The sequence below is a fragment of the Mycobacterium sp. 852014-52450_SCH5900713 genome (genome assembly GCF_001667075.1).
GTDB lineage: Bacteria > Actinomycetota > Actinomycetes > Mycobacteriales > Mycobacteriaceae > Mycobacterium.
This window is the reverse complement of the sequence record NZ_LZIL01000035.1, coordinates 170,757-280,558: the sequence shown is the minus strand read 5'-3', so window position 1 is coordinate 280,558 and position 109,802 is coordinate 170,757. Positions and strand designations below refer to the sequence as shown.

Below are 109,802 nucleotides of genomic sequence, written 5' to 3'. Positions count from 1 at the left end.
GCGCCGGACGCGCCGCCGCCCCCGGCCCCCCCCGCCCCGCCGGCGCCGGGGCGGGCGCCATGTTGGGGTCGAAACCCATCGGCTCCGCAGTCGCGGTGGCCGACGGGATGGTCACGAGGGTGCCCGTGACCGCGGCAAGAACGAGCGTCTTACGGACGTTCTTCAATATCTTTCCTTTCGCGGTGCGCGCGCGCCAAAGCAAGCCCACGGGGGTGGGCTGACGGTTTCTGGTTGATGCGGAAACCTGCTTCGGAACGTGCCGGCTTGTTCCGGCACGACAGCGGTGGGCTCGAATCGCCCGGCGGACTGCTACCCGCCGGCCGCGGACTGGCCTTCGCCGTCCGCAGCCCCGCTCACACGCGGGTCCGTGATTCTGTTTTCAGTTACTGTTCCGTAACCCGTTGCGGGCTAACAGGGACCGTACGAGAACGAGCCGCGTTCGTCATCTTGGGAAGACGGCCATCTCGTTTCGGTAACGGGGTGATCACGGCGCAATACCGTCGCCATTTCGGCAGGTCAGCTGCGTGATTTCGAGAAGTACCCAACAATCGCGCGGCGTTTCAAATCGTGAGCCGAATCACGCCCATTTTGTGAACTGGCGCACGTATTTGCGCTACCACGTTTGGGCCGTTTCGGGTCCAACGGACCCAGGTCCGCTGTCGCGAAGCGGCGTAGCCTACAACAAGTTACGTTGCCCCGTCACGCGCCACGCCTGACCACGGGAACGAATTGTGTTGCGCTGCTGGCTAACTTGCATCGTTCAAATAGCGGGCGTTGACACCCGTAGCCGTCCCCGCGCCGGAGGCGGTAATGTGCTGAAATTTGTTCCTGCATAATGCTTTTCGACAATTATCTGCCCGCGATCGAGGCCACGGCCGTGGAGGGCGACTGCTCCGCCGGACGCCTCCGTCAGACCGTCCGATTCGGCCTTGCCGATTTGCTCACGAGATCTGTGATTTCGGTCGACGCCGGGCGCATGGACACGGCGTCCTTATAAAGCGGCGGGCAATTGGCCTGAAACTCGTGGTGCGCCAACAGATCACGGTGCGCCGCCGGATTGCCTATTCCCCGACGGCGAGTCGCTTAGCCCGAAATCGAAGCGAGAACAGCACTCGTCTTATGTCGAATAGGCTTGCGCATTCTCGGGCGTCGGCAGTGCCCGAATTTACGCAGAATTTATCCGACGCGATTTCGCCGCGCTGGTGGCGCGGGATTGCCGTCAGCTGCGGGGCTGTGCGAGGGCGCGGAGCTCCGCGTCGGTGTTGACGTTGGTCAGCCACCGCGATTCCGACGTCACGACGCGCTGGGCATCCGATGAGTCCACCAGGGCGCGCATTTTGCGCTGGCCGGCGGCCACCAACGCGTCGACCCGGTCGGCCAGGTCCGTCCGGTACACCGCGGCAAGGTAGTGGTCCTGGCCGTCCCAGGGCAGCACCACTTCCGCACCCGTCTCCAGCGCCCGGCGGGCGAGGTCGTCGATGAGTTCGACGGCCAGGAACGGCATGTCGACGGCGCAGACGAAGGCGAGGCGGGCGCCGGCATCGGCGGCCGCGCGCAATCCCCGCCCCGTCGCCGGCAACGGGCCCAGGCCGCGCAGTTCGTCGCGCATGACCCGAGCGTGCAGTTCGGGCAACGGCTGCCCTTGGGCGGCCATGACAAGGACTGGGTCGCAACGCTGTTGGAGGATGCCGACGACGTGTTCGACCATCGTGGTTGCATCGGAGCCCGCGGACCCGGGGACGGGCAGGCTCGCTTTGTCTCGCCCCATCCGTTGCGATGCGCCGCCGGCGAGCACTACGCCGGCGAGTGAACTCGTTTCGCCCACGTCAGTCGACGGTCCAGGTGTCGCGCCCACGCAGCAGCGACTGCAGGGCGGCGTCGTCGAACGGCTTCGCGGCGCGGGCGGCCTGCACCTGCGAGCGCGCCGCGTCGTCGTAAGTGGGGCGGCTGACATCCCGGAAGATTCCGAGCACGGTGTGATCGAGGTTCTGATCGGAGAGCCGCGACAGCGCGAAGGCGTAGGCCGAGTCGTCGGTGTGCGCGTCGTGCACCATGATCTCGTCGACGGACACGTCGGCGGTCTTGGCGAATTCGAGGCCGAAGCCGGACTTGACCACGCAGTACTCGCCGTCGGCGCCGAAGGTGATGGGGTCGCCGTGGCGGATGTTGATCACCCGTTCCTCGGCGCCCTCCTTGCGCAGCACGTCGAAGGAGCCGTCGTTGAAAATCGGGCAGTCCTGCAGGATTTCGACCACCGCGGCGCCGCGGTGCTCGGCGGCGGCGCGCAACACCTCGGACAGTCCGTTGCGGTCGGAGTCGAGGGCGCGGCCGACGAACGTCGCCTCGGCACCCAGCGCCAACGACACCGGATTGAACGGGTGGTCCAGCGATCCCATCGGGGTGGACTTGGTGATCTTGCCGACCTCCGACGTCGGCGAGTACTGGCCCTTGGTCAGCCCGTAGATCCGGTTGTTGAACAACAAGATCGTGATGTTGACGTTGCGGCGCAGCGCGTGGATCAGGTGGTTGCCGCCGATCGACAACGCGTCGCCGTCACCGGTGACCACCCACACCGAGAGGTCCTCGCGGGCCAGCGCCAGACCGGTCGCGATGGCCGGCGCGCGCCCGTGGATGGAGTGAAATCCGTAGGTTTCCAAGTAATACGGGAACCGGCTCGAGCAACCAATGCCGCTGATGAACACGATGTTCTCGCGACGCAGCCCGAGCTCGGGCAGGAAGTTGCGGATGGTGTTGAGGATGACGTAGTCCCCACACCCGGGGCACCAACGGACCTCTTGGTCACTGGTGAAGTCCTTGCCCTTCTGCGGCTGATCCGTGGTGGGCACACCGTCGTTCTTCTTCAACCTAGGGGTCAGCCCTAGGTCCGTGCCCGCCAGATTTCCCACCAGGTCGGTCATTCGATAGCTCCCGCTCCAACCGTTGCTGCCGCCATTCTGGCGACCATCGTCTTGTCTTGCTCGATTTCTGCCAGCGTGCCGCCCTCCGCAGCGCGGATGACACGCCCGATCTCGTCGGCGAGGAATGCGACACCCTGGACCTTGCTAACCGATTGCACGTCGACCAGATACTTGCCGCGGAGCAACAGGGCGAGCTGGCCCAGGTTCATCTCCGGGCACACCACCATCGGGTAACGCCGCAACACATCGCCCAGGTTCGCCGGGAACGGGTTCAGGTAGCGCAGGTGGGCGTGCGCGACCTTGACGCCCTTGCGCCGCGCACGCCGGCAGGCTTCACCGATCGGGCCGTACGAGCTGCCCCAGCCGATCAGCAGCAGCTCGGCGTCTCCGGTCGGGTCGTCAACCTCGAGGTCGGGAACCGATATGCCGTCGATCTTGGCCTGGCGCAAGCGAACCATGAGGTCGTGGTTGACCGGCTCGTAGGAGATGGCGCCCGAGCCGTTAGCCGCCTCCAGGCCACCGATCCGATGCTCGAGGCCGGGGGTGCCCGGCACGGCGAATTGGCGCGCGAGCGTCTCCGGATCGCGGTTGTACGGCTGGAACGGCTCGTCCGGCTTGGCGAACGTGTGCTTGATCGGCTGCAGCGTGCTGACGTCCGGAATGCGCCACGGCTCCGAGCCGTTGGCGATTGCGCCGTCGGACAACACGATCACCGGGGTGTGGTAGGAGACCGCGATGCGTACCGCCTCGAGCGCGGTTTCGAAGCAGTCGGACGGCGAGCGTGGCGCCAGCACGGCAACCGGCGACTCCCCGTTGCGGCCGTACAGCGCCTGCAGCAGGTCGGCCTGCTCGGTCTTGGTCGGCAGGCCGGTCGAGGGGCCGCCGCGCTGAACGTCGATGACCAGCAAGGGCAATTCGGTCATCACCGCGAGACCCAACGCTTCCGACTTGAGCGAGATCCCCGGGCCCGACGTGCTCGTGACGCCCAGAGCACCGCCGTACGAGGCGCCGATTGCGGCGCAGATGCCGCCGATCTCGTCCTCGGCCTGGAAGGTGATGACGTTGAAGTTCTTGTGCTTGGACAGCTCGTGCAGGATGTCCGACGCCGGCGTGATCGGATAACTGCCGAGCACCACCGGAATGTTGGCCAGCTGACCCGCCGCGACGATGCCGTAGGACATCGCGGTGTTGCCGGAGATCTGCCGGTATTCGCCAGAGGGCAACGTCGCCCGCGAAACCTCGTAGGTGGTGCCGAACGCCTCGGTCGTTTCGCCGTAGTTCCAGCCCGCCTTGAGCGCCAAGACATTGGCCTCCGCGATGTCGGGCTTGCGGGCGAACTTCTCCCGGATGAACTTCTCGCTGGTCTCGATCGGCCGGCCGTACATCCACGACAGCAGACCCAGCGCGAACATGTTCTTCGCGCGCTGGCCGTCTTTCTTCGACGCGCCGATCGCCTCAACCGCGCCCAGCGTCAGCGTGGTCATCGCGACGGAATGCACGACGTAGTCGGACAACTCGTCGGACTCGAGGGGGTTCGTTACGTAGCCCACCTTGGTCAGGTTGCGCTTGGTGAACTCGTCGGAGTTGGCGATCACCATGCCGCCGCGCGGCAGGTCGCCCAGGTTGGCCTTGAGCGCCGCCGGGTTCATCGCGACGAGCACGTCTGGGCGGTCACCGGCGGTCAGGATGTCGTAGTCGGCGATTTGGATCTGAAAGGACGAGACCCCGGGCAGGGTGCCTGCGGGGGCGCGGATCTCCGCGGGGTAGTTCGGCTGGGTCGCCAGGTCGTTGCCGAAAAGCGCTGCCTCCGAGGTGAACCGGTCACCGGTCAGCTGCATGCCGTCGCCGGAGTCCCCGGCGAAGCGAATGACGACTTGCTCCAGGCGCTGGCGGTCGGACCCGCCACCGGAAGGCGACCCGTTCGAGCCGTTGTGAGAATCAGATCCGGCTCCGCTGCCGTTCGGATCCACGTATCCGCCTTCCATTCGTCGGATAGGCACTTCGCTGCTGAAGCTTTACGTTACGCGCTGTTCAAGCGAGTCCCGCGCCCTCGCGCTGTGTGTCACTGGTGGTACCAATTATGGCACTTCTTTAAGAGACTCTAAGACGAGAATGGCCGTCTCTAAACCATTACACGCAGCGGTTTTCACCTAAAACCGATGTCAGCCGGGGGACGGTGGCGCCGACACTTCAAAAGTGTGGTATTGGTCACTCTTCCGCGACGGCGGCCAATTCTCTGGGCGCCGTTTCGGGCATCGCGATCAGGTACAGGAAGAAGCCCACGCCCGCGAGCGCTCCCAGGGAAGCGAAGGCGGCGTCGTAGCCGGCGGCCACCACGATCCAGCCCGCAACGAGGTTGGAAACCGAGGCGCCTATCCCCGTCGCGGCCGTCACGGCGCCGAGGCTGACATTGAACCGGCCGGTGCCGTGCGTCACGTCTTGGACCACGAGGGGAAACAGCGCGCCGAACACGCCGGCCCCGATGCCGTCAAGCAGCTGGACGCCGACCAACCAGTACGGGTTACCGGACAGGGTGTAGAGAAATCCGCGGGCGGCCAAGACCGCGAAGCCAACCAGGAAGATCGGCTTTCGTCCCCACGAATCGGCCTTGGTTCCGGCGAAGTAAGCCACCGGCACCATGACCACCTGCGCGGCGACGATGCAACCGGCCATCAGGGCGGTCCCGACGTCCTTGTTGTGCAGCGCCAGCAGCTGGCCGACCAGCGGCAGCATTGCCGCATTGGCGAAGTGGAACGCAATGACCGTCGCGGCGAAGATCATCAGCCTGCGGTTGTGCAGCAGCGCCGCCATCCGCGACGGCGTCTCGTGCGGCCCTCCCCGCACGTGATCCATGCCCCGGGCGACGTCATGGTCGATCGCATCGCCCGGAATCCGCAGCGTCGCAAGCACACTGGCGGCCGCCATGACGGCAAGCACCCAGAACACCACCACCGGGCCGAAGAAGTAGGCCAGCCCGCCGGTAATGGCGGCGGCCGACGCGTTGCCCGCGTGGTTGAACGACTCGTTGCGCCCGATCCGCCGGGAAAAGTAACGGGGACCCACGACGCCCAAGGTGATCGCGGCCAGCGCCGGGGCGAAGACCGAGCCGGCGATGCCAGTGAGGGCCTGCAATACCGAGATCGAGTAGAAGCCGGGAAACAACGGCATCGCCAACGAACCGACCGTGATGGTCAACGCCCCGACGATGATCAGCGCCCGTTTGGCCGTGCTCCGATCCACCAACGCGCCGGCCGGCGCCTGCGCAACGATCGCCCCGATCCCCCCGACCGCCATGACGAACCCGATCGACGCCTGATCCCAATGGTGGGCCAGCAGCAAGTAGATCGACAGGTAGGGGCCCAGCCCGTCGCGCACATCGGCCAGCAGGAAGTTCACCAGGTCGAGCGCGCCCGTCAGCCGGCGCGGTACGGGGCTGGCGGTGGCAGCGGCGGCCGGCATGCGCATCTAGTACCCAAATGCGCGGCGGCTCGACCGCCGGGGAGTGTTAGGCGCTCTTGTCGCGACGCTCGGTGCGCGACGGCTTGCGCGGCACGATCGTCGGCAGCACGTTGTCCTGCACGGTCTCCTTGGTCACTACGACCTTGGCGACGTCGTCGCGGCTCGGGATGTCGTACATCACCGGCAGCAGGACCTCTTCCATGATGGCGCGCAGACCGCGGGCGCCCGTGCCGCGGTGGATCGCCTGGTCGGCGATCGCCTCCAGCGCGTCATCGGTGAATTCGAGCTCGACGCCGTCCATCTCGAACAGCCGGGTGTATTGCTTGACCAGAGCGTTCTTCGGCTCGGACAGGATCTTGACCAACGACTCCCGGTCCAGGTTGGTCACCGAGGCGACCACCGGCAGCCGGCCGATGAACTCGGGGATCAGGCCGAACTTGATCAGGTCCTCGGGCATGACGTCGGAGAAGTGGTCGGTGGTGTCGATTTCGGCCTTCGAGCGGACCTCGGCGCCGAAGCCCAGGCCCCGCTTGCCGACGCGCTCGTAGATGATCTTCTCCAGGCCGGCGAACGCCCCCGCGACGATGAACAGCACGTTGGTGGTGTCGATCTGGATGAACTCTTGGTGCGGGTGCTTGCGGCCGCCCTGCGGGGGAACCGACGCCTGCGTGCCCTCCAGGATCTTCAGCAGGGCCTGCTGAACGCCCTCGCCGGAGACGTCGCGGGTGATCGACGGGTTCTCGCTCTTGCGGGCGATCTTGTCGACCTCGTCGATGTAGATGATTCCGGTCTCGGCGCGCTTGACGTCGTAGTCGGCGGCCTGAATGAGTTTGAGCAGAATGTTCTCGACGTCCTCACCGACGTAACCGGCTTCGGTCAGCGCGGTGGCGTCGGCGATGGCGAACGGGACGTTGAGCATCTTGGCGAGCGTCTGGGCGAGGTAGGTCTTGCCGCAGCCGGTGGGACCGAGCATCAGGATGTTGGACTTGGTCAGCTCAACCGGCTCGTGCCGGGAGTCGCGGCCCTTCTCCCCGGCTTGGATGCGCTTGTAGTGGTTGTAGACGGCGACGGCCAGCGTCCGCTTGGCGGTGTCCTGCCCGATGACGTAGCCCTCCAAGAATTCCCGGATCTCAACCGGCTTGGGGAGTTCGTCAAGTTTGACGTCGTCGGCGTCGGCCAGCTCCTCTTCGATGATCTCGTTGCAGAGGTCGATGCACTCGTCGCAGATGTACACACCGGGGCCAGCAATGAGCTTCTTGACCTGTTTCTGGCTCTTCCCGCAGAACGAGCACTTCAGCAGGTCACCGCCGTCTCCGATGCGCGCCATGGTGCTTAGGTGCCTACTTCCTTTTCGCCGTTCGTCTTGCTGTGCCGCATGTATGCCCCGACGCTACCCGCTAGATCGGGCCCGACGCGACCGTTAAGGCCGAATCGCGTCGGTGGTATTCATGCTGTCCGTCTGGATGAAACATATAGCCACACGGCGCCCGTCACTCGCGAAAGGCGCGCTTTGCGTGTCTTTGGCGTGTCGCGGTCGTTACCCAACCGAGGCTGGTGCGGCGACCGATTTCCACTTCCGCTGGAGATGCCGACCCGGGTAGAGCATGGGCAGATCCCCAAGAAATCACCCTACAGTGGCCGGGTGGAATTGGCTCTGAACAGCGGGTCGGTCCTGATCAACGATGGCGGCCTGGCGACCGAGCTGGAAGCGCGCGGGCATGACCTCTCCGACCCGTTGTGGTCGGCCAGGCTACTGGCGGACGACCCGCACGAAATCGTCTCCGTTCACGCCGCGTTTTATCGCGCCGGTGCCGCGATCGCGACGACGGCGAGCTACCAGGCGTCGTTCGAGGGCTTCGCTTCCCGCGGGATCGACCGAGCGGAGGCCGCCGGGCTACTACGTCGCAGCGTCGAACTTGCGAAGACCGCGCGTGACCACGCGGGCGCGGGCGGGCTCGTCGCCGCCTCGGTCGGCCCGTACGGCGCCGCACTGGCCGACGGATCGGAATATCGCGGACGCTACGGCCTGTCCGTCGCGGCTTTGCGGCGATGGCACCGACCCCGGCTGGAGATCCTGGCCGACGCCGGCGCCGACGTGCTGGCGTGCGAGACCGTGCCCGACATCGACGAGGCCGAGGCGCTGGTCGATCTGGTCGGTTCGGTCGGCGCGCCGGCCTGGCTCAGCTACACCATCGACGGCACCGGAACCCGGGCCGGGCAACCGCTGGCCGAGGCGTTCGCCGTCGCCGCCGGGGTGCGCGAGATCGTCGCGATCGGCGTCAATTGCTGCGCACCCGAGGACGTGCTGCCGGCGATCGAGATCGCCGCGGCAGCCGGCAAGCCCGTGATCGTCTACCCCAACAGCGGCGAGCGTTGGGACGGCCGGGGCTGGGCGGGGCGGCGTTCATTTTCGGCGCGGCTGGCCACGCAGTGGGTGGCGGCGGGGGCACGCCTCGTCGGTGGCTGCTGCCGGGTCGGGCCGGCGGACATCGCCGACGTCGCGGCCGCCTTGCGCCCGGCGTGACCTACAGACCTACGCGTTCTGCGCGGAGAGCTTCCGGTACTCCAGGACGGTGTCGATGATTCCGTAGTCCTTCGCCTCTTCGGCGGTAAGGATCTTGTCCCGGTCGGTGTCCTTGCGGACCGTCGCGGCGTCCCTGCCGGTGTGGCGGGCCAGCGTGGTCTCCATCAGCGTGCGCATCCGCTCGATCTCGGCGGCCTGGATCTCTAGATCGGAGAACTGGCCCTGGATCACACCCTGAAGCGACGGCTGGTGGATCAGCACCCGCGCGTTGGGCAGCGCCATCCGCTTGCCGGGAGTGCCCGCGGCGAGCAACACCGCCGCGGCAGAGGCGGCCTGGCCCAGGCACACCGTCTGAATGTCGGCGCGCACGTACTGCATGGTGTCGTAAATCGCCATCAGCGAGGTGAATCCGCCGCCGGGCGAGTTGATGTACATGGTGATGTCGCGGTCGGGGTCCAGCGACTCCAACACCAGTAGCTGCGCCATGATGTCGTTCGCCGAAGCGTCGTCCACCTGGACGCCGAGGAAGATGATGCGCTCTTCGAACAGCTTGTTGTAGGGATTCGACTCCTTGACGCCGAAGCTGGAGTGCTCGATGAACGACGGCAGGATGTAGCGCGCCTGCGGCTGGATCTGAGGGTTATGGGTACTCACTGGGCTTCTCCGTTGGTGATGTGGGCGGCGCGCGTGATGATGTGGTCGACGAACCCGTATTCCAGTGCTTCCGGGGCGGTGAACCAGCGGTCACGATCGGAATCGGCCTCGATGCGTTCGATCGACTGCCCGGTGAATTCCGCGTTCAGCCGGAACATCTCCTTCTTGATGACGTGGAACTGCTCGGCCTGGATGGCGATGTCGGCCGCGCTGCCCGTCACCCCGCCGAGCGGCTGGTGCATCAGGATGCGCGCGTGCGGCAGCGCGTAGCGCTTGCCCTTCGTGCCGGCCGCGAGCAGGAACTCGCCCATCGAGGCCGCCATGCCCATCGCGTAGGTGGCGATGTCGCAGGGCGCCAGCACCATGGTGTCGTAGATGGCCATGCCGGCGCTGATCGATCCGCCCGGGGAGTTGATGTACAGCGAGATGTCCTTGTCGGCATCCTCTGCGGCGAGCAGCAGGATCTGCGCGCACAGCCGGTTGGCGACCTCGTCGTTCACTTCCGAACCCAGGAAGATGATGCGCTCGGAGAGCAAGCGCTCATAGACCGAGTCCGTGAGGTTGAGCCCTTGCGAGGGCGAACGCATGTCAGACACGACTGGTTTACCTGCTTTCTCGAGTTCTTCTATGCACCGACACTAACCAACCGAGCCCACTGTTTCGCGGTCACGCTCCCCCTCAATTGGGCGCTTTCGCTCACAGCGTCAAACCGGTCACTCCGTTTCGTCGCCGGGGGCCTCAGCTTCGTCGGCGTCTTCGGCTTCCTCGGCCTCGCTTGTCAGCTCGGCCTCGTCCGAACGCTTGCCGAAGAACTCGCTGGTGTCGATCGCGTTGCCATCGGTGTCGGTGACCGTCGCCGCCCGCACCACCTCGGCGATGGTCAGCCCGCGCCGCACGTCGGCGAACATGGCCGGCAGCTGGTTGTTCTCCTGCAGGTAGCCCAACAGCTGCTGCGGCTCGATGCCGTATTGCCGCGAAGTCGCGACCAGTCGTTCGGTCAAGTCGTCCTGGCCGACCTGGACCTCCAGCTCGTCGGCCAGCGCATCCAGCAGCAGCTGCTTCTTGACGTCCGTCTCCGCGGCGGTGCGCGTCTCGGTCTCGAATTCTTCGCGGGTCTTTCCCTGCCCGGCGAGCGCCTCTTCGAGCTTGGCTTCGTCGTGGTCGAGGCTGTGTAGCGCGTCGTGGAGCGAGCTGTCGACCTGCGCCTTGACGATCGCTTCCGGCAGCGGCACATCGACCTGTTCGAGCAGCGTGTCCAGCGCTGCATTACGAATCTGGTCGGCCTGCTGGGCGCGCTTGACCCGCCCAACCTGGTCGCGCAGGCTCGACCGGAGCTCCTCGATGGTGTCGAACTCGCTGGCCAGTTGGGCGAACTCGTCATCGGGCTCGGGGAGTTCGCGTTGCTTGATCGACTTGACCGTGACCGTCACCTGCGCGTCCTGCCCGGCGTGCTCGCCGGCCGCCAGCTGGGCGGTGAACTCCCGGGACTCATCGACGGACAGTCCGACCAGGGCGTCGTCGAGGCCGGCGATGAGCCGGCCCGACCCGACCTCGTGGGACAGGCCCTCCGCGGCGGCCCCCGGCACCTCTTCGCCGTTGATGGTGGCGGACAGATCGATGGAGACGAAGTCACCGGTGGCCACCGGACGGTCGACGCCGGTCAGGGTGCCGAACCGGGTGCGCAGTGACTGCAATTCGGCGTCGACGTCTTCGTCGCTGACGTCGATCGGGTCCACCGAGATCTTCAGCGCGCCGAGGTTCGGCAGCTCGATCTTGGGGCGGACGTCGACCTCGGCGGTGAACGCCAGCTCCTCGCCGTACTCCTTCTTGGTGACCTCGATCTCGGGCTGGCCGAGGGGCTGCACCTCCGAATCGACGACCGCCTGCCCGTACCGGGCGGGCAGCGCCTCGTTGACGACCTGGTCGAGGAGGGCCTCCCGGCCGAACCGGGCCTCCAGCAACTTCGCCGGCGCCTTGCCGGGCCGGAAGCCGGGAAGCCGCACCTGCTTGGCCAGCTCCCGGTAGGCGCGCTGGAAATCGGGCTCGAGTTCGGAGAACGGCACCTCCACGTTGATGCGGACCCGGGTGGGGCTCAGCTGCTCGACGGTGCTCTTCACGGGGGTGCTCCTCGGTGGTCGTTCCTGGCGTTCGGTGGGCCGTGTGCATGCGGCACGGGGTCGTGCTGGTCGGGGTGACAGGATTTGAACCTGCGGCCTTCCGCTCCCAAAGCGGATGCGCTACCAAGCTGCGCTACACCCCGCGCTGACCTCGATGATCCTAAGGCCCCTCACGTCCGGGTTAGCCACGGGCTTCGCGGCGACCTCGCGGACCCTCACGGAGCGATCACAAGACCGCGTCGATTAGATTTGATCTTCGTCGACAGCTACAGTCACGCTCGACTAGCACATGCGGGCGTAGCTCAATGGTAGAGCCCTAGTCTTCCAAACTAGCTACGCGGGTTCGATTCCCGTCGCCCGCTCGGGGTAAGGATCTGCTCCATAGAGAGGCGCCATGAGCGACGTCAAAATCCATGGCTCATGCGCGTCGGACTTCGTCGGAGTGCGCGACGCGTTCGAGCGCAACTTCGCGCTGGGCGATGAAGTTGGCGCGGCCGTCGCTGCGTGGGTGGACGGGTCCCTCGTCGTCAATCTCTGGGGCGGCTATGCCGACGCCGCCCGTACCCGGGCCTGGCAGCAGAACACCCTGACCACGGTGTTGTCCGGCACCAAAGGCCTGTCGGCCACCTGTGTCCACCAGCTGGCCGACCGCGGCGAGCTGGATCTGCAGGCCCCGGTCGCCCATTACTGGCCCGAGTTCGCGCAGGCGGGCAAACAAGACATCACGCTGGCGATGGTGATGAGTCACCGGTCCGGCGTGATAGGCCCCCGAACCCGGCTGCGCTGGGAAGACGTCGCCGACTGGGATTTCGTCTGCGCGCAGCTGGCCGCCGCAGAACCTTACTGGGCGCCGGGCACCGCCCAGGGCTACCACATGACCACCTTCGGCTTCATCCTCGGTGAGGTGTTCCGCCGGGTCACGGGCCGGACGATCGGCCAGTACCTGCGCACCGAGATCGCCGAACCGTTCGGCGCCGACGTCCACATCGGGCTGTCCCTCGCCGAACAACGCCGCTGCGCCGAGCGGGTCAACAAACCACACGCCCGCGACCTGCTGGCCGACGCGCAGGCGCCCGGCTACCCGGCCAGCCTGGCCGAGCACCCCAAGGCGGGGCTGTCAATCTCCATGGGCTTCGCCCCCGACGACGAGCTGGGCTCCCACGACCTGCAGCTGTGGCGCGAACTCGAGTTCCCCGGCACGAACGGTCAGGTGTCGGCCCTGGGATTGGCGACGTTCTACAACGCGCTCGCCCAGGAGAAGGTGCTCAGCCGCGAGCACATGGACCTGGTGCGGGAGTGCCAGGGCGGCCAGGAGACCGACTTGGTGCTCGGGCCACGGGTCGCCGATCACGGCTGGGGTTTGGGCTACATGCTCAACCAGCGGTGCGTCAACGGGCCCAACCCGCGGATCTTCGGCCACGGTGGCCTCGGCGGCTCCTTCGGGTTCGTCGATCTGGAACACCGGATCGGCTACGCGTACGTGATGAACCGTTTCGACGCCACCAAGGCCAACGCGGACCCGCGCAGCCTCGCCCTGAGCAACGAGGTCTACGCCGCGCTGGGCGTCACCTAGGTTCAGCGCAAACGCGGCTTGTCATTTCTGACAGCTGGGGCACCAGAACACGTTTCGGCCCTCCAACACGGCCGTGCGGATCGAATCTCCGCAGACCCGGCAGGCCTCGCCGGCGCGCCGGTAGACGTATGTCCGGGGCCGCCCGGCCCGGTAAGACGGGGCTCCGTGGTCGTGCTCGGGCCGCACCACGATGATTTTGCCGCGGCGCAAGCCGACCTTCATCAGCGCCACCAAATCGGTCCACGCCGCGTCGAACTCCGCCTCGCCGATATCCCGGCCGGCGCGGAACGGGTCGATGCGGTGGCGGTAGAGCAGTTCGTTGCGGTAGACGTTGCCCACGCCGGCGACGATGGTCTGATCCATCAGTAGTGCGCCAATGGGTCTGCGGGACTTTGTGATTCGGTTCCAAGCCCAGGACGGATCCGCGTCGTTACGCAGCGGATCGGGACCGAGCCTGGCCAGCACGTCGGAAACCTGGCCCTCGTCGATCACCTCGCAGACCGTGGGGCCCCGCAAGTCGGTGCCGTAGTCGGCGCCGACCATCCGCATCCGCACCTGCCCGACCGGTTCGGGAAGGACCGCGTCCACGCGTGGCCATTCGGTGAAGGCACCGTAGAGGCCGAGGTGCACGTGCACGATCGGTCCGCCTTGAAGGGGCTCGTAGTGGTGGAACAGGTGTTTGCCCCAGACGCTGGTGCGGCGCAACACGCGGCCGTCCACCAAGGCCGAATCGACGAAGCGGCCCTGCGGGCTCGACACCGCAACGGGCGCCCCACCGAAGCGGCGCTGATGCAGCCGGGCCAGCCGGTGCAGGGTATGCCCTTCGGGCATGGCGTCTCAGCCCTGCGCGCCGGGCACCGGGGGCGCCTGGTGAGTGCGCTCGTACTCGGCGAGGATGTCGATCCGCCGTTGGTGGCGTTCGGCTTTGGACCATGGCGCACGCAGGAAGGCGTCCACGATGGCCAACGCCTCGGGGACGGTGTGCATGCGACCGCCGATCCCGATCAACTGGGCGTTGTTGTGCTCGCGGGCCAGGGTCGCCGTCTCGACGCTCCACCCGAGCGCGCAACGGGCTCCCGGCACCTTGTTGGCCGCGATCTGTTCGCCGTTGCCCGAACCGCCCAGCACGATGCCCAGGCTGCCGGGGTCGGCCACCGTGCGCGTCGCGGCCGCGATGCAGAACGCCGGGTAGTCGTCCTCGGCGTCATAGGTGAAGGCGCCGCAATCGATCGGCTCGTGTCCGGACGCTTTGAGGTGCTCGATGATCTGCTGCTTGAGCTCGAATCCGGCGTGGTCAGAGCCGAGGTAGACGCGCATGCCCGCAATCCTTACACGGGCCGCTCATCAGTCGAATTCGGGCTTCTCGGTGCGAGTCCGCTTGAGCTCGAAGAAGTGCGGGTAGGACGCGAAGGTCACCGACGCGTCCCATAGCTTGCCGGCCTCCTCGCCGCGAGGGATCTTCGAGAGCACGGGCCCGAAGAACGCCACCCCGTTGACGTGAATGGTCGGCGTGCCTACGTCGTCGCCGACGGCGTCCATGCCGGCGTGGTGACTCTTGCGCAGCGCGTCGTCGTACGCCTCGCTGTGCGCGGCCTCGGCGAGTTCCGCGGGCAGGCCGGCGTCGGCCAGTGACAACTTGATGACTTCCTCGAGGTCCTTGTTGTCCTCGTTGTGAATCCGGGTGCCCATCGCGGTGTACAGCGGGTCGAGCACGCCTTCGCCGTGGGCCTGCTCGGCGGCGATCGCCACGCGCACCGGACCCCAGGCGTGCTTCATCATTTCGCGATATTTGTCGGGCAGGCCTTCGCGGTTCTCGTTGAGGATCGCCAGGCTCATGACGTGAAAGTGCACGTCGATGTCGCGGACCTTCTCCACCTCGAGGATCCAACGCGAAGTGATCCAGCACCACGGGCACAGCGGGTCGAACCAGAAATCGGCTTGGTCTTTCTCGGCGGCCTTCTCAGCCATAGCGCAGTCCTCTCGTCGGTCGGTACACCGTTCAGCACAACCGTAGGCGCCGCGCCCCTGTTCCCGCACCGACCGAGCTGCGGGCCGGGCACGTAAGTTGGACGCGTGGCCCTTCCTAATCTCACCCGGGACCAGGCCGTCGAACGCGCCTCCCTGATCACCGTCGACAGCTACCGGATCGACCTCGATGTCACCGATGGCTCCGGCGCACCCGGCGAGCGGACGTTCCGGTCCACCACCACGGTGGTGTTCGACGCGCTTCCCGGCGCCGACTCGTACATCGACCTCGCCGCCGAGACGGTGCGCGGCGCCAGCCTCAACGGCCACGATCTGGATGTGTCGGTTTACGACGAATCGACGGGCATCGCGCTGCGCGGTCTCGAGAAACGCAACGTCCTCGTGGTCGACGCGGACTGCCGCTACTCCAACACCGGCGAGGGACTGCACCGCTTCGTCGACCCGGTCGACAACGAGACGTACCTGTACTCGCAATTCGAAACCGCCGACGCCAAGCGCATGTTCGCCTGTTTCGACCAGCCCGACCTCAAGGCGACGTTCGACCTGCGGGTGACGGCGCCCAAACACTGGAAAGTGGTCTCCAACGGCGCGACGGTGTCCATCGAAGACGGCGTGCACGCCTTCGCCACCACCCCGCGGATGAGCACCTATCTGGTGGCCCTCATCGCCGGGCCGTACGCCGAGTGGAAGGACAGCTACACCGACGAACACGGCGAGATCCCGCTGGGCATCTTCTGCCGGGAATCGTTGGCGCGCCACATGGACGCCGAGCGGCTGTTCACCCAGACCAAGCAGGGATTCGGCTTCTACCACAAGAACTTTGGGCTGCCCTACGCGTTCGGAAAATACGACCAGCTGTTCGTGCCCGAATTCAACGCCGGCGCAATGGAAAACGCGGGCGCGGTGACCTTTCTGGAGGACTACGTCTTTCGCAGCAAGGTCACCCGGGCCTCCTACGAGCGGCGCGCCGAAACCGTGCTGCACGAGATGGCGCACATGTGGTTCGGCGACCTCGTCACCATGACCTGGTGGGACGACCTGTGGCTCAACGAGTCGTTCGCGACGTTCGCCTCGGTGCTGTGCCAGGCGGAGGCCACCGAATTCACCGAGGCCTGGACGACTTTCGCGACGGTCGAGAAGTCGTGGGCGTACCGTCAGGACCAGCTGCCGTCCACGCACCCGATCGCCGCGGACATCCCCGACCTGGCCGCGGTCGAGGTGAACTTCGACGGCATCACCTACGCCAAGGGCGCCTCCGTCCTCAAGCAGCTGGTCGCCTACGTCGGGCTGGAGCACTTCCTGGCCGGGCTGCGCGACTACTTCCGCAACCACGCGTTCGGCAACGCGACCTTCAACGACCTTGTCGCCGCGCTGGAGAAGGCGTCGGGCCGGGACCTGTCCGACTGGGGCCAGCAGTGGTTGAAGACCACCGGTTTGAACACGCTGCGGCCGGATTTCGACATCGACCCGGACGGCCGGTTCACCCGGTTCGCCGTGACACAGAGTGGCGCCGCCCCGGGTGCAGGTGAAACCCGCGTGCACCGGCTGGCGATCGGGATTTACGACGATGACGGCGCCGGCAAGCTGGTGCGGGTCCGGCGCGAAGAACTCGACGTCGAGGGCCCTGTCACGGAAGTGCCTGCCCTGATTGGTGTTTCGCGCGGTCAGCTGGTGCTCGTCAACGATGACGATCTGACGTATTGCTCACTGCGGCTGGACGCCGGGTCACTGCAGACGGCGCTGCAGCGGATCGCCGACATCGCCGAGCCACTCCCGCGCTCCCTGGTGTGGTCGGCGGCGTGGGAGATGACGCGCGAGGCCGAACTACGCGCCCGCGACTTCGTGGCGCTGGTCTCGGACGGTGTGCACGCCGAGACCGAGGTCGGGGTGGCGCAGCGGTTGCTGCTGCAAGCGCAGACGGCGCTGGGCTCCTACGCCGAGCCGGGCTGGGCGCGCGAGCATGGGTGGCCGCAGTTCGCCGATCGGCTGCTAGAGCTGGCGCGCGCCGCCGACCCCGGATCCGATCACCAGCTCGCCTTCGTCAACACCCTTTGTTCGTCGGTGCTGTCGACCCGGCACGTCGTCGTCCTGGCGGACTTGTTCGACCACGACCCGGCCGAGTTGGGGCTGGCCGGCCTGGAGATCGACACCGACCTGCGGTGGCGCATCGTGACCGCGCTCGCAAGCGCCGGCGAAATCGACGCGGACGGGCCCGCCACGCCTTTCATCGACGCGGAGGTACAGCGCGATCCGACCGCCGCGGGCAAGCGGCACGGCGCCCAGGCGGCGACGGCGCGGCCGCAGCCGCGCGTCAAGGAGGACGCCTGGACCACGGTGATCGAGGACGACACCCTGGCAAACATCACCGCTCGCAGCATCATCGCGGGCTTCGCCCCGGCCGGACAGCATGACTTGCTCACGCCGTTCACCGACCGCTATTTCGAGGCGATACCCGGCGTGTGGGCGCGGCGTTCCAGCGAAGTCGCGCAAACGGTGGTGATCGGCCTGTACCCGCACTGGAACATCAGTGAGGCCGGGATCGCGGCCGCCGACAAGTTCCTGTCCGCCCCCGAAGTGCCGCCGGCGTTGCGGCGGCTGGTGCTCGAGGGCCAGGCCGGGGTGAAGCGGTCCTTGCGGGCCCGCAGGTTCGACGCGGCCGACTAAGCCGACGGTGGCGACCCGCGGCGCCCAACTCCGCCGCGCTCGCCACTAAGCCGGGGAGATGCCCGCGCTGAGGACGCGGATCGCGCTGACCAGTCCGTCCACCAGGTCGCCCCGCTCGAACGCCGACGATGCGGCGGCAACGCCGAGCGGCGCGGACGACTCGGCGCCGCGGCCCCGGACCTGGGAGCCGTAGACCACTTCGATGACCTTCTGGTCGGGCGAGACCGCCAGCAGCACCGCATTGTCGGGCGTGGGCACCTTGGCCAGGATCTCGCGAGCCCGGGCGGCGGTGTCGCTGCCCAGGTCACCGAGGTAGATGGCGAACCGTGCCTTCGATGCCCGGGAACCGAACTTCAGTGCGTCGTCGATGGCGACGAGGTCCTTGGTCGGGAACGGGAAATGAACGGAGAGCTCGCCGGGCTCGGTGACTCCGGAAAGCCGTCCGCTGGTGGTGATCACCCACCCGTTGGGCAGCTCGCCGGGCTCGATCGTCGCCACATCACCATGTGCCACTGGCGCCACCTCCAACTGAGAACTCGTGTCCGCCGTGCCCGCCGTGGGTGTGGCCGACGTCTTCGTCGGTGGCCGCCCACAGGATCGGCGGATGCGTCCACTTCTCACCCAACTTGTAGGTCGCCGGGTGCGGTCCCTTGTGCGACCAGATCAGCACCGCCAGCACGGCCACCAGCAGCAACGGTATTCCGATGAAGTACGCGTGGATCTCCAGCATGCTCACGACGAAAACCGTATCCCACCGGGTGTTCTCGTGGCACACCCGGACACGAGATTGGTCAGGCCGCGCCTTCGCCGAGGTAGCGCGCCCAGGCCGGGTCGAGCTCCTTGACCGTCGACAGCAGTCGCCAGTGCTGCCCCGTCGGTGGCAGCGGGGTCCGGCGCAGCACCCAGCCGAGTTCGGTGAGCAGTTTGTCGCCCTTGCGGTGATTGCACGTCGAGCAGCACGCGACGCAGTTCTCCCACGAGTGGTCGCCGCCGCGACTGCGTGGCACCACGTGGTCGACGGTGTCGGCCTTCGCTCCGCAATACGCGCAGGAGAATCGGTCCCGGTGCATCAGCGCTGCCCGGGTCATCGGGACGCGGGCCCGGTACGGGACGCGGACGTAGGTCCGCAGCTGGATCACCGAGGGCACCATGATCGAGCTGGTGGCCGAATGGATCACCGGTCCGGCCGGGTCGTGATGGACCACGTCGGCCTTCCCGCAAATGACCATCACGATGGCCCGCCGCATCGGCAGCGCGGTCAGTGGCTCGTATGTCGAATTCAGCAGCAGCACCCGCCGACGACTCCACAGGGACGCGCTGTCTTGGCGGGTGGGGGGATGGGTATCGACGCTATGCAGGCATGACGCGGTCGGGGGCCCGGTTAACCCTGCCGCGGCCCCGGAACTGCGGTGGCTGCGGCGTCTCTTGCCCTGCGCCATAGATCCTCCGCGGATAGTCCACCATGATTCGCCGCCAATCGCACCCCTATTGCAGGTGAACGGCATGTCGTCCGGGTGAACAGCGGTTGTGCCCTCGGCCCGGCTCAGGCCGCAGCCGCCGCGATGGACCACAATGGAGGCGATGGATTCCGAGCCACAGTCCTTCTATGACGCCGTCGGCGGTGCCGAAACCTTTCATGCGATCGTGTCCCGCTTTTATGCCCAGGTCGCCGAGGACGAAATTCTGCGCCAGCTGTACCCCGAAGACGATTTGGCGGGCGCCGAGGAACGGTTGCGCATGTTCCTCGAGCAGTATTGGGGCGGCCCCCGCACCTACTCCGACCGGCGCGGGCATCCACGGCTGCGGATGCGCCACGTCCCGTTCCGGATCACTCCCATCGAGCGCGACGCCTGGCTGCGCTGCATGCACACGGCGGTCGCGTCGATCGATTCGGACACCCTCGACGACGAGCACCGACGTCAGTTGCTCGATTACCTTGAGATGGCCGCCCACTCGCTGGTCAACTCGCCCTTCTGATAGCCCAGCGAACTGAACGGAACAGGATGAGCCCCGGAGCATGGTGGTCGAACGCGGTCTTCTATCAGGTCTATCCCCGGTCGTTCGCCGACAGCGACGGCGACGGCGTGGGCGACATCGATGGATTACTGGCCCACCTGGATCACCTCGAGCGACTCGGGGTGGACGCGATCTGGCTCAACCCGGTCACCGTCTCGCCGATGGCCGACCACGGCTACGACGTCGCGGACCCGCGCGACATCGACCCGCTGTTCGGCGGGATGGCGGCCATTGAGCGGCTGATCCCGGCGGCGCACGAGCGGGGCATCAAGATCACCATGGACGTGGTGCCCAACCACACCAGCTCGGCGCACCCGTGGTTTCAGGCCGCGCTGGCCGCAGGGCCGGGTACCGACGCGCGGGACCGCTACTACTTCCGCGACGGCCGGGGTCCCGCCGGGGAGCTGCCGCCGAACAACTGGACGTCGGTGTTCGGGGGGTCCGCCTGGACGCGGGTGGTGGAGCCGGACGGCAATCCGGGCCAGTACTACCTGCACCTTTTCGACACCGAGCAGCCGGACCTGAACTGGGAGCACCCGGACGTCTTCGACGATTTCGAGAAGACGCTGCGTTTCTGGCTGGAACGCGGCGTGGACGGCTTCCGCATCGACGTGGCGCACGGGATGGCCAAGCCGGCCGACCTGCCCGACGCGAAGGACGACGTCAAGGTGCTGAGTCACAGCGACGACGACCCCCGCTTCAACCACCCGAGCGTGCACGAGATTCACCGCGGGATCCGCAAGATCGTCGACGACTATCCCGACGCGGTGACCATCGGCGAGGTGTGGGTGCTCGACAATCTGCTGTGGGCCGAGTACCTGCGGCCCGACGAACTGCACCTCGGCTTCAACTTCCGGCTGACGAAGATCGACTTCGACGCCAGCGAGATCCAGCACGCGATCCAGAACTCCATGGAGGCCATCGCGATCGAAAACGCCATCCCGACCTGGACGCTGTCCAACCACGACGTGGGCCGTGAGGTCACCCGGTACGGGGGCGGCGAGATCGGGCTGCGCCGGGCGAAGGCGATGGCGATGGTGATGCTCGCCCTGCCGGGCGCAGTGTTCATCTACAACGGCGAGGAACTGGGGCTGCCGGACGTCGAGCTGCCCGACGAGGTATTGCAGGACCCGACGTGGGAACGCTCCGGGCACACCGAGCGCGGCCGCGACAAGTGCCGGGTTCCGATGCCGTGGTCGGGCGAGGCTCCCCCGTTCGGGTTCTCCTCGTCGCCCGACACCTGGTTACCGATGCCGCGGGAGTGGGCGGCACTGACTGTCGAGCGGCAGGCCGCGGACCCCGAATCGACCTTCTCGTTCTTCCAGCACATCATCAAGGTGCGCAAGGAGCGCACCGAATTCGACGGTGACGAAATCGAGTGGTTGGACGCGCCACGCGATGCGCTGATCTTCAGGCGCCGCGGCGGCGGAGCGGTGTGCGCGGTGAACGCCGGCCGGCGACCGATCCCACTGCCGCCGGGACAGCTCATCATGGCCAGCGCCCCGCTGGTCGACGACGAACTCCCGCCGGACGCCGCGGCGTGGCTGGCCTGACCGGCCTCCCCCAAAGCCGGGGCGGAGCACTCGGTTTCGCATTGCGCATGGGCGATCGTCGGGGTGGCGCCGCGGGATAGATACCCTCTGGGGGTACTCTCGTGCCATGGCCGAGATCGAAACCCCGATTCCGGGTCTCAAGCTGACGTCGTGTGGGCCCACCGGCGAGAGGCGGGTTGGTGGATAACACCTTGCGATGGCTAGTGACGGCGCTCTTTGCCGTCAGCTTCGCGGCCTACGCGTATTTCCTTGTCGCCCAACGCCGATGCTGGACCGGCGTCGTGAGCCAGCTGCTGCACCTGGCGATGTCTGCGGTGATGATCTTGATGGCCTGGGGGGTTGGCATGAGCTTGCCGACCATCGTCGCACCGACGTGCTTCCTGCTCGCGGGCGCCTGGTTCGTCGGCATCGGCCGCCGCGCGCCCTGGGCCGCCGACGGCAGGCTGACGAACTACTACTACGCCCTCATGATGGTCGCGATGGCCTGGATGTACGGGGCGATGAACGGCAGCTTGCCCGGCCACTCGGATCAGGCGGGCGACGAAGCGATGAGCATGCCCGCACACAGCGCCGCGGCGGGCTTGCAGCACGCCGCACACCACATGCCGCACGCCGCGGCCGACTGGGTCAGCGTCGTCAACTGGACCGCGGCCCTGGGGTTCGGCGCGGTCGCGATTTTCTGGGCGTACCACTGGATGGCGCAGCGCTGGACGAGGTTGATGCCGCGCACCGTTCGACTCACCTACGCGCAAATCGTGACTCAAGCCGTCACCGCCGCCGGCACGGCGCTGATGTTCGCCGACATCGTTTGATCGGACCCGACGACTCGGCGCGTGCCTCATCGCTCCTCTATACCTAGTTACATGGCGACCTACGCGTGGACAGTGATCGGAGCCGGACCCGCCGGAATTGCTGCGGTCGGCAGGCTGCTCGATCGGGGCGTACCGCCGGACAAGATCGCCTGGATCGATCCCGCCTTCGCCGCGGGAGACCTGGGCGGTAAGTGGCGGTCGGTGTCGAGCAACACCATTGCCGGGACGTTCATGAGTTTCCTGAATGGCTCTGCGGCCTTTCGGTTCTCCCAAGCCCCGCCAATGCCGCTGGCCGAAGTGGACCCGGAGGAGACCTGCGCCCTTGCCCTGGTCGCCGACCCATTGGTGTGGGTCACCGCGCAACTGCGCGAACGGGTGCACACCTTCGAGACGATGGCCACCACCCTGTCCCTGCAGCGACGGCAGTGGCGGATCGAAACGCAGGATCCGGAACTGGCCTCGGACAACGTGATCCTCGCCATCGGCGCAGCCCCCAAGAGGCTCGACTATCCCCCCGACGAAATTCCGGTCGAGGTCGCCCTCGATGCCGACAAGCTCGCCGAGGTGCCGCTGGAGGGCGCGACGGTTGGCGTCTTCGGCTCGTCGCACTCGTCGATGATCGCGTTACCGCACCTGCTGCGGCTTCCGGTCGGTCGGGTGATCAATTTTTACCGCAGCCCGCTCAAATACGCTGTCTACCTGGATGATTGGATCCTTTTCGAGGATACCGGTCTCAAGGGCCGGGCCGCCGTCTGGGCCCGCGAGAACATCGACGGTGAGCATCCGGAACGGTTGGAGAGGTGCTGGGTTGCCGCCCCGGACTTCGAAGAGAAGATCGCCGAGTGCGACCACGTGGTCTACACCGTTGGTTTCGAGCAGCGGAAGCTGCCCGAGACGCCCCAGTGGGGCCCGCTGCAATACAACCGGATGAACGGAATCATCGCCCCCGGCCTGTTCGGACTGGGCATCGCCTTTCCGGAGTACGCCGAAGATCCATACGGCTACGGGCAATACCGCGTGGGCCTCAAGAAGTTCATGGATTACCTGGACTCGGTTCTTCCGCTGTGGATGGTCTACACCACGTGACGACTCACCCCGCATGCCGGGGTTTGACTCAAGATGATTCGGAACGTGATACGAGTCAGCGCAGCAGGAGCGCCGGGTCGCCGCGGCGCCGGTACACAGAGCCGAATCGGGCGTCGATGCGCAACCAGGTCGGCAGGATCCGGACCCTGATCATGTCGTCGGCGCCGACGGCATCTGGTGACTGCGGTAGGAAACCCATTGCGGTCAAAGCGAACACACACCGCATGGGCAGCCCCACACTCGCATCGGAGGAGCTCACCTGGATGACTTCCTGGTCGAGCAGCGATACGGGTGGGCCGTGCGAACTGCCGTGTTCCTTGGCAAGTTGTGCGCCGCGCTGCGCCAGGTCGAGCATCACCCGGGCGGGTATGTCCTCGAGGTGGGTGAAGCCGGCGTCCGGGGGCAACGCACCCCGCCACGCGGAGTCCATCGCGAAGCCGGGGTTGACGTAGCCCGCGTCGTCCATCGCGGCCAGGCCGCGCGCCAGGGCGTCCGCGCCCACCGACAGATCCTCGGGCCGCACTTCACCACTCACCACGCGACTGGCCAGGACGTCGAAACCGGTTGCCACCCAAGCCGTCAGCAGACCGGCCGATCGAGCGCGAAGGCGAATGACGGCGGTGTCGTCGAGACGCAGCGCGTAGTCGACGAACGCGGCCAGGTCCCGGCGCTGGGCGGTCCGGTCGGCTGGCCCCAACCAGAGTCCGCGGTCAACTACTGCCGAATCCACCGTTGCAGATACTCCCGATGATGTGGGGAGAGCCGCACCAGGCGCTCCTCCTCGATATGGACGGCGGCCAGCTGCGACTCGGCGACGACGGCGGGCTTAGACTCGGGATCGGCGCCGACCGAGCGCACTTCGTAGCCCAGCGTAAAGTCCACCGCCCGCAGCCGCTTGGTCCACATCGTCACCTGCAGCGGCGAATCGACCAGCCGCAGTTGACCTTTGTACGTCACCTTGACTTCGGCGATTAGCAACCCGATGGTCAAGATATCGACCTCGAATGCTTCGCGCAGAAACTGGACCCGGGCCTCCTCCAGAATCGTGACCATGGTGGCGTGGTTGACGTGCTGATACATGTCGATGTCCGACCAACGCACCGGCACGGGGGCGACGAAGCCGACGCTCAACTTGATGATCCTCTTCCACTGGTGCGGGTCATGCGCCGGATCTGACGCGCGGCCACCGACAGCGTCGCGAGATCCTTTTCCCCGCTTTCCTGAATTTCGATGAGGGTTCGGCGGGCCCGCTCCACCCTTGATGCGGATAGGTGTTCCCACTCGGCGATCTTCTCCTCGCCGCTTTCGTTCGGCTCGCCCACGGCGAGCACATCGAAGCACAACGATCGCAGCGAGGCGTAGATGTCGTCGCGAATCGCCAAGCGCGCCAGGGAATGCCAGCGGTCATTGCGGGGCAGTTCGGACACCGCGGTCAGCAGGCCGTCGGTGCCCAGCCGGTCCATCAGGGCGAAATAGGTGTCCGCGACCTCGGCGGCGTCGATGTCGTTGATGTCGCCGATGTCGATGATGTCCAGCAGACTAAATCGGTAGAGACCAGCGGCGATCATGTACGCCAGGTCGTTGGGTGCACCTTGCGAAGAGAATTCGGCGGCTTCCTTCTCGACGATCGCCTTGTCGTCGCCGCGCAACCACTCCGACATCCGCGGGGTCAGGTCTTTGACCTTCGCCGCGAACCGGTTGATCTCCGCACCCACGGCCAGCGGTTGCGGTCGGTAGTTGAGCAGCCAGCGGCCGGCGCGGTCGATCAGCCGTCGGGTGTCGAGCGTGAGCCGATCGGACATCGCGACCGGCAGATTCGCCGCGCGGATCCGCCGCCAGATCTCTCCCACGCCGAAGATGGCGTCGGTGGCGACGTACGTCCGCACCGCGTCGACGGGCCCGACCCCGACATCCTCGGTGATCCGGAACGCGTAGCTGATGCCGGCGGTGTCGACCAGGTCGTTGATCAGCATGGTGGTGACGATCTCACGGCGCAGCTGGTGGGTGCGGATCCCTGCGCTGAACCGTTCCCGCAACGGCGTCGGAAAGTATTGCGGCAACCGGGATGCGAACACATCCTGCTCGGTCAATTCGGTGTTCAGCATCTCCTCTTTGAGCCCGAGTTTGACGTGCGCCATCAGGGTGCACAGCTCGGGCGACGTCAGGCCGATGCCGGCCTCACACCGCCGGTCGATCTCCTTCTCCGACGGCAGGGCTTCCAATTCGCGGTTGAGCCCACGCTCGTCTACGAGGTATTGAATCTGCCTGCCGTGCACCGGCAGCAGGCTGGCCGCGTTGGCGCGGCTGGTGCCGATCAGGTCGTTCTGATCCTCGTTGTCGGTGAGCACCAGTTGCGCGACCTCGTCGGTCATCGACTCCAGCAACGCTTTGCGCTCGTCGGGGTCGACCCTGCCGGCGGTGACCAGCGAGTCGATCAGGATCTTGATGTTCACCTCGTGGTCCGAACAGTCCACGCCGGCGGAGTTATCCATCGCGTCGGTGTTGATGCGCCCACCCGACAGATCGAACTCGACCCGGCCCAGGGCGGTCACCCCCAGGTTCCCGCCCTCGCCGATCACCTTGGCGCGCACCTGACTTGCGTTGATGCGCACCGGATCGTTGGCGCGATCGCCGACGTCGGCGTCGGACTCGGACTCGGCCTTGATGTAGGTGCCGATGCCGCCGTTGAACAGCAGATCGACCGGCGCCTGCAAGATCGCCTTGATCAGGTTGGGCGGGGTCATCTCGGTGATCTCTGCGTCGATGCCCAACGCGTCGCGCACCTGCGGGCTGACGGGGATGGACTTGTGCTCGCGGCTGTACACACCGCCGCCCTCGCTGATCAACGACTTGTCGTAGTCCTCCCAGCTGGACCGCGGCAGGTCGAACATCCGCCGGCGCTCCTCCCACGAGGCCGCGGGGGCGGGGTCGGGGTCGAGGAACACGTGCCGGTGATCGAAGGCGGCGATCAACCTGATGTGCTTGGAGAGCAGCATGCCGTTGCCGAACACGTCACCGCTCATATCGCCGATGCCCACCACCGTGAAGTCCTCGGCCTGGGTGTCGACGCCCATCTCCCGGAAGTGTCGCTTGACGGCCTCCCACGCACCCCTGGCCGTGATGCCCATCGCCTTGTGGTCGTAGCCCACCGATCCGCCGGACGCGAAGGCGTCACCCAGCCAGAAGCCGTAGGACTTCGCCACGTCGTTGGCGATGTCGGAGAAGGTCGCGGTGCCCTTGTCGGCGGCCACCACCAGGTAGGCGTCGTCACCGTCGCGCCGTATCACCTCGGGCGGCGGGCTGACCTTTCTCGTTTTGTGGTCGACGTTGTCGGTCACATCGAGCAGGCCGGAGATGAACAGCTGATAGCAGGCGACGCCCTCGGCGCGGGTGGCATCGCGGTCCTCCGCCTGATCGCCGGTCGCCAGCGGCGGCCGCTTGACGACGAAGCCGCCCTTGGCGCCAACCGGCACGATGACGGCGTTCTTCACCGCCTGCGCCTTGACCAGGCCGAGGATCTCGGTGCGGAAATCGTCGCGGCGGTCCGACCAGCGCAGCCCGCCGCGGGCCACCGGGCCGAACCGCAGGTGCACACCTTCGACGCGGGGCGAATAGACGAAGATCTCGTACTTGGGACGCGGCAGCGGCAATTCGTCGATGAGCTGCGCATTCAGCTTGAGTGCCAACACGTTTCGGGCGCGTGCCGAACGCTCGCGCGTCACAAAGTAATTGGTGCGCAGCGTCGCCTGAACCAGCGATGCGAACGCCCGCAGGATGCGGTCGGTGTCCAGGCTCATCAGCGCGTCGATGTCGGCGGCCACCGCGGCCGCCGCCGCTTGTGCGTCACGGTTGACTGACGCGCCCGACGGCCGGGGATCGAAGAGCGCCTCGAATAGGGCGACCAGCGATCGCGCGGTGGACGGGTGCTCGTTCAGCACCGACTCGATATAGGACTGGCTGTAGGGAAAGCCCACCTGCCGTAAGTACTTCGCATAGGCGCGCAGCAGCACGACCTGCTGCCAGGTCAGCCGGGCGCGCATGACCAGCTCGTTGAACCGGTCGATCTCGACGCGACCTTGCCAGATCGCGGTGACCGCATCGGCGAACCGCTGTGCGGTCGCGTCGCGGTCGGCAGTGGTCGTCGCCGGCGCGATCGTGGGGTGCGTAGAAATCTTGAACTGATAGATCCATACCGGCAGCCCGTCCGGGCGGGTGACGGTGAACGGTCGCTCCTCGAGCACCACCACGCCCATGCTCTGCAACATGGGCAGCAGCTGGCTCAGTGAGGCGGTGCGCCCGCCCAGAAACCAGGTCAGCTGGGCGGCCCCGTCCTCGCCTCGCTCGGAGAACACCAGCTTGACCGAATTATCATGCAGCCCTTCGATGATGCCGATGTGCTCGATGGCATCGGCCGGGGTGACGGCTTGCTTGTAGACCTCGGAGAAAGCGGTGCCGTAGTGCTCGGCATCGGCCTGGTCGACGGAGCCTTCCGCGGCGGCCCCGATCAACCGGTCGGTCCAGGTCCGCGCGGCTTCGCTCAGCAGTCCCTGGATGCGGACCCGGTTGGCTTCGGAGACGTCGACCGGCGCCGCGTCTTCCGGCAACCGCACCATGAAATGCATGAGGGCCCAAGGCGATTCGCTAACGCGCGCGGTGAATTCGAGCCGCGTGCCACCGAACTCGCGGACCAGAATGTCCTCGATTTGCAACCGCACCTGCGTGGTGTAGCGATCGCGGGGCAGGTAGACCAGGCACGAGACGAAGTACTGGAGCCGATCGGCGCGCAGGAACAACAACGCCCGCCGTTGGGATCCCAGATCCACCACGGCTTTGGCCATCGTCAAGAGCCGTTCGGCGCTCAACGTGAACAGCTCTGAGCGCGGGACGGTTTGAATGACGTCGAGCAGCAGCTGGCCGGGGTGGATCGGGTCGCTGTCGGCCAGGGCGAGCGCGTCGCGCACTCGGGTCGAGATCGTGGGGATTTCCAGAACGTCCGCGTTCATGGCGGCGACGGTGAAGAGTCCGACGAAGCGGTGCTCGACCACGCCGTCGTCGCCGCCGACATTTTCCCGAACCGCGACGGCGTACGGATAGGCACCGTAGCGCAGGTAGCTGCCGACGACCGATTGCGCCAACACCAGCAATTTGTCGTCATCCGTCAGCCGAGGGCGGGCACCGGTGCGGGAGCGCAGGACGCCCAGCCCGGGTGACCCGTCGCCGGAGACGAAACGATCGTGCACGCGGCAACGTTGGTAGCCGAGCAGCAGAAAGTTACCGTTGCCCAGCCAGCGCAGCAGCGCCGCGACATCGGCGCGGTCGGGGGCCGAGAAGTGGCCCTGGGCGTTGGTTTCCACTTCCGCGGCCAGGCCGCTCAGGGTGGCGATCAACTCGCCCGCGTCGCTGGCGACCTGTTGCACGTCGGACAGCACCTTGGGCAACAACCGTTCGACCTCGGCGAGGCCCTTGCTGTCGACCGAGGGCAGCAGTTGCACGTGTATCCACGCCTCGCCCACGTATTGCGGGGCACCGGGCGGTTTCGACTCGACGCTGACCAGGTCGCCCGCAGGGTTGCGGTGAACCTCGAACACCGGGGTCATGATGGCCGCGTAGGGCACACCGAGGCGGTGCAGCAGCACCGTGACGGAGTCCAACAGCATGCCGCCGTGGTCGGTGACGACTTGCAGCGCGGGCCCGAATCCGGCCGGGTCGTCCGCGGGGTAGACCGCGACCCGGCTTTGGCCGGCGGGACGGTGCTCACCGAGCCGATAGTGCGCGCCGAGCATGGCGGGGGTCACGATCGCGGTCGGGACGGTCAGGTCGATTGGGCCGGATTCCGCCCCGGGTTCGTCGCCGTGCGGGCCGCGATAGCTCTCGATATAGGCCTTCGCGATCCAGTCGGGGATGTCCTGCTGCCGGGTGAAGGCGGTCCACGGCTTGAGCGCCTGCTTGGCTCCGGGATCAATCGTCATGCCGATGGCTCCCAACTCGTGACGAACGCCACTGCGCTCAACCGCCCACTTCCCCCGCAAGCGGGGTGCACCCGCCGCGGCTCGTCTGGGCCGCATTTTCGGGGTGCTGCGCAGCTGACACTAGTCGCGCGTGAGCTTCCGGTGGGTCACTCTGTGCGGCCGGGCCGCGTCAACACCGAGCCGTTCGACCTTGTTCTCCTCGTATGCGCCGAAGTTGCCCTCGAACCAGAACCACTTGGCCTCGTTGTCCTCGTCGCCCTCCCAGGCCAGGATGTGCGTGCAGGTGCGGTCCAGGAACCAGCGATCGTGCGAGATGACCACCGCGCAGCCCGGGAACTTTTCCAGGGCATTCTCCAGCGAACCCAGCGTCTCGACGTCGAGGTCGTTGGTGGGCTCGTCGAGCAGAAGTAGGTTGCCGCCTTCTTTGAGCGTGAGCGCCAGGTTCAGCCGGTTTCGCTCGCCACCGGACAGCACGCCGGCCGGCTTCTGCTGGTCGGGACCCTTGAACCCGAACGCCGAGACATAGGCGCGCGACGGGATCTCGTTCTGGCCGACCTCGATGTAGTCGAGGCCATCCGAAACGACTTCCCACACGGTCTTCTTGGGATCGATGCCGGCGCGAGACTGGTCGACATAGCTGAGCTTGACCGTCTCTCCGACCTTGACCGTCCCGCTGTCCGGCTGTTCCAGCCCGACGATGGTCTTGAACAGCGTCGTCTTGCCCACCCCGTTGGGCCCGATCACGCCCACGATGCCGTTGCGGGGCAGCGTGAAGGACAGGTCCTTGATCAGGGTCCGCCCGTCGTAGCCCTTGTCGAGGTGGTCGACCTCGACGACCACGTTGCCCAGGCGGGGCCCGACTGGGATCTGGATTTCCTCGAAGTCGAGCTTGCGCGTCTTCTCCGCTTCGGCGGCCATCTCCTCGTAGCGCTGCAGGCGGGCCTTGCTCTTCGCTTGCCGCGCCTTTGCCCCCTGCCGCACCCAGGCCAGCTCCTCGGTGAGCCGCTTGTGCAGCTTGGCGTCCTTGCGGCCCTGCACCGCCAACCGCTCGGCCTTCTTCTCCAGATATGTCGAGTAGTTGCCCTCGTAGGGATACGCACGGCCGCGGTCGAGCTCGAGGATCCACTCGGCGACGTTGTCCAGGAAGTACCGGTCGTGGGTCACAGCCAACACCGCGCCCGGGTAGGCGGCCAGGTGTTGTTCGAGCCACTGCACGCTTTCGGCGTCCAGGTGGTTGGTCGGCTCGTCCAGCAGCAGCAGGTCGGGCTTGGACAACAGCAGCTTGCACAGCGCCACGCGGCGCCGCTCTCCGCCGGACAGATTCGTCACCGGCTCGTCCGGCGGCGGGCAGCGCAGGGCGTCCATGGCCTGCTCCAGCTGCGAGTCGAGGTCCCACGCGTCGGCGTGGTCGAGGTCCTCCTGGAGCCGGCCCATTTCCTCCATCAACTCGTCGGAGTAGTCGGTGGCCATCAACTCGGCGACCTCGTTGAAGCGGTCCAGCTTGACCTTGATCTCGCCGAGCCCCTCTTCGACGTTGCCGCGCACCGTCTTGTCTTCGTTCAGCGGCGGCTCCTGCTGGAGGATGCCGACGGTGGCCCCGGTGGCCAGAAAGGCCTCGCCGTTGTTCGCCTTGTCCAGGCCAGCCATGATCCGCAAGACGCTCGACTTGCCGGCGCCGTTGGGGCCGACGACGCCGATCTTGGCGCCCGGATAGAAGCTCAACGTGACGTCGTCCAGGATCACCTTGTCGCCGTGCGCCTTGCGGACCTTTTTCATCGTGTAGATGAACTCAGCCATGCCGCTGTTGTGCCTTTCTGGTCTACAAGTGATCTCGCGGACCATCCTAGGCACCGGCCGACAACCGCCGGCCCGCCCCCAAGCCGACCGTCAAGCCGGCACGGAGAGCGAGACGCGGTCAGCGGCGCCGTCACCGGAGTCGGCCGGGTCGTCGCCGGCCTTCAGGTCCTCGTCACCACCAACGTCGGCGGCCGCCACCGAAGTTCCATTGATGGCCGCCTGCTCCGGATTGGGACCGGTGTAGCCCGGCTTCTCGATCCGCACAATCGCGCGGGATACGTCGGGCCCGACGGAGGTCGCCCGCATCTCCAGTGACGAGCGGCGGTTGCCGTCGCGGTCTTCGTACTCGCTGGTGTAGACGTGACCGACCACGATCACCGGGGCGCCCTTGCCCAACGCGGCACCCACGCCCGTGACCAACTTTCCCCAGCAGTTGACGTTGATGAACAGCGAGTTGCCCGGCTCCCAGCCGCCGTCGGCCGTGCGCCGCCGGGAGTTGCTGGCGACGCGAAACTTGATGACCTCCTGGGTGCCGACCTGTCGGCGTTCGGGGTTGTTGACGATGTGCCCGACCACGGTAAGCGGGGTTTCGAACATTGGAATGATCCCTTCTCGGTTTGCTGTTGGGCGGTGAACGAGGCACCGCCCGTCCTGGCCGCCATTGAGCCCGGCGCCACCGACGGGCCGGCGGGCGAAGGGGCCGGAATCCGGCGGTGCCCCATCGGGCCTGTGGAAGGAATCGCGACTGTGGATCAATCCGCCGGCTGGTGCGGACGGTTGGGTCTGTCGCGCCGCGACAGCTCGGCCAGCATCGCGTTGTAGGCGACCAGCTCGGCGTCGTCGTCGCGGTCGGCGGCGCGGTCCAACCGCCGGGCGGTCCGGTCGTCGCTGCGCGCCCACTGCACCAGCAACGCCAGCATCACGATCACCAGCGGCAGCTCCCCCGCCGCCCAGGCGATCCCGCCACCCAACCGCTGGTCACCGATCAGGTCGGTGTGCCAGGTCAAGCCGAGCGAGCGATAGTAGTCGGCGCCGAGCACCCTGCGGGTGCCCATCAGCACCACCCCGAAGAACGCGTGCAGCGGCAACGACGCGAACACCACGCCCACCTTGGCCAGCGGCGGAATCGGACGCGGCGTGGGGTCGACCCCGATGACGATCCAGTAGAAGAGGTACCCGCTGAGCAGGAAGTGCAGGTTCATCGCCAGGTGCCCCGCGTGACTGCCCACGGCGATGTCGAACAGGCTCGACAGGTACAGCCCGTAGAAGCCGGCGACGAAGAGCACGGTGGCCACGACCGGGTTGGTGAGGAACCGCGACAGCCCGCTGTGCAGGGCGGCCAACAGCCATTCCCGCATACCGGGCGGGTCGTCGCGGCCGGCGGCGGGCAACGCCCGCAGGGCCAGGCTCACCGGGGCGCCCAGCACCAGCAGGATCGGCACCAGCATCGACAGGCCCATGTGGGCGACCATGTGCACGCTGAACATCGCCGGCATGTAGCGACCGACCCCCGACGACGTGACGAACAGCAACGTGAGGCAGCCGAGCAGCCAGGCGACGGTCCGGCCCGGCGGCCAGGCGTCACCCCGGCGGCGCAGGCGGACCACGGCGGCCACATAGAGGGCGGCAAAGACGATGGCGGCGCTGCCGAAGATCAAGTCGAAGCGCCAGTCGAACAGGATCCGCGCCGGGGTCGGCGGGCCGTTGAAGTCGTAGCCGATCTCGGCCTCGGGAATCGAGGGCAGCCGGCTCGGCGGCGGTGGCGGCGGGGTGCGGCCCAGCCCGACGGCGATGCCGAAGGTGAGGCCGAAGACCGCGGCCTCGGCGAGCGCCAGCCGGAGCAGGGCGCGGCGCGCCTCCGGCTGAGGCGGTTCCGCTTGCAAACCGGCGACCGACGAGCGCCGCTGGCGCCAGCCGATCACCCCCAGCACGCATAACGCGGCGAACTTGCCCACCACCAATCGGCCGTAATCGGTGGTCACCAGGTCGCCCAACGGGACGCGCACCGCGGCGTTCACCAGACCGCTGAGCGCCATCGCGACCCAGCACCACAGCGCGATTGCGGAGAACCGCCGCGCCGCCAGGGCGACGTGCCCGCCGCCGCACAGCCCGTAGGCGGTCAACGCCAAGAGGCCGCCGGCCCACAGGCCCGCGGCCATGAGGTGGATCAGCAGGCTGTTGGTCGCCAGGTCGTGCGAACCGCCCGCCGACGAATGGCCGGTCAGCCCGAGCGGGATGAGCGTCAGCAGCGAGCCGGCGAACAGCAGCGGCGTCCACGACCAGCGCAGCACCGAGAGGCTGGCCAGCATCACCAGCGCGGCCAGCGCCGCGGTCCAGCGCCACGCGGAGGCGGTGGTGACCAGGCCGGCGATCGACCAGATCCGCACCGGGTTCAAAAGCGCGACCAGCGGGCGGCCCGACACGTCGGAAATGGTCAGCGGAACCAGGAGCGCCGCACACGCCGCCCAGACACCCGACGCCACGGTCCCCAGGCGAAGCGCCCGGTACCCGTCGGCGTCCAGGACGCCGCTGCGTTGGGGCGGCACCAGAAACGCCGCGAACAGGAACGAGCCCACGGCCAGCACCGCGGCGATCTCCCCCGCCGCCCGGATGAACGGTAGCCCCAGCGTGGTTGCCGGACCCGGGTTCGGCAACCCCGTGGCGGTCAGCGCGTCGGCCAGCGACAACGCCCCGATACCGGCCGCCGTGCAGCCCGCCAACAGCGCGACACCGATCAGCAGCGGCCACGCCCGCGCGCGGGGTGGCGTCACCGACCGATCGACCGTCATACGCCCAGGGTATGAGCCCCGACCGGGGACTACCGAGCCAGGCGCTCCCGACGCGCCTTGACCTCGCGGGCGACGAACTGGTCGCGCGCTATCCGCCCGACGTGATCCGAATCTCGCAGGATGTCCCGCAGCTCCCCCCGAAACGCGGCCCGACGGTCGGCGAGGTCCGGCGCGGGCGCGATGAGATCCTGGTCGACGACGACCTGATAGGCCGTGGCGAACAAGAGCGTCGACACCGATTCGCTGCTGCGGACCCGGGTTTGCGCCACGTATTGGCGGCCCACGCCGAGCGCCGAGGCGGTCAAGTCCTTCTGGCCGACGTCGGCCGGCGCATCCCGCAACACGTCGGCGACGATCTCGTAGGCCTCGAAGAACACCCGCAGCATCGCATCCGCCATCAGCGGGCGCTTGGCGAACAGCAGCGCGTCGATCTCCTCGCCCCCGGCGCTGACATGGGCTTCCCAATCGTCGTGCCAGGCCATCTCTTCGGCGATGTTGTCCCGGAATGCCGCCGAATCCGCGAAGTAGAAGTCGAACTTGAGCAAGTCGCGCAGCCGCATCGCCTGGTCCCAGAAGGCGCGCATCCGGTCGCCCTCGGCGTGCCGGGCATGCGCCAGCGCCAATTCGACGATCGAGGTCTCCAGGAAGGCATGGATCAGCGAGTTGCGGTAGAACGCGGCCGCGTGTTGCTCGTCGGGGGCGATGTGCCACACCGGTTCCCGGCCGCCGTCGACCCGGGTGATCGGGTGCCCGTTGGACAACGCGTCGACCGCCGCCCGCACGCCGTCGCGCGAGCGCAGCCGCAGCGCACTCGTCGACATCGGGTTCTGTTTGCGTTCCAGATAGTCGAGCGAGTCCTGCAGGGTGTGGTGCAGCTGATCGAGCGTCAACGCCGCGCCGCGGGTGGTGAGCAGCAACGCGCACACCAGGCCGGTCGCCGTCACCGGCGTCGCCTGCAATATCCGCCACGCGACCTCGAACGACATTTTCTGCAGCGCAAGCCGTTTGGCGTCCTGGTCGTGAGTCAGCGTGCCGTGCGCCGGGCCCAGGTATTGGCGCATCGAAACGGCTTCCGGGAAGCGGACGTAGATCTTGCCGTAGTTGCGTTCGCCCTGCGCCCGGATGAAGTTGTACAGCCAGCCAACGCCTTCGGGCGTCTTCTCCCCGCCACGGGCGTAGGCCGCGTACTCGGCGATCTCGTGCAACTGGTCGAAGCTGATGGACACCGGCTGCAGCAGGATGTCTTCGCTGCGGCCGTCCAGGTAGGCATCGGCGACGTAGGCCAGCAGGCCGAGTTTTGGCGGCAACATCTTGCCGGTGCGCGAGCGCGTGCCCTCGATGGACCAACTCAGGTTGAACCGCTTTTCGACGATGTAGCCGACGTATTCGCGCAGAACGTATTTGTAGAGCGGGTTTTCGCCGATGTTGCGGCGAATGAAGATGACGCCGGACCGGCGCAGCAGCGGGCCCATCGCGCCGAACGACAGGTTGATGCCGGCGAACACATGCACGGGCGGCAGCCGGTTTTCCTGCATTGCCACCGGCACCACCGCGCCGTCGATGTAGGAGCGATGCGAGAACAACAGCACCGCCGGGTGGGCCTCCAGCGCCGCGCGCATCGCCGCGACCTGATATCCGTCGTAGTCAATCTCCGGATCGAATCCGCGGCTGAGCATCCTGCCGAGCACGGAAACGAGGTCGACGGACACGCGGCTCCAGCCGGTGGAGAGTTCGTCGAGCATCTCGCCCGCTTCGTCGACGGTCGCGCCGGGGATTTTCTTCAGCCCGGCACGAAATCGGCTGGACTCCAAGATTTCCGGCTTTACCAGCCGCGGAGACTTGTACTGCGGCCCCAGGATCCGATACTCGACGCGTTCCAGCGCCAGCAGCGCGCGCCGGATGACGAATCGGGCGAAGTCGCTTTCATTCTCGCCAACGGTGGTGTCGCGCCACTGCTCGCGCAGTTCGGAGACTTTCGCCGGTTCGCCGGCCACCACCCGCGCCCGCTGGGGAGCGTTGCGAATGATCTGCAGTTGCTGACGTTCGTTGGGGTGGTAGGGATCTCGCCCCGGTAGCAGCCCGGCCAGCTTGGCGACTCTGCCGCGATCCGGTGGCGGCAGCCAGAACACCCGTACCGGGACGATGGAACGGTCGTCGCCGCCGCCGGCCTCGAGCTGCTCGATCAGCGCGGTCAGCGCATCGGGGGGCGCGGTGGGCGGCGGCAGTTCCAGCACGTCGAATCTCGCCTCGGGCTTGTCCGCGCGCTGTTGAGCCATCCAGGCCGTCACCAGTTCCCGCTCGACCGGCGAGGCCATGGACGCCAACACCAGCGAGTCTTGGCCGGTGAGGATCGCGGTGGTATCCGCGGCCGCTTCGGTCACGGCCGCCCTTCGGGCGCGGATTCCGGCGGCTCCGTGCTGGCGGTCGCCTCGGCGGGCCGGTGTGCCTCACCGTCTTTGAGGGCGGCCTGCGACTCGTGCGGATTCGCCTTGGCGGGCTTGGCTTTCGAGGCGGCCTTCCGGGAGGCGGCCTTCTTTGCCGGTGCCTTCGAGACCGCCTTAGCCGCAGTCTTTTTCGCGGGGGTCTTGGCCTTCGTCGCCGCCTTCTTCTCGGCATACAGGTCGACCTGCGGCAGCTCGTCGATCGGCCAGTTGGCCAGCGTGTCCAGATATAGCTGTCGAACCTCGGCGATGCGCTCCGGCAGGTTCTCGACGGTCCAGTCCTGCACCGAGATCGGCGGAAAGACGGCGACATCCACGGTACCGGGATTGACTACGGTGGAGTTGCGGGCGGCGACGATTTCCGCGTTGCGGATCACGATCGGAACGATCGGGATACCGGCCGCCATGGCCAGGCGGAACGGCCCCTTCTTGAAGGGCCCGACTTCGGTGGTGTCGACGCGGGTGCCTTCCGGGGCGATCACGATCGACAGTCCCCTCCGCGCCCGGTCTTCGATCTCGTGCATCGTCTCCACCGCGGCGACGGGGTCGTCCCGGTCGATGAAGACGCCGTCGAGCAGCTTGCCGAGCGTGCCCATGATCGGGTCTTTCTTCAGCTCCTTCTTCCCCACGCCGATCCAATTGTCGCGCACCAGCGCGCCGGCGATGACCGGGTCAACTTGGTTGCGGTGATTGAAGATAAACACCGCCGGTCGCTGCGCGGTCAGGTTCTCCTGACCGATGACGTTGAGCTGCACCCCGGCGATCGCCAGCGACAGCTGGGAGAAGGTCGAGGTGAAGAAGTTGACCCCGCGCCGCCGGTTGCGGGTCAGCACGCCGATGCCCACGGCGCCGGCGGCGACGGGGAACATCGAGCCGAAGCCGGCGAGGGTGCGGATCTGCCGGCGCAGGCCCACCGGACCGCGGCTGCTGAAACGCAGGATCGGCCAGCCGCGGCGTTTGGCCACGGCGGCCATCTTGCCCTCGGGATTGGTCGGGCGCGGGTTGCCGACCAGGTACATCAGGGCGACGTCCTCGTCCCCGTCGGCGTAGAAGTAACTGTCCTTCAGGTCGATGCCGTTCTCGGCCGCAAACCGTTGCACCGCAGCGGCTTTGCCGGGCCCCCACAAGATCGGCTTCTGCACGCCGCCGGTGAGCATCCCGTCTTCCGTGGTCTCGAACTTATTGGTGAGCATGTTCGAGATGCCGAGGAACCGCGCCACCGGGTTGACCTGGATGGTCAGCGCCGACGAGCTGAGCACCACGGTGTGCCCGCGAGCGACGTGCGCCCGCACCAGCTCGCGCATCTCGGGGTAGATCCGCGACTCGATTCGCTGCACGAACAGCCGCTCGCCGATCTCCTCCAGGTCGTCCAGCAAGCGGCCGGCCAACGCGGCGGCGGCCTTGCCGATGAGGTCCTCGAACTCGATCCGCCCGAGCGTGTGGCTCAGGCCGGCCTGGACCATGCCGAGCAGCTCTCCCACGCCCATGTCACGGCGCAGCAGCCGCTCCTGGGTGAGAATCACCGCCGTGAAGCCGGCCACCAGCGTCCCGTCGAGGTCGAAGAACGCCCCGATCTTCGGACCCGGTGGGCTGGCCATGATTTCGGCGACCGAGCCCGGCAGACGCATGTCCGTCCCGGGTGTCCCGCGCTCGTTTCCCTGGTCTTTCGTGGTGCTCATGAGCCCGACGCCGTCCGTGCCGAAGTCGCCGGTTCGGTGAACGAGGCCGGCACCGCGTGGGGCGCCCCCTCCCCGGCCAGCGCCAGAATTTCGTCGAAGCCCTCCAGCAGGCATTGAGCGAACAGTGGCTCGTTGCGCACCGATGCCCTGTCGTAGCGCACGGTGATGGTGCACCACCCGCCCCGCGAGATCAGCACCACCATCATCGCCACCCCCGGTAATGGACCGATCCCGTACTGCCGCAACACCTTCGCGCCGGCGATGTAGGTATCTCCCGGGTACACCGGGACGTTGCTGGCCTGCACGTCGGAGCCGATCACCGAGCCTGTGATGCCCTCGAGCACCGCCGTAGGCAGGATGCTCAGCAGTGGCGCGACCGAACCGATGATGTTCATCGCGGGCTCGTCGCGGCGCTGCGTCATCTGCGCGCGGATCTTCTTCATCCGCGAGACCGGGTCGACGGTACCCACGGGCGCGGCCAGGTTGACCCCGGTGAACCTGTTGCCGCCGGCCGTGTCGGCCTCGGCCCGCAGGTTCACCGGTACCGCCATCGGCAGCGTGCTGATCGGCACTCCGAGCGCCTCGTGATAGCGCCGCAGGGCTCCGCAGAGGCCGGCGAGGTAGGCGTCGTTGATCGAGCCCCCGCCGGCCTTGGCCGCCCGGTGCAAGTCGGAGAGCGGGATGTCGATCGCTTCGGTGCGGGTGGCCAGGCTGCGGCGCCGCAACAGCGGCGACGGCTCGGCCGCCCGATTGAGCACCCGCATGCCCGAGAGCGCGTAACTCACGACTCCGGACACGGTGGACCCCGGCTCCAGGACGGCCCGTCCGGCAGCCGACACCGCCCCGGACACCGCGCTCACGACACCGCCGACCACGGCGGTGGGCAAGTGGTTAATGCCTTGCCGCATCAGGTCATTGGGTGTGAGGTCCTGCGGGATGGGCAGCGGGGGCGTCGGCTTGGAAGGCGGGTCGCGCTCCAGGTCGTAGATCTCCGCGAACATCTGCACACCGCCGACGCCGTCGGTGACCGCATGGCTGACGTGCAGCAGCGTGGCGGCTTTGCCGTCGGCCAGGCCCTCCACCAGGGTGGCCGTCCACAGCGGACGGGAGATGTCCATGGGCGACTGCAGGATCACCTCGGCGAGGTTGAAGACGTCGCGCAGTGTGCCGGGTTCGGCCACCCGCATCCGGCGCACGTGGAACTCGAGGTTGAAATCGGGATCCACCACCCAGCGCGGCGACGCGGTCGGCAGGGTCGGCACGACAACCTTCTGGCGCAGCCGCAACACCCGCCGGGAAGCGTTCTCGAATCGGGTCAGGAACTTATCCCAGTCCGGCGTGGTGTCGAGAAGTTCCAGCGCCATGATCCCCGACCGAGTCCGGGGATTCGCTTCACCACGATGCATCAGATAGTCGACCGGTCCAAGTTGGTCGGACAATTTCACGACCTCGACGGACTCAGTCATGGTCCTCCGCCCGACGCGCCAGCCCTGTCACCGTCGATCAAGCCTCCTGCCTCGGCCCCGCCAACCCCATAGCCAACACAACGCTAGTCGGGTTGCCGCGCTGGTGAAAGGAGCGGTCGGACCGCCGCGCCGGTGACCGAGGGCCCGGGCTCAGCTGGCCGACGTGGCTGCCAGCTGGTCCAAGTCCAGCAGGGAGCTGACGCGCCGGCCGTAGATGACACCCAAGAAATCGGCGACGGCGTCGGCGGCCAGCCGCGATCGAACCGTGGACAGGATGTCGAACGCGTGGTGCGCATTGGTGAGCTCCGCGTGGGCCACCGTGGCAGCGCCGGCCGCGCGCAACGCCGCGCAGAAGCCCCGGGCCTGGCCACTGGGAACCAACTCGTCCTTCTCGCCGTGCAGCACGAAGAAAGGCGGCGCGTCGCTGTGCACGTAGGTAACCGGTGACGCCGCCCTGAACCGCTCGGGCTTGTCGGCGTAGCGGGCCTTCACCACGAACTGCTCCAGGAACGGCAGCATCAAGTCGTGCATGTTCTCGAAATCGGTGAAGTCGTACACGCCGTAATAGGGCGCGACGGCCTGAACCGTCGTGTCGGCGTCTTCGAATCCGGGTTGGAACGCCGGGTCGTTCGGGGTGAGCGCGGCCAGGGATGCCAGGTGTCCGCCGGCCGAGCCGCCGGTAATCGCGATGAAGTCGGGATCGCCCCCGTAGTCGGCAATGTTTTGGCGGACCCACGCGATCGCCCTCTTCACGTCGATGAGGTGCGCGGGAAACGTCGAACGTGGGCTCTTGCAGTAGTTGATCGAGACGCAGATCCAGCCGAGTTCGGCCATGCGGCTCATCAGGGTGTAGGCCTGCACTCGTTTGTCGCCGACGGTCCACGCCCCGCCGGGGACCTGGATCAGCACTGGCGCCCGCCGCCCCGGCGCCAGGTCATGGCGGCGCCAGATGTCGAGCAGGTTGTCCCGCCCACCCGGACCGTAGGAGATGTTTGACGTCTGCGCCGCGTACCGGCGATGCGGCCCTGGCCTGTTCAACATGCCGCTGCGCGGCGCGCAGGCCGGCTTGATGCTGCTCGGGTGGCACACCTGCTCGCGGAAGTCTGGACCGAACGACTCCTCGAGCGCGGCGGTCAACGCCCTATCCGCCCGCTGCGCGGCCCAGGATGTGCCGACGCGGCCGATGGACGGGTGCGCGACCCGCGACAGCGCATGCCCGGTCAGCACGTGCGGTGGAAACTCCGTCGAAAGCCAGCCCACGAGGCAACCCAGCGCGAACGGCGAGCCGCGCAGCAACAGCGTGCCGGCCCGGTAAGCATCCATCGCGTCGGCCGCCAGGCGTCCTGCCTGGGTACCAGCCCATGAGCACCGTGAAGTCAGGTGCGTGGTCACGCTCATAGCAACGCCACCCCTCGACGATCTGCACACGCCTCGTTGCGGTAAACGGCCGGTTACCGGCCGGTGTTGCACGTGTGTCGAGGGTCCCAACCATAACCGATAACCGTGGCGCGGGAACGCTTTTCGCGCGCGTCGCGGCGGCGAGTCGTCTCGCGACACGCCGTTGGAATAGACTGACCTGCACATTGCCTCCGTAGCTCAGGTGGATAGAGCAAGGGCCTTCTAATCCCTAGGTCGCACGTTCGAGTCGTGCCGGGGGCACCAAGTTTGACGTCGGACGTCAGTTGATGCTTGACGTTTCGGCTTCGGGTGATGCCTGGTGACCCCTAACAGCCGACTACTTGACCATCGTGAACTGACAAACGTTGGTGTAACCGTCCCGAAAGAGGTCCGAGCAGCCCCGCAGGTAGTGCATGTAGATGTCGTAGGTCTCCTGCCCCTTCAACGCGATCGCCTCTTCTTTGTGTGCCTCGAGAGCGTCCGCCCAGGTATTCAGCGTCGGAACGTAGTTCTTGCCGATGAAGTGATGGCGCTCGATCTTGAATCCCGCGTCCGTGGCGTACCGGTCGATCTGGTGAACCTGGGGCAACCTACCGCCCGGGAAGATTTCCTTGAGGATGAAGCTGATGAACCTCAGCAGGGTCATCGTCGTCTTCAAGCCGAGCGCGTTGACCTCCTCGGTGGTGGGCACCACGATCGAGTGCAGCAGCATCCGGCCGTCGTCGGGCAGCAGGTCGTAGAACTTCTTGAAGAAGACGGCGTAACGCTCGTATCCCGCGTCGCCCGCTCCGTCGGCGAAGTGCTCGAACGCGCCCAGCGACACGATCCGGTCAATCGGTTCGTCGGGGAATTCCTCCCAGCCCTGGATCCGCACCTCCATGCGGCGGGGACTGTCGATTTCTTTGAACTTCTCCACATCGTGTGCGTACTGGTTCTCGCTGAGCGTCAGGCCGATGACGTTGACGTCGTACTCGGTCACCGCGTGCCGCATCGTCGAACCCCAGCCGCAGCCGATGTCGAGCAGGGTCATGCCGGGCTCGAGGTTGAGCTTGTCCAGGGCCAGCTTGCGCTTGGCGTACTGCGCCTCTTCCAGCGTCTTGGTCAGATTCTGCGGGTCGGGATGTTCGTCGAAGTAGGCGCAGCTGTAGGTCATCGACGGGTCGAGCCAGAGCTTGAAGAACTCGTTCGACTTGTCGTAGTGCGACCGGACCTTCTCGACCGGCGGTTTCAGGTGCGCGCTTCCAGCGTTCCCTTGAGCGGACATCTACAACGCCCCTAACTTCCCTGCGGATACGGATGACCAAGATTTTCCAGTGGTCACAGTGATCGTTCCCCAAAAACGTCTAGGTAAAAGCGCTGCTAATCCTTGGGTCACACTTTCGATTCATGCGGGTGGACTCACACCCGGGTAGGACGTCGGCTCATCGTTGACATTTGGTCTCCGGGTGATGCCTGACAGTGTTCCGATTGATGCTTTAAACCCGTTCGGCTGACCCTCCCTGATCAGGGAGTTGAGCGTACCGAGCAGCGGCATCGGACAGTCTTGGTTAGGCGGTGAAACCGCCGTCGACGTTCCAGGCAATGCCGGTGATGAAGCGAGCCTCCGGGCTTACCAGGTAAGCCACGGCGCTGGCGATGTCCTCGGGGCGGCCGTAGTGACCGACCGCCGTGAGTTCCCGCATGGCATCGGCGAATTCGCCCGCATCGGGATTGGCGTCGGTTGCCGTAGGCCCCGGCTGGATGACATTGACCGTGATGCCGCGCGGTCCCAGCTCGCGGGCCAGCCCGCGCGTCAGCCCGGAGAGCGCGGCCTTGGTCATGGCATAGACGGCGCTGCCCGGACGTGGAACGCGGTCCGCGAAGATGCTGCCGGTGGTGACGATGCGGCCACCGGCACCTAGGTGGGGAATCGCCCGCTGGATGGCCACGAATACGCCCCGAACATTGACTGCCAGCATCCGATCGAAGTCCTGTAGCGCAAAGGATTCGGCGACACCGGACTTACTCAACCCGGCGTTGTTCACCAGGATGTCCAAACCGCCGAAGGCCGCCACTGTGGCATCGACCGCGTCGGTGACCTGTTGCGCGTCGGCGCTGTCGGCCTGAATGGCCACCGCCGTGCCGCCCCGTTCCGACACCTCCGCCCGCAGCGTGTCTGCCGCGGTTGCCGAAGCTGCGTAGGTGAATCCCACCATCACGCCGTCGGCGGCCAACCGCTTAACGATCGCCGCGCCGATCCCGCGCGAGCCACCGGTGACCAGTGCCCGCCTTCCCGCCAGAACGTTCATTCCTGTCCGCGCCTCCTTTAGCTTCGGGGCCCGAAGGCGTGCCGCGCCCACTCGGCGAAGGACTGCCACCGGATGTCCGGGTTCGCGGCGTGCAGAGCCTCGATATCGACGCGGTAGCCGGGGCCGTTGAGGAACTGCCACATCGCGTGCATATCGGGATTGGCGATGGAGTCGAGCGGGGTCTGTTCGTGTCGCACGCTGTGCCCCAAGGCCGCGCTGAGCACGTCGGCCATCTGCGCCGGCGTGGCGGCGTCGCCGGCCAGCTCGATGCGCTGCCCCAGGTACGGCTCCGGATTGCCTAGCACCTTTGCGACAAACGCCGCCAAGTCTGGGCGGGCCAACTGCTGCAACGGACGATTGGGCGGCAGCGGCAGATCGAGCACCCCGGCATGAATGCGGTCGGTTCCGCCGAGGGCGTTGTCGAAAAAGTAGGTGGGGGCAGCAATGGTGTACGGCACGCCGCTAGCGGTCAGCTCCGCCTCGATGATCGCTTTGCTTTCGAAATGCGGCACACCGGTGTGCTGATCCGCTCCGGCGACTGAACTGAAGACCAGGTGTGGCACCTGCTCGTCGATGGCCGCCCCGACGATCGCACGACCCTGGGCCAGCTCGGCGTCGACCCCCGCGTCGAACGGAGTGGTCAGCGCGAATACTCCTGCGACGCCGCGCACCGCCGCTCCAAGCGCATTGTGGTCATCGAGAGAGCCGACGACAATCTCGACGCCGCGCTCATGCAGACGACGAACCGACGGCGCGTCAGGACGCCGCACCATTGCGCGCACCGGGGCTCCTAGGGCCAGCAACGCGCTGGCAACCGCGCCGCCCTGCCCACCGGTGGCGCCCAACACCAAGAAGGGTGATCCAGACGTTGCTCTCAACGGAGTTCCTTGCCGCTGCGGCCGCCCTGGCCGAACCAGGGGTAGACAAGACCGACCTCTTCGGCTTTCTTCGCGATCGCCACCGTGGCACGGATGCGCTCGGCTTCGGTGGGTGTGTAGCCCGTCGTCGGATCATCGGTGACGTCGCCGACCGTAAAGATCCCAAAGTGCATACCGGACATCGATTCCACACCTAACGACCGCGGTGCGCTTAAGGACCCCCTATGTCCGAATAGGCCGCGGCGCGTGAAAAGACCTTACGCCTCGTCCACAGCGCGGGTAAGTGCTTGACTAAACGCCTGGCCGCACGGAAGCGGCACCGAGCCAGGAGTGATCAGCCAATGGCGCAACCCAGCGATGCGTGGCCGAGCCTGCGAATTGACGACTGGGCGCCGACGCGGGCCACACTGCACATGTGGATGCAGATCGTCGGCAAGGTCCGACTCGCTCATTCGCCGATGGTCAACCATTGGTGGCAGGTCACTTCGTACGTGACTCCCCGTGGGCTGACGACTTCGACGATCCCGTACGGGACCGAGGTTTTCGACATCGAATTCGACTTCATAGATCACCAGTTGCTGATTCGGAGCAGCACCGGAGCCACCCGTGCCGTGGCGCTGAAACCGATGTCGGTCGCCGAGTTCTACGCGCAGACCATGCGGACACTGGATGAATTAGGACTCACCACAAGCATCCAATCGCATCCTAACGAAGTTGACCCAGCCCTGCCGTTCGCCGAGGACAGCGAGCACGCGTCGTACGACCCTGCCGCCGCCAACCTGTTCTGGCGCCAGCTCCTGCAGGCCGACCGGGTACTTGGTCAATTCCGGTCCCGCTTTATCGGCAAGGTCAGCCCGGTACATTTCTTCTGGGGCGCAATGGATCTCGCGTGCACTCGGTTTTCCGGCCGCAAAGCACCCCGCCATCCCGGCGGGGCGCCGAATTGCGGAGACTGGGTCATGGTCGAGGGCTACTCACACGAACTGAGCAGCTGCGGGTTCTGGCCCGGCGGGGGTGACGAGGGCGCGTTCTACGCTTACGCCTATCCGGAGCCCGACGGGTTCGGTGACCACGCCGTCGGTCCCGCAAACGCTGGCTACCGCAAAGAGCTCGGTGAGTACGTCTTACCGTATGAGGTTGTCCGGCAGGCGGCTGATCCGGATCGGACGCTGCTCGGTTTTCTCCAAGACACCTATGAAGCGGCGGCCATCAATGCCGGCTGGGACCGTGCCGCGTTGGAAGACGACCCGGATCGGTGGAGCGCCTACCGAACACGAGGATGACCACCGAACGGAAAGTCATTGCCGCGCAGCGAGTGCCGTTGACGTCGTCCGCTGCACGGTGGCTGGTCGCAGCGGCGGTCCTTGGCTCCGGCATCGCGTTTCTCGACAGCACCGTGGTCAACGTCGCGCTCCCCGCTATCGGGCGGGACCTGCGTACCGGGTTGGCCGGCCAGCAGTGGGTACTCGACGGCTATCTGCTGTCGCTGACGGCGTTGCTGCTCTCCGGAGGCGCGGCGGGCGACCGTTATGGTCGGCGCCGTGTGTTTCTCAGCGGCTTGGCCGTTTTCACCGCGGCCTCGCTCGCCTGCGGACTATCGCCGACCGTGAGCTGGTTGATCGGCGCACGCATCGTTCAGGGCGTCGGCGCGGCAGCGTTGGTTCCCGGCAGCCTTGCATTGATCGACGTCGGAATCAGAGACCAAGACCGGGCGCGTGCCGTGGGGATTTGGGCAGGCATGTCCGGGGTAACCACGGCACTCGGCCCGTTGATCGGCGGTTGGCTTGTCGACGCCGCGTCCTGGCGGTGGATCTTCTTCTTGAACATTCCGCTGGCCGCCGCCGCCGGGTGGATTACGGCTCGTCACGTTCCCGAATCGCGCAACACCGCCGCGCGAGGACGCCCGGATGTCCTGGGCGCCGCCGCGGTGATGGTCGGCCTCGCCGGAATGATCTATGCGCTGATCGAAGCGCCTTCTCGCGGCTGGACGCCAATCACCGTGGCAGCCGCCACAATTGGCGTAGCGGCACTCGTGACGTTTGCGTTGATCGAGACGCGTGCCGCCGCCCCGGTCCTACCCCTGCGCTTATTTCGCTTGCGCCAATTCACCGGCGCGAACCTCACCACGCTCGCCGTCTATGCCGCGCTCGGGGGCGCTCTCTTTTTGCTGGCACTACAGTTGCAGCAAACCCTGCACTACTCGGCGTTAGCTGCCGGCCTCGCAACCCTGCCGACCACCATCATCATGTTGCTCGGCTCGCCGTGCGCCGGTGCCTTCGCCGAGCGCCTGGGTCCGCGGCTGCCCATGACGGTAGGCCCCCTGTTTGCCGCAGCCGGACTGGCGTTGATGGCCCGCATCACCCCGGGGGCGTCATACTTCGAAGCGGTGCTGCCCGCAGTCGCGGTCTTCGGCCTCGGTTTGGCGATCACCGTCGCGCCGCTCACCGCGGCGGTCCTCGCCGCCGTGCCGGAGGAGCTTGCCGGAACCGCTTCAGGCGTCAACAACGCCGTCGCGCGCCTCGCCGGACTGCTCGCCGTCGCGGCCTTGCCAACCGTGGCCGGAATCGATGCCGGCATCGGGCAACCCCTCGGCCATGGCTTCGCAGTTGCAATGCTCATTGCCGCAGCACTTTCCGCGAGCGGCGGGATCGTCGCGGTCGTCACCATTCACAGCGGCGTCGGCGTCGCACACCAAGTACTGCCCGGGGTTAATTGCGCCTGCCAAGACCCCTGCACTCGACATACCGCGCAAGCGCCGGATGGCAGGTAGCAGTTCCTTATCGTTTCTGTGCCGCGAGCGCGTGTGCCGCGATCGATAAGCGTTCGAGGAACCGTGACTAGCTCCCGACCAACTATTCGGACGGGTTTGCGTGCGGCAGCGCTGCGGGTAACCCCCCCGGGTGCGCGCGGAATCGGTGATTCCTGCAGCCGCGGTTGCCGTGGCCATTGCCGCATGCTCGGGTCCCATCGCATCGGCTGATCCCACGCCCGAGAATCCACCGTTTCCCATCGGTCAGTTGGGTGTGCCCGTGCATGTGCGGTCGGCCGGCGGCGCGACCGCAGACATCACTGTCGACAGTGCAACGTGGTTGCCGCCGGGGTGCGCCTCGCATTTTGCGAATCCGTCTGGCCCCGGCTGCAACGTCGTGGAATTGACCATCACCGCGACGTCCCACCGGTTCTTCCAATTCGACCGGAACTACATATTCGCGGGTTACGGCGGCGGCAGTCAGCCGTTGACCCATCCCGACAATGCGCCCCAGCCGGCAACGCTCGCGGTCGACTACCAGAGGCTCGACAAGATGCCCCCGCTGCAGTCGGGCGGCCTTCAGGACGGGCAGACCACGCATGGTTTCGTGGGCTTCGCTATGCCTGCGGCAGGCGACCTGTACATCACGATCAACGATCCCGCGCAACCCGCTCCCTTCACCGAAGCGGGCTGGATCGTCCACACCTGACGCCGACGGCAGGCACTAACCGGTGACCCCGGCCAGTTCGTGTGCCACCGCGTCGAACGCACGCAGCGTGTCCAACATGTGCGGCTCATGGGAGTGCGGCTGGGTGGACACCTTGGCGGCGACGACCTCCGCGGAGCGGTTGACGTAGACCATCTGACCGCACATGCCCAGGCACAACACCACGTTGCTGCCCGGGTACGGGAACCACATCTGGTTGCGGTACATCCCGCCGGGCAGATCGGTGTCGTGATCGGGGCTGGCGGCGAATGCCTGACGGGAGTCGGCGCCGCCGTCGAGGGTGTCGGCGATCCACGCCGCCGGCACCACTTGCTCCCCGGTCAGCGAGACACCGTCGCGCAGGAACAGCGAGCCGAACCGGATCATGTCGGTGAGACAGGCGCTGATGCCGCCGTCGCAAAACCCGGTCCCGACCGAGTCGACGGCAATGGTGGCGTCGCGGTGGGCGCCGATCCGACTCCACAACAGTTCCGACATCAATTCGGGCATCCGCTGGCCGGCAGCGACCTCGCAGATCCAGCCGAGGACGTCCGTTTCACACGAGCGATATTCGAACGGTCCGCCGTGAGCCGACTTCTGCCGCAGGGTCAGCAGGAAGTCGTGCAGCGTGGCAGGGACGTCCGGGCCGCTCTTGGGTGCCCACCCCATCGCCTGGTCGAGACGGTGGATCTCGGCGGCCGGATCGTCGTAATTTTCGGAGAAGGCGATGCCCGACCTCATGTCCAGCAGGTGGCGCACCGTCGCGCCGGCGTAGCCGGAATTGGCCAGGGCGGGAACGTATCTCGTGACCGGCGCGTCAAGATCGATCGCACCGGAGCCGTGCAACCCGCCTGCCACCGCCGCCACCATCGACTTGCTCACCGAGAACAGCAGGTGCCGGGTCGTGGCCGTCATGCCGTCCAGGTACTCCTCGGCCACCGTCGAGCCGCGGTGGGCGACGGCCCACCCGTCGGTGACGGTGGCGGCCATTACCGCGCCGACGGTGGTGGCCGTCCCGTTGGTGTTGGTCACCGAAATCTCGGCCACGGGAGCACGGGCGGCTGGCAGGCGCGCGACCGGCCCGGCCCCCCTGGGGATTACTGCGGTCGGCACCATGTCTTCTACATGCTGGAAGGACCACCGCGCGTACGGCGGCGACAGCCAGTTGTGCAGTGCGATACCGGCCGGGCGGCTCACGCGCGCGCGACGAGTCGCGAGACGATCGGCGCGGCGGGGGTCAGGGGCGTTGAGGTGAACTTCGCCTTCATACCTTTGACCCAGCGCTGGCAGCGGTCGCTGAGCTGATAGTCGTCCGTCTGCAGGTGTGCGCGGGTGACGAGCACGCCGAGTTGGGCCCCCTCGGAACGCAAGTCGCCGGGCGCCGCGACCCGCATGTAAAAGGCCTCGGAGCCGTCGAGCAGCGTGGCCCAGTCGTTGGCGGTCCGCGAAAAGGAGACCCGACCGTCGTCGTCGATGCGCCATACCCCGGTGCGTGGCGTCGCGGTGAAGATCTCGATATCCGGCGAGGTCTCGGTGAGGATCACCTGGCCCCAGACCTCGTCCTCGCCGTAGCCGCGCTCCCAGCGGGAGTTGATCTCATCGATGTCGAGCTCGTACTCCACGTCCATGTACTCGAGCAGGTGAAAGAGGAACAGCGGCATGTCGGCGTAGGCCTCGGTGGTCAGGTTCGTCATCGGACTCGCGCCGCTCAGGCGCGGATTCACCTCGCCGAGGTAGAGCTCGTCGGAGTCGAGGTCGTGCAGCAGGTCCACCTCGAAATAACCGAGATAACCCTCGCGGCGCATGACGTCGCCCAGCTTTGTCACCATTTCTCGCGCGGCATGCGTCTGGGCGGGCGGCAGCACCTCGTGCCAGATGTCATTGCCACACCAGCTGCCCCGGCTCGGCGTCAGCTCCGAATAACCGACGAGACTGGTCATCGCTGGGCCGACCACCGTGCCGTGGCGGGTCACTGCACCCTCGAGGCACACCTCCACATTGCGGATGCGCTTCATGACCTTGAGGTCCTGCCCGACCAGGTTACCGGCGTGCTGGTCCCAGTCGCGCTGACCGTGCACAAAGAACGTCCCGCTGCCGGCATTGCCGTACGCGATCGAGATGACGAGGTCATCCCCTAACCCGGCGCCTTGTGCGAGCGCCAGCAGTTCGTCGTAGGAGCCGGCCCGCCCGATCGTGTTTGGCACGCTCGGCACCCCCGCCTCGCTGGCCAGGTGCGTCATGACGATCTTGGAGCCCAGGCGATTACGCAGCTCGATCGGCGGATGCATGACCTCGAGGCCCGCGGACCGCGCGAGGGCCTGGATTTCCTCGTTCATCATCACAAAGCAGCACTTGCCGCCGGGACCTTTACCGGCGATGAACTCGAGCGTCTCGGAATCGGACAGCAGGTGGCTGCACACCTCGTCCATCGAGTCGAAATCGCGGCGGTCACGTCGCCGGGGCACGAACACGCGCGAGTGTGTGCCCTCGAAAGAGTCAAAGTAGGTCAGGTAGAAGAAGTTTCGTATCCAGCGGTCGACGCCTAGCAGGTTGAACGGGGTCGGCGAGATGAAGTACAGCGGCACCTTGTTCGTGTGAAAGAACGCGCGGATGTCCGAGAGGCCTTTCAACGGGCGGCGCGGCTCCAGCTCGGGCCCACCGGCGGGCACGATCAGGCCACCCGCGGGGGCGCTGCGCTCAGCGCATAGGCGGTGCAATCACAGAGGTTCATTCCACAAGTGTGAACCCGCATGGCCTGCGGCACTCCCTTAACGGAGTTCCTTCATGAACTCTTTCGCCAAAGGGGCCGCCGAGGCCGGATTCTGACCCGTGAAGAGATTGCGGTCTTTCACCGTGTAGGGCTTCCAGACCTCGCCGCGGGAGAAGTCGACGCCCAGCTTCACCAGTTCGTCCTCGGCGGTCCAGCGCGCCTTCTCTCGCAGGCCGACGGCGTCCTCTTCGTCGTTGGTGTAAGCCGTGACCTGGTAACCGGCGAATGGTGAAGCCCCGTTTCGCCGAGTCGCCATGAGGGCGACCGGAGCGTGACAGACGATGGCCAGCGGCTTGCCGGACGCGAGTGCCGCGGTCAGCAGCCGGCCTGAGTCCGCGTCCTGCCACAGGTCCTCCATCGGGCCGTGCCCGCCCGGGTAGTAGACGGCGTCATAGTCCTCGAGGCGGGCGTCGGCCAACTCGATCGGCCGGCGCAATTCCTCTGCGGAGCGCAGGATCTCCTCCAGCTCCCGGGCGATCTCTTCACTGCCGGCCATCGACGGACGCAGGCTCATCACATCCACATGCGGCACAACACCTTTCGGGGTGGCCACCACGACCTCGTGACCGGCGTCGGTGAGCGCGCGGTACGGGGCGGCGAACTCCTCGGCCCAATAGCCCGTCGGATGCCTCGTGCCGTCCTTGAGCGTCCAGTAACTTGCGCCGGTCACGACGAACAGAACCTTTGCCATCGCGCGTCCCCTCGTTAGCCCCGCAATGCATTGATGCCCAAGCGTCGCCCATCTCATAGTCGGCGTGCAACCGCGAACCGCCAATCGCCAGGCGCACGGAACCGATTTCCTTGTCTGCAGTCTTGTTCTCCGCCACGATTCGCATTTAGCGTCCTGCCGTCGGTGCCTTTGGGCCGGCGCTCTCTGCGGCCGGCATCAACATCAGCGGTAGGCCATTGCGGATTCTTGCTGGCCTCGCGCACCGTCGCTGCGCCGCAAGACACGACGGCGTTAAAGGCTCCCAACAAGTGCCGCGATGCCGCCGGTCGCTAAAAGTTTGCCAAATTGACGGTTAGGGAACGACAATTGGCGTGTCGTGCGAGCAGATGACGCTAGCCGGGGGATTATGACTTAGGGCGTCTCTATTCGAGGGGTGGTCGATGTGACGTCGGACGACTGGCAACCGGTGGTGCGAGTTGGAGAACCCAAGTTCGTAGCCGGGCTGGGGAACAGGATCAAAGTTGAGGTCAAGACACGGGGGTGGCTAAGCCGAGACTGGCGTGGCTACTTCGGATCCCAGGTTTCGCAGCAACGGCTCGATGCCCGGTACTCCTCCTATCCCTGTTGGGATGAAGTCCAGCGCATCGAGGGCACGTGCGCCGTGGACGAAGCGGAGCGTTACATCGAAATGATCGATGCGGCAATCCACTATGCGAACACGAGGTTCCGCTACGACACGTTCCCAACCACGGTGATCCAAGGGACGCAGCGGGATCAACGAGCATGTGCCGTCAGACGGCGCCAAGCGGCGCTCGATCAGCTGGCGAAGAAGTTGGCTAGACCCGAATGCGGGTGAGCAAAAGCAGTCAAGGCTTTGGGCTCAGTGTGTGACTCTTCTCGGGCGCCGGTTCAAGCGTGGTCGCGCATTTTCGGTCCTGAATCACATCCCCGTCATTAAACGACGTGGCGTGCTCGGCACCCTTTTGAGGGTTGCCTCGAGCGCCCAATGGCAAACGCATTCGCTTTTTCACAACCATTCTTTGAAAATGCCCGCAGCCGACCTCCAATAGCGTTCGCGTCCCGAGGGAAGCCAATCCCCTGCCGGTCAAGACCGAATGCGAAGGCAACGGTTCCCGCTGGTGCCTATTGGGCGAAACACACAGCGACCGCGCCCACACCGGTTGTCATCCGTGAGCAGGTCGCGCAGTACCCTTACCCTGCCCCGGAGTCGCAGCCGACGGCACAGCATCGTGCGTCGCCCGGACCCGCCAAACCCAAGCCGCGGAGGTGCCTGATGGCCCAATCCGACCTCGTCTTGTTCACCGTCGAAAATCGCGTCGCGCTCGTCACCGTCAACGACCCCGACCGGCGCAACGCGGTGACCGCCGAGATGTCCGCGCACCTGCGCGCCGCCGTGGAGCGGGTCGAGGCCGACCCCGACGTGCACGCCCTGGTGGTCACCGGGGCCGGCAAGGCGTTCTGCGCCGGCGCGGACCTCAGCGCGCTCGGCGCCGCGGGCGGCGACAAGGCCGAGACGGGTCTGCAGCAGCTCTACGACGGCTTCATGGCCATCGGCAGCTGCCGGCTGCCCACCATCGCCGCGGTCAACGGCGCGGCCGTCGGCGCGGGTCTGAATCTCGCACTGGCGGCCGACGTGCGCATCGCCGGTCCGGCGGCGCTGTTCGACGCCCGGTTCCAGAAGCTCGGCCTGCATCCCGGCGGGGGTGCGACCTGGATGCTGCAGCGGTCGGTGGGCCCGCAGGTGGCCCGCGCGGCCCTGCTCTTCGGCATGCGTTTCGACGCTGAGGCCGCCGTGCGCCACGGCTTGGCGCTTTCCGTCGCCGACGATCCGGTCGCCGCAGCGCTGGAGCTCGCCGCGGGGCCCGCGGCCGCCCCGCGCGAGGTGGTGCTGGCGACGAAGGCCACCATGCGCGCCACCGTCAGCCCGGGATCGCTGGACCACGAGCAACACGTCTTCGCCATGCGCACGGAGCTCGGCCCCCAGGCCTACTCCATCCAGTCGCCGGAGTTTGCTCAGCGATTGGCCGCGGCACAACGCCGGTAGTGCCATGATGGTCAACAGGTTGGGATCGGTAGCAGAGCACACATTGTGTGATTGCTGCGAAGACGCCAACCTCCCTGGCGCATGAACAAAGGACGTGCAGCGTGCAAGTCACCCGTACCCTCACCCGCGCCGTTTCCGGCGTCCTTCTGTCCAGCGGCCTCGCGACGGCCGGCTTCGCGCTGGTCGCCGGAACGGCACACGCCCAGCCAAGCCCGGCGCCGCAGGTGTATTGGTGCCCCAACCAGCCGTGGAACCCGGCATGGGGTGAGAACAAGTACTGGAATCAGTGCTGGGATACCGACAACCCGCCCGCGTACCCGCCACCGCCGCCTTCGCGGGCGCCGAGCTTCAACTGCGGCCTGTTCTGGTGCCCCGTTCCGCCGCACCCGTGAGGTTTTACAGGTCGATCAACGCGGTCGCCGGTGACTCGATCAAGTCCCTCAGCTCGGTGACGAACCGGGCCGCCTGCGCGCCGTCGGCGACGCGGTGGTCGAACACGCACGTCAGCGTCATCGTCGGGCGTACCAAGACCTGATCCCCGATCGCCACCGGGCGCGGCTTGATCGACCCCATCCCCAGGATGGCCGCTTCGGGATGGTTGATCACCGGCACGCCGTCGTCGGCGCCCAGTGCCCCGAAGTTCGACACGGTGAAGGTGGAGCCGCGCAGCTCCCCCGGCGTGAGCGTGCCTTCCCGCGCGCCGGTGATCAATTCGGCTGCCCGCGTGGCCAGTTGGCGGGTGGTCATGTTGTGCGCGTCGGTGATCACGGGGACCAGGAGCCCGCGTGTGGTGGCCACTCCGAATCCCAGGTGCACTCGCTGATCGATGCGAATCTGCGGACCCTCGGGCGAGTCGACCCACGACGAGTTGAGGATTTCGTTGTGGCGCAGCGCAATTACCAGCATTCGCATTGTCAGGACGAACGGCGTGATCCGCTGCTCTGCCGACGCCAGGTCGGACAGCCTCAACAACTCGGTACAGTCAACCGCGACGCTGACTTTGGCGGCCGGGATCTCCCGGTGCGAAGCCGTCATTTTGTCGGCCATCCGGGCGTGCACGCCGCGGACGGGTCGAACGTCGGCCACGTTCTGGTCAGCCGCCGCCAGCACGTCCGCGCGGGTGATGATGTCGTCGGGATCGCGCTGCAGCGAGCGTAGGTCGACCATCAGCTCCTTGGCCAATTTGCGGGTCGGCGGGGCCGCGCGCGGGCGGCCGCTCCGCCGGCTGACGTCGATGCCGGCGTCGGCGCCGTAGCCGACCAACGTGGGCAGCTGCTCGGAGGCCGCGGGGACGTCGCCGTTCAGCGGCGCGCTGTCGATGCGCACCAGCACCGCGCCCACCGGGAGCACATCGCCTTCGCCACCGTGGGTTTCGACGATGCGCCCCGCATACGGGCTGGGCAGTTCCACCTCCGCCTTGGCGGTCTCGACGGAGCAAAGCACCTGGTTGAGCTCGACGTCGTCGCCCGCGGCGACGTTCCAGTGCGTCACCGTCACTTCCTGCAATCCCTCCCCGAGGTCGGGAACCCGGAACGACTTGACCCGCTCGTCGGCGCTCATGGCTGTCCCAACGCACGCTCGACGCAGTCCAGCAGCCGGTCGGGCCCGGGTAGCCACAATCGCTCCAGTCGCGCGGGCGGGTAGGGAGTGTCAAATCCACAGGCGCGCAACACCGGCGCCTCCAGTTCGTAGAACATCTCCTCTTGGATCCGGGCGGCCAACCCGGCGCCGTATCCCAGGCTGCGCGGCCCCTCGTGCATCACCACACAGCGTCCGGTCCGGTGAATCGACTCCGCCACCGTATCGAAATCCAACGGGACCAGTGACCGCAGGTCAATGACCTCCAGGCTCCAACCACGTTGCCGCTGCGCCTCTTCCGCGGCGCCGACCGCGGTGCTGACCAAGCTGCCGTAGGTCACGACGGTGACGTCGGAGCCGGGCCGGCGCACCGCCGCCCGTCCGATCGGCGGTTCGGGCCGCTCGGTGTCGACATCGCCGCGGACCTGATAGCGCCGCTTCGGCTCGAGATACATCACCGGATCCGGGCAAGAGATCGCATGGCGAAGCAGCCAGTACGCGTCGGCCGGGCTGGACGGAACCACAACTTTCAGGCCCGCGGTATGCGCCCAATACGATTCGGTGGAATCCGAATGATGTTCAGCGGCACCGATTCCGCCGAACGACGGGATCCGCACCGTCACCGGCATGTTGATCTCGCCGCGGGTGCGGGTGCGGTACTTCGCCAGATGGCTGACCACCTGATCGAAGGCCGGGTAGGAAAAGCCGTCGAACTGAATTTCCGGAACCGGCACAAACCCGCGTAGCGCCAGTCCCACCGCGATCCCGATGATGGCGGACTCCGCCAGCGGCGTGTCGAAACAGCGCTGCTCGCCGAACGTTTGGGCCAGCCCTTCGGTTACCCGGAACACCCCGCCCTCGACCGAGACGTCTTCGCCGAACACCAGCACCCGGTCGTCGGCGGCCATCGCGTCAACCAGGGCACGGTTGAGCGCCTGCACCATGGTCAGCGACTGCGCGCCGGCGTTCTCCGTTGTGGCGGTGAGGGTGTCACCGGGGCTCGCCGGGCGATCAGCGAGCTGAGTCATTCAGGCCTCCCCATCGCTTCGGTCGAGTTCGGCCCGCAGCGCTTGGCGTTGCGCCTGCAGCCCCGGCGTGATCTCGGCGTACACCGTGGTGAACACCTCGTCGATGTCGAAATCGGGTGCACCGAACACCGCGTCGCGCAGTTCGGTGCGCATCCGCTTCGAGCGGGCGGCGACGCGGTCCTCGAGGCGGTTCGACCACAATCCCTGACCTTGCAGGTAAGTGCGGTAGCGCGGGATCGGGTCGAGCGCCGACCAGCGGTCCACCTCCTCCTGGGTCCGGTAGCGGCTGGGATCATCCGAGGTGGTGTGCGGGCCGAGCCGGTAGGTGACCGCCTCGATCAGGGTCGGACCACCGCCGGCCCGGGCGCGCGCGGCGGCCTCGGCCATCACCGCGTAGCAGGCCAGCACGTCGTTGCCGTCCACTCGTATCCCGGGCATGCCGTAGCCGATTGCCTTGTGCGCGATGGATGGTGCCGCGGTTTGTTTGTGGATCGGCACCGAGATTGCCCATTGGTTGTTCTGCACGAAGAACACACACGGCGTGGCGAACACGGCCGCGAAGTTCAGCGCCTCATGTACGTCGCCCACGCTGGTCGCGCCGTCGCCGAGGAAGGCCACCGTGACCGAATCCTCGCCGAGGCGTTGCGCGGCCATCGCCGCCCCGACGGCGTGCAGGGTCTGGGTGCCGATCGGGATCGAGGTCGGGGCGCAGCACTTCTTGGTGAATTCCAGTCCGCCATGCCAGGTTCCACGCCACACCGCGCCGACGTGGCCGGGCGGGATGCCGCGCACGAGGTAGACGCCAAGCTCACGGTATTGCGGAAACAGCCAGTCCGTCTTACGCAGACAGGTGGCCGCGCCCACCTGGGCGGCTTCCTGACCGCGGCACGACGCGAACAACGCCAGCTCTCCCTGGCGCTTCAGGTTGATGAACTCGGTGTCCAGCTCGCGGGTGACGACCATCATCTCGTAGAGCCAGCACAGTGTCTCGACGGGAAGGTCACGGCCATAGCGGGGCTCGGGCGTCGGTGTCCCGTCCGCGGCGACGAGTTGCACCGGCTCGAGGTCGACGGTCATCGGCAGTTGAGGCACCGTCGCCATACCGTCTCCCTACCTCGGTGCCGCAGGGGTCACAGCCACAGCCGGGACCCACCGCGAGCCGAAGTCGATCGCCAGCTACACGAAAGGCTCCGCTCGCCGCGACACTGGCGTACTCACCATTATGCGCTCAAATGTGAAGAGACCGCGGTGATCGCGCACGTGTCGCGCCCAGTGGCGCCGCGGGCCGGGCGGCTTTCGACGGTCACCCCGCGGCGGACTGCTCCGCCCGGCGCACCAGCATTTCCGCATGCTTGAGCACCGGCGAGTCCACCATCTGTCCCTCGAACGCGAAAACGCCGCGTTCGGTCCGCGCCGCGTCCAATACCCTTCGGGCCCAGTCGACTTTCTCCTCACTGGGGCGATAGGCGTCTCGCACGACGGAAATTTGGGTGGGGTGGATGCAGACGGTCCCGTGGAAGCCCACCGCGACGGCATCGTCGGCTTCCGCGCGTAACCCGTCGACGTCGCGGATGTCCAGATGCACCGCGTCGAGCGCGGCCCGGCCGAAGGTGGACGCCGCCAGCAGGACCGTGGACCGGACGTGGCGGGCGAAGTCGCGGTAGGTGCCGTCGGCCAGGCGGCTGGAGCTGCCGCCGAGGGCCGCGACGAGATCCTCGGCGCCCCACATCATTGCGACGGTCCCCTCGGCGGCGGCGATCTCGGTGCTGAAGACCGCCCCACGGGGGGTCTCGATCAGCGCGATGACGTCGCGCGGCGCCAGCGCCGACACCTGCGCGGCCGACTCCGTCTTCGACAGCATCACCGTCGTGTAGGGGGTCTCGGCCAGGGCATCCAGGTCGCGGCCGTGCTCCTGGGTGCCGGCCGCGTTGACGCGCACCACGGTGCGCTCGGGATCCAGCGGGGTCTCCCGCAGCGCCTTGCGCGCGGCCGGCTTGTCCGCTTGGGCCACGCCGTCCTCGAGGTCGAGGATCACCACGTCGGCCGCGGCGGCGGCCTTCGCGAACCGCTCGGGGCGGTCCGCGGGGCAGAACAACCAACCCGGGCCGGCGGCTTGCAGGTTCACTCGGCCTCCTCGTCGCTCGGGCGTTTCTGGACCAGAGTTGTGCGCGCGGCTCGCGCGACTATGTCGCCATGCTGGTTGCGCCCGGTGTGCTCGAGGGTGACGATCCCTTCGCCGGGCCGGCTCTTCGACTCCCGCTTGGCGGTGCACACGGTCTCCGCGTAGAGAGTGTCGCCGTGGAAGACCGGCTTGGGGAACGACACCTCGGAGAAGCCGAGGTTGGCGACGATGGTGCCCAGCGTCAGCTGCGAGACCGACAGTCCGACCAGCGTGGACAGGGTGAACATCGAGTTCACCAGCCGCTCGCCCCGAAAGCCGGGCTGCTCGGCGGCCCACGCCGCATCCAGGTGCAGCGACTGGGTGTTCATGGTCAGCGTGGTGAACAAGACGTTGTCGGCCTCGGTGATGGTCCGGCCGGGCCGGTGTAGATACGTCGTGCCGATCTCGAATTCCTCGAACCACAGGCCCCGCTGGATGATCGACTTGCGGTCCGTCATGACAGCCCCAGCGATCGAGCGATGAGCATCAGCTGGACCTCGGTGGTCCCCTCACCGATTTCGAGGATCTTGCTGTCGCGGTAGTGACGCGCCACGGGATACTCGTTCATGAAGCCGTACCCGCCGTGGATTTGCGTGGCGTCACGCGCATTGTCCATCGCCGCTTCCGACGCGATCATCTTCGCGATGGCCGCCTCCTTCTTGAATGGCTTGCCGGCCAACATCTTCGCGGCCGCGTCGTAGTAGGCCGTCCGCGCGACGTGAGCGCGTGCTTCCATCCGCGCGATCTTGAAGCTGATCGCCTGATACGAGCCTATCGGCTGCCCGAAGGACTGGCGTTCCTTGGCGTAGTTCACGCTCTCGTCGACGCAGCCCTGCGCGGCGCCGGTCGACAGCGCGGCGATCGCAATGCGGCCCTCGTCCAGGATGGACAGGAAGTTTGCGTAGCCGGTGCCGCGGGGGCCCAGGAGGTTCTCCTCCGGGACGCGCGCGTCGGCGAAGCTCAACGGGTGGGTGTCCGAGGCGTTCCAGCCGACCTTGCTGTAGACCGGCTCGACGGTGAATCCCGGTGTGCCGTTGGGCACGATGATCGTCGAGATCTCCTTTTTGCCATCGGCAACGGTGCCGGTGACCGCGGTGACGGTGACCAGCTTCGTGATGTCGGTACCGGAATTGGTGATGAACTGCTTGCTGCCGTTGATCACCCACTCGCCGCCGTCGAGCCGGGCCGTGGTCCGGGTGGCGCCCGCGTCGGAACCGGCGCCCGGCTCGGTGAGCCCGAAGGCGGCCAGGGCCCGGCCGGCCGTCAGGTCCGGCAGCCATTTGGCTTTCTGTTCCTCGGAGCCGAAGCGGTAGATCGGCATCGCGCCGAGGCTGACGCCGGCCTCGAGGGTGATCGCCACCGACTGGTCGAACTTGCCGAGTTCCTCGAGCGCCAGCGATAGCGCGAAGTAGTCACCGCCCATGCCGCCGTACTCCTCGGGGAATGGCAGGCCGAACAACCCCATCTCGCCCATCTTGGCGACGACCTCGTACGGGAAGCTGTGCTCTTCGTCGTGTTTGGCCGATACGGGGGCGACGACGGCGCGCGCGAACTCGGCCACCGTGTCGCGAAGATCCTGATATTCCTTGGGTAGCGTTCCCGCGGTAATCGATGTCGTCATGTTTCGTCCTTACTCGAATCGGCTGCTGCTTCAGGCTCTTCGGGAACCAGCCGGGCCAGCACCTGGTCGACCGTGACCTGATCGCCGACAGACACCAAGAGCTCCACTCGTCCCGAAACCGGCGCGGGGAGCGAGTGTTCCATCTTCATCGCCTCCACGACCACCACCACGTCGCCCTCGGCTACCTCGGCGCCGGAGGCGGCCTGCACCGCGATCACACTGCCGGGCATGGGGCTGAGGATCTCGGCCTGCTGCGCACCGGCCGCGCGGTGGATCTTGTGCTCCTCGGCCTCGCGCAGGTGCCACGCCCCCCGCTCGTCGGCGATCCACAGGTGACGGTCGGCCTCGGCCCAGCGGTATTCGCGGCGCACCCCGTCCAGCGTGACGTCCATCCGCGCCCCGTCGACTTGCGCGCTCGCGGAATGGATCTCACCCACACCGACCTGTACCCGGGCGTCCTTAGGTGGTCCCCATACTGACACGGTCTCGCTGCGCAGCGGGGTCTGCATCTCGGTGCGTACGGGCGCCGGCGCGCCCCCGACCCGCCATCCGGTCGGCGCCGCCCACGGGTTGCCCGCGGCACGACGGTCCAGCGCCCACTGACGGTAGAGGCCGCCGGCGGCGAGTACGTCGTCGGGCGCCGGCATCGGCGCGAAGTCCGCCACGCGTTCGTCCAGCAGCGCCGTGTCCAGGTCACCGGCCTGCACCCGCTCGTCGGCGAGCAGGAACCGGAGGAATTCGATGTTGGTCTGCACACCCAGGATTGCGGTCCGCGCCAGCGCCCCGTCGAGTTTGGCCAGCGCTTCATCGCGGTCCTCCCCGTGGGCGATCACCTTGCTCAGCATCGGGTCGTAGTCGCTGCCGACGTGCGTGCCCGCCAGCAGTGAGGAGTCGACCCGCACGCCGGCGCCGGAGGGTTCGGCGACGTGCAGGACCCGGCCGCCGGTGGGAAGGAACCCCCGCGCGGGATCCTCGGCGTACACCCGGGCCTCGACCGCGTGGCCCCGCAGTTCGATGTCGTCCTGCGCGAACCCCAGCTTCTCGCCCGCGGCCACCCGGAGCTGCCACTCCACCAGGTCCAGGCCGGTAACCGCTTCGGTGACCGGATGTTCCACCTGGAGCCGGGTGTTCATCTCCATGAAGAAGAATTCGTCCGGCCGGTCGGCGGACACGATGAACTCCACCGTGCCCGCGCCGACGTAATCGACACTGCGGGCCGTGTTGCAGGCAGCCGCTCCGATGCGGGCGCGGGTCTGCGGGTCGAGCAACGGCGAGGGCGCCTCTTCGATCACCTTCTGGTGGCGGCGTTGCAGGCTGCACTCGCGCTCGCCGAGGTGCACCACGTTGCCGTGGGTATCGGCGAGAACCTGCACTTCGATGTGCCTGGGGCGCAATACGAATCGCTCGAGGAACAGGGTGTCGTCGCCGAACGACGAGGCGGCCTCCCGCCGGGCGCCGAGCAGGGCATCGCGCAGCCGGCTCGGATCGTCGACCAGGCGCATGCCCTTGCCACCACCGCCCGCCGACGGCTTGATCAACACCGGATATCCGACTTCTTCGGCCGCCGCGACCAACTCGTCGTCGCTCAGTCCGGGCTTGGCCACACCGGGCACCACCGGCACGTCGAAGGCGGCGACCGCGTTCTTGGCGGTGATCTTGTCGCCCATCACCTGGATTGCCCGTGCCGGCGGGCCCAGGAACACCACGCCGGCACGCTCGCAGGAGGCGGCGAATTCGGCGTTCTCGGAAAGAAATCCGTAGCCGGGATGGATAGCCTGAGCTCCGGTGCGTGCCGCCGCATCCAGCACCTTGCCGATGTCGAGGTAGCTCTCGCGGGCCGGGGCGGGACCCAGGCGGACGGCCGTGTCGGCCTCCAGGACATGACGGGCGTTGGCGTCGGGGTCGCTGTATACCGCCACCGACCGGATGCCCAGCCGGCGCAGCGTCCGCATTACCCGGACGGCGATCTCGCCGCGGTTGGCTACCAATACGGTTTCAAACATAGTCATCACATCCGGAAGACGCCGTAGGAGACCGGCTCCAACGGGGCATGGGCACATACCGAAAGCGCCAGCCCGACAACCGTTCTGGTGTCGGCCGGGTCGATGATGCCGTCGTCCCACAGGCGCGCGGTCGAATAGTACGGGTTGCCCTGGTCCTCGTATTGCGCGCGGATCGGCGCCTTGAACGCCTCTTCCTCATCGGGCGGCCACGGTTTGCCGGCCGCGGCGAGTTGCTCACCGCGCACCGTGGCCAGCACCGAGGCGGCCTGCTCGCCGCCCATGACCGATATGCGCGCATTGGGCCACATCCACAGGAAGCGCGGGGAGTACGCCCGTCCGCACATCGAATAGTTGCCCGCTCCATACGATCCGCCGATCACGACGGTCAGCTTGGGTACCCGGGCACAGGCCACGGCGGTCACCATCTTGGCGCCGTGTTTGGCGATGCCGCCGGCCTCGTAGTCGCGGCCGACCATGAACCCGGCGATGTTCTGCAGAAACAGCAGCGGAATTTTGCGCTTGTCGCACAGCTCGATGAAATGGGCGCCCTTCAAAGCGGATTCGCTGAACAGCACGCCGTTGTTGGCGATGATGCCGACGGGATGCCCGTGGATGCGCGCGAAGGCGGTCACCAGCGTCTTGCCGTAGTTGGCCTTGAATTCGCTGAATTCGCTGCCGTCGACCAGGCGCATGATGACCTCGTGCACGTCGTAGGGCACGCGCGGATCCGGCGGTACCACATCGTAGAGCTCGCCCTGCGCGTGCTTCGGCTCGACCGAAGGCAGCACGTCCCATTGGCTGGGCTCGCGCGGTCCGAAGGTTGCCGCGATCGCGCGGACGATCCGCAACGCGTGCTCGTCGTCGTCGGCAAGATGATCGGTGACCCCGGAGACCCGCGAATGCAGGTCGCCGCCGCCGAGGTCTTCGGCCGAGACGATCTCACCGGTCGCAGCCTTCACCAGCGGCGGACCGCCGAGAAAGATGGTGCCCTGTTCGCGGACGATGACGGCCTCATCGCTCATGGCCGGCACATAGGCGCCGCCGGCCGTGCACGATCCGAGGACGGCGGCCACCTGCGGAATTTCCTTGGCGCTCATGGTCGCCTGGTTGTAAAAGATTCGGCCGAAGTGCTCGCGGTCGGGAAACACCTCGTCCTGGCGCGGCAGGAAGGCGCCGCCGGAGTCCACCAGGTAGATGCAGGGCAAGCGATTCTGGAGCGCGACTTCCTGTGCGCGCAGGTGCTTTTTGACCGTCATCGGGTAGTAGGTGCCGCCCTTGACCGTGGCGTCGTTGGCGACGATCACACACTCACGTCCCGACACCCGGCCGATCCCGGTGATGATCCCAGCCCCCGGGGACTCGTCGTCGTACATGCCGTTGGCGGCCAGCGGGGCGAGCTCCAAGAACGGGCTGCCCGGGTCGAGCAGTCGATCCACCCGTTCGCGCGGCAGCAGCTTGCCGCGGCTGACGTGGCGCTCCCGCGCGCGTTCGTTGCCGCCCAGTGCCGCAGCCGCCAGCCTGGCGTTCAACTCGCCGACCAACCCGCGGTGCTCATCGGCGAACGATGGAGCGGTCATCACGGATGAACTCACGAATGCCTCCCGGTTGTCGCCAGCACAAGCGGCGGTTCGGTCTTGTCGATCACCTCGTCGGTCGAGACGCCCGGCGCCGTCTCGACCAAGTGCAAACCGTCGTCACGGACATCGATGACGGCCAGATCGGTGATGATGCGGTCGACACAGCCCGCGCCGGTCAGCGGAAGCGTGCATCGCTCAACGATTTTCGGGCTACCGTCGCGCGCGGTGTGCTCCATCATCGCGATCACCTTGCGGGCGCCGTGGACCAGGTCCATCGCACCGCCCATGCCCTTGACCATCTTTCCGGGAATCATCCAGTTGGCCAGATCACCGGTGGCCGAGACCTGCATCGCCCCAAGCACGGCGACGTCTAGGTGCGCACCGCGAATGATCCCGAACGAGGTCGAGGAACCGAAGAAGGCCGCGCCGGGCAACGTGGTGACCGTCTCCTTGCCCGCGTTGATCAGGTCCGCATCGACGTCCTCGGGCCGCGGATAAGGTCCCACGCCCAGGATGCCGTTCTCCGAATGCACGACCACGGTGATGCCGGCCGGGATGTGATTGGGGACCAGGGTGGGCATCCCGATACCGAGGTTGACGTATTGACCGTCCTCCAATTCCGCGGCCACCCGCGCGGCCAAACCCTCTCTACTCCATGGCATCAGCGCACCGTCAGCTTCTCGATCGGCTTGGCGGGATCGGGCGCATGCACGACTCGTTGCACGAAGACACCGGGGGTGTGCACCGCAGCGGGGTCGATCTCTCCCGGCTCGACGAGGTGTTCCACCTCGGCGATGGTGATCCTGCCGGCCTGCGCGCAGTCCGGGTTGAAGTTGGCAGCGGCGCGGTGGTAGACGAGGTTGCCGTGCCGGTCGCCCTTCCAGGCGTGCACCAGCGCGAAGTCCGTGCGGATCGCCCGTTCGAGAACGTAGGTGACACCGTCGAATTCGCGGGTCTCCTTGGGCGGCGACACGACGGCCACCGCTCCCGAGGCGTCGTAGCGCCACGGGAGCCCACCGTCGGCGACGGGAGTACCCACTCCCGCCGGGGTATAGAAGGCCGGGATTCCCATGCCACCGGCACGCAGTCGCTCCGCCAGCGTGCCCTGCGGGGTGAGTTCCACCTCGAGCTCACCGGCGAGGAATTGGCGGGCGAATTCCTTGTTGTCACCGACGTAGGAGGCGACGGCTCGGCGAATCCGCTTGTGCACCAACAGGTGCACCAGCCCGACACCGTTTCCGCCGCAGTTGTTGGATACCGTCTCCAAGTCACGCACCCCGGTGGCCGCCAGCGCGGCGATCAAAGCCTCGGGGATGCCACAGAACCCGAAGCCCCCGACCGCCAGGGAAGACCCGTCGGTTATGTCGGCAACCGCCTCAGCGGCCGTCGCCACCACCTTGTCCATCGCCGCAGCAGCCTCCTTGCCGTCGGGCGGGGCGTTTTGAGTTAATCCTCATTAACTCAGGGCGACAATACCATCGTCGATCCCGCTGGTCCAGGGACGAGGACACCGGAGGTCGCCGTCCGTTACCGCAGGTTAATCGTGAATAACTCGTGCTAAGTTAGTGGCGATTAACCAACTGGACGGGGGTTCGTCATGACAACGTCCACCTCCGACGGCCAGCCCGGGCCCGCCGATGCTCCAAATCGACGCAGCCAGTTGAAATCCGACCGTCGTCAACAGCTGCTATCGGCCGCCGAGCGGCTGTTCGCAGAACGCGGCTTTCTCGCCGTACGCCTGGAAGACATCGGCGCCGCCGCCGGCGTCAGCGGCCCGGCGATCTACCGGCACTTTCCCAACAAGGAGTCGCTGCTCGTCGAGTTGCTGGTGGGCATCAGCGCCCGACTGCTTGCCGGCGCCCGCGACGTGCGGGCTCTCAACTCCGACGACCCGTCCGCAACGCTCGACGGTCTGATCGACTTTCACCTGGACTTCGCGCTCGGCGAACCGGACCTGATCCGCATCCAGGACCGCGACCTCGCGCACCTGCCCGAGGCGGCTGAGAAGCAGGTACGCAAGGCGCAACGCCAATACGTTGAGGTCTGGGTCGGCGTGCTGCGCGAGCTCAATCCCGACCTCGCCGAGGCCGATGCGCGGCTGACCGCCCACGCGGTTTTCGGCTTGCTCAATTCGACGCCCCACAGCATGAAATCCACCGACGCCTCGCGCGGCAAGCACGCGCGCGCCGCACGGTCCCGCGCGGTAATGCGCGCGATGACGGTCGCGGCTCTCGCCGCGGGGAACGATTGCCCCTGAGTCGCCGCCCATGAGGTGATTCGCCGTCCGAGCGCCCGGCGCAGGTACTCTTGCAAGCTATGAGGTGGACATGAACGATTCACGTCCCACCGATCGGTTCACTGACTCTTTGCCGGGATCGGGCCAGCAGCGCGCCTGGTACCCGCCACCCGTCGACCCGGCTTACGCCGATCAGGCGCCCTATGCGCCGGCCTATGGCGCGCAAGCTCCGCCGTGGGCGCCCGGGATGAACGACACCAACACGACCAAGCAACTGCCGGCGTACTGGCAGCAGGAGCTTCCTCCGTCGGGGCAGCTGCAGCAGGGCTCGGCTCCCCCGCCGCCCGAAGGCCCGAAGCCTCCACCGCGATGGCTCTGGATCGTCGCCGGCGCGGCCGTGCTGCTGGTGGTTGCCTTGGTCATCGCTCTGGTGCTGGTGAACAACGCGATCAAGACCCAGACCGCCGTCCCGCCGCTGCCCGCGATGCCGGAGACGACGCCCCCGATGCCGAGCCCGTCGACACGCACGTCTTCGCCGCGCATCCCCGCCCCGATGCCCCCCACCGGCGGGTTGCCGACGCCCACCGAGTCGACCGGCCCGGCCGCCCTGCAGGACGTCGTCTACAGCGTGGCCGGCGAGGGCCGCGCCATCAGCATCATGTACATCGACACCGGGGGCCTGATCCAAACCGAATTCAACGTCGAGCTGCCCTGGACCAAAGAGGTCAGCCTCGCCAAGTCGGCGGCACACCCGGCCAACGTCACGATCGTCAACATCGGTCACAACGTCACCTGCTCGGTCACCGTCGACGGCGCTCAGATGAGCAAGCGCGTCGGCGTCGGCCTGACCATCTGCGACGCCCGGGGCTGAGCGCTCTACGACGGTTCGCCCGCGAGGGCGCCCCGGGCCGGCACCCGGACCGCCAGCATGGCGAGCAGCCCGGCGATCAGCACCAGCGAGATGCCGCCCAGACCGGCGCGCACGGCGCCGAATACGTCCACGAACACCGAGAACAGCCACGGGGCGACGAACGCCACCGCCCGCCCGGTCATGGTGTACAGGCCGAACGCGACGCCTTCCCTGCCGTGCTTGGCCATCTGCAGCAGCAGCGCACGTGAGGACGACTGCGACGGCCCGATGAACATGCACAGCAGCAGCCCGCAAATCCAGAAGGCCACCGAGCCGGACAGCAGCATGAGAGTGATTCCCAGGACGACGATCGCGGCCAGTGACCCGACGATGACGGGTTTCGACCCGATGCGGTGATCGACGAACCCACCCGCCACCGCGCCCACCGCCGCCACCACGCTGGCCACCACCCCGAAGATGAGCACGTCGCCCTGGGAGATGCCGTACACGTTGACGCCGAGCACGGCGCCGAAGGCGAAGATCGCCGCCAGCCCATCCCGGAAGAGCCCGCTGGCGAACAGGAAGTAGACCAGGTTGCGGTCGCGCCGCCATTCGGCAACGACCTCCGTAAACAGCTTGCGATAGCCGCCGAGCATGCTCGTCGGCTCGTGCACCTCGGTCGAGTCGGGGAGCCGGTGCGCGACCAACAGCAATGGCAGCGCAAAAATGGCCAGCCATGCCGCCGCCACCAGCATCGCCTCCCGAACGTACAGGCCGTCGTGCAAAGGTGTCCGAAACAGCCCGCGCGTCGCATCCGGCCCGGAGGCCTTCCCGGAGATGAATCCGGTGTAGACCACGAGCAGGAGCAGGACGCTGCCGACATAACCGGCCGCCCAGCCCAACCCCGAAATCCGGCCGGCGGTCAGCGGCGTCGAAAGTTGGCGCAGCATCGCGTTATACGGGACGCTGGCCAGATCGCCGCAGGCCGCGGTCGCTCCCATCAGCACCAGCCCCGCCCATAGGTAGCCGGGGCGGTCATGGATGAAGAACATCCCGCATGTCAGCGCGACGGCCAGAGCGGTCAACACGCTCAGGGCCACCCGCCTGCGATGCGGGGACTCCACCCAGACTCCGACGGCCGGCGCCAACAGGGCGACGGTCAACCCGGCAATGGCCGCCGCCCGCCCCAGCCAGCTCGCCGGCGAGGTGCCGCCCGATATGCCCACCCCCACGCTGCTGGTCAAATACACGGAGAAGACGAAGGTAGCCACTATGGCGTTCAGTCCGGTGGAGCCGCAGTCCCAGAGCGCCCACGCCACCACCCGGGAGGGCGTGGGCGCGAGTGAACCCGACGACGGCTGGCCCATGCTCGGCACTCTATGTGTTTACGTGTTTCGCGGCCGACCCGCCGCGCCCGGCCACGCCGCGGCGCCTGTCTACGATTGGCGCATGCCGATCCCCGCGCCCAGCCCAGACGCGCGTGCCGTGGTGACCGGAGCTTCGCAGAACATCGGCGAAGCGCTGGCCACCGAACTGGCAGCGCGCGGACACAGCCTGATCGTCACCGCACGACGCGAAGACCTGCTCAACGAGCTGGCCGCCCGCCTGAGCGACAAGTACCGCGTCGCGGTCGAGGTGCGGCCCGCCGACCTCGCCGATCCCGGGGAACGGGCGAAACTGTGCGACGAACTGGCCGCCCGACCCATCTCCATCCTGTGCGCCAACGCCGGCACCGCGACCTTCGGCCCGGTGGCGACGCTGGACCCGGCGACCGAGAAGGCGCAGCTGCAGCTGAATGTGCTGGGCGTGCACGACCTTACGTTGGCGGTGCTGCCGGGCATGGTCGAGCGCAAGTCCGGCGGCATCCTCATTTCCGGTTCGGCGGCGGGCAATTCGCCGATTCCCTACAACGCGACCTATGCGGCCACCAAGGCGTTCGCGAACACCTTCAGCGAATCGCTGCGTGGCGAGCTGCGCCACTCCGGTGTGCACGTCACGCTGCTCGCACCGGGACCGGTGCGCACCGACCTGCCCGACGACGCCGAACGGTCGCTGGTCGAGCGACTGGTGCCGGAATTCCTGTGGATCTCCACCGAGCACACCGCCCAGGTGTCACTGGATGCGTTGGCGCGCAACAAGATGCGGGTCGTCCCCGGTCTGACGTCGAAGGCGATGTCGGTGGCGAGCGGTTACGCGCCGCGCGCGATCGTGGCGCCGATCGTGGGCAGCTTCTACAAGAAACTGGGCGGCAGCTAGCCGTTACTTCCGCCGCCGGCGGCCGTTGCCGAATTTGATGCGGATAAGTTCGCGGATGCCGGTGTTCACCGCACTTTGCACTTCCCGGTCGTGCCAGAGCCTTTCCAGCAAGCCGGGCCCTTTGGGCTCCGCCGGCTCCGGCATCGGCGGCACCGGCTCGTTCGCCGGCACTGGCGGGTAACCGGACTGGACCTGCGGCGGCTGCGGCCCCGATTGGGCTTGCGGGCCGGGCTGCGGCCGCGCCGGCTGCTGAACCTTCTGGTTGTACTTCGCCTGCAGCGGACTGTCTTTCGCCGCCTGCGCGATATCGTCGGTGCCGATCGAGGCCATCATCGACCGAGGCACCCGCATCCGGGTCCACGCAACGGGTGTCGGTGCGCCCTTCTCCGACAGCACGGTGACAACGGCCTCACCGATTCCCAGCGACGTCAACGCCGACTCCAGGTCGTACACATCGGTTTTCGGGTAGGTGCGGACGGTCTTGCTGAGCGCTTTCTGGTCGTCCGGAGTGAATGCCCGCAGCGCGTGCTGGATGCGGGCGCCCAGCTGGGAGAGCACGTCGTTGGGCACGTCGGTGGGGAGCTGGGTGCAGAAGAACACCCCCACGCCCTTGGAGCGGATCAGCTTGACTGTCTGTTCGACCTGTTCGAGGAAGGCCTTGGAGGCATCGGCGAACAACAGGTGGGCCTCGTCGAAGAAGAAGACCAGCTTGGGCTTGTCGACGTCACCGACCTCCGGCAGCACCGCGAACAGGTCGGTCAGCAGCCACATCAGGAAGGTGGAGAAGATGACGGGGCGCAACGACTGACCGCTGAACTCCAGCAACGAAATGATGCCGCGCCCCTGCCCGTCGACGCGCAGCAGATCGTTGGGGTCAAGCTTCGGCTCTCCGAAGAACGTGCCCCCACCCTCGCCGCCCAGGTTCACCAGTGCCCGCAGGATGACGCCCGCCGTCGTCGACGACACCCCGCCGAGGTCTTTCAGGTCGGTCTTACCCTCGTCGCTGGCCAGGTGGCTGATGACGCCGCGCAGATCGTCCAGCGTCACCAGCGGACGATTGTTCTCCTTGGCCCAGTGAAAGATCAGTCCCAGCGTCGACTCTTGAGTGGCGTTGAGCCCCAACACTTTCGACAGCAGAACCGGACCGAAGCTGGCGACGGTCGCGCGTACCGGTACGCCCACTCCCCCGGTGCCCAGCGACAGGAACTCGACCGGGAATCCGGTCGCCGCCCAGTCGTCGCCAGTGTCTTTGGCCCGGGCGGCGGTCTTGTCGTTGCCCTGGCCCGGCCGAACCAGGCCCGAAAGGTCACCCTTGACGTCGGCCATCATCACCGCAACGCCCGCCGCGCTGAGTTGTTCGGCGATCAGCTGCAGCGTCTTGGTTTTGCCGGTTCCGGTCGCGCCGGCCACCAGGCCGTGCCGATTGATTGTGGAGAGCGGTATGCGGATCTGTGCCGTCGGGTCGGCTGCGCCGTCAACGACGACCGTGCCCAGTTCGAGTGCCTGTCCGTCGACGGCATAGCCGTCGGCAATCCGGCGTGCGGGTGTCTCCGCTGATTCGGTGCTCATCGTGCTGCGCCCCCCTGTTCTCCAGTGGTTCGGCATGCGGTCGGCAACGCTCACACTACTTCTCCGGCGGAGTTGGGGGCGACGGACAACGTGAGCGCCAGTTGGGCCTAGTCTGAGCGCTGTGCGAGACGAGTTGGTGTGGATCGACTGCGAGATGACCGGGCTGAACCTCGGCTCGGACAAGTTGATCGAGATTGCGGCCCTGGTCACCGACGCCGATTTGAACGTTCTGGGTGACGGCGTCGACGTGGTGATCCACGCCGACGATGCGGCACTGTCTTCGATGATCGAGGTCGTCACCGAAATGCACTCGCGTTCAGGGTTGATCGACGAGGTGCGGGCGTCCACCGTCGACCTGGCGACCGCCGAGGCCATGGTGCTCGACTACATCGGCAAGCACGTCAAGCAACCCAAGACGGCGCCGCTGGCGGGCAATTCCATCGCCACCGATCGCGCATTCATCGCCCGCGACATGCCCGCGCTCGACTCGTTCCTGCACTACCGGATGATCGACGTGAGCTCGATCAAGGAGCTCTGCCGGCGCTGGTATCCGCGGATCTACTTCGGCCAGCCGGTCAAGGGACTCACCCACCGGGCGCTGGCCGACATTCACGAATCGATCCGCGAGCTGAAGTTCTACCGCCGGACGGCGTTCGTCGCCCCGCCGGGGCCGTCTACCAGCGAGATCGAGGCCGTGGTCGCCGATCTGGACGGCACGCCGGGCCCAACCGGAGCAATTGATTCGGCGACCGAGCCACCGAACCGCTAATATCGACAGTCGCTGCTCGTAGGGCCCCGGCCCGGCGGGCGGGCATGGTGGGTGTAGTTCAGTTGGTAGAGCGTCAGGTTGTGATCCTGAATGTCGCGGGTTCGAGTCCCGTCACTCACCCCAATCGGTTGGGAGGCGTTCTCGCTTCCCGACCGCCTGGGCAGCATTACCGTCCCAGCGCAACGCGATCGCACTCGACGCGGAAGGGACAGCGGGCCGTGCCGCCGAATCGTCGCCGGATACGCCGCCCCCTTGCCCCGCGAGCAGTCATCGCGGGCTGCGCCCTCCTTCTGGCCGGCTGCGGCGGGTCGAGCCACACGGCGACCACCGTCACCTCGACGATGCCCGCAGCGACCAAGACGGTGACCGTGACCGTCGCGCCGCCACCACCGCCGGGGCCCAAAACGACCATCGAGGCCAATGGCACGTTCATCGTTGGCAGCGACATCGCACCGGGCACCTACCGCAGCGCCGGAAATTACGGATGCTATTGGGCGAGGCTGCGCAGCCTGGACACCGGCGACATCATCGACAACAACGTCAACGACGGTCCGCAGGCGGTGCAGATTCTGCCGACCGATCGCGCGTTCATGACCAGGAACTGCGCGGCCTGGCAGAAGGTCGGCTGACGCGGGTCAGGTGTTGGCGTTGCCCGCTTTCCACTGCGGCCAGGGCACGTTCCAGTCACCCAGCCCCTCGGTGCCAGGCAGCGTCGGCCCCACGGTGTTGATGACCTCGACGATGTCGCCGCTCTTGCTGTGGTCGTAGAACCACTCCGCATTGCTGGGACTCACGTTCAGGCACCCGTGGCTGGTGTTGGTGTGTCCCTGGGCGCCGACCGACCACGGCGCGGAGTGCACGAATACGCCGCTGTAGGACATCTGGGTGGCCCAGTCGACTTCGGTGCGATATCCGTTGGGCGAGTTGACCGGAACGCCGTACGTCGACGAATCCATGATGATGTGCTTGAACCGCCCGCCAATGATGTAGAACCCGTTGGCAGTGGGCGTGCTGTCCTTGCCCATCGACGTCGGCATCGTCTTGACCACTTCGCCGTTGACGCGCACGGTCACCGTCTTGGTGGTGTCGTCGGCCGTCGAAATGACCTCGTCGCCAATGGTGAAGTGGGTCTTGACGCTGTCCTCGCCGAACATGCCGTCACCGAGGTCGACGCCGTAGGTGTTGACCGCCACATCGACGGTCGTTCCCGATTTCCAGAAGTGCTCTGGGCGCCAACGTACTTCACGATTGTTGAGCCAGTAGAACGCGCCCTCTACGGGTGGGTTGGTGGTGATCGTGATGGCCTTCTGCGCCGCGGCGCGGTTGGCGATGTTCTCGTCGAAGCGGATCGCCACGGGCTCGCCGACGCCGACCACATCGCCGTCGCCCGGGTTGACGTACGGCATGGTCAGGTGGGCGGGTGAGCTGGTCTGGAAGGTCATCTGGCGATTCGCCGCCCCGCCCATGCCCAGCGCTTTCGCGCTCAGCGTGTAGCGCCGGTTGTAGCCGAGCTGCTCGGTGGTCGACCAGCGCAGCCCGTCGGGGCTGAGTTGGCCGCTGATCGACCTGCCGTTCTCGTTGACCATGGTGACCGATGCAAGGACGCCGTCCGCGACACTCACTGTCACCGGTGAATCGACGGTGACGCCGACGGCGCCGTCGGTCACCGAGGCGGTGAGCTTCGGGACGAGCAGATCGGCAAACGGAGTGCCCTTGTCGAAGATCACCTTCTGCGGGGCCGCGGTGTTGCCGCCACCGCAGGCAACGCCGAACACAGCAACCGAAGCGATCGCGGCAGCCAGCCACGATCGTCGTTTGCGCAAAGGCGTCATCGAGTGACCTTCCATGGAATTCGATGTAGTTGGTCACCGCTGACCAGAAACAGTGCATGAATTGTAATGGGTTTTTGCGTGCGCGCGTGCCGCCATCGGCCGGTCCCGACCCGGTGTCACGCGATCGTGACGAATCGCGCCGTCAGGCCATTTCGCGGGGTCTTCAGGCCGGTTGATCGACCGCGTCGTCGAGTTCAACCTCGACCCGATCGCGGGTCGAGGCGGCGCCGACACGCGCGAGCTTGACGATGGCATCACCAGGACCGCCGCCGCCAAGGCGATCATCCCGGCGCGGCCCGCGTCCAGCGTCTCGTCGAGGACAACCACGCCCAGCACCGCCCCCACGACCGGTTGCGACACCTCCAGCATGGGCATCGACGCGGTCAACGGGCAGGCCCGGAACGCCGTCTGGATCACAGTGCGCTGCACTGCAGGCCATTTCGTCGATCGAGGTCACCGCGGCGTCCGGGCGGGGCCTACCATCCCCCGGTGGCTACGCTGGAGAGGATTCTGAGAATTTCACTCCGCGGCAGGACGCCTGTTATTGTCGCGTACGCGGTCTCGGCCGTCGAAAGCGCCGTTAGCTCAGTTGGTAGAGCAGCTGACTCTTAATCAGCGGGTCCGGGGTTCGAAACCCTGACGGCGCACCACCCATAACCCGAGGACAGGGATAGTTCTCCCGTCGTACCCGCCGCAGGCGGGATGGGGGCAGCGCCAATCGACCTCAGTCGGACGGCATTCCCATGCATCGTCTCCAATCGGGGTTTTGGGGGTCCCCGTTATACAAGGCGGCGCAGTTTCGTGGGGCGTTGCTTGTGGGGGTCGGGTCGGGGCTGGCTTTGGGTTCGCTACGGCACCCGCCGGCCACCGTCGCCACCGCCGCCAGAGCGACCAGCGCGAACGCGGCGCGCTGGGTTGACCGCAGAACGGACATACATACCTCCCGAGGGCGATGTCGACATGCGGTCGACGCGGTGTGACCTAGAGGGAACCCGACCAAACGGGCTAGCTTGCCGCGCTTCTTGCCGATGACGAGATTTGGGCGCATTAAGACAATCAGAGCGCCAACAACGTGCAGCATGCCACAGCGGAGAAACCCTGTGGCGGTATCTGCATCACGCGGGCTGGTGCCGGGACGGCGTGTTCAGCCCGGTCCATGCATGTCGACTACGCCGGTGGGGCCGAGAGGGCCTGGATGACCGCGTTCAGGGGCTCCGGCGACGTCGCAGTGTCGCCAATATACGGGTGGGCGAGTTCCAAGACGAGGAACAGGTCGGTGGCCAGCAGCACGGCCACCGTCGCGACCAACGCGTAGTGAATGGTGGGGTTCTCGACGCTGTAGACGATGACGCAGCCAAGGACCAGCCCGCTGAGCAGGAAGAAGACTATCCACATCGACGGGGGCAGCCCGTTTGCAGTGCGCGCCCGGATCAGCCGGTCTGTGCGTGCCTGACTGATCTTCTCAAGGGAGTCGAACGACGCAGCGAGAGAAGCCTTTTGGGTATCGGTGCGCGGCTGAACTCCCTCATATGCGGCGCGAAGGCGCTGCAGTGCCTGGCCGGCCGTGGGATAGGCGTGGCCGTTCGCGACCATCGGCCACTCAGTTACGGCCGCGCGTTCATAGTCCAGCAGCGCCTGGCGGACTCGGTCGCTGTCGGCCTTATCGAACACGGTGAGGTCGTTGGCCATCTGCACCCCCGTCGTGCCCTCGGCCCGCATCGCGTCGTCCGCATTATTGTTCTGACCCCACATCGCGGTAACGATGAACCCTGTGAAAAACGCGTAGACGAACCCGACCAGCAAGAAGGCGAACTGCGTGACCTCGCTGCGCTCGTCCCCCCTCAGGCCGGGGAATCGATGCCGGACATACGCCAGGACGAGCACCGCTGCGCCCGCGATGAGGACGTTGAGCCCGACTAACAGCACCCACGACGGGACATTGCTCACGATCCAACCACTCACAAGCCACACTCCTCGAGAGCATCACCCCGAAAACCAGGCGGGAATGCAAAAATTGGGCCGGTCGTGGATCCGCGGCCGGCCGTTCGACTCTAGGCGCATGTCCGCGGCGCGACGTCCACTTCGCACATTCTGCCCGGTTTCGGGAGTTTGCTGAAAACAATCCGTCCGGACGCCTAGGGTCCGTGGTGGCCCCGCAATGGAAGGTGACGCGGCGTACGGGGCAAAACCTTCGAAGGCGCCCTGAGCGGGACGCGTCCTAACCTGATCGCCCGCCTGCTTGATCGTCGCGGCGCGGCGTGCTGGAGACCGCGAGCCCTCAGACGCCGATCCCTTCGCAGCGAGTTCAGGAGTGACCGAATGACCAGCAAGCTGACGGGCGACGTGGTGCGCGCGGGCGATCCCGGCTACGAGGCAGCACGGGTGGGCTGGAATCGTCTGTATTCGCGCTATCCCGAGGCAATCGTGTTCTGCGCCAGCACACAGGACGTGGTCAACGCGGTCGGGTGGGCGCGCGAGGAGGGCGTAGCCCTGCGTGCCCGCAGCGGGCGCCACAGCCTCGATGGCTGGTCCTCGATCGACGGCGGCCTGGTTGTCGACGTCAGTCGCATGAAGAGCGTCACGATCGATGAGACGGCGCGCACGGCGACGGTCGGCACCGGACTCACGCAGAAGGAGATCGTCCCGGCTCTCGGGCAGCGCGGCTTCGTCATTCCGACCGGCTCCGAGGGGGGTGTCGGGCTCGGCGGCGTGGTTCTCGGCGGGGGCTTCGGATTGCTCACGCGCAGTTTGGGATTGGCGTCCGACAACCTGCTCGCGGCCGAGATGGTAGTGGCCGACGGCCCGCGCTCGGCGAAGGTTGTCGAAGCCTCCGAACACAGCAACGCCGACCTGCTGTGGGCGTGCCGTGGCGGAGGCGGCGGCAACTTCGGGATCGCCACGTCCTACACGCTGAAGCTGCACGAGCTCTCGCGGGTCGACTTCGCGATTGTCAGGTGGACCGGTCTCGACGATCTGGGCGCGATACTTCGCACGTGGCAGCGTGAGGCGCCGATCGCCGACGAGCGCCTGACCAGTGCGCTCGAGGCGGACTCCGCCGTGGTCGAGCTCTCGGCGGTGATGCACGGTGGCTCACGCGAAGAACTGGACGCCGAGCTGCGTTCGCTACTGGCGATCGGCAAGCCCGAGGTGACCTACACAAACGAGGCCTGGCCGACCATCTACGGAAATATCGACAGGGCGGCGGATCTCCCGTTCTGGAAGTTCTACTCTCAGTTCGTCACTCGCCCATTCCCCGACGAGGCGATTGATCTGGTGGTTCGCTTCATGGCGGACACACCCAGCGCGCCGAGCAATTTCTTCTGTTCGAGCTTCGGCGGAGCGGTGCGCCACGCCCCGCCGGGCGGGTCGGCGTTCCCGCACCGTGACGCGCTGTTCTACTGCGAGCCCGGCGCGGCCTGGGACGACCCCGCGCTGAACTCGAAGGCTCTGGGCTGGGCGGTCGACTTCTGGCGCGCACTGCGGCCCTTCGGCGACGGCGCCTACGTCAATGTGCCCAATGCGCCCGCATCCGACTGGGAGCGTGAGTATTACGGCTCCAACTGCGAACGGCTACGCGAAGTCAAAGCCAAGTACGACCCGTCGAACGTTTTCTGCTTCGAGCAGAGCGTGCCTCCCGCCGGCTGACCCGGTTGTCGCGTCGGAATTGGCTCGAGCAGCACCCACACTGCCACCGCCGACGCGAGCAGCAGCGCCGAGCCGACCCCCGCGGCGATGGCCAGCCCGTCGGTGAATGCGGCCTCGGCGGCGGTCAACAAGCCTCGTGCCTTCTCGGCAGGCAGGCTGTGCGCAACCACGGTCGCAGCGGCAAGCGAATTCCGCGCTTGCGACGCCACGGCATCCGCGGTGCCGGACGGAATTTCCAGCCCGCGGTAGACCGCGGTGACGATGGAGCCAAGTGCCGCGATGCCGAGCGCCGCGCCGAGTTCGTAGGCGGTTTCCGAGACCGCCGCTGCCGCGCCTGCTCGGTCCGGCGTGACGCTGGCGATGACGACGTCGCTCGCCGCGGTGAAAGCCAGCCCGAGGCCGACGCCGACGACAAAGAGTGCGGTGCCGAGCCGCGGGTAGCCGGTGGACGGGCTGATCAGTATCAGCGACGCCATCGCGCCACCGACCAACGCCAGCCCGGTCGCGAGGACCGCGCGCTGCGACCAGTGACGCACGGCGACACCGGCCAACAGGCCGAACACGGTCGCGGCGCCCGCGGCGGGCAGTTCGGCCATCCCGGCCCTCAGCGGGCTGTATCCCTGAACCAGTTGAAAGAATTGCGACAGGAAGAACACCAGGCCCGAAAGGCCAAGCACGGAAAGCAAATTAGCGGCGACGACACCCGAAAACGCGCGATTGGCGAAAAGCCGTACGTCGATCAACGGTGTGCTCAGCCGGAGCTGCCGCCGGACGAACACCGTCAGCGCCCCCGCGCCGACAACACCGACCGCTGCCACTTGCGCCCCAAGCCCGTTGGTGGCGCCTTCCTTGCCGGCATAGACGAGGGCAAGCATGCCGACGAGCGCCAGCGCGACGCTGGGCAGGTCCCACGGCCCCGGCGTAGGGTCGCGCTGTTCCGGTAACAAGACGATGCCGCCGACAAGGAGCATGAGCATCACCGGGATGTTGATCAGAAACACTGAGCCCCACCAGAAGTGCTCCAGGAGTAGCCCACCCGTCACGGGGCCCAGTGCGGTACCCGCCGAGAACATGGCGGCCCACACACCCACTGCCACGCTGCGTTGCCGTGGCTGGGGAAACAGGCCGCGGATCAACGCCAGGGTCGACGGTGCCAACACCGCCCCCGCCACGCCCAGCAGCGCCCGCGCGCCGATCAGCGCCATGGCGTTCGGCGCATATGCCGTCGCCGCCGACATGAAAGCGAATGCCGTTGCGCTGCAGAGCAACAGCTTCTTGTGGCCGATACGGTCGCCGAGGCTGCCCATCGTGATAAGCAGACCCGCCAGCACGAAGGAGTAAATATCGCCGATCCACAAGACCTGCGTCGCCGTCGCCCCGAGATCGGTGATTATCTGTGGGGCGGCGACGGCCAGTACCGTGCCGTCGACGCCGATCACCAGCACTCCGAGGCTCAGCACCCCGAGCGCCAACCAACCCCGTGTCATGACCGGCTCACCCCGTGTAGCAGCAGGTCGGTGATCATCGGGGTGAAGTCGCGGCGCGCGGCCCGTCCGGCCTGGATAACCCACCCCGCGCCCGCGACAAGGTCGTAGAACGCCTCGGTCAACCAGACGGCACTGAGATCGGGACGGAATTCGCCTTCTCGCTGGCCGCGCTCGAACATTGCCCTGATCTCGGCGTCGATCTCCGCCCACCCTTCCTGCACCCGATCGGCGTCGAATCCCTGACTCTGGGTGCAGAGAAAGGTGAGATATCCGGACACGGGTTCGCACGCGGTCACCAAGCGCTGCAACGCTTCTGTGGCCGAGCCCTCCTGCCAGCGAGCGGCCCTCAGGGCCCCACGCATCTGCGCCACCGCGAGTTGGTCCAGTGCCTCGAGGAGGGCGCTCCGCCCGGCGAAGTAACGATGCAGGGTCGCCCGGCTGACGCCGACCGCCGCGGCGATCTCGTCCTGCGTTGCGTTGGGACGCCGACCGAGGAAATCCGCGGCGGCAAGCAACATCTGTTCACGATCGGGAGCCATGAGACAAATATATCTCAGATGAGACAATTATGTCTTAACCTCGTTAGGCCCCCGGTAACAGCGCCGCGGTGGCGGCGGCAAACCCCCGTGTACCGCTGTCCAGTCAGGCACACTGAGCCACGTGGCAATGAGGACGTCCGGATGCACACTCGGAGAAGCGCGTCAGCGCGAGCGCCGCGAAGAGGGGCAGTAGCGCCGTGAGCTGGGAGACGGTGCTCACGACCACTCTGGTGCCGGTCGCGTCCGTCTTGTCGACTGCGACGGTGGCGGTCTGGACGAAGCGTATCGACGCCCGAACTAAGCGAGAGGATCGAGACCACGCGCTGGTGCTCGACTACGAGAAGCGGGCCGGCGAGGACAAGAAAGCGGTGCTGAAGCTTCTCATCTCGGCAACCCTTCACCTCAAACGCGGCGCGGAGCCCCTCGTGGGCGCCGAAGTCACCGAAGAGACCATCAGCCGAAGGCGGGCGGAGGCCACCAGAGAGTTGTACGAATTCCGCGCACGGCTGGGTCTCGACGACGGAGTTGCCGAGCTGATGATCTACGCCGCAGAACCGGTTCGTGACCTCACCGAACTGATCCTCGACGAATGGGACCGCCAATTCCGCGAGCACGGCTACTCGCTGTCGCAGCTGGATGCGTGCAAGGAGCAACTCCAGACCACCGTCGACGTCCTACCAAATAGCGATGAGGCGATGGTCGAACGGAAGCGAAAGTGGACCGCGCTGAAGGACGAAGAAGCAACGTTTCTCAAGCAACTCGGCGATGAGTCGGATCTTGACGTCGACGCGCTGGTGGTGCTGTGCAACCGGTTGTTGAAAGCCGCCCACACGGACCTGCGCGGTGGCTACGGCATAGACACGTGACGCGCGTCGGGCCCGTCCCGACCTGTTCGACGTAAATTGCCTGCCGCACGGATGATCCTGCAGGTAGCTTCTCTTCACAGCGAGTGCCCCTGGAATCGAGCCGTGGCGAAGGAGCTGCAATGGGGTTCATCCAGCCGAATCTGCCCGTGGTCGACGTGGCCGAATGGAGCAAGCAGAGCCGCGCCCAGCGGATCGTGCCGATGGTGCGCCACATCGCCGAGAACGGTTTCGGCACCCCGCTGGTGATGCATGTGATGTACGGCGTGAAGATCGCGCTGTACATCCTGGGCGGCTGGGTGTTCGGGTGGTGCACGACCGGCATCGGCAGCTTTACCGGCGTCGCGGCGTGGTGGTCGGAACCGATCGTCTTCGAGAAGGCCGTGCTGTACACGATGCTGTTCGAAGTCATCGGCCTGGGTTGTTGCTTCGGGCCGCTGGCCGGCCGCTACTTCCCGCCGATGGGATCGATCCTGTACTGGCTGCGGCCCGGCACCATCCGGTTGCCGCCGTGGCCCGATCGGGTGCCGTTGACCAAGGGCAGCGTCCGCGGCCCCATCGACGCGGTGCTCTACGCCGCGCTGCTGGTGTTGCTTGCCATCGCGCTCGTGTCCGACGGCACCGGCCCAATCCCCGCCTTGCACACCGAGATTGGCGTGCTGGCGCCCTGGCACACCGTCGCGATCCTGGCGGTCCTGGCCGTCGTCGGGCTGCGCGACAAGGTGATCTTCCTGGCCGCGCGTGGCGAGGTCTACGCGCCGCTGGCGCTCGCCTTCCTGTTCGCCGGGGCGGACTCCATCATCGGGGCCAAGGTGGTCTTCATGGTGATCTGGCTGGGGGCCGCCACCTCAAAACTCAACCGGCACTTCCCGTTCGTGATTTCGACGATGCTCGCGAACAACCCGTTCATCCCGTCTGGTCCGCTGAAACGGTCGATGTTCAAGCACTATCCGGACGACCTGCGGCCCAGCGCGCTGGCGGGTTTCATCGCCCATTTCTCCACCGCCGTGGAAGGCCTGGTGCCGCTGGTCCTGCTCTTCTCCCACGGCGGCTGGCCGACAGCGATCGCCGCATTCGTGATGATCGTCTTCCACCTGAACATCCTGCTGGCCTTCCCGATGGGTGTCCCCTTGGAGTGGAACGTCTTCATGATCTTCGGGGTGCTGTCGCTGTTCGTCGCGCATGCCCGCCTCGGCCTGTCCGACCTGGCCAACCCGTTGCCGGTGGCGATCCTGTTCGTGGTCATCGCCGGCATCGTCGTCGTCGGCAACCTCTACCCGCGCAAGGTGTCCTTCCTGCCGGGCATGCGGTACTACGCGGGCAACTGGGACACCACCGTGTGGTGCGTCAAGCCGTCGGTCGACGAGAAGTTCCGCACCGGCTCGCGCGCGCTCGGGCCGATGCAACACCTGCAGCTCGAGCGCCTCTACGGCTCCAAAGAGGACACCCTGGTCCCGCTTCACCTGGCCATGGCGTTCCGCGGGATGAACACCCACGGGCGCGCGCTGTTCACCCTGGTGCACCGCGCGCTGGCCGGCTACGACGAGGACGACTACAACCTCTGCGAGGGCGAGGTGCTGTGCTCGATGGTGCTCGGGTGGAACTTCGGCGACGGGCACATGCACAACGAATGCCTCATCGAGGCGCTACAGCAGCGGTGCAATTTCCAGCCGGGCGACGTGCGGGTGGTCATCCTCGACGCGCAGCCCATCCACATCCAGCGGCAGGAGTACCGGCTCGTCGACGCGGCGACCGGCGAATTCGAGCGCGGCTATGTCGACGTCGAGGACATGGTCACGACGCAGCCCTGGGCCGACGACATTCCGGTGCACGTGCAGAGCGGCACAGGTGCCGGCATGGCGTGACGCGTCAGCGGTTGCGCACCCGGTGCACCACAACCACGACGACGAGGACACCGACGCCGGCCAGTGACACCGCCACCGCGGGCTTCTTGACGAACTCGACCGCCTTCGCCTTCAGGTCGTCGGCGAGGCGGCGGGGGTTGGCCCGCACAGCGAGCGAGTCGACGGTGGCCGCCAGCTGGTCGCGGGCGACGTCGATGTCGCGCTTGATGGCCTCGGGGTCCCGGTCCGCCACGTGTCTGTCCTCCCAGTCGGCCTGATGCACCTGAGGCACTACCCTAGATCAGCTGGTGATAACCCCAACGCTCCGGTGAACAGAAAGGGGCCCAGAAATTGGCCGATAGCACGCGGCTTGCGCCGGGCGGTAAAGCGCCCACCTTCAGTCTGCCCGACGCCGACGGGAACCAAGTGTCGCTGGCCGATTACAAGGGGCGGCGCGTCATCGTGTACTTCTACCCCGCGGCCTCGACTCCCGGCTGCACCAAGCAGGCCTGCGACTTCCGCGACAACCTGCACGAACTCAGCGACGCCGGCCTCGACGTCATCGGCATCTCCCCCGACAAGCCGGAGAAGCTCGCCAAGTTCCGCGACGCCGAAAAGCTGACGTTCCCGCTGCTGTCGGATCCCGACCGCAAGGTGCTGACGGCCTGGGGCGCCTACGGCGAGAAACAGATGTACGGCAAGACCGTGCAGGGCGTGATCCGTTCGACCTTCGTGGTCGACGAGAAGGGCAAGATCGAGGTCGCCCAATACAACGTCAAGGCCACAGGGCATGTGGCCAAGCTTCGCCGCGACTTGTCGATCTAGTGTTCTACACCCCTGGCTGGGGAGCGATCGTCGGCGTTGGCGGAACCGTTGCAGGCGTGACGGTTACGCACCCCGCGAACTATGCGCTCAGTTGGCGCACGTCGCGCATTGCTGAACTCAACAGCGAGAAAGGGCTCGGCGTGACGGCCACGCGTAGCTCCACCATCGCCGCAGGCGCGACAGCGGGTACCCGTGAGGGTGGCACTACCCAAGTGCCGGCCAAGAGCGCCCACGCCGACGCTGGCCAAGTCATTGGTATGTCACCGGGATGAGCACGCGGCATTCATCGAGGATTGGGACTCCGTGGCCGACACCCCCGAAGCGACGATAAGGCTGTGTCGGGGTGCACTCGATCGTATCTCAGGTGGCGGGTCGCTTCCGCACCACGCCCGGGCCAGCATCCGCCGTGCCAATCACCACCGTCGTCCCGGGCAGTTCGCGGGTCGTCGGCTGCCTCGGGCGTGATTCGTGATCAGCGCATCGCCAACTAGAAACCGCCATCGCCTCATTCGCTCGCCGAAGTCAGGCCGGCCGAGCTTAACGCCGTGAGTACTTGCTAATCAGCTCCTGTTTGTACAACTTCCCGGCGTCGCTGCGCGGCAACCGTGGTTCGAAGTACAGCGATCGCGGACACTTGTAACGAGCCAGCCGACTTCGGAGCCACTCGGTCAACTCGTCGGCGAACTGTGGTGTGGCCCGCGTCGGATCGACTAGTTGAACTACCGCCACGACCGACTGCCCCATCACCTCGTCCGGTACGCCGAACACCGCGGCGTCGACAACCAGCGGATGGCACACCAGCACATCCTCGGTTTCCTGCGGATAGATGTTGACGCCTCCCGAGATGATCATGTGATGACGACGGTCAGTGAGGTACAGGTAGCCGTCGTCGTCCAGGTAACCAACGTCGCCCACGGTCACCCAGCCCTTTGAATTGCGGGCCGCAGCGGTCTTCTCTGCATCGTTGAGGTATTCGAACGGATAGCCGCCTTCGTAATAGATGTCGCCGACCTGCCCCTCTGCGACCTCGTTGCCGTTCTCGTCGAGGATGTGCGGCACTCCCAGCATTGGCTTGCCAACCGAACCGGGGTGGCGGAGCCAGTCTTCGGCGCGGATGAATGAGATTCCCGCGCCTTCTGAGGACCCGTAGTACTCATCGACGATCGGACCCCACCAATCGATCATCTGCCGCTTGATCTCGGGTGGACACGGCGCGGCGGCATGGACCACACGCTGAAGGGTCGACAGGTCGAACCGCATTCGCGTCGCCCTGGGGAGCCGGAGCATCCTGACGAACATCGTCGGGACGAACTGCGCATGGGTGACGCCGTACCGCTCGATGCAGTCCAGCGCGCCCTCGGCGTCGAACGTTTCCATCATGACCGTGGTTGCGCCAGCGGCCTGGGCAGCCATCGTCCACATCGCCGGTGCGGTGTGATACGTCGGTGCCGGACTCATGTACACGGAATCGCTTGTCACCCCGAGCGCTTCGAAGACGGGCGTCGAAAGACTCGATCGAACAGAGCTGGCGGGCTTCAATGGGCGCCGGATTCCCTTTGGGCGTCCGGTACTTCCGGCTGAGTACTGGAGAAGCTGCCCATCGCATTCATCTCCAATGGGCGCCGCTGGCATGGCGGCCACGCAGTCCGGATAGCGTCGCCACCCTTCTAGTTCACCGTCGGCGATAAGCGCCACGGATGGCAATCCACGCGGGAGTGATTCCGACAGCTGTTGGCACACAGCGCGCATCGCCACTGACGAAATGATCGCCTTCGCGCCGCTGTCGCCCACAACGAAGGAAATTTCGGCAGCGCGCAGTTGCGTATTGATCAGCGTGTAGTACAGACCGCTTCTCCTCGCAGCCCACATCACGGCGTGTATGTGTTCGTTGTTCTCCATCACGACGGCGATCGTGTCCCCTGCCGCGAGACCTTGTCGGCGCAAATAATGGGCCAGCCGATTTGCGCTGACCTCGAGTTCGCCGAACCGCACCGTCACCCCAGACGGGTGAAGTATCACAGCGCGTTTCGTGGACGCGGCGTGATCGCGCAGGTCTATGCGGGCGTCGCTTGAGCGCACGTCATTCGCTCCCCAGCTGCCAGGACGAGTCCCAGCGATCTATCGTCGCCACCTCCGATAGCGGCTTGCGGCGCACGGTGTGGTGTCGGCCGCGCGGCCAGCCCACCGTCAGCAGTGACGCGATCTTCCAGTCGTCAGGAATTCCGACCATCGAGCGCAGCTCGTCCTCGCAGGACCCGTGCCACAGTGTGATCGCCGCGCCAAGTCCTTGCGCGCGGGCGGCCAGGAGGAAGTTCTGCACAGCAGGAAAGATTGAGCCCCCCTGCTGTAGTTCGGTGGTTCCTCGCTGCGGCTGGACACAGAACAGCACCAGCACGGGCGCCGCGCCACCAACTCTCATGTGTTCGGCCATTGTTCGCAGTACGCGCGATTTGGGGTCGTCAGCGTCGTGATCGTCAATCGAGATCGAATAAAACTCGGTCATCACGTCCCACGTCTTGTGGGCCCCGGCCGTGACCACGTCACGCAAGCTCTGCGATCGCAGCACGACAAACTTCCACGGCTGCTGATTGCCTCCCGACGGAGCCCAGCTCGCCGCGCGTAGACATGTGTCGATCAGCTCGTCGGAGACGGGCTCGTCGCGATAGCGCCGTACGGTCGACGCGGTGTGCATGACCTCCCACAGGTCCGCCGATGTCCGCGGGACCGCGTGCTCGCTCACGGCTTCGCCGCCGCGGGCAGCACGCCTCGCCAAGTCCCGCCGCGGACCGGGCCGGTAATAACCGGTAGATCCAGCGTCGACAAGAGACCCGGTGGGGCTGCGATGACCGCCGGAATCGCATTGAGTTCCCGCATCACCGTCGCATACGTCAAACCCCGCATATTGTTTCCCCGTCCGTGCATCTCAATGTCGACCGTGTACGTGGGTAGACCATCGACGATGACGCGGTAACCACCGTGCGGCGACGGATGCCGCGGCCACTCGGGAGCCGACCCTTCGCCCATGCGGGTGATGTGCTCGAGCACCACCCGCTCCTCACCGTCGACCTTTCCTGCGAGCTTGAACCGCATTCCGCCCATCGTCCCCGGCTCAACCCAGCCCGATGCGACTTCGTAACGCTCTGTCGCCAACCACTTTTCGATGGTTGTGTCGACGCGATCGAGCGGCAAGCCGACGCCATCGGCAACTAAATGTACGATCGGCGCCCACAACGCGGCCAGGCGCGCGGTGTCGAACAGCGGCGCCGGATGGTCTGGCGGGTGGCCGAATCCCATGAAGTCGAACATGATTTCTGGTTGGTCGATGGGGCCGTAGTCGAGTATCTCGAGCATGGTGATGGTGTCGACGCGGCTGCTGAATCCCGTCATGGTCAACGCCATGACATCGTTGGCCCAGCCGGGATCCACGCCACTGTTGAAGAAACTCGTGCCGCCGTCCGCGCACGCCGCCGAAATGAGATCGACTGTCTGCTTGTCAGCGGCGGGCGGATAACACAGCGGCACCAGCGAGGTACATACGACGTTCTTCCCGGCGCGCAGGCAACGCGCGATGTCCTGGGCTGCGTCGTGATACCGGTAGTCCCCCGACGCGAAGTAGGCGACCACGTCGGCGTCAAGAGCCAGTGCGGCATCGATGTCGCGGGTCGCGATGACGCCCGTCACGGGCATCCCGCACAGATCGCCCGCATCCTTGGCGTCCTTGGCCTCGGCGTGCACGACCACGCCGACGAGGTCCAATCCCGGATGCGCGATCACCGCGCGTAACGCGCCGATCCCCACTTGACCGGGACCCCACAGAATCACCCGCGGCTTAGCTTGGCAGTCCGTCATGCGCGCCCTTCCCGGTTGGCCCCGCCCAACCTGTGAGAACATACCTTCTCAGATATTGATAACACCATTGCCGCATGCCAAGAACCATGGAGGAGACCATGCAGGATTACGAGTTCTTGAAGTGGGAGACGTTCGACGATGGCCAGATCGTCCGAATCTCGTTGAACCGTCCGGAGCAGCGCAACGCGCAAAACCGCGGCATGTTGGTCGAACTCGACGCGGCCTTCTCGCGCGCTGAGGCTGACGACAACGTCCGCGTCGTCATCCTCGCCGGCGAGGGGCCCATGTTCTCCTCTGGCCATGACATCGGCTCCAAGCAGGCCCGTGCCGAGTTCACTCCTGGACCGGGCCAGCACCCGACAGCGGCTATCAACGGCGGGACCCGGGAGGGCGCGGAGAAGATCATGCTGCAGGAGTGGCATTACTTCTTCCAGAACAACCTGCGCTGGCGAAACCTGCGCAAGATCACGATCGCGCAGGTCCACGGAGACGTGTTCTCTGCGGGACTGATGCTGATCTGGGCGTGCGATTTGATCGTGGGAAGTGAAGAGGTGCGCTTCGCGGATGTCGTCGGTACCCGGCTCGGTATGTGCGGCATGGAGTACTTCGGCCACCCCTGGGAGTTCGGCCCCCGCCGTACCAAGGAACTGATGCTGACCGGCGATGCGATCGACATCGAGGAGGCTTACCGACTTGGCATGGTCAGCAAGATCTTCAAAAGAGAGGAGCTATCCGACCGCACACTCGAAATGGCCCGGCGCATCGCCACGGTGCCGACGATGGCCGCTCTGCTCATCAAGGAGTCGGTCAATCAGTCCGTGGACAACATGGGCTTTTACAACGCCCTGCAGTCCTGCTTCTCCCTGCACCAGCTGAACCACTCGCACTGGGTCGGCGTACGGGATGACAAGCGTGCCGTCGCCGGCGAGGAGCAGGGGGTGCCGGATTGGCGAACCGCTCCCCCGATTGTCCTGTCGGTCAAAGACCGAGTCCGAGCCGAGGCGAAATAGCCGGTTCAGTTCACCACGGCTCCGTAGCGGGCGTTGGCGACGCGGTCGAGGGCGACGGCCGATTCGCCGTACACCATCGCCCAACCCCGGACCCGGCGGTAGTACAGCTGGATGTCACCTTCCATGCTGAATCCGTATCCCCCATGGATATGCAGGCTGCGCTGTGTCGCGTCGCGGGCAGTCTCGTATGCGAATGCGAATGCCATAGCTGCCAGCTCGGTTACGCGCCCCGGCTCGTCGGTGAACGCGCACGCCGCCTCGCGCGCCAGCAACAGCGCACCATCGGCCGCAGTGGCACTGTCCGCCAACGGATGAGACACCGCCTGAAAGGATCCGATGGGGTTCCCGAATGCGCGTCGTTGCTTGGCGTACTGCACACCCAGTTCGACGGCCTTCTTCGCCGCGCCGGCGAGCGCCGAAGCGGTCAGGGCGAGCCACAGATCAAGTGCATCGGAGAACATCCGCCGTGCAGCGACTCCCTCGGCAAGAACGACGACGTCGTCCTCGACCGTGATATCGGCCAGGGGAAGCGACCCGATGTTCTGCACGAGTCGACGGTTCTCCCCGAGCGCCAACGCGATCAGACGCTCGCCCACAAGCGCCACCACCCTGTCCGCGACGGCCCCGGCGGGTGCGAGGCCCAGTAGGTGGTCCCGTGCGACGCGCGGCGCAAAGCTGACCAGCTTGTCACCCGCGATCGCTTCAGCCAGCAGATCAGCGCCGGTATCACCTGATCTGGCGAGCAGCCTGGCTGCGACTTGGGTCTCGATGACCGGGGCGGAGGCGACCGCCCGACCGTACTGCTCAGCGATCAAGGCCAATTCGAGTTCGGATGCACCCCACCCGTCGGCGGCTTCGCCGACGGCCATCTGCACAGCACCAGTCTCTAGCAGTGCTTTCCACAACCGGGAATCGAAACCCAAGGGCTCCGCGGCCCGGACGCGCTCAGACGTCGACTCGCGCGCATACATCGCGGCAAACGAGTCGACGAGCTGGCGCTGTTCGCCGGAAAGGCTCAAGTCCACGCTCAGGTCCCGTCACGTGCGGATATCGTTACTCTCACAAATGAGAGTAGCATTATCGCCGCGGGCCGCCCCTGCCCACTGTGAGACAGATTGGTTCTGATCCATGCACTTTCAGCTCGACACCAACACCGAGGCATACCGCGACGGAGTTCGCGGCTACCTTGCGAAAGTGATGACACCCGAGTCAGAGGAGCGGATCTACCGCAGCGGCGTTTCACATGACGACGATTTCGCCAAGGGGCTGGTAGACGAAGGTTATTTCGCCCCGAGCTGGCCGACCGAATTCGGCGGCCAGAACCGCGATGCGTGGGACGAGCAGGTCCTCCGAGAAGAACTCATGCGAGCGGAAGCACCCATGTACCTGTCGGAGACCACTCGAATGGTGGCGTCGATCATCCGCGAAGTTGGTACACCGCAGATGAAGGACCGCATTCTCGGCGGTGCTATGAAGGGCGATATCACGATTGCACTTGGGTTCACCGAACCCGAATGCGGCTCGGATGTCGCGGCGGCGACGACAAAGGCCGTGCGCGAGGGCGACGAATGGGTCATCAACGGCTCCAAGATGTTCACCACAAACGGCCACATCGCCGACTACCTGTTCCTGCTGGCACGCACGAGTCCCGACAAGCCCAAGCACAAGGGACTCACCATGTTCCTCGTCCCGCGCAACTCCGAGGGATTCGAAGCTCAAGCAGTATGGACACTTTCGGGCGAACGCACGAACATCACGTTCTACAGCGACGTCCGAGTTTCAGACGAGTGGCGGGTCGGCGATGTCGACGCCGGCTGGCAGGTGATGGGGCTGTCGCTGCAGGATGAGCACGCATCCGGGTGGGGTCCGCATCTTTCTCGGCTGCTGCAGCACGTCGAGCAGTGGGCCGCGACCACTGAAGCTGACGACGGTAGGCTTCAGCTCGCCAAGACCGATGTGCGGCGTCGAATCGCGAGGGTGGCAATGGAAGACGAAGTTTCGCGGCTCCTCCTGCGTCGGTGCGTCTGGATGACCGAGACCGACCAGACCCCGATAGCAGAGGGACCGATGTCCAAAGTGTTCAGCACCGAAGCACTGGTGCGCGCCAGCCAGGACATCATGGAGCTGGTGGGGCCGGACGCGGCGCGGAGCTACTTCGAGCCGACGGCCCCGGAGCGAGGCCGGTTCGAATACCTCATGCGGTTCGCGTTGGGCACCACAATCTATGCGGGCACAAGCGAGGTGCAGCGCTCTATCATCGCCCAGCGCGGACTGGGCCTACCCCGTTAGCTTCCGAGGCTTGCGGGCCGTGCTTCGCTTCGCCGCGGTCTTAGCGGCCACGGTCTTCGGCTTGGCGGAATCTGCCGGGGGTGTGAGGGCTTGCTTGCACCAGGCCCATAACTGGTCCTCGGCAAGCTCGGCGCCCTTGACCCCCAGGTGGAACACTCCTATTTGGGCGAGTGCAATGAGCGTCGAGTTCAGCAGCGTGGTCAACTGCGCTGGTGTCAAGTCTTTTCGGATCAGTCCGGCACGCGAGCATGCGGTGAGGATCTTCGTGAGCAGCTTCTGGTGCGGTTCCCAGATCTTCGCGAAGTCGGCAGGCCGCTCAATCTCCAGGCTAAGGTTGTAGATCGTCATCACCCGGCCGCCGATCGCCTCGGACGACTCCGCCCGGGACAGGAATCCGCGACAGAACGCCTCGAGTTGTTCCATCGGGCCATCTGCCATGTCAACCTCATGGCGGATCGCTTCGATGAATTGACTCGTGGCGTTCTCGTAAAGCGCGAGCAGGAGTTCTTCCTTGCCGGCGAAGTGTTGGTAGAACGCACGCAGGCTCAGATTGGAGCGATCGATCAAAGTCTGGATGGTGAAATCGGCGCGCCCAGACTCCTCGACCAGCTCCAGCGCAGTGGCAAGGAATCTCGAGCTTCGTGCCAGCGCACGGGCCCGGGCGGCGGAGAGACGCCGCTCTATCGTTCGCTCTTGCCAGCTCGTCGGCATCTCGTCGAGGTGGGCGTCGACGATCTCTAGGCTGGCATCGGTGCCCTGTCCGGGGCGCTTCTTAGCGGTCATGATGGGTTGAGAATACGCGTTACCAGCCAGATTCGCCCAATCTACCTACACCGGCATGTTGATCCGTTCGTTGGAGCGTTGCGGTGCCGGGCTGGTGGAGGTGTGGCCATGCGGTACTGTGGAAACGGCGATTCTCGTCTTTGGCAATCAGGGTTTCGCAGGTGCAGGCCCCAGCCCTCGAAGGAGTCAGCGTTGAGCACAGACATCCGAATTGTCTCGCCAGACGACCATTTGGTTGAGCCTGCCGATCTGTGGACCAGCCGGCTGCCCGAGCGCTATCGCGATATCGGACCGCGGATCGTTCGTACCCGCGGGCGGATGGATCCAACTGTCACATCCGATGTCGCTTTCGTCGAGGACGACGAGGGTCGCGACGCGGATATCTGGCGCTACGAGGATGCGGTGATCCCGATCCCGCTCATCAGCGCGGCGGCCGGCTATGAACTCGACGAGCTCACCACCGACCCGATCACCTATGACGAGATGCGACCGGGTTGCTTTCGTCCGGCTGACCGGCTCGCCGATATGGACATCGCCGGCATCGAGGCTTCGGCATGCTTCCCCAACACGCTGGTCCGCTTCTGCGGCCAACGCTTCCTGTACGGCAAGGACAAGGAGCTCGCCAAGCTCTGCGTCGAGGCTTATAACGACTTTCAGATCGATGAGTGGGGCGGCAGTTCGAACGGTCGGCTGATCCCGCTTGGCATCATTCCCCTGTGGGACGTCGAGCTGGCCGCGAAGGAGGTGGACAGGGTGGCCGCCCGCGGCATGCACGCAGTGTGCTTCTCCGAACTGCCCGCACGTCTGGACCTGCCGTCCATTCACAGCGGCTACTGGGACCCGTTCTTCGCCGCGTGCGAGCGAAACCAGGTGGGCATCATGCTCCACATCGGGTCAAGTTCATCACTGACGAAGTCCTCTCCCGACTCGCCGCACGTCGTCACCAGCGCGCTGATGGCCGTCAACTGCACCATTGCCATGGTGGACTGGCTGTTCTCCGGCAAGCTCAGGCAATTCCCGAATCTCAAGCTGGCGTTCGCCGAGGCGCAAGCGGGCTGGATCCCCTACTACCTGCAGCGCGTCGACGAGGTCTGGGAGGACCGGCGGGCGTGGGGCGGGATCCACCCCCTGCTGACCGAACCACCGAGCACTCAAGTGCCCGGCCGCGTCTGGTTCTCCACGTTCGGCGATCCGGTCGCCTTCCGCATCCTCGACCTAGTCGGTGAGGACCAGCTCATGTTCGAGACGGACTACCCGCACAACGACACCAACTGGCCGCATAGCATGGACGTCGCCAATAAGGCGACGGAGGGTCTGGACGAGGAGACCAAGCGAAAGGTGCTTTCCACCAACGCCAAAACATTTTTCGGCATGGTGTAAGCACTCTGTAATTGTTGCGCTACAGTGCCTTCCAGTCCGGCTGACGCTTCTCTAGGAAGGCACGCGGCCCCTCGATTGCGTCCTTCGTCAGGGCCACCTTCATTCGGTAGTTCTCGGCGAGCAGCTCGGCTTCATAGATGGGCAGTGTCAACCCCTTGCGCACGGCCATGCGCGAACCTCGCACCGCCAGGGGCGCATTCGAATTCACGATGTTGGCGATCTCCCACGCCCGATCCATGAGCTTGTCGTGGGCCACCACTTCGGTGAAGACTCCCAAGTCGTACGCCCGCCGCGCGTCGAGTTGCTCGTGCTTGCCCATCAAGATCAGCCGCATCGCCACCGGCAGCGGCAGGATCCGGGCGAGCCTGACTCCTTCGCGTCCGGAGCTCACGCCGATGCTGACATGAGGATCCATCAACGTCGCACGCTCGGACGCGATCGTGATGTCGGCGGTGGTAACCAAGTCCATCCCTGCGCCACAGGCGATGCCGTTTACCGCACAGATGATCGGTTTGGTCATCTGAAGCCAGGGTGGCGTCGCCTCCTGCGGCGCATCCCACTGCCGCATCGAGCTGAGGATGGGCTCCCCCTGGTTGTCGATCCCCGCTGCGTTCTCCATGTCGTGGTCGGCAGCCTTGTTGACGTCAGCCCCAACGCACAGCGCGCGGCCGGCGCCGGTGATGATGACCGTCCAGATCTCCTGGGAGCGTTCGATTTCGGCGTACACCTCGGCGAGCTCCGCGATCATCTCGTCGTTGATGGCGTTGAGTACCTCGGGTCGGTTAAGCGTCACGCACGCCGTGTGACCCCGCCGCTCGAATTCAAGGGTGTCGTAATCCGTCACCTGCTGTGGCTCTCTTTCTCCAAAGCCGTTGCGGCGCTGGGACGAAATCCGAATATCTCGTTGAATCTCTCACAGTAGCGCGGCCAGACATCGGGATTCAGCAGCCTGGGCGGCATCCCGCCCGCGAAGATCGCTTGCCATTGGGTCGCTGTGGCGACGGCGATGTCATGGGCGGCTTCCACGGTGATGCCTGCAACGTGGGGTGTGGCGATGACATTGTCGAGGCCTAGCAACGGATTGTCCGGGCGCGGCGGCTCTTCATGGAAGACATCAAGGGCCGCCCCTGCAATGCCTCCGGTGACCAGGGCGTCATACAGCGCGGCTTCGTCGTGAACGGCGCCGCGGGCGGTGGTGATGAAGAACGCGGAGGACTTCATCGCGGCGAACTGTTCGGATCTGAACAAGCCGCGTGTCTCTGCCGTGAGCGGGCAGGTGACCTGAACGAAGTCGGAGCGCTCGACCAGTTCGCCGAGCTCCACCAGGGTCACACCCCGCTGCTGAGCGGTCGCTTCGTCGACATAGGGATCGTGGACCAGGATCTCCATCCCGAAGGGCGCGCACAACTCCACCAGGCGCCCGCCGATGGCGCCCAGACCGACCACCCCGAGCGTCTTTCCCAGCAGCTGACTGCCCCGCAAGGCCAGGCGGTCGCCGAGCGGTCCGCTGCGTAGCGCACGGTCGGCGACGGTGATCTTCTTGGCAAGATCGAGCATGAAGCCGAGCGCGTGCTCGGCGACGGCCTCTGCGCCGGGCCCGGAGTTGTTGCACACCGCGATTCCGGCCCGGGTGCACGCCTCGACGTCGATCACGTCATAGCCGGCGCCCGCCGAGCAGACGGCCAGCAGCTGCTCGCAGCGTTCGACCAGAGCAGGCCCCACCAACCACTGTTCACCTTCGGGAACGGACGCCACATCGGTGCGCGTGGCGACCTGATATCCCTGGGCGGATTCCATTGTTGCCCAATTGTCTTCGGTTGAGGCCGTCAGGTCGAGTTTGATGACGTCAATGTCGCCCGCCTCGAGGATGTCCCCGGCGACGGGGTCGGTCCATCGCTCGTAGACGAGCTTCGCAGTTGGTCTTTCGCTCATTGCTTGAGCTTGGGCTTCGCCTGTGCCGCCTTGAACATGTCGGCGAGTTCGGGGTTGACGTTCTTGTAATCGTTGCGCGCGATCGAGCCGTCCCGGCCCGGGACTATGTCATATCCCAGGCGCAGGTCCTTGTTCTCCATATGGAAGTACTCACGGCCGATCGGCAGTCGCCGATCTTCGCGCGGCACCTCCATCCATGCGCGCAAGAAGCAGCGGGCCTTCTTGGGATCGTTGCTGCTGACGAAGTCGGAACGCGAATGGCACATGGCGAAGTTGTTGGCGACGGCCGCCTCGCCCGACTCGAGTCGGAACTCGACCTGCTGCTCGATCAGAATGTTGCGCAGCAGTTCGATCGCCTCGGTCTGTTCGGGGGTGAACTCCCGGCCGAGTGCGTGCATCGCCGGCAGGATGCTGCTGTAGGTGAAGTTGATGCAGATCCTGCCGTCGATCTGCGAGAACACCGGGACGTCGTACGGTGTCACGTCCGGTTGGTCATCGGGCTGCTCGCTGCGCCGGTGGTGCGGAAACCCCTGATAGAGCACTGGAAGCAGGTCGGGTCGCTCCTGGAGAATCCGGTTGTGCGCGGCCGGACCGCTCGCGAACTGGCTTTCACCGCCCGCGGCCGCCGGGTAGACGCACAGAAGCGACAGGATATCGGCGGCGTCGTTGTGCATGGCCAGCTCCGCACGTGACTTGGTGCCCCGGGCCGGCTGCACACCGTTCGGCAGCACCTCCTCCTGGACCCGAACCATTCGGTGCCCAAACGAGTTGTTGGACACCAGGTAGCCGAGATGGGTACAGAACGCCCAGTAGATGCGCTCGAGGTCCTCGATCGAGTGTTGTTCGACCGGAAATCCGCGCACGCACGCCAGGCCTTTACCGAACATCAGATCCCGGTATAGCCGCGCCAAATCGTCGTCAAGATCGGGGTGGCGGGCATCCTCGGGGGTAATGTCGTCGCGGTCCTTTTTCGACGTCTTGGCCAAGATCGATTCCAAGGCAGCGACATTGCGGGCCGATAGGTCGAAAGCGAAATCATCCTTGCTCGAGAAGTCGTCGCCAGTCCAGGACATCGGGTCGGCAACTTGCTCGGTGTAGATCGCGGTGGGCATCCGTCCTCCTGTTGTGGTGGCGAGGCTTTCGGCTATCGGCGTTGTCCTTGGTTACTACCTGCGGGGCGGCTGTCGAGCTCTCGCAACGCGCGTGCGCGGGCCGTCGCCGCGTCGGTCATCATCCCGATGTCCGTACCGGCCGAAATGAAACGCAGACCAAGATCTGTGAAGCGTTTCAGCAGGTCAACGGACTTGATGCCGGCTATTCCCAGCGCCACGCCGCGTGCACGACAAGCCGCCGCGACCGATTCTACTGCATGGCGGAAATGGGCATTCTCATAGTCGCCATGGATGCCCATTTCAGCCGTCAGATCGCTCGGACCGAGAAGTATCATGTCGATACCCTCAACAGCGGCGATCGCGTCTGCGGCGTCCACCGCTTTCGGCGTCTCGATCATGACCGCGACCACCGTACGACGCTCGAGTACATCGGTGAGTTCGGCCGGTGACCTCGGTTGGTAGCCGCTGACTGCGTTCGGCCCGGAGATGGAGCGGTGTCCGATGGGAGGAAACCGAGCCGCATCGACGATGGCTGCCGCTTCATCGCTCGAATTAACGTGCGGCACAATGATTCCGATTGCGCCATTGTCGATGACGCGAGCGATGACACTCGGATCGTGAGACGGCACCCGGACCAGCCCCGAGATGCCTGCTCCCAATGCGCTGGCGCAAAGCATCGCCGCCGTCTCCAGCGACGTGGAGGTGTGCTCGAGGTCGACGTAGACCGCGTCGTATCCGCATGCTGCCGCGATCGCCGGAACATCGGGGGTTCGCGCGTTCAGCAGCGCCAGGCAAAGTACCAGTCCGTCGCCCCGTAACGCCTCCCGCAGTGGTTCCCGCACACGCTCACGGTAGCCCACTGAGAACGTTCATTCCATCATGTCGTTAATGGCATTATCAATGTGGTAACCATTACGTATGTCAGCAAAGCGGGTCGCTATCGTGGGCGCCGGCCTGTCGGATTGTGGACGGGCGCCCGACAAGACCGCGATGGCGTTGATGGCTCAATCCTCGCGCCGCGCCATCGCCGACGCCGGTTTGACGAAAGACGACATCGACGGCTTCGGCGGCCATGGGACTTTGCTGCCGCCCGTCGAGGTGAGCGAGTACCTTGGCCTGCGGCCGTCCTGGGTCGACGCGACCAACGTAGGCGGATCGTCCTGGGAGGTAATGGCGGGGCACGCCGCCGATGCCATTGCCACCGGCGCGATCGACGTGGCACTGCTGACGTACGGATCAACGGCGCGCTCCGACGTGAAACGTCGCCTACGAGCATCAGCGGCGGCAATGAGCAGCGGCGGCGCCATGCAGTACGAGGCTCCGTACGGGGCCACCCTTATCGCAAAGTACGCGATGGCCGCCAGGCGACACATGATCGAATACGGCACCACCGCAGAACAATTAGCCGAAGTCGCGGTCGCGGCCCACGAGTGGGCAGCGATGAACGACGATGCTTTCGAGCGCGACCGGATAACGGCCGACGATGTCGCCGCAGCACCGATGCTGGCCGATCCCTTCACCTCCAAGCACGTGTGTCTGCGCACCGACGGTGGCGGCGCTGTCGTGCTGGCGAGCGAGCGGGTGGCGAAGGATTGCGCCAAGGAGCCCGTCTGGATTCTCGGAGCCGCCGACGCGACATCACATGTCAGCATGAGCGAGTGGGCCGACTTCACCACGTCGGCCGCCGCGTTGTCTGGCCCACGTGCGTTCGCGCAAGCCGGCGTCGACCCAGCCGACATCGACGTGTGTCAGCTTTATGACTCGTTCACCTCCACCGTGCTACTCACGGTGGAGGACTTGGGCTTCTGCGCCAAGGGCGACGGCGGACAGTTCATCGCATCGGGTGCGCTGCGTCCGGGTGGGGCGTTACCGACCAACACCGACGGCGGCGGTCTGGCCTCCTGCCACCCGGGTATGCGGGGAATGTTCCTCATGGTCGAAGCGACTCGACAGCTTCGCGGGGAATGCGGGCCCAGACAGGTTGACCACGCGCGTCTGGCATGCGTGCATGCGATGGGCGGATTCTTCACCCACAGCGCCACGATGATCCTCGGGAGGCAATGATGGACGTGCCGGTGGCCGCGAACCGGCCCACCATCGACTGCGACAGCCAACCCTGGTGGCAGGCCATCCAGGATCGCCGACTGATGATCAACGCCTGTTCGGGGTGTGGCCGGAACTCGTTGTACGTACGTCCGTTCTGCCCGCACTGCTGGAGCGAGGACGTCGCGCTGGCACCGGCGTCCGGGCGGGCACGGCTCTACACGTGGACCGTGGTGCACCAGAATGCGGCACCCTTCGATACGCACACGCCGTACGTGGTGGCAATGGTGGATCTCACCGAGGGGCCCCGGCTGATGACGGTCCTCGAAGACTGCCCGGCCGAAAGCCTCTGCGCCGATATGGAACTCACCATCGCCTTTCGCGATGACGGTGACGGCTTCATTGTCCCGGTCTTCCGGCCGGTCGCAGCAGGTGTTGGAAAGGAATAGGGATGAACAAAGAAGACATGATCCTGATCAGTGTCGACGACCATATCGTTGAGCCGCCCGACATGTTCAAAAACCATCTGCCCCAGAAGTACCTGGACGAGGCGCCGCGGTTGGTACACAACCCCGATGGTTCAGACACCTGGCGATTCCGCGACGTGGTGATCCCAAACGTGGCGCTCAACGCGGTGGCGGGCAGGCCGAAGGAGGAATACGGGATCGAGCCGCAGGGTCTCGATGAGATTCGGCCCGGCTGCTGGCAGGTCGACGAGCGCATCAAAGATATGAATGCCGGCGGTATTCTCGGCTCGATCTGCTTCCCGTCGTTCCCCGGGTTCGCCGGCCGACTGTTCGTCACCGAGGATCCTGAATTCAGCCTGGCCCTCCTCCAGGGGTATAACGACTGGCACGTCGAGGAGTGGTGCGCGGCCTACCCGGCCCGATTCATTCCGATGACGCTGCCGGTGATTTGGGATGCCGAACTGTGCGCCAGGGAGATCCGCCGCAATGCCGAACGCGGTGTGCACGCATTGACGTTCACGGAAAACCCGGCGGCCATGGGATATCCGAGCTTTCACGACGACTACTGGACACCGATGTGGGAAGCATTGGTCGACACCGACACCGTGATGAACGTCCATATCGGGTCATCCGGCAAGTTGGCGATCACCGCCCCGGACGCGCCGATGGATGTGATGATCACGTTGCAGCCGATGAACATCGTGCAGGCCGCGGCGGATCTGTTGTGGTCCAAGCCGATCAAGAAGTACAAGGACCTCAAGATCGCGCTGTCGGAGGGCGGGACGGGCTGGATTCCCTACTTTCTCGAGCGTGCCGACCGCACCTACGAGATGCACTCCACCTGGACCGGTCAGGACTTCGGTAAGCAGAAGCCGTCCGAGGTCTTTCGCGATCACTTCCTGACCTGTTTCATCTCCGACCACACCGGAGTGGCGCTGCGCAACGAGATCGGGATCGACAACATCTGCTGGGAAGCCGATTACCCGCACAGCGACAGCATGTGGCCCGGCGCCCCCGAACAGCTGCACGAGGTGCTGCAGCGCAACAACGTGCCCGACGACGAGGTCAACAAGATGACCTACCAGAACGCGATGCGCTGGTATCACTGGGATCCGTTCACCTCTCACATCGCTAGGGAACAGGCCACCGTGGGCGCCCTGCGGAAGTCCGCCGAAGGGCACGACGTCTCCATCCGGGCGCTGTCCAAGCACGACCACGGCAAGGGGTCTGACTGGCAGGCTCACTTGAGCAAGCTGACCATGAACACGACTGGCAAATCAGACGGCTGACGCTCAACCAGTTTCGGCGAGGCGGTCTGCAAGCACCCGCGTCCGCCCCGCCGAGCGCGCAGCGAGCGTGTTGCGCTGGACCTTGCCGCTGGCATTGACCGGCAGCGGCTCGTTCCAGAACACCAGTTCCTCGGGCAACTTGTACTTGGGCAGTCCCGCCGAGATCAGCGCGTCGGTGACCTTCGCGAGCGACATGTCGACGTCGGCGTCGAGCACCATGGCGACGGCGAGTCGCTCGCCGGTCGTGGCGTCAGCCACCGAGTATGCCGCGCACTCGCGGACCCCGGCGATCCGGGCGACGGCCTCCTCCACCTCGACAGCCGCGATCTTCAGACCGTTGCGAATGATGATGTCCTTCAGGCGCCCGACGATGCGCACCCGGCCTTCGGAGATTTCGGCCACGTCGCCGGTACGGAACCAGTCGCCATCGAACGCCCGCGCGTCGTCGTCGGCGTCGGTGTACCCGAGGAACGTGTGCGGGCCCCGAATGCAGCACTCGGTCGGATCCCCCGGGGATCCAATCCTCACCTCGACGTCTTGCAGCGCGACACCGTCGTCGGCGTGACGCACGCCCGCAGTCTCCGACCGCAGACCAGAGGTGCTCACTGGCACTTCGGACGAACCGTAGGCGCGCATCACAATGATCCCGAAATCGTCTTCGATGCGCGTGACGATCCGCCGATCCAGCACTGTCCCGCCCAAATAAACCGCTTGCAGCGGCACGTCCAGCCCGCGCGTCACCGACTCGTCGAGCAGCCGGTCCAGCAAGCGATCGGGTCCGCCGTACCACGTCGCGCCCGACGAGACCAGCAGCTCGCAGGTTTCGGCGGCATCCCAGTTGTCCTCGAGGATGACGGGCGCGCAGAGCATCGGCGCGATGATTAACGCCTGCAGCGCTCCGGTCACCGACGCGAGCGGACTGATGAGAAAGATCCGGTCGGCCGGGCCGAGTCCGGCCGCCGCGATGTAATTTGACGACGCCTTCATCAGCGTGCTCTGCGAGTGGATGACCCCCTTGGGCGCCGAGGTGGTTCCCGACGTGTAGAGCACCAGGCAGGGCTCGTCGGCCGCACGCCGGGATGCGTACGCAGTCTGCGGTGTGCAATCGGCGTCCAAAGAGATCCAGGCCAATTGCGCGGACATCCCCTTCCGCGGGGCCGCAGGCCAATTCGGCGCGACACCGAACTGCGCTCCCGTGCGCGCGATGATGTCGGCCACCTGCGCCTCGCCGGCGCTACGAGCGACCAGCAGGACGACGGCGTCGAGGCGCAACGTCGCATGGACGGCAACCACTGAATCCACGTCGTTACCCACGACCACAACGGTCGGTGTCGACGCTCCGACGCCCGAAGCCGCCAAAGCGCCACAGGCCGCATCGATGCGCGCGTCGAGTTCGGCATAGCTGAGCTCCGCCCCCCGGGCGCGCAGAGCCAGCTTCTCCGGATGTCGTGCCGCGGCGGCACGAACGACGTCGGCGGGCTGGTCCGACCAGAACCCCGCCTCGCGGTATCGGTCCCGCAATGCCACGGCTCGCCGCTGCGCACACTGCAGCAGCGCGGGCGCGCCGCTCATGGATGTCCTCCGATGCAAACGATGGTTCTCACTGAGAGTAAATGTAACCTCTCACCATGCCGTCAATGAATTTCGATAATCAGGTTGCCATCGTCACCGGTGCAGGCGGAGGCCTCGGCCGCTGTCACGCCCTCGAACTCGCCCGCCGGGGGGCGCGCGTGGTGGTCAACGACCTGGGCAGCGCAGTGGACGGCACCGGTGCATCGATATCGGCCGCGCAGGCAGTGGTTGACGAGATCACGTCGGCGGGCGGCACGGCGATCGCCAGCGGTGACTCGGTCGCTACCGAGGAGGGCGGCGCGGCCATCGTGGCGGCGGCGACGGACACATTCGGACGGGTCGACATTCTCATCAACAACGCGGGAATCCTGCGTGACGCGGCATTCAAGAACATGACCGCCGAACAGGTGGAAGCGGTCATTTCCGTTCACCTGTCCGGGGCGTTCCACGTCACCCGCGCGGTATGGCCGGTCATGCGCGAGCAGAACTATGGACGAATAGTCCAAACGACCTCGGGTACCGGCTTGTTCGGAAACTTCGGGCAGGCCAATTACGGTGCGGCCAAGATGGGGCTCGTCGGCATGATGCACGTGCTCGCCATCGAGGGAGCGCGAAACGGCATCGCGATCAACGCTGTCGCCCCCATCGCACGGACGCGCATGACCGAGACCATTATGGGCGAAGCCGGTAAGGCGATGGACCCTGAGTTGGTGACTCCGGTCGTGGTTTACCTGTCGCACCGCGACTGCGACCGCACCGCCCACATCTATTCGGTCGGGGCGGGCAAGGTCTCACGGGTCTTCATCGGCGTGACCAAAGGGATCGAGAACACCTCGCTCACTGCAGAATCCGTGGCCGAGGCGATCGACGAGATCGATGACGCCGCGACGTTCACGATCCGCGGTGGGCCAGTCAAGGAGTGAGAATCAGCGGCCCAAGAATCGCGGTTCGCGGCGCTCCGCGAACGACCGCAGGCCCTCCTGAAGGTCGGTGGTGCGCGACACCGCCTCCTGTGCCCATGCCTCCTGCTCGAAAGCTCGGTCACGGCCGGACTCCGAGGACACCAAGAGCAGTCGCTTGGTGTGCCCGAGCATCACTGTCGGTCCGGCCGCAAGCCGGGCGGCCAGCTCCCCGGCGACCTCATCGGTAGCGTCCGGTCCGACCACGCGGTTGACCAGCCCCAGCCGCTCACTGCTGGCGGCGTCGACGGGCTCGCCGAGCATCAACAGCTCCGTGGCCTTGCGCAGCCCCACGATCCTCGTCAGCAGATGAATGGCGCCGGAATCGGGAAGCACACCGCGGTGCACGAATGCCGCGACAAGCTTTGCCTCCGTGGACATCACGACGAGATCGCAGGCGAGAACCAGGCTGATTCCTGCGCCAGCCGCGGTGCCCTTCACCGCAGCGACCACGGGCTTATCGCAATCGAGGATCGATGAGACCAAGCGCTGCCAGCCGTTCTGCAGCATCCGAGCGACGTCCCCTGACCGCTTGTCGCCCGCCGGTGGCCGGGGTGCCGATCCAGGCAAGCCGGCCCCGGCGCAGAAGTGCCGCTGCCCCGTCGCGCCCAGTAACACCGCACGCACCGCTGGATTTTCGCCGGCGCGTTGGAACGCGTCGATCAGCGCGTCACGAGCCAACGGTGACAACGAATTTCCCACATTGGGGCGATCGATGGTGATGCGGCAAACACCGTCCGCACCAACGGCCTCCAGGATCCCTGGCTGCTCCTCGCTCAACTCACTCACCCCTGCCGTTAACGGCGTTTCCGCTTTTCGGGTATCTTAATTTCCATACTCGTACCGGGCCACGATATTCGCCAGAACTGAGGAGGCGTGCCATGACCCGCTCCTCTCAATCGGGCCAAATCACCGATGAGGGGCTGTCCAGGTTGCGTGCCACCATCGGCATCGCCGTTCCGCACACCCAGCCACCGCACTACGTCCGCCCCAACGAGGACACTTTCCGCCACGTCGCCGAGGCCTACGGCGACGCCAATCCCATGTGGGCTGATCCGGACTACGCCGCGAAGTCGGTGTGGGGTGAGTCGATCGCGCCGCCGGCACTGGTCGGTGGTGACACGTTGATCGGCGAAGACGAAGTCACCGAGCTCTCCGAGGAGGATCGGGCCCTGACCAAGGGCGACCCGCTGCGCGGGGTGCATGCGTTTTACGCGTCGTCCGCACGAGAGTGGTGGGCTCCGCTGCGCGCCAACCACCGAGTGTTTAGGCGCAATGCGCTGGTCGCCGCGCTCGACAAAAGCAGTGAGTTCGCCGGACGGGCGATTCACGAGTGGTCGGCGCAAGTCTTCCGGGACGACGAGGGCACCATCCTCGGCGGCCAATACCGCAACATGATCCGCACCGAGCGCAGCAAGGCCCGGGGCCGCAAGAAATACGAGTCGATCGAACTCAAGAACTGGACTGCCGAGGAGATCGCCGAGATCGACGAAAGCTACGCGCGCGAATGCCCGCGTGGTGCCGAACCGCGGTGGTGGGAAGACCTCAACGAGGGCGAAGCAATCGGCACATTGACCAAGGGGCCGCTCACCGTCACCGACATGGTTTGCTGGCATGTCGGCATGGGCACAGGCATGTACGGGGTGCGTCCCCTGCGGTTGGCGTGGCGCAACCGGCAACGCATTCCCCGCTTCTACACCCCGAACGACCACGGCGTGCCCGATGCGCAGCAGCGTGTGCACTGGGAACCGGATGCGGCCCGAAATGCCGGCAACCCGACCACTTTCGATTACGGCCGGATGCGTGAGACGTGGTTGATCCATCTGTGTACGGACTGGATGGGGGACGACGCCTGGTTGTGGAAGCTGGACTGTGAGTTCCGGTTGTTCAACTACGTGGGCGATCTGCACACCATCACCGGCACCGTGACTCGAAAGTACCTTGCCGAAGGCGAGCGCCCCGCGGTCGATGTCGAACTCGCGGCGACCAACCACCGCAACGAGGTCACGGCACCGGGACACGCGACCATCCTGTTACCCAGCCGGGACCGCGGCCCGGTCCGGCTGCCCGACCCGCCCGGCGGAGCGGCGAACCTGGCGGATCTGCTCACGGTCGTATCAGCTGAATTCGCAGGACGATGACAGCTGCCGTGACATATGCGAGCGTTCCCGGACTGCGGGCCGAGCGGCAAGGCCCGGTTCTGTGCCTCACCCTGGACCGCGCCGAGCGGCGCAACGCAGTCGATGACACCATGCTGGACGCACTGATCGGACATCTCGCCGCCGCAGGCGTCGATGAGGCGGTGCGCGTCATCCGCATCGACGCCGATGGTCCGGACTTCTGCGCGGGCTCGGATCTCATCGCGAACAACACGAAATCCGAGCGCAAACCGCGAGTGGGCAGTACGCAGCGCCGACTCCCCAACAAGGCCAACCGGCTCATCCCGCTGATGCTGGAGACCCAGGTGCCGATCGTCGCCGTGGTCCGCGGCTGGGCGGCCGGCCTGGGGTTCCACATCGCAGTAGCTTGCGACTTCTGCGTGGCCGCCGATGACGCTCGCTTCTGGGAACCGTTCATGGCCCGCGGCTTCACACCCGACAGTGGCGCCGCCTGGCTGCTGCCCCGCTTGATCGGGATGGTGCGCACCCGACAGCTGCTGATGCTCGGCGAGGAGATCTCCGGCGCCACCGCGGCCGACTGGGGCATCATCCACCACACGTGCGCGCCCTTTCAATTGGACGCTGCCGCAGAGGAACTTGTCACCAAACTCGGTGAGGCGCCCACGGTTGCCCTAGGGCTCACCAAGTGGCTGCTGCACAGCGGCAACGGACTCGACCTGGACCGCCATCTCCAGAACGAGGCCATGGCGCTGGAGTTATCAAGCCGCAGCGACGATTTCAAGGAGGGTCTGGCGGCCTTCCGTGACAAACGCGACGCGAAGTTCCAAGGCCGTTGACGGGCTCATGATGCGTTTGCCGATCACCCCCGACACCTCCGCGATCGACGCCGTCGAGGTGGTGCGGCAGTGGATTGCCGCGGAGGTGCCCGCGGCGTGGCGCTCGGCCGCCGCCGAAGGGCCCGCGGCCCTGCGGGCCGTCCGCACCGCGGCCGACTACCGGGATTGGTATCCGACATTCGCCGAATCGGGACTGGTCGCACCGACCTGGCTTCCGGAGCACGGTGGCCTGGGCGTCGGCAACGACATTGCACGTGCGATTGAGATGGTCCTGGCTCCGCTCCGACTCACCCGGTTGAATCCGTTGGGGCTCAACAACGCCGCGGCGGCATTGTTCAGTCACGGCACCGAGGAACAGCGGCTGCGCTTCCTTCCGCCCATCGTCCGCAACGAAGAGAAGTGGTGTCAGCTTTTCAGCGAACCTGGCGCGGGCTCCGATCTCGCGTCATTGGCGACCCGAGCCGAACGCGACGGCGATCAATGGGTGATCTCCGGACAGAAGGTGTGGACCACGTGGGCCGACGAGGCGGACTTCGCGATCCTACTGGCGCGCACCGATCCGGACCAGCCCAAGCACAAGGGCATCACGTACTTCCTGCTCGACATGCACCAACCGGGCGTCGACGTGCGACCGCTGCGCCAGGTCACCGGCGAAGCGGAGTTCAACGAAGTCTTCCTCGATGGCGCGCGGGTGCCCGACGAGCATCGGGTCGGGGAGATCAATGACGGCTGGCGGGTCAGCGCGTCGACCCTGTCCAGTGAACGGCAGATGGTTTCCGGATCGGGATCGGGCGGTATGGGGCGCCTCGGTGGTTCTGGCGCTGAGCGCCTGATCTCCCTGGCCCGAGAAACCGGGCGCTGGGCCGACCCCGTCGTGCGAAACAAGGTTATGCGCCTGTGGGCGCAGGAGCAGATCCGCGGTTGGACCAATGCCCGAGTGCGCGAGGCGCTTTCAGCGGGCCAGTCGCCCGGTGCGGCGTCCTCGATCGGCAAGGTCCATCAGGCCACGCTCAACCAACAGATCCAAAATTTGATGGCCGATTTGCTGGGTACCGCTGCGGTGGCCTGGCCTGCCACCGGCGATCCCGACGCGTTGCCCCGAGAGGTGCAGGGCATGCTGCGCAGCCTGGCCAACGCCACCGAGGGCGGCACGAGCGACATCAACAAAAACATCCTCGGCGAGCGCGTGCTCGGTCTGGCCAAGGAGCCGGATCCGTGGAAGGGTAAGCCCTGGAAGGAAATTCCACGCTCGTGACCGGCTACGAGCGGTTGATCGTCGAGAAGTCCGACGGCGTCGGCTGGCTGATCCTGAACCGGCCGGATGCCGGCAACGCGTTCGACGCGCTGATGCTCGACGAACTCGAGGCCGCGTGGGCCGAGTTGGATGCCGACCGCGACGTGTATGTGATCGTCAATGCCGCCAACGGCAAGGCGTTCTGCACCGGTATGGACGTCGTGCAGGTGGCTCGCGACAAGGAGGCCATGCGGCGACACTCGCGCCGGACCAGGGACGCCGAGCTGAAGATTTCGTCGTGGCATTGCGGGGTATGGAAGCCGGTGATCGCGGCGGTCAATGGGGTGTGTGCGGGCGGGGGTCTGCACTTGGTTGCCGACGCCGACATCGTCATCGCCGCCGAGGAGGCTTCGTTCGTCGACCCGCATGTCTCGGTCGGGCAAGCAGTTGCATACGAAGCAATCACACTGCTACGTAAATCGCCGATGGAGGCGATCACCCGAATGGCGTTGAGCGGTACGGGCGAGCGCATCTTGGCCCAACGGGCATACGAATTGGGCATCGTCTCGGATGTCGTGCCAGCCGATCAGCTTCGGGCGACCGCCGGCCGGCTGGCCGCCGCTGTCGCAACGAACTCCCCCACCGCGATGCGCGCCACCAAGAAGGCATTGTGGCATTCCCTCGAAGTGGGCCTGTCCGCAGCCAAACACGCTGCCAGCGAGGAGATTTGGCGGCTTCGCAGTCACCCCGACCACGCCGAGGGCGCACGCGCCTGGCGTGACAAGCGATCCGCGCGCTGGCGGCCGCTGGACCCCGCGGAGGTTTCATGAGCTATCGAAGGTTGATCGTCGAGCGGCGCGGCCCGGTGGGCTGGATCATCAACAACCGGCCCGACCGACTCAATGCGTACGACGCGACGATGCGTGAGGAATTCCCCAAGGCGTGGGCCGAATTGGACGCGGATCCCGCTGTCCGCGTCATCGTGCACACCGGCAACGGCCGGGCGTTTCAGGTTGGCGCCGACGTCGAGGACCTCGACGGCGAGGCGGTGCAGCAGTTCCAGGAGTCGATGCGCACGCTCGACCTGAAGTTGACGGGCTGGCATTGCAACGTGGGAAAGCCCGTCATCACGGCCGTCAACGGGGTGTGCGCGGGTGGCGGACTGCATTGGGTCGCCGACGCCGACATCGTCATCGCGTCGTCCGATGCGACCTTCGTCGACCCGCACGTCTCCATCGGCCAGGTCAGCGCGCTGGAGACAATCGCCCTGATGCGAAAGATGCCCGCCGAGGCGGTGTTGAGGATGGCGCTCGTCGGCAGCCACGAACGCCTGACGGCCCAACGCGCGTACCAGCTCGGCATGATCAGCCAGATCGTCGACCCTCCCGACAAGCTCCGCGACGTCGCGCAGGAACTCGCCGAGAAGATCGCGTTGAACTCGCCCGCCGCGATGCGGGCGACCAAGCGCGCGTTGTGGGGCGCGCTCGAATACGGCTTGACGGATGCGTGCCGAGCGGGCGCCAAGCACTTGACGTCGATGTGGGGCCATCCCGACCAGAACGAGGGGCCACGGGCGTTCGCAGACAAGCGCACACCGGATTGGCAACCACTGGAAGCGGACTCGTGAGTCTCGCCGAACTGCTGGCCGACCTGCCCGACACGGCCGTGCACACGTTGACCGCCGATGTCTCGCGCGACGATATGGTGGCGAGCGCAGATCGCCTGGCCGCGATACTCACCGAAGCCGGCTTGGTGTCCGGACAAGTCGTCGCGGCGATGCTGCCCAACGATGCCGGCACGGTGGCCGCGTTGTTCGGGACCTGGCGTGCCGGTGGGGTTTACACGCCGCTCAACCCACGGGCCGCCGATAAGGAGTTGGCATCCCAGCTCGCAACATTGCGGCCGGTCGCCGTCATCACCACACCTGAGCTGGCCCTTCGCTTCTCGGATTACAAGTTGCCCGTCGTGGCCGCCTCGCGCTTGGCCTGGTCGCTTTCGCCATCGTCGGAACGGCCGCCCGATCCGCGGCACTACGACCGGGATGTGGCACTGCTGCAATTCACGTCGGGAACCACCGGCCCGCCGAAGCCGGTGCCACTTCGTCATGCAACCGTCCTGGATCTGATCGACCGCCTGTTGGCCAAGCTCCGCGGCGCGAAACCGGCGGCGGCCAGAGCGAACCGGGCACCAATGCCGAACCTCGTTCCGCTCTCGCTGTCGTTATGGGCCGGCATCTACCAGGTGCTGTTCGCCTTTCGGGCGGGCTCGGGGGTGGTGCTCATGGACAAGTTCTCACCTGCCGAGTTCGCCGCACTGGTCAAGCGGCACCGGTTGCGCTCCACGGTTTTGCCCCCGGCGGCGTTGACGATGGTCCTGCACGACGAGTCGGTCACCGACCTGTCGCCGCTGAAGATCGTACGATCGATCACCGCTCCCCTGTCCCCCGTGCAAGCCGGCAGGTTCCGCGACAAGTTCGGCGTCATCGTGCTCAACTCCTACGGCCAAACCGAACTCGGCGGCGAAGTCGTCGGATGGTCGGCCGCCGACGCGCGGGAATGGGGCGAGACCAAGCTCGGCTCGGTCGGACGCCCGCTGCCCGGCATTGATGTCACGATCGCCGACGACGAGGTGATGGTGCGCACGCCGACGACGGCGGCTCGCAAGATCGATCCGGCGTTTCTTGACAGGCTCACTGACGACGGCTGGTTCCACACCGGCGACCTCGGGTGGTTCGACGAGGACGGATTCCTATGGCTGGACGGCCGGGTGTCGGACATGATCAACCGCGGTGGGCTGAAGGTCTTTCCCGGCACCGTGGAGGACGTGCTGCTGGCCGCCGAGGGAGTACGCGAAGCGGCCGTGGTGGGCATTCCCGATGAGCGCCTCGGCGAGGTGCCCTGGGCGTTCGTCGCTTGTCACGCCCACGATCTGTCCGAAGACGACCTGATCGCCTGGTGCCGGGAGCACCTGACGCCCTACCGCGTACCCGTGCGTGTCGTGTTCGTCGAGCGGTTGCCACGCAACGATGTCGGCAAGGTCGTCAGACGCGACCTCGCCGCTTTGGCCGACGCGTGACCGCGGTCGTCCTTGGTCCCGCCGAGGCCCTCTCGAGGGCGTTGGCCGACGAGGTTGGCGACGTGATTGTCGTCGACGCGAACGCGGCTGCTGACGAGACGATGTGGCAAACCCTTGTCGCGCTCCAAGCGGCGTACACGTCCATGGTGGCCGATGACAGGCGAATCGTCGTGATACTGCCGACCATCGGAATCTCGGGTGCAGCGGGGCTGGTGAATTACACCGCCGCGATCGAGGGCATTCGGTCGATGGCGAAATCGGCGGCGCGGCAATGGGGATCGGAGGGTATCGCGGTCAACATCATTGCCGCGCCAGTGAGCCTCTTCCGGTCGGACATCGACGCGTCTCACCTGACTTCTGCCGCGGTGTCCAATGACGGCATGCTGATTCACTCCGTCGTGGAGACGGCTAAGTTTCTTCTGCGCCATGACATCGACCACCTCACCGGGCAGACAGTCATCGTCGACGGCGGATCAGTGATGTTGCCGTGAAGCTCGAAGGACTCACCGTGCTGGTGACCGGGTCTGGCGGCGGTGTCGGGCGTGGCATAGCGATGGCCCTGGCCGCTGCGGGGGCGCACACGATCGTCGCCACCCGTTCCGACACTGGACAGTCGGTCGCCGACGAAATCACCTCGCGCGGGCATCGCGCGACATGGGCCCGTTGCGACGTCACCGATCGGGCCGCGGTCGCCGACGCGGTTTCCCTCGCGGTCGGGCTCACCGGCGGGCTCGACGCCATTGTGCACAACGCCACGAGCAATTCCTCGAGCAAGCCGCACCAACTGGCGGATGTGGATCGCGCGCTCTGGGAGGATCACTTCTCCGTCTCCCTCGGCGGTGCCCAACACTGTGCCGCCGCCGCGTTTTGGGCGCTCAAGCAACGCGGCGGCACGTTCGTGGTCATGACGTCGCCGGCTGGGATGGAGGGCAGCGCGACACTGCCCTTGTACGCGACGATGAAGGGCGCGCTGCGCGGCTTCGCCAAGAGCTTGGCCCGCGAATGGGCTCCGCACGGCATCACGGTGAACGTGGTGTCACCGCTTGCGTATTCGCCTGCCATGACCGCCGCGATCGAGGCGGAACCCGCGATGGAGGAGAGGTTGGCTCGCAGGATTCCCCTGGGACGCATCGGCGACCCAGAGCAAGACATCGGGTCGGCCGTCGCATTTCTGATCGGTCCCGATGCGCGCTACATCACCGGGCAGACCCTGGGTGTAGACGGTGGTCATTTTATGAATCTCTAGGGCCGATGGGGCCGGATATTGCAGTTTGCTATATTGAGAATCAACATTCTCACACATGTTGGAGGCGCTGGTGACTGATGGAAAAGCGTTCGAGGTCTGGGATGCCGACAACCACATGTACGAGACCATCGATGCCTACACCCGCTACCTGCCGGAGAAATACTCCGAGGCGCTGAAGTTCGTCGACGTGAACGGGCGCAAGAAGCTGCAGATCCTCGGCGTCATCACCGAGACCATACCCAACCCGACTTATGAAGTTATTCCGACGCCGGGCGCTTGGGCCGACTACTTCCGGGGCGTAAATCCGGAAGGCAAGACGCTGCGCGAACTTGCCGAGCCAATCCGGTGCCCCGACGAATTTCGGCGTCCCGACCTGCGCCTGGCATTGATGGAACGCCAAGGCGTCGACGGCGCCGTGATGTTTCCGACGACGGCCGGCATGCTCGAGGAACGGACCAAATCCGACACCGAACTCACCCACGCCGTCACGCATGCGTTCAACCGGTGGCTACTCGAAGACTGGACGTTCAACTATCGGAACCGGATCTTCCCCGTCCCCGCGATCTCGCTCAACGACCCCGCGTTGGGCGTCCAGGAACTTGACTGGTGCCTGGAAAACGGAGCCAGGACGGTGCTGATTAGGCCGGCACCGGTCCCGCGCGAGGACGGCACCTCCCGTTCTGCAGCGCTGCCCGAATTCGACGAGTTCTGGCGGCTGGTCGAGTCGTCGGGCATCTCGGTCCAAATGCACAATTCGGACTCCGGATATGAGCGCTACGTCGACGATTGGGAGGACGCAACCGAGTTCAACGGTTTCGCGCTAAGCAAGCTGCGGGGTTTCATTTACGAGGAGAGCCGAAACATCTTCGATACCCTCGCAGCCTTCATCGCGCACG

Annotated in this window: 96 protein-coding genes, 5 tRNA genes and 2 pseudogenes (1 of these 103 only partly in view); 42 read left to right on the top strand and 61 right to left on the bottom strand. The window is 66.2% G+C overall.

The window, feature by feature from the left end:
• Positions 1–1,219 precede the first annotated feature (1,219 nt).
• The 5 genes from mobA to clpX all read right to left on the bottom strand — a co-directional run bounded on the left by mobA (position 1,220) and on the right by clpX (position 7,704).
• Entirely contained in the window at positions 1,220–1,768 is a 549-nt protein-coding gene (gene mobA / locus A5773_RS10780) for a molybdenum cofactor guanylyltransferase (RefSeq protein ID WP_231989115.1), read from the bottom strand.
• Positions 1,769–1,826: 58 nt separating this feature from the next.
• The gene (locus tag A5773_RS10775) at positions 1,827–2,918 is read right to left on the bottom strand and encodes a 2-oxoacid:ferredoxin oxidoreductase subunit beta (RefSeq protein ID WP_066958361.1); all 1,092 of its coding nucleotides are present in this window, start codon (positions 2,916–2,918) and stop codon (positions 1,827–1,829) included.
• Positions 2,915–4,888 carry a 2-oxoacid:acceptor oxidoreductase subunit alpha gene (locus tag A5773_RS10770; RefSeq protein WP_156659799.1) on the bottom strand — a complete coding sequence of 658 codons (1,974 nt, stop codon included), beginning with the start codon at positions 4,886–4,888 and terminating at the stop codon, positions 2,915–2,917. The genes A5773_RS10775 and A5773_RS10770 overlap by 4 nt, the downstream gene beginning before the upstream one ends.
• Before the next feature lie 238 nt (positions 4,889–5,126).
• On the bottom strand, positions 5,127–6,377 hold the full coding sequence (locus A5773_RS10765; protein ID WP_156659801.1) for an MFS transporter: 1,251 nt from the start codon (positions 6,375–6,377) through the stop codon (positions 5,127–5,129).
• 46 nt (positions 6,378–6,423) lie between these two features.
• Positions 6,424–7,704, bottom strand: a complete 1,281-nt coding sequence (gene clpX, locus A5773_RS10760) for an ATP-dependent Clp protease ATP-binding subunit ClpX (RefSeq protein WP_066958367.1) — start codon at positions 7,702–7,704, stop codon at positions 6,424–6,426.
• A 321-nt stretch (positions 7,705–8,025) separates the two neighbouring features.
• Here clpX and mmuM point away from each other — a divergent pair, with 321 nt between their 5' ends.
• Positions 8,026–8,901 (top strand): homocysteine S-methyltransferase, encoded by an 876-nt coding sequence (mmuM, locus tag A5773_RS10755; RefSeq protein ID WP_369817343.1) that lies wholly within the window; start codon positions 8,026–8,028, stop codon positions 8,899–8,901.
• Positions 8,902–8,910: 9 nt separating this feature from the next.
• On the opposite strand, the gene clpP2 is transcribed toward mmuM, so the two are convergent.
• From clpP2 to A5773_RS10735, 4 genes are all read right to left on the bottom strand, one after another.
• A complete protein-coding gene (clpP2, locus tag A5773_RS10750) occupies positions 8,911–9,555 on the bottom strand; it encodes an ATP-dependent CLP protease proteolytic subunit ClpP2 (RefSeq protein ID WP_066958371.1) in 645 nt (214 codons plus the stop codon).
• On the bottom strand, positions 9,552–10,142 hold the full coding sequence (clpP1, locus tag A5773_RS10745) for an ATP-dependent CLP protease proteolytic subunit ClpP1 (RefSeq protein ID WP_066958374.1): 591 nt from the start codon (positions 10,140–10,142) through the stop codon (positions 9,552–9,554). Before clpP1 ends, clpP2 begins: the two co-directional genes overlap by 4 nt.
• A gap of 126 nt (positions 10,143–10,268) precedes the next feature.
• Positions 10,269–11,672: a trigger factor gene (gene tig, locus A5773_RS10740; protein ID WP_067261129.1), complete on the bottom strand. Its 1,404-nt coding sequence runs from the start codon at positions 11,670–11,672 to the stop codon at positions 10,269–10,271.
• Positions 11,673–11,738: 66 nt separating this feature from the next.
• A tRNA-Pro gene (locus A5773_RS10735) sits at positions 11,739–11,815 on the bottom strand.
• Positions 11,816–11,963: 148 nt separating this feature from the next.
• Here A5773_RS10735 and A5773_RS10730 point away from each other — a divergent pair.
• Together A5773_RS10730 and A5773_RS10725 are read left to right on the top strand one after the other, a co-directional pair.
• Positions 11,964–12,034, top strand: a tRNA-Gly gene (locus A5773_RS10730).
• 32 nt (positions 12,035–12,066) lie between these two features.
• Positions 12,067–13,245, top strand: coding sequence for a serine hydrolase domain-containing protein (locus A5773_RS10725; protein ID WP_066958378.1), 1,179 nt, complete (start codon positions 12,067–12,069; stop codon positions 13,243–13,245).
• Positions 13,246–13,266: 21 nt separating this feature from the next.
• Here the strand turns inward: A5773_RS10725 and A5773_RS10720 are convergent, their stop codons facing one another.
• The 3 genes from A5773_RS10720 to A5773_RS10710 are packed head-to-tail and all read right to left on the bottom strand — an operon-like array spanning position 13,267 to position 15,213.
• Positions 13,267–14,076 (bottom strand): Fpg/Nei family DNA glycosylase, encoded by an 810-nt coding sequence (locus A5773_RS10720; RefSeq protein ID WP_067261127.1) that lies wholly within the window; start codon positions 14,074–14,076, stop codon positions 13,267–13,269.
• 6 nt (positions 14,077–14,082) lie between these two features.
• Complete coding sequence (locus tag A5773_RS10715; RefSeq protein WP_066958382.1) at positions 14,083–14,562, bottom strand: ribose-5-phosphate isomerase; 480 nt, start codon at positions 14,560–14,562, stop codon at positions 14,083–14,085.
• A gap of 27 nt (positions 14,563–14,589) precedes the next feature.
• On the bottom strand, positions 14,590–15,213 hold the full coding sequence (locus A5773_RS10710) for a DsbA family protein (protein ID WP_067261124.1): 624 nt from the start codon (positions 15,211–15,213) through the stop codon (positions 14,590–14,592).
• 105 nt (positions 15,214–15,318) lie between these two features.
• On the opposite strand from A5773_RS10710, the gene pepN reads away from it, so the two are divergent.
• Positions 15,319–17,895 carry an aminopeptidase N gene (gene pepN, locus A5773_RS10705; RefSeq protein ID WP_066958386.1) on the top strand — a complete coding sequence of 859 codons (2,577 nt, stop codon included), beginning with the start codon at positions 15,319–15,321 and terminating at the stop codon, positions 17,893–17,895.
• A 45-nt stretch (positions 17,896–17,940) separates the two neighbouring features.
• Here the strand turns inward: pepN and A5773_RS10700 are convergent, their stop codons facing one another.
• The 3 genes from A5773_RS10700 to A5773_RS10690 form a co-directional block, all read right to left on the bottom strand.
• Positions 17,941–18,408 carry a DUF5130 domain-containing protein gene (locus A5773_RS10700; protein WP_066958388.1) on the bottom strand — a complete coding sequence of 156 codons (468 nt, stop codon included), beginning with the start codon at positions 18,406–18,408 and terminating at the stop codon, positions 17,941–17,943.
• Positions 18,395–18,622 (bottom strand): hypothetical protein, encoded by a 228-nt coding sequence (locus A5773_RS10695; RefSeq protein WP_066958666.1) that lies wholly within the window; start codon positions 18,620–18,622, stop codon positions 18,395–18,397. The genes A5773_RS10700 and A5773_RS10695 overlap by 14 nt, the downstream gene beginning before the upstream one ends.
• Positions 18,623–18,686: 64 nt before the next feature.
• Positions 18,687–19,334: an HNH endonuclease gene (locus A5773_RS10690; protein WP_066958390.1), complete on the bottom strand. Its 648-nt coding sequence runs from the start codon at positions 19,332–19,334 to the stop codon at positions 18,687–18,689.
• A gap of 142 nt (positions 19,335–19,476) precedes the next feature.
• Between A5773_RS10690 and A5773_RS10685 the strand changes: the two genes are divergently transcribed.
• The 4 genes from A5773_RS10685 to A5773_RS10670 all read left to right on the top strand — a co-directional run bounded on the left by A5773_RS10685 (position 19,477) and on the right by A5773_RS10670 (position 23,362).
• Positions 19,477–19,872 (top strand): globin, encoded by a 396-nt coding sequence (locus tag A5773_RS10685; protein WP_066958669.1) that lies wholly within the window; start codon positions 19,477–19,479, stop codon positions 19,870–19,872.
• Between the two features lie 26 nt (positions 19,873–19,898).
• Positions 19,899–21,464, top strand: a complete 1,566-nt coding sequence (locus A5773_RS10680; RefSeq protein ID WP_067790823.1) for a glycoside hydrolase family 13 protein — start codon at positions 19,899–19,901, stop codon at positions 21,462–21,464.
• A gap of 203 nt (positions 21,465–21,667) precedes the next feature.
• A complete protein-coding gene (locus tag A5773_RS10675) occupies positions 21,668–22,276 on the top strand; it encodes a DUF5134 domain-containing protein (RefSeq protein ID WP_082948172.1) in 609 nt (202 codons plus the stop codon).
• A 72-nt stretch (positions 22,277–22,348) separates the two neighbouring features.
• Positions 22,349–23,362, top strand: coding sequence for an FAD/NAD(P)-binding protein (locus A5773_RS10670; protein WP_067790854.1), 1,014 nt, complete (start codon positions 22,349–22,351; stop codon positions 23,360–23,362).
• Positions 23,363–23,417: 55 nt separating this feature from the next.
• Here the strand turns inward: A5773_RS10670 and A5773_RS10665 are convergent, their stop codons facing one another.
• The 10 genes from A5773_RS10665 to A5773_RS10620 all read right to left on the bottom strand — a co-directional run bounded on the left by A5773_RS10665 (position 23,418) and on the right by A5773_RS10620 (position 40,901).
• The gene (locus A5773_RS10665) at positions 23,418–24,092 is read right to left on the bottom strand and encodes a hypothetical protein (RefSeq protein ID WP_067790821.1); all 675 of its coding nucleotides are present in this window, start codon (positions 24,090–24,092) and stop codon (positions 23,418–23,420) included.
• The gene (locus tag A5773_RS10660; RefSeq protein ID WP_066958398.1) at positions 24,077–24,493 is read right to left on the bottom strand and encodes a thioesterase family protein; all 417 of its coding nucleotides are present in this window, start codon (positions 24,491–24,493) and stop codon (positions 24,077–24,079) included. The genes A5773_RS10665 and A5773_RS10660 overlap by 16 nt, the downstream gene beginning before the upstream one ends.
• On the bottom strand, positions 24,490–29,331 hold the full coding sequence (locus A5773_RS10655) for an NAD-glutamate dehydrogenase (protein ID WP_067261117.1): 4,842 nt from the start codon (positions 29,329–29,331) through the stop codon (positions 24,490–24,492). The genes A5773_RS10660 and A5773_RS10655 overlap by 4 nt, the downstream gene beginning before the upstream one ends.
• A gap of 120 nt (positions 29,332–29,451) precedes the next feature.
• Positions 29,452–31,128 carry an energy-dependent translational throttle protein EttA gene (ettA, locus tag A5773_RS10650; protein ID WP_067261114.1) on the bottom strand — a complete coding sequence of 559 codons (1,677 nt, stop codon included), beginning with the start codon at positions 31,126–31,128 and terminating at the stop codon, positions 29,452–29,454.
• A 90-nt stretch (positions 31,129–31,218) separates the two neighbouring features.
• Positions 31,219–31,725, bottom strand: a complete 507-nt coding sequence (locus A5773_RS10645; RefSeq protein WP_066958404.1) for a single-stranded DNA-binding protein — start codon at positions 31,723–31,725, stop codon at positions 31,219–31,221.
• 155 nt (positions 31,726–31,880) lie between these two features.
• Entirely contained in the window at positions 31,881–33,917 is a 2,037-nt protein-coding gene (locus A5773_RS10640) for a cytochrome c oxidase assembly protein (RefSeq protein ID WP_067261111.1), read from the bottom strand.
• A gap of 29 nt (positions 33,918–33,946) precedes the next feature.
• Entirely contained in the window at positions 33,947–36,298 is a 2,352-nt protein-coding gene (locus tag A5773_RS10635; RefSeq protein ID WP_067790819.1) for a glycerol-3-phosphate 1-O-acyltransferase, read from the bottom strand.
• A complete protein-coding gene (locus A5773_RS10630) occupies positions 36,295–38,037 on the bottom strand; it encodes an HAD-IB family hydrolase/lysophospholipid acyltransferase family protein (protein WP_066958409.1) in 1,743 nt (580 codons plus the stop codon). Before A5773_RS10630 ends, A5773_RS10635 begins: the two co-directional genes overlap by 4 nt.
• Positions 38,034–39,503: a wax ester/triacylglycerol synthase family O-acyltransferase gene (locus A5773_RS10625; RefSeq protein WP_066958410.1), complete on the bottom strand. Its 1,470-nt coding sequence runs from the start codon at positions 39,501–39,503 to the stop codon at positions 38,034–38,036. Before A5773_RS10625 ends, A5773_RS10630 begins: the two co-directional genes overlap by 4 nt.
• Before the next feature lie 150 nt (positions 39,504–39,653).
• Positions 39,654–40,901 carry an alpha/beta hydrolase gene (locus A5773_RS10620; RefSeq protein WP_067790817.1) on the bottom strand — a complete coding sequence of 416 codons (1,248 nt, stop codon included), beginning with the start codon at positions 40,899–40,901 and terminating at the stop codon, positions 39,654–39,656.
• Positions 40,902–41,088: 187 nt separating this feature from the next.
• Between A5773_RS10620 and A5773_RS10615 the strand changes: the two genes are divergently transcribed.
• Positions 41,089–41,165 (top strand) — tRNA-Arg (locus A5773_RS10615).
• 73 nt (positions 41,166–41,238) lie between these two features.
• Here A5773_RS10615 and A5773_RS10610 read toward each other — a convergent pair.
• The 4 genes and pseudogenes from A5773_RS10610 to A5773_RS25985 all read right to left on the bottom strand — a co-directional run.
• Entirely contained in the window at positions 41,239–42,165 is a 927-nt protein-coding gene (locus A5773_RS10610; protein ID WP_066958414.1) for a cyclopropane mycolic acid synthase family methyltransferase, read from the bottom strand.
• A 283-nt stretch (positions 42,166–42,448) separates the two neighbouring features.
• Positions 42,449–43,189: a 3-oxoacyl-ACP reductase family protein gene (locus A5773_RS10605; protein ID WP_067790815.1), complete on the bottom strand. Its 741-nt coding sequence runs from the start codon at positions 43,187–43,189 to the stop codon at positions 42,449–42,451.
• A gap of 17 nt (positions 43,190–43,206) precedes the next feature.
• Complete coding sequence (locus tag A5773_RS10600; protein ID WP_067790813.1) at positions 43,207–44,067, bottom strand: NmrA/HSCARG family protein; 861 nt, start codon at positions 44,065–44,067, stop codon at positions 43,207–43,209.
• A gap of 47 nt (positions 44,068–44,114) precedes the next feature.
• Positions 44,115–44,240: pseudogene (locus tag A5773_RS25985) on the bottom strand (LLM class flavin-dependent oxidoreductase); the annotation flags it as partial.
• Positions 44,241–44,408: 168 nt separating this feature from the next.
• Here A5773_RS25985 and A5773_RS10595 point away from each other — a divergent pair.
• The 3 genes from A5773_RS10595 (at position 44,409) to A5773_RS26265 (ending at position 47,525) form a co-directional block, all read left to right on the top strand.
• Positions 44,409–45,350, top strand: a complete 942-nt coding sequence (locus tag A5773_RS10595; protein WP_067790811.1) for a DUF5996 family protein — start codon at positions 44,409–44,411, stop codon at positions 45,348–45,350.
• Positions 45,347–46,837 (top strand): DHA2 family efflux MFS transporter permease subunit, encoded by a 1,491-nt coding sequence (locus A5773_RS10590; RefSeq protein ID WP_067790809.1) that lies wholly within the window; start codon positions 45,347–45,349, stop codon positions 46,835–46,837. Before A5773_RS10595 ends, A5773_RS10590 begins: the two co-directional genes overlap by 4 nt.
• Before the next feature lie 130 nt (positions 46,838–46,967).
• Positions 46,968–47,525 (top strand): hypothetical protein, encoded by a 558-nt coding sequence (locus tag A5773_RS26265; protein WP_066958424.1) that lies wholly within the window; start codon positions 46,968–46,970, stop codon positions 47,523–47,525.
• A gap of 15 nt (positions 47,526–47,540) precedes the next feature.
• Here the strand turns inward: A5773_RS26265 and A5773_RS10580 are convergent, their stop codons facing one another.
• The 3 genes from A5773_RS10580 to A5773_RS10570 all read right to left on the bottom strand — a co-directional run bounded on the left by A5773_RS10580 (position 47,541) and on the right by A5773_RS10570 (position 50,983).
• On the bottom strand, positions 47,541–48,719 hold the full coding sequence (locus tag A5773_RS10580; RefSeq protein WP_067790807.1) for a serine hydrolase domain-containing protein: 1,179 nt from the start codon (positions 48,717–48,719) through the stop codon (positions 47,541–47,543).
• The gene (locus tag A5773_RS10575) at positions 48,716–50,197 is read right to left on the bottom strand and encodes a biotin carboxylase (RefSeq protein WP_156659815.1); all 1,482 of its coding nucleotides are present in this window, start codon (positions 50,195–50,197) and stop codon (positions 48,716–48,718) included. The genes A5773_RS10580 and A5773_RS10575 overlap by 4 nt, the downstream gene beginning before the upstream one ends.
• Positions 50,198–50,290: 93 nt before the next feature.
• Positions 50,291–50,983 (bottom strand): type 1 glutamine amidotransferase domain-containing protein, encoded by a 693-nt coding sequence (locus A5773_RS10570; protein WP_066958430.1) that lies wholly within the window; start codon positions 50,981–50,983, stop codon positions 50,291–50,293.
• A gap of 421 nt (positions 50,984–51,404) precedes the next feature.
• On the opposite strand from A5773_RS10570, the gene A5773_RS26755 reads away from it, so the two are divergent.
• From A5773_RS26755 to A5773_RS25980, 3 genes are all read left to right on the top strand, one after another.
• Positions 51,405–51,818 carry a hypothetical protein gene (locus A5773_RS26755; protein ID WP_067790852.1) on the top strand — a complete coding sequence of 138 codons (414 nt, stop codon included), beginning with the start codon at positions 51,405–51,407 and terminating at the stop codon, positions 51,816–51,818.
• Between the two features lie 438 nt (positions 51,819–52,256).
• Positions 52,257–53,027: an enoyl-CoA hydratase gene (locus A5773_RS10560; RefSeq protein WP_067790805.1), complete on the top strand. Its 771-nt coding sequence runs from the start codon at positions 52,257–52,259 to the stop codon at positions 53,025–53,027.
• Between the two features lie 101 nt (positions 53,028–53,128).
• Positions 53,129–53,419, top strand: coding sequence for a hypothetical protein (locus A5773_RS25980; protein ID WP_156659805.1), 291 nt, complete (start codon positions 53,129–53,131; stop codon positions 53,417–53,419).
• Between the two features lie 4 nt (positions 53,420–53,423).
• Here A5773_RS25980 and A5773_RS10555 read toward each other — a convergent pair whose 3' ends face one another.
• The 10 genes from A5773_RS10555 to A5773_RS10510 all read right to left on the bottom strand — a co-directional run bounded on the left by A5773_RS10555 (position 53,424) and on the right by A5773_RS10510 (position 64,400).
• Positions 53,424–54,587, bottom strand: a complete 1,164-nt coding sequence (locus A5773_RS10555; protein WP_067790803.1) for a dihydrolipoamide acetyltransferase family protein — start codon at positions 54,585–54,587, stop codon at positions 53,424–53,426.
• Positions 54,584–55,633 (bottom strand): 3-methyl-2-oxobutanoate dehydrogenase subunit beta, encoded by a 1,050-nt coding sequence (gene bkdB / locus A5773_RS10550; RefSeq protein WP_066958437.1) that lies wholly within the window; start codon positions 55,631–55,633, stop codon positions 54,584–54,586. The genes A5773_RS10555 and bkdB overlap by 4 nt, the downstream gene beginning before the upstream one ends.
• Positions 55,634–56,734 carry a pyruvate dehydrogenase (acetyl-transferring) E1 component subunit alpha gene (gene pdhA / locus A5773_RS10545; RefSeq protein WP_067790802.1) on the bottom strand — a complete coding sequence of 367 codons (1,101 nt, stop codon included), beginning with the start codon at positions 56,732–56,734 and terminating at the stop codon, positions 55,634–55,636. It lies immediately after the preceding gene.
• 202 nt (positions 56,735–56,936) lie between these two features.
• Positions 56,937–57,758 carry a CoA ester lyase gene (locus tag A5773_RS10540; RefSeq protein WP_066958441.1) on the bottom strand — a complete coding sequence of 274 codons (822 nt, stop codon included), beginning with the start codon at positions 57,756–57,758 and terminating at the stop codon, positions 56,937–56,939.
• On the bottom strand, positions 57,755–58,252 hold the full coding sequence (locus A5773_RS10535; protein ID WP_066958444.1) for a MaoC family dehydratase: 498 nt from the start codon (positions 58,250–58,252) through the stop codon (positions 57,755–57,757). Before A5773_RS10535 ends, A5773_RS10540 begins: the two co-directional genes overlap by 4 nt.
• A complete protein-coding gene (locus A5773_RS10530) occupies positions 58,249–59,415 on the bottom strand; it encodes an acyl-CoA dehydrogenase family protein (protein ID WP_066958446.1) in 1,167 nt (388 codons plus the stop codon). The genes A5773_RS10535 and A5773_RS10530 overlap by 4 nt, the downstream gene beginning before the upstream one ends.
• The gene (locus A5773_RS10525) at positions 59,412–61,418 is read right to left on the bottom strand and encodes an acetyl/propionyl/methylcrotonyl-CoA carboxylase subunit alpha (protein WP_066958675.1); all 2,007 of its coding nucleotides are present in this window, start codon (positions 61,416–61,418) and stop codon (positions 59,412–59,414) included. Before A5773_RS10525 ends, A5773_RS10530 begins: the two co-directional genes overlap by 4 nt.
• Positions 61,419–61,423: 5 nt before the next feature.
• Positions 61,424–62,995 (bottom strand): carboxyl transferase domain-containing protein, encoded by a 1,572-nt coding sequence (locus tag A5773_RS10520; protein ID WP_067790800.1) that lies wholly within the window; start codon positions 62,993–62,995, stop codon positions 61,424–61,426.
• Between the two features lie 11 nt (positions 62,996–63,006).
• Positions 63,007–63,657 carry a CoA transferase subunit B gene (locus A5773_RS10515; protein WP_067790798.1) on the bottom strand — a complete coding sequence of 217 codons (651 nt, stop codon included), beginning with the start codon at positions 63,655–63,657 and terminating at the stop codon, positions 63,007–63,009.
• Positions 63,657–64,400, bottom strand: a complete 744-nt coding sequence (locus A5773_RS10510; RefSeq protein ID WP_067790796.1) for a CoA transferase subunit A — start codon at positions 64,398–64,400, stop codon at positions 63,657–63,659. Before A5773_RS10510 ends, A5773_RS10515 begins: the two co-directional genes overlap by 1 nt.
• 192 nt (positions 64,401–64,592) lie before the next feature.
• Between A5773_RS10510 and A5773_RS10505 the strand changes: the two genes are divergently transcribed.
• Both A5773_RS10505 and A5773_RS10500 read left to right on the top strand, forming a co-directional pair.
• Positions 64,593–65,252, top strand: a complete 660-nt coding sequence (locus A5773_RS10505) for a TetR/AcrR family transcriptional regulator (protein WP_082948171.1) — start codon at positions 64,593–64,595, stop codon at positions 65,250–65,252.
• Positions 65,253–65,316: 64 nt separating this feature from the next.
• A complete protein-coding gene (locus A5773_RS10500; protein ID WP_197507869.1) occupies positions 65,317–66,102 on the top strand; it encodes an MmpS family transport accessory protein in 786 nt (261 codons plus the stop codon).
• Positions 66,103–66,107: 5 nt separating this feature from the next.
• On the opposite strand, the gene A5773_RS10495 is transcribed toward A5773_RS10500, so the two are convergent.
• Positions 66,108–67,448, bottom strand: coding sequence for an MFS transporter (locus tag A5773_RS10495; RefSeq protein WP_067790794.1), 1,341 nt, complete (start codon positions 67,446–67,448; stop codon positions 66,108–66,110).
• An 82-nt stretch (positions 67,449–67,530) separates the two neighbouring features.
• On the opposite strand from A5773_RS10495, the gene cmrA reads away from it, so the two are divergent.
• Positions 67,531–68,337, top strand: a complete 807-nt coding sequence (gene cmrA / locus A5773_RS10490) for a mycolate reductase (RefSeq protein WP_066958462.1) — start codon at positions 67,531–67,533, stop codon at positions 68,335–68,337.
• Between the two features lie 3 nt (positions 68,338–68,340).
• Here the strand turns inward: cmrA and A5773_RS10485 are convergent, their stop codons facing one another.
• A complete protein-coding gene (locus tag A5773_RS10485; RefSeq protein ID WP_067790792.1) occupies positions 68,341–69,906 on the bottom strand; it encodes a helicase HerA-like domain-containing protein in 1,566 nt (521 codons plus the stop codon).
• Positions 69,907–70,027: 121 nt separating this feature from the next.
• Between A5773_RS10485 and orn the strand changes: the two genes are divergently transcribed.
• From orn to A5773_RS10470, 3 genes are all read left to right on the top strand, one after another.
• Positions 70,028–70,675, top strand: a complete 648-nt coding sequence (gene orn, locus A5773_RS10480) for an oligoribonuclease (protein WP_066958466.1) — start codon at positions 70,028–70,030, stop codon at positions 70,673–70,675.
• Positions 70,676–70,722: 47 nt separating this feature from the next.
• Positions 70,723–70,798, top strand: a tRNA-His gene (locus tag A5773_RS10475).
• Positions 70,799–70,965: 167 nt separating this feature from the next.
• On the top strand, positions 70,966–71,304 hold the full coding sequence (locus A5773_RS10470; protein WP_066958679.1) for a hypothetical protein: 339 nt from the start codon (positions 70,966–70,968) through the stop codon (positions 71,302–71,304).
• Positions 71,305–71,310: 6 nt separating this feature from the next.
• Here the strand turns inward: A5773_RS10470 and A5773_RS10465 are convergent, their stop codons facing one another.
• Together A5773_RS10465 and A5773_RS25510 are read right to left on the bottom strand one after the other, a co-directional pair.
• Positions 71,311–72,522: an Ig-like domain-containing protein gene (locus A5773_RS10465; RefSeq protein WP_066958469.1), complete on the bottom strand. Its 1,212-nt coding sequence runs from the start codon at positions 72,520–72,522 to the stop codon at positions 71,311–71,313.
• A 148-nt stretch (positions 72,523–72,670) separates the two neighbouring features.
• Positions 72,671–72,918: pseudogene (locus tag A5773_RS25510) on the bottom strand (DMT family transporter); the annotation flags it as partial.
• A gap of 163 nt (positions 72,919–73,081) precedes the next feature.
• Between A5773_RS25510 and A5773_RS10455 the strand changes: the two are divergent.
• Positions 73,082–73,157: transfer RNA gene (locus A5773_RS10455), tRNA-Lys, on the top strand.
• A 517-nt stretch (positions 73,158–73,674) separates the two neighbouring features.
• Here the strand turns inward: A5773_RS10455 and A5773_RS10450 are convergent.
• Entirely contained in the window at positions 73,675–74,469 is a 795-nt protein-coding gene (locus A5773_RS10450) for a DUF4239 domain-containing protein (RefSeq protein WP_232001827.1), read from the bottom strand.
• A gap of 357 nt (positions 74,470–74,826) precedes the next feature.
• Between A5773_RS10450 and A5773_RS10445 the strand changes: the two genes are divergently transcribed.
• Positions 74,827–76,152 (top strand): FAD-binding oxidoreductase, encoded by a 1,326-nt coding sequence (locus tag A5773_RS10445; RefSeq protein WP_067790787.1) that lies wholly within the window; start codon positions 74,827–74,829, stop codon positions 76,150–76,152.
• On the opposite strand, the gene A5773_RS10440 is transcribed toward A5773_RS10445, so the two are convergent.
• Together A5773_RS10440 and A5773_RS10435 are read right to left on the bottom strand one after the other, a co-directional pair.
• Positions 76,056–77,639 (bottom strand): MFS transporter, encoded by a 1,584-nt coding sequence (locus A5773_RS10440; protein WP_082948170.1) that lies wholly within the window; start codon positions 77,637–77,639, stop codon positions 76,056–76,058. The genes A5773_RS10445 and A5773_RS10440 overlap by 97 nt on opposite strands.
• A complete protein-coding gene (locus A5773_RS10435) occupies positions 77,636–78,178 on the bottom strand; it encodes a TetR/AcrR family transcriptional regulator (protein WP_067790785.1) in 543 nt (180 codons plus the stop codon). The genes A5773_RS10440 and A5773_RS10435 overlap by 4 nt, the downstream gene beginning before the upstream one ends.
• A 197-nt stretch (positions 78,179–78,375) precedes the next feature.
• On the opposite strand from A5773_RS10435, the gene A5773_RS10430 reads away from it, so the two are divergent.
• Positions 78,376–79,044 (top strand): hypothetical protein, encoded by a 669-nt coding sequence (locus A5773_RS10430; RefSeq protein WP_067790783.1) that lies wholly within the window; start codon positions 78,376–78,378, stop codon positions 79,042–79,044.
• 119 nt (positions 79,045–79,163) lie between these two features.
• Entirely contained in the window at positions 79,164–80,906 is a 1,743-nt protein-coding gene (locus A5773_RS10425; protein ID WP_067261070.1) for a DUF3556 domain-containing protein, read from the top strand.
• Between the two features lie 4 nt (positions 80,907–80,910).
• Here A5773_RS10425 and A5773_RS10420 read toward each other — a convergent pair whose 3' ends face one another.
• Positions 80,911–81,138, bottom strand: a complete 228-nt coding sequence (locus tag A5773_RS10420; RefSeq protein ID WP_066958681.1) for a DUF3618 domain-containing protein — start codon at positions 81,136–81,138, stop codon at positions 80,911–80,913.
• 98 nt (positions 81,139–81,236) lie between these two features.
• On the opposite strand from A5773_RS10420, the gene bcp reads away from it, so the two are divergent.
• Positions 81,237–81,710, top strand: a complete 474-nt coding sequence (gene bcp / locus A5773_RS10415) for a thioredoxin-dependent thiol peroxidase (protein ID WP_066958484.1) — start codon at positions 81,237–81,239, stop codon at positions 81,708–81,710.
• Between the two features lie 537 nt (positions 81,711–82,247).
• Here the strand turns inward: bcp and fadD4 are convergent.
• The 3 genes from fadD4 to A5773_RS10400 are packed head-to-tail and all read right to left on the bottom strand — an operon-like array spanning position 82,248 to position 85,532.
• Positions 82,248–83,768, bottom strand: a complete 1,521-nt coding sequence (gene fadD4, locus A5773_RS10410; RefSeq protein WP_067790845.1) for a fatty-acid--CoA ligase FadD4 — start codon at positions 83,766–83,768, stop codon at positions 82,248–82,250.
• A 22-nt stretch (positions 83,769–83,790) separates the two neighbouring features.
• Complete coding sequence (locus A5773_RS10405; protein ID WP_067790843.1) at positions 83,791–84,402, bottom strand: nitroreductase family protein; 612 nt, start codon at positions 84,400–84,402, stop codon at positions 83,791–83,793.
• Between the two features lie 44 nt (positions 84,403–84,446).
• Complete coding sequence (locus A5773_RS10400; protein ID WP_082948169.1) at positions 84,447–85,532, bottom strand: dihydrodipicolinate reductase; 1,086 nt, start codon at positions 85,530–85,532, stop codon at positions 84,447–84,449.
• A gap of 125 nt (positions 85,533–85,657) precedes the next feature.
• On the opposite strand from A5773_RS10400, the gene A5773_RS10395 reads away from it, so the two are divergent.
• Positions 85,658–86,569, top strand: a complete 912-nt coding sequence (locus A5773_RS10395) for an enoyl-CoA hydratase (protein ID WP_067261158.1) — start codon at positions 85,658–85,660, stop codon at positions 86,567–86,569.
• Positions 86,570–86,574: 5 nt separating this feature from the next.
• On the opposite strand, the gene A5773_RS10390 is transcribed toward A5773_RS10395, so the two are convergent.
• Complete coding sequence (locus A5773_RS10390) at positions 86,575–87,594, bottom strand: acyl-CoA dehydrogenase family protein (protein WP_066958488.1); 1,020 nt, start codon at positions 87,592–87,594, stop codon at positions 86,575–86,577.
• Between the two features lie 103 nt (positions 87,595–87,697).
• On the opposite strand from A5773_RS10390, the gene A5773_RS10385 reads away from it, so the two are divergent.
• Positions 87,698–88,858: an acyl-CoA dehydrogenase family protein gene (locus A5773_RS10385; protein ID WP_066958490.1), complete on the top strand. Its 1,161-nt coding sequence runs from the start codon at positions 87,698–87,700 to the stop codon at positions 88,856–88,858.
• On the opposite strand, the gene A5773_RS10380 is transcribed toward A5773_RS10385, so the two are convergent.
• On the bottom strand, positions 88,847–89,641 hold the full coding sequence (locus A5773_RS10380) for a TetR/AcrR family transcriptional regulator (protein WP_066958492.1): 795 nt from the start codon (positions 89,639–89,641) through the stop codon (positions 88,847–88,849). The two genes, A5773_RS10385 and A5773_RS10380, sit on opposite strands and share 12 nt — an antisense overlap.
• 192 nt (positions 89,642–89,833) lie before the next feature.
• Here A5773_RS10380 and A5773_RS10375 point away from each other — a divergent pair, with 192 nt between their 5' ends.
• Positions 89,834–91,021 (top strand): amidohydrolase family protein, encoded by a 1,188-nt coding sequence (locus A5773_RS10375; protein WP_066958494.1) that lies wholly within the window; start codon positions 89,834–89,836, stop codon positions 91,019–91,021.
• Positions 91,022–91,040: 19 nt separating this feature from the next.
• On the opposite strand, the gene A5773_RS10370 is transcribed toward A5773_RS10375, so the two are convergent.
• From A5773_RS10370 to A5773_RS10355, 4 genes are read right to left on the bottom strand one after another with little or no spacing between them, the layout of a single operon-like run.
• Positions 91,041–91,865 carry an enoyl-CoA hydratase/isomerase family protein gene (locus tag A5773_RS10370; RefSeq protein ID WP_066958496.1) on the bottom strand — a complete coding sequence of 275 codons (825 nt, stop codon included), beginning with the start codon at positions 91,863–91,865 and terminating at the stop codon, positions 91,041–91,043.
• Complete coding sequence (locus tag A5773_RS10365) at positions 91,862–92,953, bottom strand: hydroxyacid dehydrogenase (protein ID WP_066958497.1); 1,092 nt, start codon at positions 92,951–92,953, stop codon at positions 91,862–91,864. Before A5773_RS10365 ends, A5773_RS10370 begins: the two co-directional genes overlap by 4 nt.
• The gene (locus A5773_RS10360; protein ID WP_066958500.1) at positions 92,950–94,065 is read right to left on the bottom strand and encodes a TauD/TfdA family dioxygenase; all 1,116 of its coding nucleotides are present in this window, start codon (positions 94,063–94,065) and stop codon (positions 92,950–92,952) included. The genes A5773_RS10365 and A5773_RS10360 overlap by 4 nt, the downstream gene beginning before the upstream one ends.
• Before the next feature lie 32 nt (positions 94,066–94,097).
• Entirely contained in the window at positions 94,098–94,907 is an 810-nt protein-coding gene (locus A5773_RS10355) for an HpcH/HpaI aldolase/citrate lyase family protein (protein WP_156659809.1), read from the bottom strand.
• 76 nt (positions 94,908–94,983) lie between these two features.
• On the opposite strand from A5773_RS10355, the gene A5773_RS10350 reads away from it, so the two are divergent.
• Genes A5773_RS10350 through A5773_RS10340 form a run of 3 tightly spaced genes read left to right on the top strand, consistent with a single transcriptional unit; the run spans position 94,984 to position 97,864 of the window.
• Entirely contained in the window at positions 94,984–96,129 is a 1,146-nt protein-coding gene (locus tag A5773_RS10350) for an acetyl-CoA acetyltransferase (protein WP_066958503.1), read from the top strand.
• Positions 96,129–96,557 carry a Zn-ribbon domain-containing OB-fold protein gene (locus A5773_RS10345; RefSeq protein WP_066958506.1) on the top strand — a complete coding sequence of 143 codons (429 nt, stop codon included), beginning with the start codon at positions 96,129–96,131 and terminating at the stop codon, positions 96,555–96,557. Before A5773_RS10350 ends, A5773_RS10345 begins: the two co-directional genes overlap by 1 nt.
• A 2-nt stretch (positions 96,558–96,559) precedes the next feature.
• A complete protein-coding gene (locus A5773_RS10340) occupies positions 96,560–97,864 on the top strand; it encodes an amidohydrolase family protein (protein ID WP_066958507.1) in 1,305 nt (434 codons plus the stop codon).
• A 3-nt stretch (positions 97,865–97,867) separates the two neighbouring features.
• Here A5773_RS10340 and A5773_RS10335 read toward each other — a convergent pair whose 3' ends face one another.
• On the bottom strand, positions 97,868–99,436 hold the full coding sequence (locus tag A5773_RS10335; RefSeq protein ID WP_066958509.1) for a class I adenylate-forming enzyme family protein: 1,569 nt from the start codon (positions 99,434–99,436) through the stop codon (positions 97,868–97,870).
• 56 nt (positions 99,437–99,492) lie between these two features.
• Here A5773_RS10335 and A5773_RS10330 point away from each other — a divergent pair, with 56 nt between their 5' ends.
• Entirely contained in the window at positions 99,493–100,359 is an 867-nt protein-coding gene (locus A5773_RS10330; protein ID WP_066958511.1) for an SDR family NAD(P)-dependent oxidoreductase, read from the top strand.
• Positions 100,360–100,362: 3 nt separating this feature from the next.
• Here the strand turns inward: A5773_RS10330 and A5773_RS10325 are convergent, their stop codons facing one another.
• Positions 100,363–101,184: an enoyl-CoA hydratase/isomerase family protein gene (locus A5773_RS10325; protein ID WP_066958513.1), complete on the bottom strand. Its 822-nt coding sequence runs from the start codon at positions 101,182–101,184 to the stop codon at positions 100,363–100,365.
• A 92-nt stretch (positions 101,185–101,276) separates the two neighbouring features.
• Between A5773_RS10325 and A5773_RS10320 the strand changes: the two genes are divergently transcribed.
• From A5773_RS10320 to A5773_RS10280, 9 genes are all read left to right on the top strand, one after another.
• Positions 101,277–102,536: a hypothetical protein gene (locus A5773_RS10320; RefSeq protein WP_066958515.1), complete on the top strand. Its 1,260-nt coding sequence runs from the start codon at positions 101,277–101,279 to the stop codon at positions 102,534–102,536.
• 8 nt (positions 102,537–102,544) lie between these two features.
• Positions 102,545–103,351: an enoyl-CoA hydratase/isomerase family protein gene (locus tag A5773_RS10315; RefSeq protein ID WP_066958516.1), complete on the top strand. Its 807-nt coding sequence runs from the start codon at positions 102,545–102,547 to the stop codon at positions 103,349–103,351.
• 7 nt (positions 103,352–103,358) lie between these two features.
• Positions 103,359–104,606 (top strand): acyl-CoA dehydrogenase family protein, encoded by a 1,248-nt coding sequence (locus A5773_RS10310; protein WP_066958518.1) that lies wholly within the window; start codon positions 103,359–103,361, stop codon positions 104,604–104,606.
• Positions 104,603–105,415, top strand: coding sequence for an enoyl-CoA hydratase/isomerase family protein (locus tag A5773_RS10305; protein ID WP_066958520.1), 813 nt, complete (start codon positions 104,603–104,605; stop codon positions 105,413–105,415). Before A5773_RS10310 ends, A5773_RS10305 begins: the two co-directional genes overlap by 4 nt.
• A complete protein-coding gene (locus tag A5773_RS10300; RefSeq protein WP_066958521.1) occupies positions 105,412–106,212 on the top strand; it encodes an enoyl-CoA hydratase/isomerase family protein in 801 nt (266 codons plus the stop codon). The genes A5773_RS10305 and A5773_RS10300 overlap by 4 nt, the downstream gene beginning before the upstream one ends.
• The gene (locus tag A5773_RS10295) at positions 106,209–107,660 is read left to right on the top strand and encodes a class I adenylate-forming enzyme family protein (RefSeq protein ID WP_066958523.1); all 1,452 of its coding nucleotides are present in this window, start codon (positions 106,209–106,211) and stop codon (positions 107,658–107,660) included. Before A5773_RS10300 ends, A5773_RS10295 begins: the two co-directional genes overlap by 4 nt.
• 62 nt (positions 107,661–107,722) lie before the next feature.
• Positions 107,723–108,151 carry an SDR family oxidoreductase gene (locus A5773_RS10290; protein ID WP_231989108.1) on the top strand — a complete coding sequence of 143 codons (429 nt, stop codon included), beginning with the start codon at positions 107,723–107,725 and terminating at the stop codon, positions 108,149–108,151.
• Positions 108,148–108,906: an SDR family NAD(P)-dependent oxidoreductase gene (locus A5773_RS10285; protein ID WP_066958528.1), complete on the top strand. Its 759-nt coding sequence runs from the start codon at positions 108,148–108,150 to the stop codon at positions 108,904–108,906. Before A5773_RS10290 ends, A5773_RS10285 begins: the two co-directional genes overlap by 4 nt.
• 55 nt (positions 108,907–108,961) lie before the next feature.
• On the top strand, positions 108,962–109,802 hold the 5' portion of the coding sequence (locus tag A5773_RS10280) for an amidohydrolase family protein (RefSeq protein ID WP_082948168.1). The gene runs 353 nt beyond the window's last position; only the first 841 of its 1,194 coding nucleotides appear in the window; it begins with the start codon at positions 108,962–108,964; its stop codon lies off the right edge, out of view.

Excerpts from the sequence above, each read along its gene's own strand:
- mobA (WP_231989115.1), bottom strand. The coding sequence starts at position 1,768 with ATGGGGCGAGACAAAGCGAGCCTGCCCGTCCCCGGGTCCGCGGGCTCC.
- A5773_RS10775 (WP_066958361.1), bottom strand. The coding sequence starts at position 2,918 with ATGACCGACCTGGTGGGAAATCTGGCGGGCACGGACCTAGGGCTGACC.
- A5773_RS10765 (WP_156659801.1), bottom strand. The coding sequence starts at position 6,377 with ATGCCGGCCGCCGCTGCCACCGCCAGCCCCGTACCGCGCCGGCTGACG.
- clpX (WP_066958367.1), bottom strand. The coding sequence starts at position 7,704 with ATGGCGCGCATCGGAGACGGCGGTGACCTGCTGAAGTGCTCGTTCTGC.
- clpP1 (WP_066958374.1), bottom strand. The coding sequence starts at position 10,142 with ATGCGTTCGCCCTCGCAAGGGCTCAACCTCACGGACTCGGTCTATGAG.
- A5773_RS10725 (WP_066958378.1), top strand. The coding sequence starts at position 12,067 with ATGAGCGACGTCAAAATCCATGGCTCATGCGCGTCGGACTTCGTCGGA.
- A5773_RS10720 (WP_067261127.1), bottom strand. The coding sequence starts at position 14,076 with ATGCCCGAAGGGCATACCCTGCACCGGCTGGCCCGGCTGCATCAGCGC.
- A5773_RS10715 (WP_066958382.1), bottom strand. The coding sequence starts at position 14,562 with ATGCGCGTCTACCTCGGCTCTGACCACGCCGGATTCGAGCTCAAGCAG.
- A5773_RS10710 (WP_067261124.1), bottom strand. The coding sequence starts at position 15,213 with ATGGCTGAGAAGGCCGCCGAGAAAGACCAAGCCGATTTCTGGTTCGAC.
- A5773_RS10690 (WP_066958390.1), bottom strand. The coding sequence starts at position 19,334 with ATGGCGCAGGGCAAGAGACGCCGCAGCCACCGCAGTTCCGGGGCCGCG.
- A5773_RS10685 (WP_066958669.1), top strand. The coding sequence starts at position 19,477 with ATGGATTCCGAGCCACAGTCCTTCTATGACGCCGTCGGCGGTGCCGAA.
- A5773_RS10680 (WP_067790823.1), top strand. The coding sequence starts at position 19,899 with ATGAGCCCCGGAGCATGGTGGTCGAACGCGGTCTTCTATCAGGTCTAT.
- A5773_RS10655 (WP_067261117.1), bottom strand. The coding sequence starts at position 29,331 with ATGACGATTGATCCCGGAGCCAAGCAGGCGCTCAAGCCGTGGACCGCC.
- ettA (WP_067261114.1), bottom strand. The coding sequence starts at position 31,128 with ATGGCTGAGTTCATCTACACGATGAAAAAGGTCCGCAAGGCGCACGGC.
- A5773_RS10645 (WP_066958404.1), bottom strand. The coding sequence starts at position 31,725 with ATGTTCGAAACCCCGCTTACCGTGGTCGGGCACATCGTCAACAACCCC.
- A5773_RS10640 (WP_067261111.1), bottom strand. The coding sequence starts at position 33,917 with ATGACGGTCGATCGGTCGGTGACGCCACCCCGCGCGCGGGCGTGGCCG.
- A5773_RS10630 (WP_066958409.1), bottom strand. The coding sequence starts at position 38,037 with ATGAGCACCACGAAAGACCAGGGAAACGAGCGCGGGACACCCGGGACG.
- A5773_RS10625 (WP_066958410.1), bottom strand. The coding sequence starts at position 39,503 with ATGACTGAGTCCGTCGAGGTCGTGAAATTGTCCGACCAACTTGGACCG.
- A5773_RS10620 (WP_067790817.1), bottom strand. The coding sequence starts at position 40,901 with ATGAGCGTGACCACGCACCTGACTTCACGGTGCTCATGGGCTGGTACC.
- A5773_RS10610 (WP_066958414.1), bottom strand. The coding sequence starts at position 42,165 with ATGTCCGCTCAAGGGAACGCTGGAAGCGCGCACCTGAAACCGCCGGTC.
- A5773_RS10605 (WP_067790815.1), bottom strand. The coding sequence starts at position 43,189 with ATGAACGTTCTGGCGGGAAGGCGGGCACTGGTCACCGGTGGCTCGCGC.
- A5773_RS10595 (WP_067790811.1), top strand. The coding sequence starts at position 44,409 with ATGGCGCAACCCAGCGATGCGTGGCCGAGCCTGCGAATTGACGACTGG.
- A5773_RS10590 (WP_067790809.1), top strand. The coding sequence starts at position 45,347 with ATGACCACCGAACGGAAAGTCATTGCCGCGCAGCGAGTGCCGTTGACG.
- A5773_RS10570 (WP_066958430.1), bottom strand. The coding sequence starts at position 50,983 with ATGGCAAAGGTTCTGTTCGTCGTGACCGGCGCAAGTTACTGGACGCTC.
- A5773_RS10560 (WP_067790805.1), top strand. The coding sequence starts at position 52,257 with ATGGCCCAATCCGACCTCGTCTTGTTCACCGTCGAAAATCGCGTCGCG.
- A5773_RS10555 (WP_067790803.1), bottom strand. The coding sequence starts at position 54,587 with ATGAGCGCCGACGAGCGGGTCAAGTCGTTCCGGGTTCCCGACCTCGGG.
- bkdB (WP_066958437.1), bottom strand. The coding sequence starts at position 55,633 with ATGACTCAGCTCGCTGATCGCCCGGCGAGCCCCGGTGACACCCTCACC.
- pdhA (WP_067790802.1), bottom strand. The coding sequence starts at position 56,734 with ATGGCGACGGTGCCTCAACTGCCGATGACCGTCGACCTCGAGCCGGTG.
- A5773_RS10535 (WP_066958444.1), bottom strand. The coding sequence starts at position 58,252 with ATGACGGACCGCAAGTCGATCATCCAGCGGGGCCTGTGGTTCGAGGAA.
- A5773_RS10530 (WP_066958446.1), bottom strand. The coding sequence starts at position 59,415 with ATGACGACATCGATTACCGCGGGAACGCTACCCAAGGAATATCAGGAT.
- A5773_RS10525 (WP_066958675.1), bottom strand. The coding sequence starts at position 61,418 with ATGTTTGAAACCGTATTGGTAGCCAACCGCGGCGAGATCGCCGTCCGG.
- A5773_RS10520 (WP_067790800.1), bottom strand. The coding sequence starts at position 62,995 with ATGACCGCTCCATCGTTCGCCGATGAGCACCGCGGGTTGGTCGGCGAG.
- A5773_RS10515 (WP_067790798.1), bottom strand. The coding sequence starts at position 63,657 with ATGCCATGGAGTAGAGAGGGTTTGGCCGCGCGGGTGGCCGCGGAATTG.
- A5773_RS10510 (WP_067790796.1), bottom strand. The coding sequence starts at position 64,400 with ATGGACAAGGTGGTGGCGACGGCCGCTGAGGCGGTTGCCGACATAACC.
- A5773_RS10505 (WP_082948171.1), top strand. The coding sequence starts at position 64,593 with ATGACAACGTCCACCTCCGACGGCCAGCCCGGGCCCGCCGATGCTCCA.
- A5773_RS10495 (WP_067790794.1), bottom strand. The coding sequence starts at position 67,448 with ATGGGCCAGCCGTCGTCGGGTTCACTCGCGCCCACGCCCTCCCGGGTG.
- cmrA (WP_066958462.1), top strand. The coding sequence starts at position 67,531 with ATGCCGATCCCCGCGCCCAGCCCAGACGCGCGTGCCGTGGTGACCGGA.
- A5773_RS10485 (WP_067790792.1), bottom strand. The coding sequence starts at position 69,906 with ATGAGCACCGAATCAGCGGAGACACCCGCACGCCGGATTGCCGACGGC.
- A5773_RS10465 (WP_066958469.1), bottom strand. The coding sequence starts at position 72,522 with ATGGAAGGTCACTCGATGACGCCTTTGCGCAAACGACGATCGTGGCTG.
- A5773_RS10445 (WP_067790787.1), top strand. The coding sequence starts at position 74,827 with ATGACCAGCAAGCTGACGGGCGACGTGGTGCGCGCGGGCGATCCCGGC.
- A5773_RS10440 (WP_082948170.1), bottom strand. The coding sequence starts at position 77,639 with ATGACACGGGGTTGGTTGGCGCTCGGGGTGCTGAGCCTCGGAGTGCTG.
- A5773_RS10435 (WP_067790785.1), bottom strand. The coding sequence starts at position 78,178 with ATGGCTCCCGATCGTGAACAGATGTTGCTTGCCGCCGCGGATTTCCTC.
- A5773_RS10425 (WP_067261070.1), top strand. The coding sequence starts at position 79,164 with ATGGGGTTCATCCAGCCGAATCTGCCCGTGGTCGACGTGGCCGAATGG.
- A5773_RS10405 (WP_067790843.1), bottom strand. The coding sequence starts at position 84,402 with ATGCACACCGCGTCGACCGTACGGCGCTATCGCGACGAGCCCGTCTCC.
- A5773_RS10395 (WP_067261158.1), top strand. The coding sequence starts at position 85,658 with ATGCAGGATTACGAGTTCTTGAAGTGGGAGACGTTCGACGATGGCCAG.
- A5773_RS10385 (WP_066958490.1), top strand. The coding sequence starts at position 87,698 with ATGCACTTTCAGCTCGACACCAACACCGAGGCATACCGCGACGGAGTT.
- A5773_RS10380 (WP_066958492.1), bottom strand. The coding sequence starts at position 89,641 with ATGACCGCTAAGAAGCGCCCCGGACAGGGCACCGATGCCAGCCTAGAG.
- A5773_RS10365 (WP_066958497.1), bottom strand. The coding sequence starts at position 92,953 with ATGAGCGAAAGACCAACTGCGAAGCTCGTCTACGAGCGATGGACCGAC.
- A5773_RS10360 (WP_066958500.1), bottom strand. The coding sequence starts at position 94,065 with ATGCCCACCGCGATCTACACCGAGCAAGTTGCCGACCCGATGTCCTGG.
- A5773_RS10350 (WP_066958503.1), top strand. The coding sequence starts at position 94,984 with ATGTCAGCAAAGCGGGTCGCTATCGTGGGCGCCGGCCTGTCGGATTGT.
- A5773_RS10345 (WP_066958506.1), top strand. The coding sequence starts at position 96,129 with ATGGACGTGCCGGTGGCCGCGAACCGGCCCACCATCGACTGCGACAGC.
- A5773_RS10340 (WP_066958507.1), top strand. The coding sequence starts at position 96,560 with ATGAACAAAGAAGACATGATCCTGATCAGTGTCGACGACCATATCGTT.
- A5773_RS10335 (WP_066958509.1), bottom strand. The coding sequence starts at position 99,436 with ATGAGCGGCGCGCCCGCGCTGCTGCAGTGTGCGCAGCGGCGAGCCGTG.
- A5773_RS10330 (WP_066958511.1), top strand. The coding sequence starts at position 99,493 with ATGCCGTCAATGAATTTCGATAATCAGGTTGCCATCGTCACCGGTGCA.
- A5773_RS10320 (WP_066958515.1), top strand. The coding sequence starts at position 101,277 with ATGACCCGCTCCTCTCAATCGGGCCAAATCACCGATGAGGGGCTGTCC.
- A5773_RS10310 (WP_066958518.1), top strand. The coding sequence starts at position 103,359 with ATGATGCGTTTGCCGATCACCCCCGACACCTCCGCGATCGACGCCGTC.
- A5773_RS10300 (WP_066958521.1), top strand. The coding sequence starts at position 105,412 with ATGAGCTATCGAAGGTTGATCGTCGAGCGGCGCGGCCCGGTGGGCTGG.